Source organism: Ruegeria sp. AO1 (genome assembly GCF_056535985.1).
In genome coordinates this window covers 1-109,548 of sequence record NZ_JBQFJC010000001.1, presented here as the reverse complement: position 1 = coordinate 109,548, position 109,548 = coordinate 1, and the positions used below count along the sequence as shown (strand labels likewise).

Here is a 109,548-nt window from a genome sequence, read left to right as displayed (position 1 = left end):
CAAATCCGCGGCCGAAGAAGTCCTGAAAGAACGGGTCCGAGAATAACGGGCGCGAGCGCCCCTGCCGCACGATCTTGGCATAGATATTCACAACCGCAGGCGCGGCCTCTTTCACCACGGGGGCAAAACCAAGCGAGATTTCGGCTTGGGATTGAGGGACGCGCGTCTCGGCATGGGCGAACGATGCCATGGCAACCGAAACAGCGATGAAAATCCAGCGACGCATGAGGAACCTCAATCCAGTAAAGCCCTCTGGATATGCGCCGAGCGGATCGTCAATGCAAGAAGGCCAGTCGTCAGCCTTTTTCACCTTCGTCAAAAAACGGTGTCATCTGCGCGACAATGACGGCGTTCTCGTCCAGCGCCCGCTGCATCAGGGCGCGCTCATCAGGGTCGATGTCATGCCCCTGCGCCTCGCGCTCGGCCAATGTGCCATAGCCGGTCACATCCAGAGGGGCCGTGTCAGCCTGTTTCAGGATTGCAACCGTTTCACGCACGGCCTCGGCCTCATCCACGCCGCTGGCAAAGCACATCAGGGCCGCTCCGGTCGCGCCATCCGGCAGGCCATCGCCCTCCTTGCGGCCGATCTGGACGAGCAGGGTATAGACTTGCTGACGAGAGGGTTTCTTTTGCTTTTCCATGCAGGGGGCCATAGCTCTGCACCTTTGCACGGTCAAGCATTTGCAAGGGGTGGACAACTCTGCATAGTGGTATTTTCACAAACCACTAGGGATGTTTGATGACCTTTCCAGATTTCATTACCGACTTTCCCAGCCTTGACGTTCCCTTCCCCGAGGACGTCGTACAAACCGCTGTGATCCGCTCAGATGTCGGGCTGGTCGCGTTTTTCACTTTCCTGAAGGATTTTGAACTGCCGATGCACGCCCATAAGGCCCAATGGGGCACTGTCATCGAAGGCGAGGTAGAGCTGACGATAGGGGAAGAAACCAGAATCTATCGCCCCGGCGATAGCTACTCCATCCCGGACGGGGTCGAGCATGGCGGTAAGATCAAGGCAGGCTCACGCGTGATCGACGTGTTTGAAGAGCCGGACCGCTATCCGGTCAAAGCCTAGCAAAAAAGGCCGCAGCACTGGGCTGCGGCCAATCGTTTTGATAAAGTGCGCTTAGTCACGCAGCAGCTCGTTGATCCCGGTTTTCGAGCGGGTCTTTTCGTCCACCCGTTTCACGATCACCGCGCAATAGAGGCTGATGTTGTTCTTAGACGGCATCGAGCCTGCAACGACCACGGAATAGGGCGGAACCTCACCATAGGTGACTTCGCCGGTCTCACGGTCGACGATCTTGGTCGATTTGCCGATGAACACACCCATGCCCAGAACCGAGCCTTCGCGCACGATGCAGCCTTCGACCACCTCAGAGCGCGCGCCGATAAAGCAATTGTCTTCGATGATGGTGGGGCCAGCCTGCATCGGCTCCAGCACGCCGCCGATCCCGACGCCGCCCGACAGGTGCACGTTTTTGCCGATCTGCGCGCAGGAGCCGACGGTCGCCCATGTATCCACCATGGTGCCTTCGTCGACATAGGCGCCGAGGTTCACGAAGGAAGGCATCAGCACTGCGCCCGGCGCGATATAGGCAGACTTGCGGACAACGCAGTTGGGCACGGCACGGAAACCGGCGGCCTTCCAGTTGTCTTCGCTCCAACCGGCGAACTTGCTGTCCACCTTGTCCCACCAGCCACCGGCCTGAGGGCCGCCTGTCTGAATTTCCATGTCCTTGATACGGAAGCCCAGCAGAACCGCCTTCTTGGCCCACTGGTTTACATGCCAGTCACCGCTCTCCAGCTTTTCGGCAACGCGCAATGCGCCGCTGTCCAGCGCGTTCAGCGTGTCTTCGATGGCTTCGCGCTGTTCGCCAGTGGTTGCGGGCGTGATCGTATCGCGCGCCTCCCAGGCGGATTCGATGGCGGCTTCCAGTTGCGCATTGGACATTGGGCGTCTCCCTACAGAATCTGTTCGTGTCGGTGTGGCCTATACGAAAGCCAAGCCCACGGCGCAATGCGACTAACAGGGGCTCTTTTGCGGCGGAATCGTCCGAGCCTCAGCTGGCGCGACGGATATGCCGGATCAGGATGGTCGTTGCGGCGCCAAGATCCTTGTGTTTCAGCGCCTGAACAATCGCAAGATGATCCTTGTCGACACGCTGCCTCCACTTGGGTCGCCAATGGGCGAACAGGTGGCGAGCGCTGGCGATATGAAGGTCATCAATCGTGTGCAGCAGGCGCGGCATGCCGCAGGGCGTCAGGAGCGCCCGGTGAAAGACCCGGTTACGTGTTTCCCAGTCCGGCATGGTCTGCGCCTCGTCACAGGCAATCCGCGCCTCATCCATGCGCTTCACATCACCGGGCGTCATGTTCTGCACGGAATGTTGCAGGGCCAAAGGTTCAAGCACCACGCGCATTTCGACCACTTCGCGCACCTCGGCCGGGTCGAGAACAGCGACACGCATACCGCGCCGCGGTTCGCTTTTGGCAAGGCCATGCCCCTCGAGCCGAAGCAGAGCCTCGCGCACGGGGACATGGCTGGTCTCAAAGGCTTTGGCGATGTGATCCTGGCGCAGCTTCTCGCCGGCGTTCAGATCACCGGTGATGATCTGCTGCCTGAGATTTTCGTAGATTGTATCGGCAATCGTGGCGCTCATGAATTATAGATAAAATCCTCAACCTGTTTTCACAAGGCGATAATTCAGCCTGAAAAAGGGTCTGGCGCAATATTCCCGCCGCAGATCAGAACGGCGACGCGTTCGCCCGGCTCTGGCGTGTAGGCCCCCGACATCAGCGCCGCCAAGGCGGCCGCTCCGGCAGGTTCGACAAGGATGCGATGCGCTTGCCACAATACGCGCTGCGCCTCAGATATGGCCTGATCGGATACCAGCACCGACTCCATACCCTGCGCCAGTTCAAAACAGATCGACCCGATCCGCCGCGCGCCCAGCGCGTTGGCCGCAACGCCGGAAACCGACACGTCCACTGGCTCACCAGCCTGCAAGGCGGCATTCAAAGCGCATGAGGTTTCCGGCTCGACCGCCACGACCTTGCGCGCGCCTTGAAACCAGGCCAGAGCACCCGCGATCAGGCCGCCGCCTCCGACGGCGATCAGGACGGTATCGGCCTCCAGCCCCTGCGCCTCCCATTCGGCGAAGCAAGTGCCCTGCCCGGCAACTGTGGCGGGCGCGTCATAGGCGTGGATCTGCATTGCGCCGGTCTTGTCCTCATGCGCCTGCGCCATCGCCAGCGCGTTGGCATATTCGCCGGGCACAACGCTCAGATCCGCGCCGATCTGTTCGATCAGGGCAATCTTGGACGGGCCCGCGATCTCTGGCACAAAAATCTTGGCCGGATGCCCTAGCGCACGCGCCGCATAAGCCGCCGCCGCCCCGTGATTACCGCCCGAGGCCGCCACAACACCTGCTTGTGGCACCTCCATGCTCAGCAGCGTGTTGAACGCGCCGCGCGCCTTGAAGCTGCCTGTGTGCTGCATTTGCTCAAGTTTCAGCTCGATCGGATAGCCGGGAATTTGGCTCTCCATCACCGGGGTTATCTGCGCGTGACCGGCAATGCGTTCTGCCGCCGCCTGAATTTCCGTCTTCCAATCCATTCTTGTCTATCCGTGACTGGCACTCTGCCCGCGAACCCTATAGCTGTTTGTCAAACACGCAAGCAGGGATCGTTCACCAATGAGAGAAGACCGCCACAGCCCTTTCCGCGACGCGCAGACCGACCGCTCGACCGCGAGCGAGGTGCCGGACACACCCCAGACGCGGTCCCCGGCCTATCGTCTTGCCTTCGCCGATGAGGAATTCCTGTGCCGCGATGAGCTGCGCCCGGTGCGTCTGCAGCTGGAACTGCTGAAACCCGAGATGATCATGAGCGAGCGTGAGATCACCTCGACCATCGTCATGTTCGGCGGCGCGCGCATTCCGGAACCGTCGCAGAAACACACCGCGCGCACCGAAACGCTGGCCGGTCTGTCCCAATACTATGACGAGGCGCGCGAGTTCGCGCGGCTTATGACCGAGAAGTCGAACGAGACGGGTTGCCGCGAAAACGTCATCGTCACGGGTGGTGGCCCCGGCGTGATGGAGGCCGGAAACCGCGGCGCCCAAGATGCTGGTGGTTGCTCCATCGGTCTGAACATTGTTCTGCCGCATGAACAAGCGCCGAACCTCTATGTCACGCCGGACCTTAGCTTCAACTTCCACTATTTCGCCATCCGCAAGATGCACTTCCTGATGCGCGCCCGCGCCATCACCATCTTCCCCGGCGGCTTTGGCACGATGGATGAACTGTTTGAGTCCCTCACCCTGATCCAAACGGGGCGGATGGAGCGTGTGCCCTTCCTGCTGTTTGGCCGCGAGTTCTGGGAGAAGGTCATCAATTGGTCGGCACTGGCCGATGCGGGCACGATCTCGGAGGAAGACCTCGACTTGTTCCGCTTTGTCGACACTGCGCAGGAGGCGGTTGAGATCATCGACAACTGGGAACCCGCCCCGCCTCGCGACGCCATTCCGGGACGCTGAGCCATGGTCCACAAACCCGGAGAGATGCTTCATCTGCGCGGCAACGCTTTGGAAAAAGGCGAACCAGTCGCCCTGCCGCTAACCCAAAGCAGCATGTACCACCTGCCCGGCCTGCCGGATGTGCATGCCACCTATGGCCGCGTCGACAACCCGACATGGGTGCATCTGGAACATGTGCTGTCCCATCTTGAGGACGCGCCCTGCCTCAGCTTCCCCTCGGGCATGGCGGCCATCTCGGCCGCTTTGTTTGCAACCGTTCAGGCCGGGTCGCGCCTGTTGATCCCATCGGATGGCTACTACGTGACGCGCCTGCTGGCGGACAGGTTCCTGTCCCGGCTGGGCGTTGTGGTCGAAGAACGGCCGACCACAGGCTTTGCCGACGGAGGGTTCGAGGGCATCGACGTGGTCTTCGTCGAAAGCCCTTCGAACCCCGGCCTCGACATGATTGACCTTGCGGATGTGGCCAAACAGGTTAGTGCTGCCGGAGGCATCACCATTGCCGACAACACAACCCTGACACCGCTGGGCCAGCGGCCGTTGGATCTGGGTATCGACGTGGTCGTGTCCTCGGACACCAAAGCCATGGGCGGGCACTCGGACATGCTTATGGGCCACGTCGCCAGCCGCGACGCGCAGATCATGGAGCAGGTTGAGGAATGGCGCCGCGTCTCAGGCTCAATCCCCGGACCGCACGAAGCATGGCTTCTGCATCGCGGGCTCGAGACTCTGGACGTGCGTTTTGACCGCATGTGCGCCTCGGCCCAGGTACTGGCCGAGCGTCTGGCAGCACACCCGGCAGTCAAGCACATCCGCTATCCCGGCTTGCCGAACGATCCGTCCCACGCGCTGGCGCAAGCTCAGACCACGCGGTTCGGGTTCCTGCTATCGCTGACGCTGGAAAGCGAAGACAAGGCCGAGGCCTTCATCAACACCTGCCCTTTGCTGCGGCCCGCCACATCATTCGGCGGCGTTCACAGCTCGGCTGAGCGCCGCGCGCGGTGGGGTGACGCTGTCGACCCCGCCTTTATCCGCCTGTCGGTCGGGTGTGAGCCGGTTGAAGAGCTTTGGCAGGCACTCGAGGCCAGCCTGAACGCGCTCTGACTATTTCTTGGCTTCGCGCAGTTCTTTGAACACGTAGATCGGCAGCACCACGCTGGCGATCAACGCCCCCAGCCAGACCAACAGCGTTGCGGCCAGCAGGTTGGAAACACCTCCAACCGTCAGCCCCGAGGCAATCAGGTCGGTGACCAGCAGACCCACAAAGGTCACGATCAACGCGATCCCACCCTTGAGCGCCGGCGCCTTCTTTTCCCCGAGCTTCAGGATCAGCGGCTCGGCAATCACCTGAACGACGGTGAACACAAGCACCACAACGATGAATGAGATCGGCTTGATGGCAAAGCCGTTCAAAATGAGCGACGCCAGCAACAGGCCGATGGCATTCCCGGCCAGCAGGGCCAGAGCGGATTTGATTCTGCGCGACATTCAGGCTCTCCGTGTATGAACAGGTACAGACATGCAGATATTATCAAACCTGTAGGATTTTTCGAGCCAATTCAATTGCCTCTTCCTTTTGGTCGGTTGAAATCGCATGATAAAACACATTCATAAAGATCAGACCGACCCACATCCGCGAGAGGTGAGATGAGCGACGATCCCTATTCCGTCCTCGGCGTCGCCAAAGACGCCAGTTCCGCCGAGATCAAAAAAGCCTATCGGCGCATCGCCAAGGAATGCCACCCGGACCTCAAACCCGGTGATGCCGAAGCCGAGGCCAAGTTCAAAGCCGCCGCCGCTGCTTACGATCTGCTGAAAGACCCCGAAACCCGTGCCCGCTATGACAATGGCGAGATTGACGCTTCGGGTCAGGAGCGCCCTCAACAGCAATATTATCGCGACTATGCCGAGGCCGCCGGAAACCCCTATCGCGGACGGCAGGCGGACCCGGATGACATGTCAGACATCTTCGCCGAATTCATGCGCGGCCGCGGTGGGTTTGGCGGTCAGCGCACACAGGAATTCCATGCGCCGGGTCACAACACGAACTACTCGCTGCAGATCAGCTTTCTGGATGCCGTGTTTGGGGCCAGCCAAAAGCTTACCCTGCCCGATGGCAACCGGATCGAGGTTAAAATCCCGGCGGGTATCACCACGGGCCAAACCATCCGGCTGCGAGGCAAGGGCGCTCCGGGCTATGGTGAGGGGCCTCCTGGGGATGCGCTGGTCACGATCTCGGTCGCGGACCATCCGTTGTTCGACCGGCAGGGGGATGACATTCACATCACATTGCCGATCACCATTGATGAGGCTGTCTTGGGTGGCAAAGTCCCTGCCCCCACAATCGACGGTGGCGTCAATGTCACCGTCCCGGCAGGCACCAGCAGCGGCAAAACCCTGCGCCTGCGGGGCAAGGGAGTCAAAAAACGCGGCTCGTCCGAACGGGGGGATCAACTGATCGATCTCACCGTCGCACTGCCCGACCAGATCGACGACGACCTCAAGCAATTCATGGAGACATGGCGCGACGCCCATCGCTATGATCCTCGGAAAGGAATGCCGTCATGACCCTGACCGAAGAGGAACTGATCGAAACCATCACTCGCCTGACCGCGGACCGCCTGACCGAGTATCTGGCCGCCGAGATCGTGATCCCCGAGCAATCAGATCAAGGCGTGGTCTACCACAGCATCGACGTCGCCCGGCTGGAACTGGCCTGCGAACTGCACGAGCAATACGATATGGAGGCCGATGCTTTGTCGATGATGATCTCTCTGATCGACCAGATGCACGGGCTACGCGCTGAACTGCGTGAGGTTCTGAACGCGGTCGAGGCGCAACCTGAGCCGGTCCGGCAAAACCTGATCGAGGTCATCGGAACCGCCCGCTTTAGTCGCGGATAGGCCTATTCACCTTTGATCTGGTAGTCCTCTGGCACGTAGAAGGTGTAGTCCCTGTCGGCCACCTGCACGTGGCAGTCATGGCAATAGGCCACGGCCCCGGACCGATCGCCCAGAGTGTCGCCAAACAAAGACCCATCGGGCAGTACCATAATGTATCGCCAGTCTGCCGTCTCGGGATTGGCACCTTGGGCCAGTTTCTCCATCACGAACATGGCGCCGGGGTAGACCTTACCCTCATCGGTTACCGTCATACTGTCCTTGGCCAGAACCGAGCCCATGGGCAAAAGCTCACCCGGTTGCAGCGTCCCATAGTTTAAAGCCATGCGGTTGGCGTAGCTGTTCACGAACCGCTGCCCATGTGTGGCCGAGATGTAGGGCGCATCATTGAATAGTGGCCAGCTTTGGTAATTCAAAATGAGATCCAGCTGCGAGGTCGCGTAGCCACGCGCCATGCGTTTCGACAGCGCGCGATAATGCGCGTTGGCTTCGTCCTTACTCAACTCGGCCGGATTTTCGATGGCCAGATGGGCATCGGGGTCTTCCGCAAAAGCGCCCGCCGCAGATAGCGGTACAAATAGGACTGCAAATGCAATGGTTTTCAATTTACTTCGAGGTCGTTCAATCATTTGGGGCTCACCTGAAATATCAGTTTGCCTACATGCCGCGCGTAGCGAAGAAATAGGCTCGCGGCGAAAAGTCCCGGCGTTTCAAGGGAAAGCCGAGCGTCCGAAACAGGACCGGACGCCCAAACACATAGCAAATATTGAAGACAAAATCAGCACCGGAAGCATTAAGTTTACCGCCGCAACCCTTGGCAGAAGTGGCTTAGCTACCGCTCAACCCGGCCTCGGCCTCGATCTGTTTACGCGATTTGCGTGCACGCTCGGTTGCCGATTTCAACTGACCACAGGCCGCCATGATATCCTCGCCGCGCGTCTTGCGGATGGGTGAAGCATAGCCGGCCTGATAGATGATATTCGCAAAGGCCCGGATACGATTGTTCGAGCTGCGCTTGTAGGGCGCACCGGGCCATTCGTTGAACGGGATCAGGTTGATCTTGGCCGGGATCCTATGGCGCTTGATGTGGTCGATCAGACGATGCGCGTCTTCATCGCTGTCATTCACACCATCCAGCATCACGTATTCGAACGTGATCCGCTCGGAGTTCGAGACATTGGGGTAGCTGGCCAGCGCCTGCAGCAGTTCTTCGATGTTCCAGCGCTTGTTGATCGGCACCAGCACGTCGCGGGTCTCATCTGTGGTGGCGTGGAACGAGATCGCCAGCAGGCAGCCGATCTCTTCGGCCGTGCGCGCGATTTCCGGTACCACGCCGCTCGTCGACAGAGTGATCCGCCGACGCGACAGGGAAATCCCTTCGGGGTCCATAGCGATCTTCATCGCGTCGCGAACGTTTTCGAAATTGTAGAGCGGCTCACCCATGCCCATCAGAACGATATTCGACAGCAGGCGCGTCTCATCCTTCGGCGCACCGGGGGTCGGCCATTCCTCAAGATCATCGCGAGCCATCATCACCTGGCCCACAATCTCGGCCGCAGTCAGGTTGCGCACCAGTTTCTGTGTGCCGGTATGGCAGAAAGAGCAGGTCAGCGTGCACCCCACCTGAGACGAGATACACAGCGTGCCGCGATCCTCTTCGGGGATATAAACGACCTCCACCTCATGCCCGCCCGCAATACGGCACAGGTACTTGCGCGTGCCGTCTTCGGACACCTGACGGGTTACCACTTCGGGAATTTCAATCACAAAGCTCTCGGCCAGTTGCGCGCGATAGGCTTTGGCCAGGTTAGTCATCAGTGCGAAATCACGCACGCCCCATTGGTAGATCCACTGCCAGATCTGACCAGTCCGCATCTTGGCCTGCTTTTCCGGCGTGCCGTGTTCGATCAGAGTTGCGCGGAGTTGATCGCGAGTCAGGCCGACAAGGTTCACCTTCCCCTCAGGCAGTTTGCGGGGAATGGTCATGACGTCTTGAGTGATCGGCGCTTTGGGCGACATTTGGGTACCTACTGGGCGTATCTCAGGTGGATTCCGGATTGGGATGCGCCTCTATATAGGATCGCGCGCAAAGATCAAAAGGAATCGTATTGACCCTTACGCGCTTTTGTCGCCGGATCAGACTCCTGCAGGCGGGATAAAGCAATCCTCGGCATCCAGCGTTTTCACCGGATCTTCAGGCCCGCATTCCTCACCTGTAATTGGGTAGGTTTCAGGCTCTTTTTCACAAGCCGCCAGAACCAGTGAAGAAGCCAACATCAGAGTGATCAGAGTTTTGTCGAACATATTCAGACATCCTTTGTTATTACTGAACAAATTAGTTCAGATGCCAAAAGGACGCGCTTTGATTCGGATCAAGCTTTCTGAATATTTGGTAGAATTATGCGAGAAGCCGCAAAATAGACGGGCCGCGTGTGATCGCGACCCGACAGATCAGTTGGTGCAGCGTGTCTCGGCGTCTTCGATCGCGGCGGTGAAGCCCAGCAGAGAGAACGTGTCCTTGGTTTGCGTCCCGCGTTCCGAGCGTGCGGTCAGCACAGCCTCGGTCCCGCGCTTCATCGCTGTGACGATCTTGGCATCGTCCTGAGCAGTCGCCGGCCAGGCCCACTCGCCCTCGGTAAAGAGTTCGAATTCAGACCCGTCTACAACCAAGTTCACTGTGGAACCGGCCGCAAATGGGTAACCGCCGGTAAATGTCACTTGCCCTTTGACCTCGGCATTGGGGCGATAGAAGACAAACAGCAAGATATCGCTGCGGCGCACGGAAACGACACGTCCACCACGTGTATTGACAGTTTCCTTGGGGGCCGAAACGCTCCAGCATTCGGTGGGATCATCCTCGACAAAAACGCTCCAATCCGTTTTCGCCGCGACGCGGTTTGTACTTGTCCCCTGCTGTGCGATTGCAGTTGTGGCCATACCCGCCACACACAGACCCGCAAGCACGCGGGTAAGCATTGATCCCATTTGTCCAGCCTCCTAGCTCGACCTTCTACCTCATACCCATCGGAAAGCCATGCGAACCCTGCCAGTTCGTCTTGGAGACGTTGCGCATTCCGATGATTGTCGACATACACACACTAACGCAGGTTTCGCCACAGGCGAAAGGGCGATTGGCAGAATTTTGCGCATAAATCCGGAGGTCCAGATGACGCAGCCCATCCCGATGACAGAACTGTGGCGCGGCGATCTGTTGGAAAGCCTGCATCTGGGCCATGCAGTGGTCTGCGATGACACCGGGCAGATCATGCAAAGCTGGGGTGATCCGAACGCAGTAATCTACCCACGATCCTCAGCCAAGATGATTCAGGCTTTGCCTTTGGTTACGTCGGGCGCTGCGGCAAAATACGGGCTGAACTCAGAACATCTGGCGCTGGCCTGCGCCTCTCATAACGGGGCCGCCATTCACACGGATCGCGTCTCGGCCTGGCTGAACCATCTGGGTCTGTCCGAGCCCGATCTGCGCTGCGGTCCGCAAGAGCCCGCCGACATCGCCGCTCGCGACCGACTTATTCTGGCCGACGATACGCCGTGCCAAATCCACAACAATTGCTCGGGTAAACACTGCGGGTTTCTGACCCTGTCTCAGCATATGGGGGCCGGGCCGGAATACCTTGAGATCGACCACCCCGTTCAACAAGCGTGCTTGTCCGTCATTGAGGAAACAACCGGCGAGACCAGCCCCGGCTACGGCATCGACGGGTGTTCGGCCCCGAATTTCGCGACCTCACTGGTGGGGCTTGCGCGTTCCATGGCGTGGTTTGCCTCAGCCGCTGATCGGTCGGACCGGTCGAGCGATGCGGCGCAGCAGCTGACCGCCGCGATGATCAAGCACCCAGAGCTTGTCGCGGGCGAAACCCGCGCCTGTACCGAATTGATGCGCGCGATGAACGGTCGCGCTGCGATCAAGACCGGGGCCGAAGCCGTCTTTGTCGCGATCCTGCCGGATCAACGCATGGGCGTTGCTCTGAAGATCACCGATGGCACCACCCGCGCCAGTGAATGCGCCATCGCGGCCATTCTGGTCAGCCTCGGGGTGTTGGAGGCTGATCACCCGGCCACGCGCAAATTCATGAATGCCACGCAATACAGCCGCCGAGGACTGGAATGCGGCGTGATCCGACCCGCGCCGGGCTTTCCGAACTAAGGCAGCTACATCTCGATTTCGTGGATTTCCGCCACTTCGACCGAGCCAGATCCGTTGATGACCATCGGGCAGCCTTTGGCCATCTCGGTCGCGGCATCAATGCTGTCGGCTTTGACCACCGTAAAGCCAGAGGCAGGGTTAGCCCCGCCATTGTCGACAACGCCGCCGTTGCTGACGGTATAGGATTGGCCCACCGGGTTTCCCGGGATATCCAAAGCCTCGCCCATGTTTTGAAACCATGCGCCCCATGCGGCCATGGTTGCCTCGATCTCTGATGGGTCAGTTGGGGTGTGGCCCCCGTGATAAACAAATAGATATTGGGGCATTTCGGTCCTCCCTGAATGAAGTCTATTGGCACTGCGCTTCGAGTTTGCGCAGCGAGGATGTCCAGCCTGTGTTGTGGTTTTCAGCGGCCTCGGCGTCCGCGAGTTCACGGTGATCGATCACAAGTCGGGCGCCGGTTTCGGTTGCCGCTATTGAAAAAGTCACGTGGCTTTCCGGCCCGCGTTGATCTTGGTCGCCATGCCAACCCCACGTGAAGCCAACCGAGTTCGGAGGATCAACATGCGTGACATGTCCCGAAACCTTGAATTGCTGCCCATCGCTGTTTTCCATCACCGAATACCATGGGCCGGTTCTTGAAAAATCCAGATTGTGATCCGGCACATGCATGCCTTCCGGCCCCCACCACTGCAGCAGTTTCGAGCCATCTGTCACCCAAACAAAAAGGTCTTCTGGGCTGACGGGAAAGTCCCGCTCCAATTTCAGGTCGGCCATGAATTTTCCCTTTCCAAAATGTCACCCAAACGATCCAGACTGCTTTCCCAGAACTGCCGTTTCGAGATCGTCCACTCGGCAATCGCACGAAGGCCTTCGGAGTGGACGGAATACAACCTCTGGGTGCCCAGCACGCGTTGTTGCACCAATCCTGCCTCGCGCAGCACCTTCAGGTGGCGCGAGATTGCGGCACCTGACATGCCTTTGCCTTCGACCAGGTCTCCGGCGGGCAGTTCGCCGCCGTCCATCAGCTGCTCAACAATGGCGAACCGAGTGCGGTCAGATAGTGCGGAAAAGGCGGCAATAAGATCGGTCATGATTATTATTTAACACAAATGTTAAATTAAAGAAAGCCTACCTTTTGTCAGCGCCAATTAGGAAAATTAGCCGAGCCTCCTCTTTTCGTGTATATGTGAAAAGGTTCATAGACCTGCTCCAAAGACACATGTTACGGTGTTATGTGTGAGTTTAATAAGTTGTTTTATTTTAGGAGGCTTGAGATGCGCTTCGCGTCCACTTCATTGTTTTTCGCCTGCACGCTTGTTGTTGCAGGCTGTGCGTCCCCTTGGTCACAGACTGAGACTGTAACCCCTGCTGCAACCGCCCCTCAACCAACCCCTGTGGCGGCGGTAGCGACAACTCCTGCCCCTGCGACCACAACTGCGGCAGCGGCCCCAGAAAGCGAACCTGAACCGACCCCGAAAAAAGCCTATGATCGTGAAAGCGACGGCGGCGGCGGTGGCGGCGGCGGTGGAGGAGCCGGCGGCGGTGGCGGCGGTGGCTGGAGCGGCGGTTGAGCCGGGAAAGACACCAGATGCTAAATCTTGGGTTTGATAAAGGTCGGCGGCATCTACTAGCAGCTGCGTCTATCTTGACGATTTGCGCCAGCGGCCTCAGCGCGCAATCCCCGTCGGCAACCAGCGCGAATAGCAGGGTTGCGATCGTCATCGGCAATCAGGACTACACGAGCGTTGGCGACCTGACCAATGCCAGAAAGGACGCCGAAGATATCGCGGACATGCTGCGGGACTTCGACTTCCAAGTCTTCGATGGCTACGACCTGACCAAACGCGAGTTTGAAGAGTTGATCCGCACAGCAGTTCTGAACATCCCGGATTCTGCAGATGTTCTGTTCTACTATGCGGGTCACGGCATTCAGATCGGGCGGCGAAACTATTTGCTGCCCGTGGATGCCAAGTTTGAAAGCGTCTATGATGTGCCGCTGGCAACGATGACGCTGGATCGCGTGATTGACACCCTGTCCGCCCGTAGCGCAGCCCATGTGGCCATTTTGGACTCTTGCAGGGACAACCCGTTTCAAGACCTCAGATTGGCGGCCGATCTGGACGCCAACCTTTTTGAGACCCGCGAAGGGTTCGATGTTTTCAAGACTCCGTTGAATTCTCTGGTGGCCTATTCCACCTCGCCCGGTGCGGTGGCCAGTGATGGCGAAATCGGCCACAACAGCCCCTATACGGCGGCCGTTCTGGAAACCGCCCAATCCTCTCCGTTTGAGAATATCCAACAGCTCTTTCCGGTCATTCGCGAGAGGGTTCACACCAAAACATCGGGGCAGCAGATCCCTTGGGAAAGCTCGACACTGGTGCGCCCATTCTATCTGGCCCAACAACAGGTCGAGGTTGAACCAGATGCGCTGCAGGATGGGGCCCCCCAATCCCTCTCGCTCAGCTATCAGTTCGACAAATCCGTCCCTTTGTCCCAAAGCCTGAGCCAAGCGCTGGGGCGAGACATTGTAGATGTGCGGGTGACGGAAACCCCTGATCGGGGTGCTGTCAGTGCCAGTGAGACGTCTCTGACCTATACGCCCGAGATCACGGACACGCGTGCCGTCGACCTGCCCAAAACCGGTTTTGCCGATAGTTTTGCGGTCGAGGTCGTAACCGCTGATCAGACGCGACAGACGGTCGAGGTCTCTCTGGAATTGGGGATGAACGCCTGCGATCTCGAAGCGGGGGACGCGCTGGACCTCAACGGCGTTGGCGTGTTCCGCCTGCCGAATGAGTTGGATATCACCAAAGGTCTGGCCGCCTGTTCGCAAGCGGTCGAGGACTATCCGGAAAACGCGCGGTTCCAGTATCAACTGGGCCGTTTGCAACAAGCCGCAGGCAATGTGCCAGGCGCCTTTGAGAGTTTCACGACCGCTGTCGACGGCGGGCATATTCGCGCCAAATACGCGCTGGCTACCTTGCTTGAAACAAAACGCATCGACCGCGCGGTCACCAAGACCCCCTTTGACCCGGAAAAAGCACGCGCCCTGCTGGAGGAAGCCACAGCCGAGCAAGACCCCTATGCCATGCACCGGCTGGGTCAACAGCTTCTACGCAACGGCGAAACAACCGAAGAGAAAAGGCGCGGTTTCGAGCTGTTGGAGCGCTCCGTCGAGCTTGGCCATACCTATTCAATGAATGAGCTGGGCCTGTATTTCCTGCTTGAAAGTTCGGACCACTATATCCCCGAACGTGGGTTGCGATATTTGCGCGCGTCCGAATTGCGTCAGGACATCTATGGGTACGACAATCTGGCCTATGTCTCGCTGAACGGGCTTGGCGGCAATCCGGTCGATTTCGATAAGGCGGAGTCCTACTTTCTGGCGGCAGCCCAAGGCGGGCACCCAACCGCTCCGGCCAGTATCGCCCGCATGATCATGCGGGACCAGCTACAGGGCCGGCCTCGCACTGAGGCTTTGGCCTGGTACGATACATCGCTGGAACGCGGTGATGCCTGGGGCGGTGCGAACGGAGCTTATATCATTCTGGACGGTCAGGTACCGGGCAAAGGTCCCGCTGACGCCGCGCTCAGGGCGGCCAAAGCAGCCCTGCTGCCGAATGAGGAACCTGCCGCGCAGGCTCAATCGCAACTCGACAGCCTCTCGCGCGGCGATTTGGATCGGGCTTTGCAACTGGCGCTGAACGAACTTGGGGAAACTGTCACCGTCGATGGCAAAGTCGGCCCGGCGACTCTGACTGCGCTGGAGAATATCAGCGCAAAGTTCGGAGTTCCGGTTCCCTATGCCGCCGCCAGCGATCCGAAGGCCCGGCTGTTGCTGGCCGCGCGGGTGTACTGGGCGCAGAATCCGGTGCGCTTTGACTTGTTTTAGACGCTGAAATCAGCCTTGCTGTAGCCCTGAATGTAAAGCAGGGCCGTCAGGTCTCCGTGATTGATCCGCACGTCGCACTCAGCCGCAACCGAGGGCTTCGCGTGCAGTGCAACGCCGGTTCCGGCCCGCCCCAACATGCCCAGATCGTTAGCTCCGTCGCCCACTGCGATCACGTCGCCCTCGGACAAGCCAAGCGTTGCGGTGATCCGCTCCAGCGACTCCACCTTGGCCTGCCGCCCGAGGATCGGGCGCTGCACATCGCCCGTCAGCTGCCCATTCTCGGTCAACAGCGTGTTCGCCCGATTCTCGTCAAAACCCAACTGCTCTGCAACGCGGGCTGTAAACGCGGTGAACCCGCCCGAGACCAAGGCCGCATAGCCGCCAGCCGTGCGCATGGTCGCCACCAGTTCACGCCCGCCTGGCATGAGGGTGATCCGCGTGTTCAGAACATGGTCAATGACCGCCTCGTCCAGCCCTTTCAACAGGCCGACCCGTTCGATCAGCGCGCCTTCGAAGTCCAACTCACCATTCATCGCGCGGGCGGTGATGTCCTTGACGCGCTCACCAACGCCCGCCTCATCCGCCAGCTCATCAATGCATTCCTGCTGGATCATGGTGCTGTCCATATCCGCCAGAAGCATTTTCTTGCGCCGCCCTTCAGACGCCTGAACGACCAGATCAACGCTCATCTCTTGCAGATCGGCCCAGACATCCCAGCGATTGTCGGGCATCTCGGGCAGCGTGAACTCGGCCGCCTCACCGGGGTTGAGCCACGTGACTTCGCCCCCGCCCCACGCATTTCGCAGCGCGTCCACCATCGGGACCTCAAGCGAGGGTGCGGTGGGATTTGTGAGCAAGGTGGCAACGTACATGGCAGGTCTCCGGCAATCTGAATAGCGCATATCGCAGGTGCAGCATTTTCGCCAGAGTTGGTTGGAAATATCTGGCAAACGGGGCTTTACGGTCCAGGTTTTCCCCGCCAGATTCAGCCCGCGACGCACGGAAAGGAACACCGAATGGCCAACCCGCTTTATGATCGTCTGTTTGGCATTCACGCCGGGAAAGCCACGCCGTTCCTGCTTCTTCCCGACGGTCAAGTTCTGACCCATGCAGCCTTTCTCGACATGGCCGCGCGGCTGGCCAACGCGCTGACGGGGCTGGAGCTTGAGCCCGGAGACCGCGTCGCCGTTCAGGTCGAAAAATCGCCCGAGGCGCTAGCCCTCTACGCAGCATGCGCGCAGACCGGGCTGATTTTCTTGCCGCTCAACACCGCCTATACGACCACCGAGCTGCAGTATTTCATCGAAAACAGCGGCGCGAAGCTAGTGGTCTGCGATATCGCGAACGAGGCTGGCCTGACCCCGATTGCCCAAGCGCAGAACGCCCATATTGCAACTCTGAACGCCGATGGCAGTGGCAGCCTGATGCGCCGGGCGCTGGGAATGCTGCCTGCGTATGAACCTGTCGGTCGGTCCGAGGATGATCTGGCCGCGTTCCTTTATACCTCGGGCACCACGGGGCGGTCGAAAGGTGCGATGCTGACGCAGGCCAACCTGCTGTCCAATGCCGAAACGCTGGTGCAGGAATGGCGCTTCACCAAGGACGATGTGCTGCTGCATGCGCTGCCGATCTTTCACACACATGGGCTGTTCGTAGCGACCAACGTGGTGCTGGCCTCTAGCGGGTCGATGATCTTTCTGCCCAAGTTCGATCTGGACGACATCCTGCGTCTGATGCCGGAGGCCACCTCGATGATGGGTGTGCCAACCTTCTACACTCGCCTGCTGGGCGATGACCGGTTTACCGGAGATCTGACGCGCCATATGCGGCTGTTCATCTCAGGCTCGGCCCCGCTGCTCGCAGAAACCCATGAGTTGTTCGAGGCCCGCACCGGGCATCGTATCCTCGAACGCTATGGCATGACCGAGACCAATATGAACACCTCAAACCCCTATGACGGCGAACGCCGCGCCGGGACCGTCGGGTTCCCGCTGCCGGATGTCGAGTTGAAGGTCACGGACTCTGAAACCGGCGCGCTGCTGCCACACGGCGAGATCGGCATGATCGAGGTGCGCGGTCCGAACGTCTTCAAGGGCTATTGGCAAATGCCCGAAAAAACCGCGGCCGAGCTGCGCGAGGACGGGTTCTTTATAACTGGCGATTTGGGCCGGGTTGACGAGGATGGCTATGTCCATATCGTCGGCCGCGGCAAAGACCTGATCATCTCGGGCGGCTACAACATCTACCCCAAGGAAATCGAGCTTTTGCTGGATGACCAACCCGGCGTTCTGGAAAGCGCGGTCATCGGTGTGCCGCATCCGGATTTTGGCGAAACGGTGCTGGGCATTCTGGTGCCTCAGCCCGGACAAGTCTTGGATCTGGATTCCATTCAAACAACTGTTCAGGATCAGCTGGCCCGGTTCAAACATCCGCGCAAACTGATCGTGCTGGATGAGCTACCCCGCAACACCATGGGCAAGGTGCAAAAGAACGCCCTGCGCGAGACCTATAAAGACAGCTTTACACAAGGCTGACCCGGCCCTTTTCAGTCAACTCCCAGCAGGTCCGGCCTTCGAAGACAACGGCACTGGCCGGGCGTCCATACCCCGCGCCGGTATCCAGATTCACACGATTCCCGCAATACGTCACCCGGTCGACCGGAGTATGGCCGTGAACGATCAGCTTGGGATGCGGCGCAGTATGTTTCAAAAACTCCTGCCGAATCCAAACCAGATCGTTTTCATCCTGCTGATCCAACGCAATACCGGGGCGGATGCCGGCATGAACAAATGCCAGGTCGGGTGTCTGGTGCATCAAGACCAGCCCCTGCAGGAACGCACGATGATCCTCGGGAACGGCCTGCAACGCCATGGCGTGCAGATCCTCAAGTCGGGTTTGTTCCTCGAATACGACCCCGTAGCTGGCAAGTGTTTCGGTCCCACCCAAACGCTCATGCAGCCAGTGGTAACCGACCAGAAGATGCGGATCATGGCGGGGGAAATCCTCAAGAAACCACGCAAACATCCGGTCGTGATTTCCCAGCAAAGTGATCCAGTCCCGCCCCGCTACGCGTCCTGCGATCAAGCGGCCCAGAACGCCCCGGCTATCCGGCCCCCGGTCGGTATAGTCGCCCAGAAACACCACCTGAGCCTCTGGCCCGCCGTCGCGGTCGATCAGAGAAAGGAGTCGGTCGAACTCGGCGCTCTGCCCGTGCAGGTCGCCAATGGCGTAGATCGGTTTGGTCATGAAAAGGTCTCGTCTGCTGTCACGGCAGTTTAGCGGCGAGAGCGTTGATAGTGCAATCAGGAACACCCGCGCCGGTCCTTGGCGCGGGTGTCAAATTGTTTGAAATGAAAAAGGGTGCCAATCAGGCGACGTCGAACTCCAGCGGTTTAATCTGCGTGAACAAGCCCGTTTCCGCCAGCTTTGCGCGCGCCTCGGCCGGGACAGGTTCGTCCACATAAAGCAGCGCGATGGCCTCGCCACCCGCCTCCGACCGGCCAAGGGTAAAGTTCGCGATGTTAACGTCGTTCTCGCCCATGGTCTGACCCAGCGCACCGATGATGCCCGGCACATCCTCGTTGGTGGTATATAGCATATGCGCCCCGATCTCGGCGTCGATATTGATGCCTTTGATCTGGATGAAGCGCGGCTTGCCGTCGCTGAACACTGTGCCACCGATCGAGCGTTCGCGCTTGGTGGTCACCACAGTGACCTTGATATAGCCCTCAAACGCACCGGACTTGTCCTGATTGGTGGTCGAGATCTTGATACCACGCTCTTTGGCCACAACGGGCGCCGAGACCATGTTCACCTCGGGATTGAACTTCTTCATGATCCCCGCAACGACGGCGCAATTCAGAGCGGCCAGGTTCATGTCAGCCGCCACACCATCGTAGAGGATGTTGATCGCTTGAACCGGCTCATCGGTCATCTGGCCGATGAAACTGCCCAGATGACCGGCCAGCTTGATCCACGGCCCCATGACCTTGGCCTCTTCCGCCGTCACGCTGGGCATGTTTAGCGCGTTTTCCACCGCACCGGTCAGCAAGTAGTTCGAGATCTGCTCGGCTACTTGCAGCGCCACGTTCTCCTGCGCCTCGGTCGTTGCCGCGCCAAGGTGAGGCGTGCAGACCACATTGGGCAGGTTGAAAAGGGCATTCTCTTTCGCCGGCTCTTCGCTGAACACGTCAAACGCTGCGCCTGCGACATGACCCGACTGTAGCGCTTCGGCCAACGCGTCTTCGTCGACCAAACCGCCACGGGCACAGTTGATGATCCGCACGCCCTTCTTGGTCTTCGCAAGGTTTTCTCGGCTCAGGATATTGCGGGTCTGATCGGTCAGCGGAACATGCAGAGTGATAAAGTCAGCGCGGGCCAGCAGCTCGTCCAGCTCGACCTTTTCAACACCCATCTGCGCGGCTTTCTCTTCACCCAGATAGGGGTCATAGGCCACAACCTTCATCTTCAGGCCAAGCGCGCGTTCGCAAACGATACCGCCGATATTGCCCGCCCCGATCACGCCAAGGGTCTTGTTGGTCAGCTCGATGCCCATGAACTTGGACTTTTCCCACTTACCCGCATGGGTCGAGGTGCTGGCCTCGGGGATCTGCCGCGCCACTGCGAACATCATCGCAATTGCGTGCTCAGCGGTGGTGATCATGTTGCCGAAGGGCGTGTTCATCACGATCACACCCTTCTTCGACGCCGCATCTTTGTCGATATTGTCGGTCCCGATCCCGGCACGACCGATCACTTTCAGTTTGTCGGCCTTCTCCAGAATGGTCGGTGTGACCTTGGTGGCCGAACGAATGGCAAGGCCATCATACTGACCGATTACCTCGGCCAGTTTGTCTTTGTCCTTACCCAGATCGGGCATGAAATCCACGTCGATGCCGCGATCGCGGAAAATCTGCACGGCGGTTTCGCTGAGCTTGTCAGATACGAGTACTTTGGGGGCCATTTTCTCTGGTCCTTGAATTGTATGGAAGGTCCGGGCCTTGGACGGCCCGGTGAAAAGTCAGGCAGCCTCGGACTGCGCTGCGATCTCGGCCTCGAAGGCCCATGCCAGCCATGGCAGCATAGCTTCGATATCCGAAGTCTCAACCGTACTACCGCACCAGATGCGCAGGCCTGCAGGCGCGTCACGATAGGCACCGATGTCCAAGGCGATATTCTCTGTTTCAAGCCGTTTGGCTACGGCTTTCGCGAATGCTGCACCGTCCTGAATGCGCCCATCCGTGAATTTCAGGCAGACCGAGGTGTTCGATTGCGTCGCCGCATCCTCGGCCAGATTGGCGATCCAGTCATTCTGCTCACAGAACGCGTGCACCGCACTGGAATTGGCATCGGCACGAGCGATCAGCCCCTGCAACCCACCAACCGAGCGAGCCCAATCCAGCGCGAACAAATAATCCTCGACCGCCAGCATCGAAGGAGTGTTGATCGTGGCCCCATTAAAGATACCGTCGATCAGCTTGCCACCCTTGGTCAGGCGGAAAATCTTCGGCAGCGGCCATGCGGGGGTATAGCTTTCCAACCGCTCAACCGCGCGTGGGCTCAGGATCAGCATCCCGTGTGCAGCTTCTCCACCCAGCACTTTCTGCCAGCTGAAGGTGGTCACATCCAGCTTGTCCCAGGGCAGGTCCATCGCAAAGGCCGCCGAGGTCGCATCACAAATCGTCAGGCCCTGACGGTCATCGGCGATCCAGTCGCCGTCGGGCACCCGCACGCCCGAAGTCGTACCGTTCCACGTAAACACCACGTCATTGGAGAAATCGACCGAAGCAAGATCAACGATCTGACCGTAATCTGCGGTCTTCACCTTGGCGTCGATCTTCAGCTGCTTGACCACGTCAGTCACCCAGCCCGCGCCAAAGCTTTCCCAGGCCAGCATCTCAACCTTGCGTTCGCCCAGCAGAGACCACAGCGCCATCTCAACCGCGCCGGTGTCCGAGGCTGGCACGATGCCGATCTTGTAATCCGCCGGAATGCCCAGCACTTCGCGAGTGCCTTCGATGGCCGCTTTCAGCTTGTCCTTGCCCACGGCCGCACGGTGCGAACGACCCAGCGCGGCATCGGCCAGTTTGGACAGATCAAATGTGGGGGGCTTGGCGCAGGGGCCCGAGGAAAAACGCGGATTCGCCGGCCGCGTCGCCGGTTGTTCAGTGCTCATCTGTATTACCCTTCCAGATACACGCCCCTCGTTGGGGAGGGGTGTCCCACGGACAGAGCTATGAGGCCTTCGCAGACGCAGCAAGCGAAAAAGACGCTTTCACCGCAAAAAACGACCCCAAAGATGAGCGCAAATGAGAACAGAGGTTTCCGATAAGCGAAAACCCCGCCTTTCGGCGGGGTTTGTAGTTTTACTCTGCGGCTTCTTCGTAAGCTTCCATTGGTGGGCATGTGCAGACGAGGTTTCGGTCTCCGTATGCGTTGTCGACGCGGTTGACGGGGGACCAGTATTTGTCGACGCCCATGGAGCCCGGAGGGAAGCAGGCCTGTTCGCGGGTGTAGGGGCGGTCCCAATCGCCGACCAGATCGCGCACCGTGTGGGGGGCGTTTTTCAGCGGGTTGTTTTCCGCGTCGATCTTGCCGTCGATGATGTCCTGCGCCTCGGCCCGGATCGAGAGCATGGCGTCGCAGAAGCGGTCCAGCTCGTCCTTTGGTTCGGACTCGGTGGGCTCCACCATCAGGGTGCCCGCCACCGGCCAGGACATGGTCGGGGCGTGGAAGCCGCTGTCGACCAGACGTTTGGCGACGTCATCCACGGTCACATGCGCCGCCTCGTCCAGCGGACGCGTGTCGAGGATGCATTCATGCGCCACACGCCCGGTCTCGGAAGTATAGAGGATCGGATAGGCATCCTGCAGACGCGCCGCGATGTAGTTGGCGTTCAGGATCGCCACTTTGGTCGCCTGGGTCAGACCCGCGCCACCCATCAGCAGCACATAGGCCCAGCTGACCGGCAGAATGGACGGAGAGCCGAAGGGTGCCGCCGAGACCGGACCCACGGCAGTGCCGTATTCCGGGTGGCCGGGCAGGTGTTCCTCCAGATGCGCCTTGACGCCGATCGGACCCATGCCGGGGCCGCCGCCGCCATGGGGGATGCAGAAGGTCTTGTGCAGGTTCAGGTGGCTGACGTCGCCGCCAATGTCACCGGGACGCGACAGACCCACCATGGCGTTCATGTTGGCGCCGTCGATATAGACCTGACCGCCGTGATCATGGGTGATCTGGCAGACCTCCTGCACGGTGGTCTCGAACACGCCATGGGTCGAGGGGTAGGTGATCATGCAACCGGCCAGATGATCCGAGTGCTTCTCCGCCTTGGCGCGGAAGTCGTTCAGATCAATGTTGCCATTCTCATCCGCCTGCACCGGGACAACCTGCCAGCCCACCATCTGCGCCGAGGCCGGGTTGGTCCCGTGCGCCGAGGTTGGGATCAGGCAGACATTGCGGTGCCCTTCGCCGCGGGCGAAGTGATAGTTGCGGATGGTCAGCAGGCCCGCGTACTCGCCCTGCGCGCCCGAGTTGGGCTGCTGGGAGATCGCGTCATAGCCGGTGATCTGGCACAGCTTGTCGTTCAGATCGGCAATCATCTCATGATAGCCCTGCGCCTGATCTTCGGGGCAGAACGGGTGCAGATTGCCGAACTCGGGCCAGGTGACCGGGATCATCTCGATCGTGGCGTTCAGCTTCATGGTGCACGAGCCCAGCGGGATCATCGCCCGGTCCAGCGCCAGGTCGCGGTCGGCCAGACGGCGCATATAGCGGGTCATCTCGGCCTCGGCCCGGTTCTTGTGGAATATCTCGTGGGTCAGATAGGGCGTCTCGCGCAGCGCGTAGTCCGGCAGGCGGTACTGCTTGTTCGAGCTGTCGTCTGTCTTGTCGATGCCAAAGGCCCCCCAGACGGCTTCGATGGTCTCGGGCCGAGTCTGTTCGTCCAGGCTGATGCCAACCTTGGTGTCGCCGATCTTGCGCAGGTTGACGCCCCGGGCCACGGCGGCCTCCATGACGGTCTTCTGCAGGTGGCCGACCTCAACGGTGATGGTGTCGAAGAACACCTCGGGTTCGACCGAGAAGCCCGCCTCTTCCAGGCCGGCGGCCAGGCGCGAGGTCTTGCGGTGTACCGATTGCGCGATGGCCTTGATACCATCGGGGCCGTGATAGACCGCATACATCGAGGCAATGACGGCCAGCAGCGCCTGCGCAGTACAGACGTTCGAGTTCGCTTTCTCGCGGCGAATATGTTGCTCGCGGGTTTGCAGGGCGAGGCGATACGCTTTGTTGCCGCGGCTGTCGATGCTGACGCCGATGATCCGGCCCGGCATGGACCGCTTCAGCTTGTCGGTGGTCGCCATGTAAGCGGCGTGCGGGCCGCCATAGCCCATCGGCACGCCAAAGCGCTGGGTCGAGCCGATGGCAATATCCGCGCCCATCTCACCCGGTGACTTCAGCAGGGCCAGCGACAGGATGTCGGCAGCGACGATGGCGATGGCTTTGTGCTCATGCAGCGCTGCGATTTCCTTGGTGAAGTCGCGCACATGGCCGTGGGTGCCGGGGTATTGGAAGATCGCGCCAAAGACAGCACCTGCATCCAGCGTGTCCGGATCGGCGACTTGCACGTCGATGCCCAGAGGCTCAGCGCGGGTTTTGATCACCGCGATGGTTTGCGGGTGGCAGTTCTTGTCAACAAAGAAGGCCGCGTTGTTGGCCTTGGACCGGCCACCGCGCTTGGCCATCGCCATGGCTTCGGCCGCCGCTGTGGCTTCGTCGAGCAGCGAGGCGTTGGCCACGTCCAGCCCGGTCAGGTCGCTGACCATGGTCTGGAAGTTCAACAGCGCCTCAAGACGGCCCTGGCTGATCTCGGGCTGATAAGGCGTGTAGGCGGTGTACCAGGCCGGGTTTTCCAGAATGTTGCGCAGGATCGGCGCGGGCGTGGTGGTGCCGTAATAGCCCTGACCGATCAGCGAGGTCAGAACCTTGTTCTTGCTCGCCACCTCTTTCATGTAGAACAGCGCATCGCGCTCGGTCATCGCCGGACCCCAGTCCAGCGGCTCTTTCTGGCGGATCGCCGGCGGGACGGTGGCGTCGATCAGTTGGTCCAGCGTCTTGAAGCCGATCACCTTGAGCATGTCGCGCATCTCGGTCGGACTGGGACCAATGTGGCGGCGATTGGCAAAGTCATAGGCTTCGTAGTCAGTCAGTTTGAAAGCCATTGCAGCGCTCCTATGAATAAGTCAGGTCGGGCGGAGACCACGCAGGCCCCCGATACATCATCACGAGCCGGTCCGGCCCGAACGGGCGGAGCCCTGTGCAGGGCTCCGGTCTGGATCAGCCGATGAAGTCCTTGTAGCCGGCCTCATCCATCAGATCTTCCAGCTGCGACGCGTCGGTGATCTTGATCTTGTAGATCCATGCCTCACCTTCGGGGTCTTCGTTCAGCGCGCCAGGATTGTCGGCCAGCGCCTCGTTGACCTCGACGATCTCGCCATCAACCGGGGCATAGAGTTCCGAGGCCGCTTTGACGGATTCAATCACACCGATCTCGCCGTCTTTCTCGAACTCGTCACCCACTTCCTGCTGTTCCACGAAGACCACATCGCCCAGCTGCTCGGCGGCATGTTTGGTGATGCCCAGAGTGGCTGTGTCGCCGTTCACGTCAATCCACTCGTGCTCTTCGGAATAATAGGTTGCCATCTTGTCTCTCTCCTGACTTCAACGCTTGTAATTCTGGGTGACGAAGGGCAGCGCCACGATCTCGGCCGGTTGCGGCTTGCCCCGAATGATCAGATTGACCGTCTCGCCCGGCTCACCATGGCCTGCGGACACATAGCCCATCGCAACGGGGCCACCGACCGTCGGGCCAAACCCGCCCGAGGTGATCTGGCCAATGGTGTTGCCTTCCGTGCACTGGATCTCAACGCCCTGACGCGCAGGCGCGCGGCCCTCGGGCTTGATGCCCACCAGCTTGCGGGATGCGCCCTCGGCCAGTTCTCTCTGGATGCGCTCGGCCCCCGGGAACCCGCCCTCTTCCTTGCGGCGCTTCTGGATCGCCCAGCTCAGCGAGGCTTCGATGGGCGAGGTGCTCTGGTCGATGTCATTGCCATAGAGGCACAGCCCCGCCTCCAGCCGCAGGCTGTCGCGCGCGCCCAGACCGGCCGCTTCACAATCCTCATGCGCAAGGAAGGCGCGGGTGATCTCGATGGCCTTGTCCTCGGGGATCGAGATCTCGTAGCCGTCCTCACCGGTATAGCCCAGGCGCGAGATACGGCATTCAACGCCGTTGATATCCGCCACGGTGGTTTCCATGAACTTCAGATCGCGGGCGGCCGGGCAAAGCTCACCCACAACGTTCTCCGCTGCGGGGCCTTGCACCGCCACCAGCGCGCGGTCGAATATCTCGGTTACCTCGACGCCCTCGAGGCGTTCGCGCATATGCGGGATGTCCTGATGCCGCAGCGCCGCGTTCACCACCACAAAGTAGTGATCCCCCGCATTCGACACGATCAGGTCATCCATGATCCCGCCGTCTTCATTCGTGAAGAACCCGTACCGCGCCTTGCCTTCCTTCAGCGTCGCATAGGCCTGCGGGCAAAGCGCCTCAAGCTTCTCGCCCACATTCTCACCGCGCAGGATCACCTGCCCCATATGGCTCACATCAAACACCGCCGCCTTCTCACGGCACTGTTTATGCTCCCCCATGATCCCCAACGGATACTGAACAGGCATCTCCCAGCCCGCAAAATCAACCATCTTGCCGCCAAGCTCGACGTGCAAATCGTAAAGAGGAGTGCGCTTCGGTGCGTCGGTCATGGCAGATACCTTTTCGTATCGAGTGGTCGGAACGCATACTCGTAAGTTTGCCCCAAGCTGGATCTAATGCAACGATTCAGCCTTGGTGTTTCGGCCCAGAACCGCAGCCAGAGCGGGCATGTATACGAGCGCATGCATCGGTAATGTTCCTATAGGAAACTTTTTTCCGTTAGGCAACAGGCGATCTTCCCAGTGCTCGCAACTGGCACGTTTGTGAAGCCGCGTGTTCAACTCAGTTTGCGGCTATGGTCATGCTTAAAATTGAGAATTTGCGGATTCGCTACGGTTTTGGCTGCAGCCATTGAACGGCGTGATCCAGCACATGAAGCCCGGCGATCAGGTCACTTTCGGCGGTATCCTCGGCGAAATCGTGACTGATTCCGTTGATAGACGGCACAAACAGCATGGCAACCGGCATCAGGCGCGAGACGTTGGTGGCGTCATGAAGCGCCCCCGAGGGCATCCTGCGCCATTTGCCGGGCGCGACCTGTTCGGCCCCATGCTCCAACGCTGCGAGCAGCGAGGAGTCCATGGCCACCGGCTCCAGTCCTAGCATCGGGCCATAGCTCAGGCCCATGTCCACCTCTGCGGCGATCTCGGCGGCTGTGGCGCGAATGATATCCTCCATCCTTGCCAGACGGTCGGTATCTCCATCACGCCATTGCATCGAAAACCGCACCCGGCCCGGTACTATGGACGAGGCGTTGGGGTGCAAATCCACATGCCCAATGGTCCAGACGGTTTGCGGCGTAACCACGTTTCGGAACCGGTCGTTCAGACGGGTGTTGAACGCAGACAGAGCCTGAAACGCGTCGCGACGCAGATGCATCGGCGTGGTTCCGGCGTGGTTCTGCTGACCGTCGAACTGAACCACCATATCGCGAATGCCGACGATGTCGGTTACAACTCCGAGTTGCTCTTTCTGGGTATCAAGCGTCGGGCCTTGCTCGATATGCATCTCGATGAAGCCTGTGAAACGGGTAGGATCGACAAAGCCCTCGGCCAGATCGCCCATCGCACCCCGAGCCGTGGCAAAGGGTAAGCCCGCATGGTCGGTCAGCTTGTCCGCCTGATCCAAAGGCAGACCGCCCGACCAGATGGCTGAGCCTGTGGTGACACCAAACCGTCCCTCTTCATCCTGAAAGCTGACGACCGAGACAGGCTGATCGCTACTGCGCGCAATCTCAAGCGCAGCGATTACGCCCAAAGCACCGTCGAGCCAGCCGCCCTCGGGCTGGCTGTCGCTATGTGACCCCATCAGCAAGGACGGCCCTTCGGCCAAACCAAACAGGTTCCCGACCGGATCAAATTGCGGGGTCAGGCCCGCATCGGCCATCCGGCTTGCAAGCCATGTCCGGGCGGCAATGTCGGCCTCGGAATAAGCCGGGCGGATGACGCCTTTGCCCACGCCCGAAGCTCCGAATTCGCGTAGCTTGTGCAGATCGGTCAAAAAGCGGTTTTCGTTGATTGCCATGAACTCCCCCCAAACGTCTTGCGCGACCAACCATAGCGCCCGGATGGCAACCTGCAATCACCCTTCGATTTTTGCCAAACCCCTCTGGCCCCGGCCCGGAACCTGCCCTAAGACTTGCCAGCAAGAGGGACCGCCATGTCACATATCACACTGGTTCGTCACGGTCAGGCCAACACGGCAGCACGGGACGAGGTTAACTATGACAAGCTCAGCGATCTGGGCCACCAGCAGGCGCGCTGGCTGGGCGCGCATCTGCGCGATACGCGGGCACATTATCCGCGGGTTTATTGCGGCACACTGACCCGGCATGTCGAAACGGCCTCGAGCATGGGGCTGCCTGAGCCGGTTCGCGATGCACGCCTGAACGAGATCGAGTATTTCACCCTGGCGCAGCTGTTTCACGAACAGCACGGCGTGGCGATCCCGACTGATCGCGAAGGGTTTGTTGATCACCTGCCCCGCACTTTCGCTGCGTGGGCCGATGGCGACATCCAGGATGCGCCCGAAAGTTTCGAACAGTTTGAAACCCGCGTCAGCGACGCCCTGCATGAGATCGGAACCGAGGGTGGGCCGGCCATTGTTGTCACGTCGGGTGGGCTGATCTCGATGGTGGTGCGGCAGGCAATGGGTCTGGATATCCCGTCGATGGCGCGGGTGGCGCTTGCCATCATGAACACTTCGATGCACCGCCTCCACCCGATTGGAGCGCAGCTCAGCCCGGTTCTGTTCAACGCGACCCCGCATCTGGAAGCGCCAGACCGGCAATTCGCCCAGACCCATCTGTAAGGAGGTCCCGATGCAGCTTTACTACGCGCCCCGCACCATTTCAGTTGCCGTTGCCATCGCGCTGGAAGAGGCCGGTCTGGATTATGAGGCGATCCGGTTGGACTTTGCCGATGGCGAACAGACCAAGCCCGCCTACAAGCAGATCAACCCCAAGGGCCGGGTCCCGGCGCTGGCGGTGGATGGCGGTATCCTGACCGAGACCGGCGCGTTGCTGGACTATATCGCAACCGTCGCCCCGCAGGCCGGGTTGGTCCCCGAAGACCCGGTCATGGCCGCGCGGATGCGCGAGGTGATGTACTACCTCGCCTCGACCATGCATGTGAACCACGCCCACAAGATGCGCGGGCACCGCTGGGCCGACAAGAAATCCAGCTGGAAAGACATGAAGGACAAGGTCGCGCAGACCATGACCGCATCCTGCAAATACATCTCGTCCAACGGGCTGCGCGGGCCGTTTGTTCTGGGTGAGGCCTTCTCGCTCGCCGATGCCTACCTCTATGTGGTGTGCAGTTGGCTGGAAGGCGACGGCGTAGACGTCTCGGCCTTCCCCAAAATCCTCGCATTCCGCGAGGCGATGGAGGCACGCCCTTCGGTTCAGGCGGTCCATGCCGCTGGAATGCTCTGACAAAAGGAAATACGATGACACATCTCTGGGTCCGGGCAGAACAGCGCCCGAACGAGGATCGGGTCGGGCTGACCCCCGAAGGCGCCGCCGCACTGATCGCGGCAGGCATCCGTGTGACGGTCGAGGAAAGCTCTGTCCGCGCTATCCCGCTGGACGGCTACAAAGACGCGGGCTGCGAGATCGCAGCTGAAAACAGCTGGCCCGAGGCCCCGCAGGACGCGATCATCTTCGGCCTGAAAGAGCTGCCCGAGGACGGCACCCCCCTGCCTCATCGCCACATCATGTTTGGCCATGCCTACAAGGGCCAACATTCCGGTCGGGCACTGCTAGAGCGGTTCAAGGCGGGCGGCGGCACGCTCTATGATCTGGAATATCTGGTCGACGAAGACGGCCGCCGCGTCGCCGCCTTTGGCTATTGGGCTGGCTATGCCGGCGCCGCGGTCACGCTGAAAACATGGGCCGCACAGCAACGCGGACAGGAATGCCCGCCCGTTGGCGTCTATGCCAACAAAGATGCGCTCAACGCCGAATTGCTGGCCGAGTTGGACGCCACCGGCGCTGACCGCCCCCGCGCCATCGTCATTGGCGCGTTGGGCCGTGTTGGCACCGGTGCCGCAGATATGTGCGAAGCGATGGGTGTCAGCGTCACCAAATGGGACATGGCCGAGACCGCCAGCGGAGGCCCATTCCCGGAAATCCTGGATCATGACCTGTTCCTGAACTGCATTTTCGCGCGCCCCGTCACGCCGGTCTTTGTCCCGCGCGAGGCGCTGACCGCCCCGCGTAAGCTGACTGCAATTGGCGACGTGGCCTGTGACCCGGACAGCGACTATAACCCGGTCCCAGTCTATGACCGCGCCACCACGTGGGAGGCCCCCGCCCTGCGCGTCGCGACCGACCCGGTGATGGATGTGATGGCCATCGACAACCTGCCCTCGATGCTGCCGGTCGAAAGCTCGCAAGACTACGCAGCGCAACTGCTGCCGTCTCTGCTGACGCTCACCGATCTGGACAGCGGAGTCTGGGGTCGGGCAGAAGAAACCTACAAAACTCATATCGAAGGGATCTGAGCGATGACGATTCACTGGTGTGGCACCGGCCTGTCGGCCATCCCCGGCCTGCGCCGCCTGATCGAAGGCGAGCACAAGGTTACCGTCTGGAACCGAACCATCGACAAGGCCAAAGCCGAGGTCGGTGACCTGACCGGCGACATCCGCGCCTTCGACATCGACGCTCTGGGCGCGGTGCTGGAGAAAGGCGACGTGATCGTCTCGATGCTGCCGGGCGACTGGCACGTGCCGCTGGCGGAACTGGCGATCTCCAAGGAAGCGAACTTCGTCTCGTCGTCCTATATCGCGCCTGAAATGCGCGCGCTGGACGACAAAGCGCGTGAGGCTGGTGTGGCTTTGGTCAATGAGGTTGGTCTGGACCCGGGCATCGACCACCTGATGGCGCATGCTTTGGTGGCCGACTACCGCGCCTCGGACGCGTTCGATGCGCAAAACCACCTGAGCTTCATCTCGTATTGCGGCGGCATCCCCAAGAACCCCAACCCGTTCCGCTACAAGTTCAGCTGGTCGCCGCTGGGCGTACTAAAAGCGCTTCGCTCACCATCAAAATCGATCCGCGACTACGCCCCGCTGGACGTCGCCCGCCCATGGGACGCGATCAGCAGCTATATCGCGCCGCTGCCTACTCCGGAAAGCTTTGAGGTCTATCCCAACCGCGACTCACTGCCCTTCATGGCCGAATATCAATTCGAGGACCACTGGCCGGTCAAAGAATTCGTCCGCGGCACCCTGCGCCTGAACGGCTGGACCGATGCCTGGGCCGACGTGTTCACCGAAATCGAAACCCTCTCAGGCCCCGAAGGTGACGCGCGGATGAAAGAGATGTCGGACCAGTTCTGGACCGAGAACGCCTATGACGAAGGCGAGCCCGACCGCGTTGTGCTTTGCGTTGGCCTGAAAGCCGAGAAAGATGGCGTTGAGGTGTGGAACAAAACCTACGTCATGGATGCCTGGGGCGATGAACGCGGCACCGCGATGGCGCGTCTGGTGTCGATCCCGGTCTCACTGGCGGTTGAGGCTGTCCTGAACCGCGCCATCCCTGCTGGCGTTCACGCAGCACCCAGCGATCCGAAACTGGTGCAAGGCTGGATGGGTGAAATCGACACGCTCGCGCAGCATCTGCAAATCGTGGATCACTTGGGTTAACCAGCCGGTAGAAAGAAAAAGGCCATCCCAGTTTGTCTGGAATGGCCTTCAATATCGTATTATTTCCATTTCTAAGCCTGGCTTTCCTTACGACGCCTAAGCGTCAGATATATCGATTGATCGTGTCCTCGATATCGCTGCGGTTTATGCCCAACTCGGCCAACTGATTGTCGCTCAAGCCATCCAGATACTGCGCGGCACGCACAATTTCAGGACTTATGGCCTTGATACGCATGGCGCGATCAAACAACAGCAGAGCCGTAGCAGACGGCGTTGGCTGATATACGGGCGGGATGACATCAAACATATTCGTTACCTCACTCATTAAGAAAACAGCGTTTGCGAACGGTCGCGGACCCTGTTTCAATGTCGAAGCGGGGCACCGTTGAAAACGCTCTCATAGGCGCGCTGTTTGATCTCGCTCCGATCAATCCCGATATCCGCGAGTTGGTGATCCGAAAGTCTTTCCAGATTGCGCACCGTGTTCGAGAAAATGCGTCTCCGAAAAAACTCGACCTTTGCGTCCGCGTAGTTCGAGAACAAACCGCCAAAGAGGCCAGTCCGGGCTTCTGCAGTATGTGTATATGCCATTTCTTTTCCTCCTAAATTTGATTTTCAGTGCAGTACTGACATCAAATAAAGGAACGCTGCGTTAACCAAAAAGCAGCGTTCCATTAAAGTTTCTTTAGGAAGATGGAGCGCGATGGCGCGCGCTATCCGGAACCTTCGGCTACATCAGATCGTTCTCGATATCCTCAGCCGATATGCCCAACGCATCCAACCCGTTCTCAAGATGGTCCGACAGATGCGGTGTGCCGATCAGATAGTCGGCGCAGGGGGTTGAGGCCTCGGATTTGGCGGTGGCAACGGCCTCGGCAAGATCCTCGGCGAAAAAGCTTTCGCGCCCGATCCACATGATGGCGACCAGCTCGGCCTGCTCATCCTCGCTCATCCGGTCGACAAAGGCGCGCAACTCACCTTCGGCCCGTCCCAGCTCACGCCCCATCATGGCAACCTGAGCCACTTTCCTTGCCGAAATATCCAACATGCCTTCAGCTCCTCTTGTTCGCGGTTTCGACACATCAGACCCCGACACGCACCCCGAGTCTTTGATCTTACGCAAACAGAGGGGCAACTATCGCCGAACCCGCGACACCGGCTGATCCGGAACAGGCGCGGTGCGGAATGGACGAAACCGGGCTTTTTTGATCCACAGCTTGATTGCCTGCCATACGATCAGCGCAAAGGTGCGCCGCGCACCAAACGGACGGCGCAGCAAAGACCACAGAATAGAGCCGTTGGTCAGCGGCTGGCGCGGACCTGTCAGCGTGGCGATCAGCCCGCCTCCTTCCCGCCTATAGTCGATCCACACCCCAACACGGTCGGGACGATAGTCGAAGCGGAACGTGTAATTCCCCTCAATCATCTGGAAAGGCGACACATGCATCAGCTTGTCCGCCACCACCCGGTCCGAGGGGTCGATGACCGCAAAACCCGGCTTGTGGCAGACATAGCTGTGGCGCGTCCCGTAAGTGTTGGTGACCTCAGCGACCACGGCGTAAAGCTGCCCATCCTGATCAAAACAGAACCAGAAACTGACCGGGTTGAAAACATGGCCCAGAACCCTCGGCTGCGTCAGCAACATGATCTGCGCCGGCTGGGGCACCTCGAGTTCCTCTAACCGGGCGCGCAGCCATGGTGCACCGATCCCTTGCCCCGGTTCACCACCGTGATCTGAGCAGCGCCAATTGGTGATGTTCACGCGGTCGACCGAAAAAAGCAGCGGCGTGGACAGATCGGCCTCAGGGTCCAGCAGGATGTAATCGACCGAATAGCGAAAGGCGTTTTCAATCGCCCCTTTGCGACCGTGATAGGTGTAACCTGCTATGTGGTCGATGTTTTTCATTCCGCCGCGCGTCCTGCTTTGCCTGTAAATTGTTCGACTTGCGCCCTTTTCAGAAAAGAGACGTCATTTGAAATACGGAATCCACCCCGGTTTGGACTTTTTTTGTCGCATGAAAGTGATCCGCCTTGGTGCCCCCCGCGTAATCCGGTTATGTTTACCGAGATCAATACCGTGACCTTGGACGAACCTGCGGCTGAACAGGCCGCCCCTCAGCCTTGGCGCGCAAAGAAACGCATCAAGGGTAGACAGGTGAACGGAACGAACGGCAGTTGCGACACCAGGACCGAGTGGGTGGAACATGTCAGGCGCATCCGAGACGCGCAGGACCAGGCGGCTTTTGCCGAGCTGTTCCAGCATTTCGCGCCGCGTATCAAGGCGTTCCTGATGAAGTCAGGATCAGACGCTGCGCTGGCCGAAGAGTGCGCGCAAGAGGTGATGGCAACCTTGTGGCACAAGGCCCATCTGTTCGATCCCTCGCGGGCCACGGTGGCCACTTGGGTGTTCACCATCGCTCGGAACAAGCGCATTGACGTCCTGCGCAAGCAACGCCGCCCTGAACCCGAGGAACTGGGATGGGGCCCCGAGGCTGAGCCGGACCAGGACGATGTCCTTGCGCTACAACAGGAAACCGCGCAGCTGCGCACCGCCATGCTGGCGTTGCCCGAGGCGCAGAGAGAGCTGATCGAGAAGGCGTATTTCGGTGATCTGAGTCACCGAGAGATTGCGTCTCAGACCGGGTTGCCCCTGGGAACGATCAAATCACGTATTAGGTTGGCGCTGGACCGCTTGCGCCATGCGATGAACTGAGATGAGCAAGATGAGCCAGTCGATTAAACATCACCTGACAGATGAGCTGCTGATGGCCTATGCCGCCGGCTCTCTGCCCGAGGCGTTCGACCTGATGGTCGCAACCCATCTGTCGCTGTGCGACCACTGCCGTGCGCGCGCCGAAAGCTACGAGGCCGTGGGCGGACATGTTCTGGATGCACAACCCGATGCAGTCAGCATGAGCGACACATCCCTTGCCGCAACGATGGCCCTGATCTCGCAAGGCGCACCGACCCCCAAGCCCGCACGTCCGGGCTGCGCCATCCTGCCGACCCCCCTGCAAGACTACGTCGGTGGGACAGTTGATGACATTCAGTGGAAACCGATTGGCATGGGTGTGAAACAAGCGATCCTGCCGACCAGCAAAGAGGCCACCGCCCGCTTGCTGTTCATCCCTGCAGGTGTCGCCGTCCCGGATCACAGCCACAACGGTACTGAATTGACGATGGTTCTTCAGGGTGCCTTTTCGGATGAGGTTGATCGCTTTGCCCGCGGCGATGTCGAGATTGCAGATGAAGATCTGCATCACACGCCGACGGCGGACATCACCGAGGATTGCATCTGTCTGGCCGTCACGGACGCACCGCTGAAGTTTAGCAAACTGATGCCGCGCCTTTTCCAGCCCTTCCTGCGGATCTGATCGTGTATAGTTCGGATCAGAACTGCCTCTGACAGGAGATATTTCATGAACCGAACATATTTGATTGCCCTTGGCTTTGCGTGCTTTGCCACGATTGCGTCTGCTCAGATGAAGGCTGACGTGAAGTTCGAGCCAGGCAACTTTGGCACAATGGTCAACGGTACCGTGACCGGAGATGAGTATTTTGACTACTCGCTCGGCGCGAAAGCCGGGCAAGAGATGTTTGCCGACCTCAAGGTCAGCGACACCAATGGCAATGGTGTGGTCTATTTCAACATCCTGCCCCCCGGCAGCGATGGCGTCGCGATTTATAACGGTTCGATCGACGGCAACACCGCCCGGATCGATCTGCCCGAAGACGGAGACTATACGATCCGTGTCTATCTGATGGGAAATGACCGGGATACGGGCAAAACCGTGGGCTACAATCTGGACCTGTCGATCCAGTAAGTTGCTACTTGGGCTAGCTGTCGACTTCGGCGTTTTCAGACCGGATAGGAACCCCCAACAGCTCTAACGCGCCGCTACGGCCTTTGACCTCGATCGTGGGGATGCTTACCAGCCCGTCCAACAGGCCCGGCCCTCCGGCCGCCGTCACAAGATCATTCGAGACGATCAGGTCCATATCCAGATCGCAGGTCAGGCTTTCAAGTCGCGCGGCTGTGTTCACCGCGTCTCCGAACACCGAAAACTCTAGCCTGTCCTGATCGCCTATCACGCCGAGAAACACCTCACCCCAGTGCAAGCCGATTCCGGTGCCAAGTGATGGGAGGCCCGCCGATTTGCGCTCGGCGGTCCAGCGGGCCATTTCGTCCAACAGTCCTGCGCCGCAGTTCAGGCAGCGTTTTGCGGCCTGCTCTCCGTCAAACACGATCATGACGGCGTCTCCAATGAACTTGTCGATGATCCCGTTTTCCCGACGCACGACGGCTGAGACCCGACGCCTGTAATCCGACACCAGCTCAGAGACCTCATCCGGTTCCAGCTGTTGCGACAGTGTCGTGAATCCGCGAAGATCGATGAAAATCAAACCGGCCTTCTGGCGGCGTCCGTTTTTCAAAGCCGCCAATCCGCTGTCGCCGAGGTCTTGAACGACCTGCGAGGGCAGGTAGCGCGTCAGGTTCGCGCGACGCTGCGCCTCAGTTATGGATTGGAACAGCAACTTGTGAACCCGCCTTGCGGCGACGATCAGAACCACCCCGGCCAGGGCGATCATGAAGACACGGATCAGGTTGGGAGGGGGTGCCAGAAACAGCCAGATAGGACTGTCTGTGTGACCCCTCGCGGATCCTGCATCTATCCCGATCAGGAACAGAAACCCAAGCGACAGCAAGACAACCTGCATCAACATGACCTTGGGGTTGCCGCGCAATACTCCGAAAGCCAGAACCACAGGGGCCAGCCAGACGGCGGGCAAAACGAAGACCTCGTCCCCGACAAGGCCAGTATTGAGCAAGCCCAACCGGACCGAGACAATCAGGAACACGGAATCTGCGCCCGACACAGGCCACGCCATCCAACCCGAAAAGCGCCCCCTGCGAGCCGCGATCCATGTCACGAAGCCAAGCAAGAAATAGGCAAAGAGGGTTCCGAACGCGAACGCCCATTGGCGCTCCAGAACCGCATGTCCGCTGTTCGAAACCGGTTGGATCGTGACAAGGAAAACGACGCCAAGGCCCGCTGCAACACCCATCCGCAACAGGCCAACGATCTGCTCCGCTTTCTGTTCGGCCGTTCTCAGCAGTTGGTCAATTTCAGGCGGGTGCGCCGCATATTTCATTCTGCAACCTGTCTGTCAGGATGCGCAATCAGCCCTCGTGCCGCGTTAAAGGGACGACCTCCGAGGGGGCCTCTGGCGCCAATTCCTCAAAATCAAAGTTATCAAGCCGTTGCGCCCTGCGGCCAGCTTTTTCCGCACTGATCTTGATGTCCGAAATGTCCTTGGCCGCCTGCCCGAAATGGCGATCCAAATTGGCAACGCGGTCGCCCAGACGCTCGACATCCTTGTGTAGCATCCCAAGTTCCTTGCGGATGGCGCCTGCTTGTTCTCGCATCCGCGCGTCCTTGAGGATCGCGCGCATCGTGTTCAGCGTCGCCATGCAGGTGGTCGGTGACACGATCCAGACGCGTTTGGTAAAACTCTCCTGCACCAATTCGGGGAACTTGGCGTGCAACTCGGCATAGACCGCCTCGGAGGGCAGGAACATCAGCGCGCCATCGGCGGTTTCGCCATCCAGAATGTATTTCTCGGCAATATCGTTGATGTGTTTGCGCACCGTGCTGCGGAACATCTGAACCGCCGCCTTCAGCTCGGCGTCATTGGTCGAGCCAATCAGCGCCTCATAGGCCTCCAACGGGAATTTGCTGTCGATCACAATCGGCCCCGGAGGGTTCGGCAGATGGATCAGACAATCCGCCCTGCGTCCGTTCGAGAGAGTCTCCTGCAGCTGGAAACTGTCATGCGGCAACGCCTTAGAGACGATGTCATTCAGCTGAATCTCACCAAACGCGCCCCGAGTCTGTTTGTTCGACAGAATATCCTGCAGCGACAACACATCGCCGGACAGCTTGGTGATGTTGTCCTGCGCCTTGTCGATGGCGGCCAACCGTTCCTGCAGCTGGGTCAGCGAAGTCGCAGTCTGCTTGGAGGAACCGTGCAGAGATTCCTTCATCCTCTCCTGCATTTCAGCCAGCGCGCGGGCCGATTTCATGGCATTGTCGGCCAGCCGGTCATTCATCTGCTGCTGCACCGACGACAGGCGGGATTCGACCGTCTGGATCACCTGCACCTGCGCATTGGCCTGCGTGTCCGAGACATGCTGCAACCCGCCGCGCAATTGCTCCTGCCCCTGTCCCAAGGCCTGCACATGTTGCCCCAGATGCGCCATCTGACGCGCCAGAGGTTCTGCCATCCGCGCGGAACGCTGGGACGCCCGCAGCGACAGGAATAGCAACAAAAGGATCAGCGCCAGAACGCCACCCGTAACGAGGATTACCGGGTCATTCAGCGCATATTGGGTGCCTGCAATCTCAATCATATGAACCTGTATGTTCTCGTTTTGTTTCTATCTTCTTAAACGCTTCGCGATACCGGATCAACTGCGCCCGAACAGACGCTCGATATCGCTGAGTTTCAGTTCAACATAAGTGGGTCGCCCGTGGTTGCATTGACCGGAATGCGGGGTGGCTTCCATCTCGCGCAGCAAGGCGTTCATTTCCTCGGCGCGCATCCGGCGGCCAGAGCGGATCGAACCATGGCAGGCAACGCGGCTGAGGATCGCCTCAATCCGCGCCTGCACCATCTGACTGTCGCCCTGATCGGCAAGCTCATCAAGGATATCCAGGATCATCGCGCGGGCATCGACCTCACCCAGAATGGCGGGGGTTTCGCGCACGGCAATGGCACCGCCGCCGAAAGGCTCGAGCGTCAGGCCAAGGCGCGAGAGGTCATCGGCGACCGCCATCAGCCGCGCGCAATCGCCTTCGGACAGCTCAACGATCTCGGGGATCAGCAAAGCCTGCGCGGCGACACCATTCTCGGCCATCTGCGTTTTGAGTTTTTCATAGACCAACCGCTCATGCGCGGCATGCTGGTCCACGATGACCATCCCGTCGGTGGTTTGCGCGATGATGTAATTCTCATGCACCTGACCGCGTGCTGCCCCCAAGGGCAGATCCTGAGGCGCGGGTTCTTCAGCGGTCACCGGGGCCGCAACCGGGGTCGGCTCGACAATGCTGCCGCTATAGTCCCTCGCCAGCTCGGCAAAGCCGGGGGATTGCGCCCGATATGCCGCTTGCCGGGCCGCCTGAGACGGGCGGTCCATCTGGTAGACCCGCGCAGGGATGGGCTGAGGTGCCTCGGGCCGCATCGCGCCCAAAGTCGCGTTGGCTACGGTCGAGGACGCGCGATGCCCGGCGTCGGCCAGCGCGTGACGCAGGGCGGAAACGATCAATCCGCGCGCAACGCCGGGATCACGGAACCGAACCTCGGATTTAGCAGGGTGCACATTGACGTCCACCAGCGTCGGATCGCAGTCGATAAACAGCGCCGCAGCCGGGTGGCGGTCGCGGCTGAGGAAGTCGAAATACGCCGCCCGAAGTGCTCCGGTTAGCATCTTGTCACGGACTGGACGGCCATTGACGAACAGGTATTGCGCAACCGCAGCCCCGCGCGAATAGGTCGGAAGGGCAGCATAACCGTACAACCGGATGCCTTCGCGGGTCGCGTCGATCTGCAGGGCGTTCTCGGCAAATTCGCGTCCGATCACGCGGGCCAGACGGGCGTGGAGGGCATCGAAAAGATCACTATTCTCGCGGTCGGCGCGGAAGGTCACACGGCCCTCACCTCCGCCCGAAACATCACGCAAGGTGAACGTGACGGAAGGCTCAGCCATGGCGAGGCGTTTGACCGTATCGCCAATGGCCTGCGCCTCTGCCCGGTCGGTGCGCATGAACTTGAGCCGCGCCGGCGTGGCGAAGAACAGATCGCGCAGCTCGACCACTGTGCCTGCACGAAGGGCGGCGGGCTTCACCGCCTCCATCTTGCCGCCCAAAACCGCAATCGACGCAGCATCCGCCCCCGGAACGCGGCTGGTGATCGACAAACGACCCACTGCGCCGAGCGAGGGCAAAGCCTCACCCCGAAAGCCGAAGGTGTGAATGTTCAACAGATCCGACCCGTCGATTTTCGAGGTTGCATGACGCGACAAAGCCAGCGGCAGATCCTCGGGCGCGATACCACAGCCATCATCGGTGACACGAATCAAAGTCTTACCCCCATCCGCGATATCTATGGCAACACGGGTGGCTCCGGCGTCGATGGCATTCTCGACCAGTTCCTTGACGGCCGAGGCCGGACGTTCGACCACTTCACCCGCGGCGATGCGGTTGATCGCAGCATCGTCGAGCTGCCGGATAACGGGTCGTGTTTCGCTGATATTGGGGGTCGTCTGCGCCATACCACCAGACCTAGCACATCACGGCCCGATTCTGCCACCGGATTGAACCGTAATATCGGCCGATCTTTCAGATCAAGAAGGGAGGGGGGCCGGACAGTGTTCGGGGGCTGGCTGTGCCGCCCTCACCGAACCCTGCCCGGACTTACCGAAGTGAGTGGTAGTTGTTAGCCGGTAATGTAATTGACCTAACATGCAATTAGTTAAATTGCTTATTAAGAGTCATCTTTATTTACTCTGGGCAAAGTTCAGCCGATGACCTGCGGGAACCAGTGGCAGGAAAGTGCCGCTTCACGCAGGTGTGTGCGCACCCACTCGGGTGCGGCACGGGCCGAAAATGGCGGTCAAGGCCAGAATCACGCCGGACATGGTGGCGATCATCCCGGCCGCGCTGACGGCATCCGCCGCACCCACCCAAAGCGGGCCATACCCGGCCAACACATAGCCCGACACAGCTGAGAGGATAGCGAAACCCACACTCCACGCGATTTGCGTCTCCAACCGGTTGGTCATCATGCGCGCCGCAGCCGGGGGGCAGATGAACATGGCGATCACGATGATCGAGCCAACCGCATCAAAGGCGGCAACAGCAGCGATCGCGGCGACGATGACCAACGCCAGCCCTAGCGCGCCCGTGCGGATACCCATGGTGCGAGCGAACCCCTCATCGAAGGTCGAGATTTTCAGTGGCCGCCAGAACAGCCATGTGAACAGCAGAACACCCAGCATCGTCACCGCGATCCGAGGCAGTTCAGGCGGCAGCCCGGCCAAGGCCTGCAAGTCCCAAAGTGAGGACCAGCCCGTCGCATCCAGCCAGATCAGGCTTTCCAGATTGCCGTAAAGCGCATGTTCCACATCCAGATGCACGGTTGAGGTATCCGTCTGCTCCAACAGCAGCACGCCTCCCGCGAACATGGTGGTAAAGACCACGCCCATCGCCGCGCCCGGTTCGATTTGACCCAGCCTCCGGATCGCCTCAATCAGAACAACGGCAACGATCGCCGCCCCCGCCGCGCCCAGCATCATGGGCCAGGTCGAGATCGCTCCGGTCAGCAGAAAGGCCACAACGATACCGGGCAGCACCACATGGCTGATCGCATCCCCGATCAGGGCCTGTTTGCGCAGCACGAGGAAGTTGCCGGGCAAGGCGCAGGCGATCGCCGCAAAGGTGCCGATCAGCAGCGGCGTCAACGACAGGGGTACGAATTCCGCACCACTCATGTCGGAGCCCCCTGTGGTCCGCCGATGCGGTGGTCTATTTCCGTGATCTGATCCTTGGTCAGTACGGTTTCGATGTCACGCAGGCCATCGTATAGCGCGGCAGTCGCCTCATGCGCCTGATCCGCGCGCACGACCTCCCACCGCTTTTCATCGCGCAACGCTTTTGCAGCGCGGGCTTTGCCAGCCTCGGTCGCCACGCCATCGGCGCGCACAAGGTCAGCCCGGCGCAACAGGCGCAGGGTCAAAGGCTCGTAGATTTTCTGGCCTTGCGCCAAAGCCAACAGCCCTTGCCGGATATGCACCCGACGTTGGAACCTCAGATGGCGCAGAACGGCGGCCAGAATCCCTCGGACCGGGGCGAGGAACAGGGACAGGACAAAGAAGGCGAAGCTGACCAGAACGATGATTGGCCCGGTCGGCAAGTTCGGCGCAGTGGCCGACAGGGCGGCGCCGATATAGCCTGCCAAACCGCCCGCGAGACCGGCCAACAAGACAACGCGATCCGACCGCTCGGACCAGAACCGCGCGGTGACCGGAGGGATGATCAGCAAAGCCACGATCAGGATCAGGCCGACGATTTTCAGGCCGACCACAGTGACCGCCATCACAAACCCCATCATCGCGAGGTCAATGCGATGCACGGGCAAGCCCCGGGCCGCGGCATATTCGGGATCAAACGCCACCAAAGTCATCGGGCGGCGCAGGATCATCACAAGCACCAGAGTCGCCGCACCTCCGATCGCGATGATCAAGGCATCCGCCCACAGCATCCCGGCCGTTGAGCCCAGCAGGAACCCTTCCAAACCCGCTTGCCGACCAACGCCCATGGTCTGAATGACGGTCAGCAGGACGATGCCAAAACCGAAGAACACCGATAGAACCGCGCCGATTGCGGCATCCTCGGCCAGTCGGGTGTGGAGGGTTAACCAGTTCAGGCAGAGCAGACCAACCCAAGCCGAGACCGCCGATCCCGCCAGCAGACCCAGCAGGTTGCGCCCGTCACCACCAAGGGCGACCAACAGCATGAAGGCCAGACAGACCCCCGGCAGGGTCGCATGACTGATCGCGTCGCTGACCAGCGCGCGTTTGCGCAAAAACAGAAAGGTGCCAGTCACGCCGGCTGAGACTCCCAGCAAGCTCGCACCGATAGCGACCAGCGTGGCGTTGTAACCAAGCTGCAGGCTGAGCGCATCCCAGAGCATTCTTTACCCCAGCGCGCGCGAAATCTGGTCGATTTGGGCGGTGGCCAAGCGGCCTCCGTATGCGGATTGAAGGGTCTCGGCGGTAAAGGCCTGCGCCACCGAGCCCTCGGCGATCTTACGTGTGTTGATCAGGAAGACATGATCAAAGTAGTCCGAGACCGTGGCCAGATCGTGATGGACAACCACAACGGTCTTGCCCGCCTCTTTCAGCGATTTCAGCACCGCGATGATGGCTTTTTCGGTGGCCGCATCGACACCGGCGAAGGGCTCGTCCAACAGGTAAAGATCGGCGTCCTGCGCCAAGGCACGGGCTAGGAACACCCGCTGTTGCTGGCCGCCGGACAGCTGGCCGATCTGGCGATCTGCAAAATCGCGCATGCCAACGCGGTTCAGGCAATCCATTGCTACCGCTTTGTGCCACGCGCGGATACGGCCCAACAGGCCCAGTTGACGCGACAGGCCCATGAGAACCACATCAATCACGCGGGTCGGAAAATCCCAGTCAACACTGGCGCGCTGCGGGACATAGGCGATCCGGGCACGCTGTGCCTCGAGCGGTTGACCAAATACAGTCACCTGCCCTGACAAGGGCGTCACGATCCCAAGCGCCGCTTTCAGGAGTGTCGATTTCCCTGCCCCATTTGGGCCGATAATCGCGGTCATCGCCCCCGGCTGAACCGTCATATCCACGGAGAATACGGCAGGCTTCTGACCGTATGAGACTGTTAGACCCCGCACTGCCAGCGGGCTGGCCTCAATCCCTTGGTCTTCGACGGAAACACCCTGAACCGCTGCAAGCTCTAGCATCACTCAAAACCCCGCAGACAGTTTGCCGTTCAGACCCTGATCGGGAACATCAGCCCCCAAGGCCCCTGCGATCACAGTGATATTGTGATCCAGCATGCCGACATAGGTGCCCTCATAGGTACCCGGCTCGCCCATGGCATCGGAGTACAGCTCACCCCCGACCGAGACTTTGTGCCCCTTGGCCGCCGCGCCCTCGATCAGCGCGCGCATCGAGCGATCCGAGACCGAGCTTTCCACGAATACGGCGGTCAACTGGCGGTCGACCAGAGTATCGACCAGCTCTCCGATCCGATTCAGACCGGCCTCGGACTGGGTCGAGATGCCTTGCACGCCCATTACTTCATAGCCATAGGCCGCACCGAAATAGCCAAAGGCGTCATGTGCGGTCAGTAGAACGCGGCTGTCTTCGGGCACTGCGGTCAGGGCCTGTTCTGCATAGGCTGTCAGAGCGTCCAGCTCGGACAGATGCACCTGTGCGTTTGCGGCAAAAATCTCGGCAGCCTCGGGTCGGGCCTCGGTTAGTGTCTCTTGGACCTTGGTGACCACATCAGCCCAAAGGGCCGGGCTCATCCAGATATGCGGGTCATATTTGTCGGCATAGTCATCATGCGCGCGCAGCTTCGAGTTATCAACGCTTTCGGCCACGGCAACCACGGTCTGCTTGCGGCCGAGGTCTTCAAAGAAATCTTCCATCTGCGCCTCAAGGTAGAGACCGTGCCACAGCACCAGATCCGCGCGGGTCATGGCGACGATATCGCTGCGGGTCTGGCGATAGGCATGCGGATCAACGCCGGGACCCATGAGGCCCTTTACTTCAACCTGATCGCCGCCGACCTGTCGCACGGCGTCGGCAATCATGCCGGTCGTCGCCACGACCTTCAGCGGAGCCTGCGCCCATGCAGCAAGCGGCATGGCCGCGGCGATAGCGAGAGCAGCAAGGAAACTGCGACGAATCATGGTTGATCTCCGGAATTCGGACCCTGTTGCGATTAAATATGAGAACGACTCGCAACTAAGTCAATGCTATTGCGAATTAGTCGCAACAAAATCCCAATTTATTTGTCCAAATGGTCAAAAAACTCCCTCGAAACCGCTCTGCTGCCTTCCATTTACCGCCAAGCCGTGCGATTTTGGCGCAAACCTCCCAAAGGATGTGAGAATGGAACCGCAGCGCTCAGACAGCCCCGTGCGCACCGCGCATCTGCCGCAAGTCACTGAACCCAGAAACCCTGGAATGGACCTTGATCTGGATTGGGTAAGGGCCGTTCAGGCCAATACCTCAGCGATCGAGCGCCGGGCAGCAACCCTGCCCGGTCGGCGGTCGGTGAAGAAGGACTATCAGGCCGCGTGGCTGCTGAAGGCGGTCACGATGATCGACCTCACCACCCTGTCAGGTGACGACACGGTGGGGCGCGTGCGCCGTTTGTGCGCTAAAGCGCGCCAGCCGGTTGCGCCAGCAACTTTGCAAGCGCTGGATATGCCTGCGATCACAACCGGGGCCGTCTGCGTCTATCACGACATGATCGAGACTGCCGTTGCCGCTTTGAAAGGCACTGGGATACCGGTTGCTGCGGTCTCCACCGGGTTTCCGGCTGGCCTGTCGCCGTTCCATTTGCGCGTGGCCGAGATCGAAGAAAGCGTGAAAGCCGGAGCTGAAGAGATCGACATCGTCATCTCGCGCCGCCATGTGCTGTCGGGCGATTGGCAGGCTTTGTATGATGAGATGAAGGCCTTCCGCGCTGCCTGCGGCGATGCCCATGTCAAAGCCATTCTGGCGACCGGAGAGCTGGGCAGCCTACGCAACGTCGCCCGCGCCTCACTGGTGTGCATGATGGCCGGGGCGGATTTCATCAAGACCTCGACCGGGAAAGAAAGCGTCAACGCCACCCTGCCCGTGTCTCTGGTGATGATCCGCGCGATCCGCGATTATTGTGACCGCACCGGGTATCGTGTCGGGTACAAGCCTGCGGGTGGGATTTCCAAGGCCAAGGACGCGCTGGTCTACCTGTCGCTGATCAAGGATGAGCTGGGCGACCGTTGGCTGGAGCCGGACCTGTTCCGCTTTGGCGCCTCGTCACTTCTGGGCGATATCGAACGGCAGTTGGAACACTATGTGACGGGCGCGTATTCCGCCGGTTATCGTCACTCCATGGGCTGAGGAAAAGAACAATGACAGTCAAAGAAATCTTCGAGACCATGGACTATGGCCCCGCCCCCGAAAGCGCAGCTGAGGCATTGGCCTGGCTGGTCGATCAGGGCGATGCGTTCGGTCATTATATCGACGGGAGTTTCACCAAACCGGGCAAAGGGTTCGAAAGCAGCAATCCCGCGACCGGAGAGGTTCTGGCCAAGCTGACCCAGGCCAAGCAGGCGGATGTGGACGCGGCCGTCGCTGCGGCCCGCAAGGCGCAACCCAAGTGGGAGAAACTGGGCGGCGCAGGCCGGGCGCGGTATCTCTATGCCATTGCGCGGCTGTTGCAGAAACATTCGCGCCTTTTCGCCGTGCTGGAGAGCATGGATAACGGCAAGCCGATCCGTGAATCGCGTGACATCGACATCCCTCTGGCGCAGCGACACTTCTACTACCACGCCGGTATGGCGCAACTGATGGAGAGCGAGTTGCCCGATGCTGAGGCCTTGGGCGTGTGCGGGCAGATCATCCCGTGGAACTTCCCTTTGTTGATGCTGGCCTGGAAGATCGCGCCCGCGCTTGCGATGGGGAATACGGTGGTGTTGAAACCGGCCGAATATACCTCGCTGACCGCGCTGCTGTTCGCTGATATCTGCTCACAGGCCGGGCTACCCAAAGGCGTCGTCAATATCGTGACCGGAGACGGCGCGGTGGGTGAGATGATCGTGAACGCGGACGTGGACAAGATCGCGTTTACCGGCTCGACCGTTGTGGGGCGGCGTATCCGCGAGGCGACTGCGGGCTCGGGTAAGGAGCTGACCTTGGAGCTGGGCGGCAAGTCCGCCTATATCGTCTTCGACGACGCTGACATCGACAGTGCGATCGAGGGGCTCGTAGATGCGATCTGGTTCAATCAGGGGCAGGTTTGCTGTGCAGGGTCCCGTCTGCTGGTGCAAGAGGGCGTTACCGACCGCTTTCACGACAAGCTGCGCGCCCGGATGGACGGCTTGCGCATCGGTGATCCGCTGGACAAATGCATCGACGTCGGCGCGGTTGTGGACCCGGTTCAGCTGCAGACCATCAAATCCTTGATCGACAGCAACACCGCAGGCCATGTCTACCACGCAGCCTGTGAGCTGCCGGAAAACGGCTGCTACTACCCTCCGACGCTGATCTCGGGGCTCGAGACCTCGGACCCGCTGATGCAGGAGGAGATTTTTGGCCCGGTTCTGGTCTCCTCGACCTTCCGCACCCCGGCTGAGGCTGTCGAGCTGGCGAACAACACCCGCTACGGCCTGGCCGCAACGGTCTGGACCGAGAATGTGAACCTCGCGCTGGATATCGCGCCCAAGCTGGTTGCGGGCGTGGTCTGGGTCAACGCGACCAACCTGTTCGACGCCGCCGCCGGGTTCGGCGGAGTACGCGAAAGCGGTTTTGGCCGCGAAGGCGGATGGGAGGGGCTGACGGCCTACACGAAGCCCAAGGGCAAAGCCAAGCCTCTGGCGAAGGTCGAGGCGACCATGGGCGAAGGTGCCTCGGTGGACCCCATCGACCGCACCGCCAAGATGTATATCGGCGGCAAGCAGGCGCGGCCCGACGGCGGGTATTCCAAGCCCATCTGGGGCAAATCCGGCCTGCTAGGCCATGTGGGTTTGGCGAACCGCAAGGACGTTCGCAACGCGGTCGAGGCCGCGGCGGACGCGAAAGGCTGGTCCAAGACCACCGGTCATCTGCGGGCACAGATCCTTTACTATATTGGCGAGAACCTCTCGGCCCGCGCGGGTGAATTCGCCGCCCGTATCGACGCCATGACCGGCAAAAAAGACGGCACGAAAGAGGTCGAAGCTTCGATCCAGCGCCTGTTCACTGCAGCTGCCTGGGCCGACAAATATGACGGTCAGGTGCATGGCGTTCCGATCCGGGGCGTGGCAATCGCCATGAAGGAACCCGTCGGCGTGATCGGCGCGCTCTGCGCGGATGAGGCGCCGCTGCTGGGGCTGGTCTCGGCCATGGCGCCTACGATTGCCATGGGCAACCGGGTAGTGTTGGCGGCGTCTGAGCCGTATCCGCTGGCCGCCACCGATTTCTATCGGATCCTCGAAACCTCGGACGTGCCCGCAGGTGTGGTCAATATCCTGACCGGCAGCCATGCGGAATTGGCGAATCCACTGGCCTCACACCTGAACGTGGATGCGGTCTGGTCGTTCTCTTCGACGGATCTGTCAAAAGAGATCGAGGTCGTCTCAGCCGGGAACCTGAAACGGACCTGGGTCAATAACGCGACGGCATTTGACTGGAGCATGGACCATTCGCGCCGCTTCCTGCAGGCTGCGACCGAAGTGAAAAACATCTGGGTGCCCTACGGCGAGTAGGGCTCCCGCATCACGGGAGGCCCACATGGACTTTGCAAAAAAAACCGTCATCGTCATAGGCGGCACCAGCGGTATCAACCGGGGCATTGCCGAGGCCTTTGCGGCCTCGGGCGCCAAACTTGCCGTTGCCAGCCGTTCACAAGAAAAAGTGGATGACACGGTCGCGGCGCTGAAAGCGGCAGGCGCGGCAGAGGCCATGGGTGCGGCGTTTGACGTGCGCGATCCGGACGCAGTGGCGGCGGGGTTGAAACAGTTCCATGACGCGTTTGGCGATTTCGACGTGCTGGTGTCAGGTGCGGCGGGGAATTTCCCAGCGCTGATGTCCGAGATGTCGGTCAATGCGTTCAAGACCGTAGTCGACATCGATCTGATGGGCACCGTTCATGTTTTGAAAGGGGCCTACCCTTACCTCAAACGGCCCGGTGGCAGCATCATCAACATCTCGGCCCCGCAATCCTATCTTCCGTACGAAGGGCAGGCTCATGTCTGCGCGGCCAAGGCGGGTGTTGATCAGATCACCCGAACCCTGTCCATGGAATGGGGCGCAGAAGGCATCCGTGTGAACTCGGTCGTGCCTGGTTTCATCGAGGGCACCGAAGGGGCCAAACGCCTTGCGCCAACCCCCGATGCGGGCGAAGCGCTGCGCAAGGACGTTCCATTGGGTCGTTGGGGCCAACCGCAGGACGTGGCCAACGCTTGCCTTTTCCTCAGCTCTGATATGGCCAGCTATATCAGCGGCACGGTCATGGCGGTTGATGGAGCCTTGTATCAGCGCGGCTCGGGCAAGTTTGGGCAGATGATGGGTCAGATGCTGCGGGCGGCGAAAGAGGGCTAAAGCTTGAAGGCTGAATGTTCAGCCGCGGGGCTTTGTTTCGGCTACAGCTAGCTCAAGAGCTTCTGAAATAGATCCCTGCGGCGACCAGCAGCGAGGTCAGGACGCCCGCCACCACGTAAAGTGCAAAGGCGCTGAGCAGGGATTGGCCTAGAATCAAAGCTGCCGCAAAGGTCAGCAACCCTGCAACTGTGCCCAATCCCATAATCGCAACTACCATAGCGTCACTATCCATCCCAAGCTGTGACAAGAGAGGAGGACCAAGGGAATCTCATCTCATACTCCGATTATCACAGAATTCTCGACATTTCTGGCTAAAGTATGGCCAAGACGCGTTAACGGTAAGTTAAGGCGGAGAGTTGCCGATCCGGTAAGCGGCGCATCGCTCGTTATCAATAGGTATCCTGCCCTCAGCGTGGGGGGACGGTGTCAGCCGTCCACCCCTTCGGGTTTTCCGACAATGGTGAAGTGCAGGCCCTCTGGGTCCAGCAGTTCAGACGCGACGCGATTGATCTCATCCAGCGTCACCGCATTCACCTTGTCGTTGCGAGTCGCGATATAGTCGATTGGCAGACCCTGCATCTGCATCCCGACCATGATCCCGGCAATACGGCCGTTGCCATCAAACCGAAGCGGATAGGCGCCGGTCAGATAGGTCTTGGCGTCGTCCAACTCCTTCTGGGTCACACCCTCGGACGCCGCCCGGGCCCATTCGTCGCGGATCACCTCGACGGCTTCAGCGATGCGATCGTTGGAGGAAGAAACTGAACCCAAATAGACCGAGGCCAGATCCTTGGGCGCCAGATAAGAATAGACGCCGTAGGTCAGGCCGCGCTTTTCGCGCACCTCTTGCATCAGGCGACTTTCGAAACCGCCGCCGCCAAGGATGTGATTCAGAACAAAGGCCGCGAAGAAATCGGGATCATCCCGGTCGATCCCTTTCTGCGAGAACAATGCCACGGATTGCGGTGTGTCGAATTCGACCACGCTTACGCCACCCTCGATCTGAACCTCGGCTTTTTCCGGGATCGGTTTGCCAGTCTCGGGCAGGTCCAGCAGCAAGGTATCCAGAAGTACGCCCAGCTCTTCGGCGGTAATGTCGCCGACAGCGCCAACGTAGAGGCGATCCTTAGCAAATACGCTCTCATAAGCGGTGACTACATCGTCGCGCGTCAAGGCCGCCACGGTTTCAAGCGTGCCTTTGCCCTCGGACCCGTAGGGATGGTCGCCATAAGCCATGGCGGCAAAGCTACGACCCGCTATATCGTTCGGATCGGTCATGTCCGAGCGCAGGCCGGACAGTATCTGCGCCTTCACACGTTCCACCGCGTCTTCATCAAAGCGCGGCTCAAGCAAGGTTGTGCGCAGCAGATCAATCACCTCGTCCCGGTTTTCGGTCAGGAAACGGGCCGAGATCGAAACCGAATCGTCCCCGGCATTATAGGTGAATGAGGCGGCCAGCGACTCCAGCTCGCGCGCATAGGTGCGGGCATCCATATCACCCGCGCCTTCTTCGATCAGGCCGCTCATCAGGTAAACCGCGCCACGCTTGTCCGGGTCATCCAGCGAGGTGCCGCCGCGAAATCGTAGCTCGAGCGCGGCGAAGGGGATCGAGTGATCCTCGACCAGCCACGCAGTGATGCCACCGGGCGAGGTGACCTCCTCAATCTCGATCTCTGCCCATGCGGGCAGCGCGATGACAAAGGCGATCAGGGTTGCAAAGATGCGTTTCATTGGGTTACCTCATCATCCTTCATCAGCCAGCCGGTAACCGAGCTTTCCAGTTGCAGAACCTCGCGGGCGGCGGCGATGATTTCATCCCCGGTCACGGCCTGCAGGACGTCGGGCCAGGCCTGTACATCCTCAACCGTCAAGCCGCTGGTCAGGGCACGGCCATAGCGGTTGCCGATGCCGTCCACATTGTCTCGGGCGTAGGTCTGCGAGGCGCGCAGCTGCATCTTGATCCGGTCAAGATCTTCTTCGTTCACGCCCTCGGCGATGAACTCTGCCACGACCCGATCCATGGCATCCTCGGCCTCTTGCAGCGAGACACCTTCGGCCGGAACAACCAAAAGGTCAAAGGTGGTGTCATCCAGTGAGACCCCCCGGTAGAACGCGCCTGCATAGGTAACGACCTGATCTTCGAATTGCAGTTTCTCGTTCAGATATGAGGTCGTGCCGCCCCCGAGCAGTTCAGCCAATAGAAACAGGGCGGCCGCTTTCTCCTGCGCACCCGGATCGCGTTCCGGGGCGAGGTAGCTGCGCTGCACATAGGGCTGCGACACACGTGGGTCTTTGTAGGTCAGGCGACGTTCCGCCGTTTGCGGAGGCTCCTGCGAGCGGATGCGTTCCGGCAGGTCCGGGTTAGCCGGGATCACGCCGTAATACTGATCCGCAAGGCTGCGCACCTCGTCCGGGTCGACATCTCCGGTCACGACAAGGATGGCGTTATTGGGGGCGTAGTGCGTCTGGTAGAAGGAGAGCGCGTCCTCCATGTCCAGCGTCTCCATCTCATGCCGCCAGCCGATGATCGGGACGCCGTAGCGGTGGTTGAGGTACTGCGCCGCGTTCATCTGCTCGCCAAACAGCGCGCGCGGGTTGTTGTCAGTGCGCTGGTTCCGCTCTTCCAGAATCACGTCGCGTTCGGTGGCAATATCGTCTTCGGACAGGCGAATATTCCGCATCCGGTCCGACTCCATCTGCATCATCAGCTCCAGCCGGTCGGCCGCGACGCGCTGGAAATAGGCTGTGTAGTCATAGGAGGTAAAGGCGTTGTCATTACCCCCATTGGCCGCAACCGTGGCCGAGAATTCGCCCGGTGCCAGAGTATCGGTGCCCTTGAACAGCAAGTGTTCGAGGAAATGCGCCACGCCGGACGACCCGATCGGCTCATCTGCCGATCCGGCGCGATACCAGACCATGTGCTGCACAACTGGCGCGCGGTGATCCTCGACCACGACGACATCCATGCCGTTGTCCAAAGTGAAGGTTGTGACCGCCTCTTTCCCGTCCTCGGCCAGGACCGGGGTGGCTGCCATCAGGGCGGCAGATAGTGCCAAAGCCCGAACCATGGGGCATCCTCCGTTTCGTTTCTAGACTTCAAACTACGGTGGAGCCCGTCGGGATCAAGGGAGATGACAGAAAGTTAAAGAATTATTCATTCGGAGGTGAAGACGGTGTCTCTACCCCAATGCGACGGGCTGCATCGGTTTCGACAAAGGGATCGATCGACTGACGTTCGTAAACCTGCTGGTAGCGATCGACCGGGAACAGGCGCAGACCGGTCCAACGGCCACGGCGCTTGCGGAAGGCTTCATCATCAGCCTCGACCACGGCGCGCGCGTTCGCCGGAACGCCATAACGGCTTGAGGCTGTTACAAGCGCGGCATCCGAGGATGGGATCGCCGCATTCGGGTTCAGCGCCGATGCGTTGCCCCCAAGGGCCACCACGGCGTCTGCGTTCGGGTTCGGATCTGTCAGGTTGCCACCGCCCGGTGTGGGGGCCGGCAGAAACGCATAATCCTTCGGCTGGGTCAGGGGTTTGACCGGCAGCACGGAGAATTCATCTGGCCCTTCCCCCGGAGGGTCAAGATCGCGCAGGCCGGGGTTGTTGCAACCTGCAACGGCTGCACCAAGGATCATGGCAAGTAGGGCGCGCGACAACCGCATCAGAGTCTCCAACCTGTTTCAGGTGCTTTTAACGCATCTCTTCGGGCGCGTCACGAGGCCTTTTTATTGTCGAACAACACAAGTCCGATGGCACCGGCAAAGATGAACACATCGGCCAGATTGAACACGAAGGGATTGTTGATGCCACAACAGGACATGTTCAGGAAATCCAGAACATAGCCATACAGCACCCGATCAACCACATTGCCCAGCGCGCCACCGATCAGCAGTCCGCCACTCAACAGCATCACTTTGGTCGGGGCCGACCGCCACAGCCAGATCGCAACCACGATACAGACGGCAACGGAGATACCAATCAGAACCCACCGCGCGGCGTCGGAATTCCCTTGAAATAGGCCAAAATTGATCCCGCGATTCTCGCCATATTTGAAAACAAGCAGCGGCGGCAGCACCTCGATATTGCCCTCGGCCACGCGCATCACGTGAACGACCAGATATTTGCTGATCTGGTCGATCAGAAATGCCGTGAGTGCGGCCCAGAGCAGAAGACGGCTGCGCATCAGTGGCGGAAGTGGCGCATGCCGGTGAAGACCATGGCCAGACCGGCCTCATCCGCCGCCGCGATCACTTCGTCATCGCGCATCGAGCCGCCGGGCTGGATCACACAAGTGGCACCGGCCTCAGCGGCTTCCATCAGCCCGTCAGGGAAGGGGAAGAACGCATCCGAGGCTACGGCTGAGCCGATGGTCAGCGGCTGTGGCAGTCCCAGCACATCAGCCATGCGTTCGGCTTTCTTAGCAGCAATCAGCGCCGAGTCGACACGGCTCATCTGGCCCGCGCCAACCCCGACGGTCGCGCCGTCCTTGACGTAGACGATAGCGTTGGATTTGACGTGCTTGGCGACTTTCCACGCAAAAAGAAGGTCTCGCATCTGTTCGTCGGTCGGAGCTTTCGTGGTGACCACTTTCAGGTCATCCATGCCGACAAACCCGTTATCCTTGTCTTGGACCAGAAGGCCACCGGCCACCTGACGCACGGTTTTCCCACCGGCGGTCACGTCCGGCAGACCCTCAGTCGTCAACAGGCGCAGGTTCTTCTTGGCGGCAAAGATCTCCTTGGCCTCATCCGAGGCACCGGGGGCGATGACAACCTCGGTGAAGATGCCAGTGATCTCCTGCGCGGTTTCCGCGTCCAGAGGCTGGTTCAACGCGACAATCCCGCCAAAGGCAGAGGTCCGGTCGCAATCGAAAGCCGACTTATAAGCGTCCAGCAAACTCGCTCCGGTCGCGACACCGCAGGGGTTGGCATGTTTGATGATCGCGCAGGCGGCAGTGTCGGCAGGGTTGAACTCGGCAACCAGCTCAAAGGCTGCGTCGGTGTCGTTGATGTTGTTGTAGCTCAGTTCCTTGCCCTGATGCTGAAAGGCGGTCGCCACGCCGGGGCGGTTGGTACCATCGGTATAAAACGCCGCCTGCTGGTGGCTGTTCTCGCCATAGCGCAGGGTCTGTTTCAGCTCACCGGCAAAGGCACGGCGCTTGGGGGCCTCCAGTTGCAGGGCATCAGCCATCCAGTTCGAAACAGCTGTGTCATAGGCCGCTGTGCGGGCATAGGCCTTTTGAGCCAGCCATTGGCGGAAGCCATAAGACGTCTTGCCATAGTTCTCTTCCAACTGGTCCAGCAGCGATGAATAATCTTCGACATCCACAACCACGTTCACAAAAGCGTGGTTCTTGGACGCCGCGCGGATCATCGCCGGCCCGCCGATATCAATATTCTCGATGCAGGTGTCATAGTCGGCACCTTTGGCCACAGTCGCCTCAAATGGGTAGAGGTTCACGACCAGCAGGTCGATCGCACCGATGCCATGTTCATCCATGGCTGCGACGTGGCTGTCATTGTCGCGCAGCGCCAGAAGGCCGCCATGCACCATCGGGTGCAGCGTTTTCACACGGCCATCCATCATCTCGGGGAAGCCGGTGATCTCGCTGACGTCCCGAACCTCAAGCCCCGCATCGCGCAGTGCCTTGGCGGTTCCGCCGGTGGACAGCAATTCGATCCCGCGCTCGGCCAGCGCCTTTCCCAGCTCGATCAGCCCGGTCTTGTCGGAAACAGAAAGCAACGCGCGGCGCACGGGGTGAAGGTCGGTCATGGGTCCAAAGGTCCTTTTGGCGTCAGTCGAATTCGGGTTCGTCCCGGTGCATGTCGCGCACGGCATAGGCTGTATCCTGCGCCTTGCTCAACGTCCACTGGATGCGCGTCGCATACTCCATTGCGCGGCCGGATAGAACGATCTGTTTTGTCGCGCGCGGCTTTAAACGCCCTTTTTCAAGGTAAACGCTTGGCTCGACGGACAATTTTCCCACGCCATCATGGCGGAAAACCCAGATCTCACCGCTTTTGAGGGCCATCGACACCGCCGAACCTCCCAGATCCACGGCCGCATCCACATCCGGGTGCAGGTGGAACCGGATGTCGAACCCGACACCTGCAAGGCCCGAGGCATCCATCGCCTTGTCAAACTGCCGCTTGGATTTGTCGCTTGTGGTCAGCAGGATATCCTCGCCCGTCAGCTCACGCCCGTCAAAGCGCAGCTCGAATGTACGGGCGTGGGTCAGGCCGAAAACCTTCGTATAGCCATCATTGCCAACCATGAAGCGGATGCCCTCGAACGCGTCCTCGAAATCCACGGGAACGTCTTGCGGCGCATCCACCAGCGCCTGCCGCTCGCTACCCGTCACAGGTTTGGCGAGACGCGCGCTGGAATATCCATCCAGACAGAGCGTAGAATGAGACGGCGTGGCCCGTCCCGCCCGACGCCAATCCAGCCCAAAACTGGCCCCTGAGCCGCAATTCACGATCAGCGGACGCCGGCCCGAGGTTAGCTCGAACGCCGTAGTCGAGGCATGCGCGTTCAACGAGGCCGCGCCAACGGGCGGAGGGCTGGCGTCCACAATCACCGTCGTGCGGGCGGCAGAGAGCCGGGCAAAACCCATGGGCAATTCCGTCGCCGCCTTGTGCTTGACCCCGCTTTGGGCCAGCGCTTGTTCCAACCGGCCTTCGATCCCGCGTCCGCCGCCATGGAACCGGGCCAGAGCGCCATCCGCATGGCGCAAACTGCGCAGGGTGGGCGCGATCCGCTTGATCGCTGCGGCCTGCGCCACTGGCGTGCCGCGCCCAAGATCGCTGAGGGCGGCGGAGATCCAGCCGAGCAGTGTAAACACCTCAAGCAGCTCTTCGGGGTTGCGCGTCGGGATGCCGCCCTGTTTGTCGACCTGCCGTTCGCATTCGCGCGCCAACGCACGCAGGGCGGGATCGGCCATCCCCTCCAGCCCCTGCAGGGCCAGCCCGGCCTGGACCAGACCAGCCAGTGCCTCGAACCTTGGCAAACCCGGCGTTGCGGCATGGGCGCGTTTCGACAGAAACCATGTTTGTTGCGCGAGAGACCGGAAAAACAGTTTGGTCTGCGCCTCATCTGCGCCGCGCAATAAGAAGGACGCATGGTTTATCCAGCGCATGACGCGCCGCCCGGTCAGATCGGGCACCCACCCGGGCCCCTGCCCGCGGCCATGCGCCTCGATCCAGCCCCAGACCCAGCGCTGCGCCTTGTCCCGCGCCCGCATATCACCGACGGCCGCCAGATCATCCAGCCAGGCAAAGCCGTGCCTCTCATCGTCAAAGCCCAGACTGGGGGCTGTGACCTCCCACAGGCCAGTATCCTGCGCCTCGACGAGATATCCGGAGAACAGCAGATTGCCCGCCACCAACTGACGACCACGGGCAAAAGACCCAACGGTGCGCGGTTCAGGCTGCGTGACAAACCCCGTGACCGCCTTTTGCCGCTGGCTCAGGCGCGCATAGAGACGGTTCTGGAACCGCATCCATCGGCTGGTCATGGTGTCCGTATCTGACATGACGCTCGTTACTCTGCCTCTTGCGCTCTGCTGGCGCTTGAGACCCAACGATAGACCGCGCCGATCGTCAAGTCATCGAAAAGCATGCGCTCAGGCGGATTTGTTCAGACAGGCGATGTAGAATCCATCCATCCCGCTGCGGTCCGGCCAATAATCGGGGCGCAGACGCAGGCCGCCTTCCTCGGTGATCCACTCCGGCTCGACCCCATCGAGGGTCAGCGCGTCGTGATCCACCGCCATGTCCGGGTACATGTCCAGCGCTTCTTCGACCTGCACTTCACCCTCGTCAGGCAACAAAGAGCAGGTGCAATAGACCAACCGCCCGCCCGGCTTGAGCAGGCTCCAGGCATGGGCCAGCATCTGGGTCTGCAACTCGATCAGACCGCCGAACTCCGAGCCATCCTTGGCAAACGGCAGATCCGGGTGGCGGCGGATCGTACCGGTTGCCGAACAGGGCGCGTCCAGCAAGATCGCATCATACTGACCCTGATGTTCCAGCGCGTCGCCCGCGATAACAGTTGCCTCCAACCCGGTGCGCTTGAGGTTTTCGCGTACCCGTTCCAACCGCTGCTCCGAGATATCCAGCGCCGTCACCTCGGCACCAGCAGCGGCCAATTGTAGCGTCTTGCCCCCCGGCGCGGCGCAAAGGTCGAGGATTTTCTCACCAGCCTGCGGGGCCAGCACGCGTACCGGCATCGCCGCCGCCGCATCCTGCACCCACCAATCGCCCGAGTTGTAGCCCGGCAAGGCCGAAACCTGCCCCGCATCCTGCACCCGCATTGACCCGGTCGGCAGAGCTATACCCGGCGCATCCGCCCCCGGTTTGGCCGTCAGATCCAGTGGGGCGGCTGCGAAATGCGCTTGCTCCATACCAGAAACGGCCTCTGCCCCCCAAGCCATGACCAGCGGATCACGCAGCCAGTCCGGCAAGCGTGGCACGCGCATCTTGGGCCACGCGTCTGGCCCTTCGGCGGCTACCTTGCGCAGTACCGCATTCACCAATCCCTTGAGACGCCCATGCTTGCGTGAGCGGGAAACAATTTCGACCATGGAATTCACCACACCATGCGCGGCCTCGCCATGGCACAGCTCAACCGCGCCCAGACGCAACGCATTGTGGACGGTCAGCGCGGGGGTACGGTTGAGGTGATTGTCGAGCAGCCGATCCGCGCGCTCGAGCCCGCGCAGGGTTTCCAGCGTCAGGCGTTGCGCCCGCGCCCGGTCTTCCGGGGCCAACCGATCCAGCGCGCCTGCGGCCAAACATTCAGACAATGTCCGCCCTTCGCCCAAAACCTGATCCAGCAGATAGATCGCGCTGCGTCGCGCCGCCGTTGCATTGTCGGACATGGAACCGCCTTTTGATGTGCTTGTGGTCCGCATTGCCTTTGGCGGACGGTGGCGTATATCAAGACCGTGACCGGAAAGGAACCCGATGTCATGAGTGACGATACCAAAGATCTGCCGCCTGCAGCCCAGCGCGCACTGGCCGAGGCCGCGGAGCGCCGCCGCAAGGCCGAAGCCGAGGCAAAAGACATGCCGAAAGAGCTGGGCGGACGTGAAGGACCAGACCCGGCGCGCTATGGCGATTGGGAGAAAAAGGGCATCGCCATCGATTTTTGATGGCTCATCCCCGCAGCGCTTGCAGGAAATCATCCAACAGCGCGCGCTGCTTTTTCGATTTGGCCCGCTCCTCGGGCCATGTCAGCCAATAGCCATCCTTGGTCCTCAGCTCTGGCAGGTCCAGCCTGCGCAAACGCCCGTTCTGCAAGCTTTCAGCAGCGAGTGGCACTGATCCCAGAACAACCCCCAATCCCTGCCGCGCGGCCTTCATAGCGTGCCCCGCGGAATCAAAGCTGATCCGGCCCTGCGGCAGGTCCTTGATCCCCGCGCCCTGCGCCCAGTCCTGCCAGCCGGGCCGCTCGCCCCGCAGATCAATCACCGGCGCGCCCCATGACAAATTTGGCGCAGCCATCGGGGCCAGCACCTCGGGCGCGATCAGCTTGGCCTTGCGCCCCGGCCAGACACCGCGACCGTAGCGGATTTGCAGCCATGTCCGCTCTTCCTCCAGCGACGTTCTGCGCGTCACCGAATCTGTCGTCACCCGCACCTTGGGACGCGTGTTCAGAAAGGCTGGCAAGGCTGGCAGAACCAATGCGTGGATGTGTGAGGAAAGCCCCGCGACCCGCAGCTCTCGTGGGGATTTGCCGAACAGGTCTTCGGTGTTGCGCTCCAGCGCCTGCAGGCTGTCCTGCACCAGCGGCAGATAGCTTTCGCCTTCGATGGTCAGCGACACGCCCCGCGCCTCGCGCACAAAAAGCGTACGCCCGAGCCAGGCCTCAAGGTTGCCAATCCGCTGGCTGACCGCGGCCTGCGTCAAACCGAACTCACGCGCAGCGGCCGAGAAACCGCCCAGTCGACCAGCCGACTCGAACACCCGCAGCCAGTCCAGGGGCGGCAAACCGATCTTTTCCTTAGCCATTAGAAAAACCAACCCTCAGACGAAATAAGCATTAATTGTGATAATGTCACGAGGGGCGTATCCCCTTCAAGCAAAGCCCGCGCCGAACAGGAGAGACCCCATGCTGCGCACCGCCACCTTTGACCCTTCGGTTGTGACTGTTGAATTCACCGACGGAACTTCGGCCCGATTTCATGCCATCTGGTTGCGCGACAACGCGCTTGACCCGGACACCCGCGCGCCGGGCAACGGGCAGCGCCTGATCACCATTGGTGACATTCCCCAAAACACCTCTGTCAGCGCGGCCGAGGTGATCGACGGTGACTTGAGCGTCACCTTCCAACCGGAAGAGAAAACCGTCACCTTCCCCGCCGCATGGCTTGCCGATCACGTCTACGATTGCGATCAAAACGCCCCGTTCGGACGCATCGCCCTGGGCATCACCACATGGGAAAGCGGCATCGCAGCCCCTAGCGGCGACTGGAACGCGGTTCATGCCGACCCGAGCGCCAAACGCAATTGGCTGGCGGCTGTGGCTGAATACGGCTTTGCCAAACTGACCGGTGGTCCGACCGAGCCCGAATCGCTGCTGAAGGTGGCCGACCTGTTTGGCTATGTGCGTGAGACCAATTACGGCCCCTATTTCGAGGTTCGGACCGAGGTGAACCCGACCAACCTCGCCTATACCGGACTGGGATTGCAGGCCCATACCGACAATCCCTACCGCGATCCGGTGCCGACGCTGCAAATCCTCTACTGCCTTGAAAACAGCGCCGAGGGCGGCGACTCGATCGTGGTTGACGGGTTCCGCGCCGCCGAAAAGCTGCGGGACCAGAAACCCGAAGGCTTTGCCCTGCTGGCCGGCTTCCCGGCGCGATTCGAATACAAAGGCTCGGACGGGGTTTGCCTGCGCTCACGCCGCCCGATGATCGAGCTGTCCCCCGATGGCGAAATCATCGGCATCCGGTTCAACAACCGTTCCTCCGCGCCCTTTGTGGATGTGCCCTTCGACAAAATGGAGGCCTATTACGCCGCCTACCGCCAGCTGGGGGACATCATCGACGACCCTGCGATGGGCGTTTCGTTCAAGCTTGAACCGGGCGAGAGCTTCATCGTCGACAACACCCGCGTGCTGCATGCGCGACTTGGCTACTCGGGCGCAGGGTCGCGGTGGCTGCAAGGCTGCTACGCCGATAAGGACGGGTTGCTGTCCACTCTGGCCGCTATGGACATGGCACAGCCGGAGGCGGCGGAATGAAACCCGATTTCACGACCCTGAATCGCGACAATATCGTGGCCTTCATCGGCGATATCTTCGACCGCCGTGGTGGCGAGGAATATCTGGGCGAGCCCGTCACTATGGCCGAGCACATGCTGCAAGGGGCCACCATCGCGGAACAGAACGGCATGCCCGAAGAGATCATTGTGGGTGCCCTTTTGCATGACATCGGCCACTTCACTTCGGAATTCGGGACATATCACCCTGATGACACCGAGGACCGCCATCACGAAGACGCAGGTGCCGAAGTGCTGGAGCAGTTCTTCCCGTCCGTTATCACCGATTGCTGCCGCTACCACGTGGCGGCCAAGCGGTATCTCTGCGCCACAAAGCCAGAGTATTTCAACCGGCTGTCCGCCGCCTCGGTCCACACGCTGGAACTGCAAGGCGGCCCGATGAATTCCGAGGAAGTGACCGCGTTCGAGGCCAACCCAAACCTGAAAGAGATCATTCAGGTGCGATATCTCGATGAGGCCGGAAAGCGCGAGGATATGGAGACCCCTGACTTTGCACATTTCGCCCCGATGGTGCAGCGTATGGTCGACAAGCATATGGGTACGCCATGAACGCCCCGGAGTATATTTTTGAAGCCAGCACCAAACCCTCGCTGCCGTGGCACGAGGTTCCCCTGATCCGCGCCACGGACGCATCGGTCAAAGGCTATGGCTGTCTGGTCGATGACCCCGAAGGGGTCGAGATCGAGATCACTCGCTGGCCGCAACAAGGCTGGCGGCCCATCGATGAAGGCACCGGCGATGAAGGCGGCTGGGTCGAAGGCACGTTCCATGGGCAGTGGAAAGGCGATGTCCTCTATGGCCGAAACGAAGCCGTGGGCGGCCACTACGTTCTGGGTTGGTCAACTGATCCTCAGCAGGCACAGGACGAGCGGCAGAGCGCTCCGCGCGATCAAGTCCTTTTGTGGCACATGAACTACCACCCAGACGGTGGACAGATGTTCTGGCCGCTGGACAACAAGCCCTTTATTGCCCCCGTCGCCCTACCGGGCGACAATCTGACACCGGAAAAGGTGGTGGCCTTTTGGTGCGATGGCTCACGCGGCCTCTATATCAAACCCGGCATCTGGCATGAGGGGATTTTCCCGGTCGAAGACAACCAGCGCTTTCTCGACCGTCAGGGCGCGGTTCACGCCCGCGTCAGCGCGGATATCGGCAAAGAATTCGGCGTCTATCTCGCCTGCCCGCTGCGCGCGGACAAGGTTAAGGATCTTTGACGATCACTCGAAGACAAGCTCGGTAATCGCCGTGTCCTGATAGTGCGTGCCGGGGTAGACATCGGTGATCTCGAACACGACCCAGGATACGGCACCATAATTGGCCAAAGCACTGGTCTCTTGCCAGTCAGATGTGTCGTCGATGGTGAAAGATGTTGTGGAACCATTCGAAAAGCTCAACTTCAGCTCGCGCACACGACTGTTGCGGATGAAGGTCCGTTCCGATTTGGCATAGCCGTTCCGAATTGCCCAGCGGTTGATCCGCGTGGGTGAATCAAAAGCCAGAACAAATGCTTCACCGTATCCATGGCCAGACACTCCTTCCACCCAAGCGGTGCGGTGGTCTTGGTCCGTCACATTTCGAGGGCCATAGCTGTTGCTGCCTTGCGCCTTCAAAACTGAACTGAAACACAAATCAGCCCACTGCCCGGCAACCGAAATACCGGTGCAGCTGTTCATAAGCCAACCCGGTGGCGGGGGCACTTCGGGTGCGGGCGGCTCAGCCGTTGGTGTCGCAGTGGATGGCGCCTGCCCATCGCGTCGCAGCCATCCGCGCTCAACCGCTGCAAGGCGCTGATGGCGGGGCGGATGGGTCGCTGACCCTTGTGCCGGTAAGGTCTCCCACAGGGACTGAGCCTGCGTCAGGTTGGCCCCAAGTGCGGCAAGAACGAACCCGGCATATTCATCTGCCTCTAACTCGGTGGGCGGGCGCGACCCTCCTTCGACGATCGTATGTCCCTGAAGATGATGGCCGACCTCATGAGCGATCACCCCATAAAGCTGCCAATAGGCGTTCGGGTCCGCTTCGTATTGCGACAGCCAGTCTGGGTTGAATGCCAAGTACCGTTGTTCTTTGAAGATTACAGCCGCTGCGTTATCGACCTCGGTGGTTTCAAGCACCTCGAAATTCGGCAACAGACCAGACACGGCCAGGATGCTGTCCACCACACCCCAAACCTGCTGCACCGAAAACGCACTGGACTCGCTGAAGCGGGGCTTTTGCAGCGTGATTTTCTTACAGCCCTCAACCGTGCAAACCACCTGCTGGTCCTCGGCCAAAACGCTACCAGCGGCCAGCGAAAGCAGAAACGCCCCTGCAACAGACTTGACCAAAGCACTCTTCCCCTTTGCCTTACGAAGTAAGCATGGATCGAGTCCCGGCGTCAGGTAAAGCCCACGTTCATAAAATATCATTGGTTGTGTTGGTTTAGAGCCCCAGCACATCCACCATGTCATACTGACCCGGAGCCTTGCCCTGCCCCCACAGCGCCGCTTTCAGCGCGCCGCGGGCAAAGATGGCACGGTCGGTGGCCAGATGGCGCAGGACGATGCGCTCTCCTGGCGCGGCGAACAGGACGTCATGTTCGCCCACGATGTCTCCGCCGCGAATGGCATGGAAGCCGATGTCTCCGCGCTTTCGCGCGCCGGTGATGCCATCGCGGCCCCGGTCGGCTACATCCGACAGCTTGACGCCACGCCCTTCAGCGGCAGCTTCACCCAGCATCAGCGCCGTGCCCGAAGGCGCATCGACCTTATGGTGGTGATGGCCTTCGATCACCTCGATGTCGAAATCTTCGTCCAAAGCCGCCGCGACCTTTTTGGTCAATTGCACCAGCAGATTGACGCCAAGGCTCATATTCCCCGCCCGCACGATCACCGCGTGGCGCGAGGCCGGTTCCAGAGCCGCAATCTGTTCATCACTCATGCCGGTGGTACCAATCACATGTACACACCGCGCCTGCGCAGCCAAAGCAGCAAACTCCAGCGTCGCTTCGGGCGCGGTGAAGTCAATCACGGCCTGCGCCTGCGCGAACGCCTCCAGCGGGTCGTCTGTCACAGTCACGCCCAGCGCCTGCCCGCCCATTGCCGTGCCCACGTCCTGACCGATCCAATCGTGGCCCGCGCGCTCGACCACACCAACAAGACGGGCCTGATCGCTGTCAGTCACGGTCTTGATCAGCATCTGCCCCATACGGCCCGAAGCCCCTGTGATGACGATCCCCGGAATATGGGTCATTGCTTTCTTCCCCTAAACATAGTCGGCTCAAAGCCTCCTACCCGGTTCGCGCCCGCTTGGCAAAGGCTCGGTTAGGGCTTAGATCGTCGGTATGGCAAAGAACAAATTCCACGATGGCCCCGGCCCGTCCCAACGGCAACTGCGTGTCGGCGAACTGATCCGCCGCACCCTGTCCGAAGTTCTGGCGCGCGGAGATGTCCACGACCCCGACCTGAACCGGATGTCGATCACCGTAGGTGAGGTCCGCACCTCGCCCGACCTCAAGATCGCCACCGCCTATGTGCTGCCGCTGGGCGGTAAAGGCCAAGAGGATGTGATCGACCTGCTCGCTCGCAACAAGGGTGAGCTGCGGCGCATGGTCGGCAAGAAGCTGAACCTGAAATTCTCGCCCGATCTGCGGTTCCGCCTGGATGACACATTCGACCGGCTGGACGACACCCGCCGTATGTTCGAACAGGACGCGGTGCGCCGCGATCTGGACGAGTGATCCGGGCATTCGCAACAATAGGCGCGGTTCTCTGGGCCGCGCAGGCCCATGCGGTCACCTGTGATAAGCTGACCCATGAGGACAGGCGGTACACGGTCTGCGAGGTCGATGCCTCGGAAGACCTGCGCCTGTTTCTGAACGATGACCAAGGCGAACTGCTTGGACACTTCTCATCCGTGAACGATACGCTCGCGCCCGAAGGCAAAAGGCTGGTCTTTGCGATGAATGCGGGCATGTATCACGACGACCGCTCGCCCGTGGGCCACTATGTCGAAAACGGACACGAGAAGATGCGTGTGATCCCGAATGCCGGGCCCGGAAACTTCGGGTTGTTGCCCAACGGGGTGTTCTGCATTCGCGAGGGTCGCGCTGACGTGTTCGAAACGCTCGCTTTCTTGGATCAGGCCCCGCAGTGCCGATTTGCAACCCAATCCGGCCCAATGCTGGTGATCGACGGCGAATTGCACCCCCGGTTCCTGCCCGATTCGACCTCGCGCTACATTCGCAACGGTGTGGGGACGAGTGCAGATGGCACCCGCACGGTCTTTGCGATTTCCGAGGACTACGTAACCTTCCATGAGTTCGGCAGGCTGTTCCGAGACGCGCTGGAGACACCAAATGCGCTGTTCCTCGATGGAAATATCTCGCGCATGTATGACCGCGCCAACAACCGATCAGACATCGGGTTCTCGCTGGGGCCAATCGTAGGCGTCGTCGAAGACGCGCCCTGAGTTTGACAGCGGCAAAACGATCCGCTAACCCGCGCGCCTTAGCAAAAGGCAAGGTGCAAGATGGGACGCAAACGCAAGGGCCGCGACATTTCCGGTTGGCTGGTGGTGGACAAGCCTGCGGGCATGACCTCGACCGCGGTGGTCAACAAGGTGCGTTGGGCGATGGACGCCAAGAAAGCGGGCCATGCGGGCACACTGGACCCCGAAGCAACCGGCGTTCTGGCCGTGGCTTTGGGTGAGGCGACCAAAACCGTCCCCTACATCACCGATGCGCTGAAAGCCTACACCTTCACCGTGCGTTTGGGGCAAGCCACCAACACCGACGATGCCGAGGGCGAAGTGATTGCGCAAAGCGATGCGCGCCCGTCGGACGAGGATATCAAACAGGCGCTCGCCCCGTTTCTGGGCGATATCATGCAGGTGCCGCCCAAATTCTCGGCCGTGAAGGTCGACGGGCAACGCGCCTATAAACTGGCCCGCGACGGCGAAGAGGTGGAACTGTCCGCCCGCCCCCTCTGGGTCGAAGAACTGATCCTCGTCGACCGTCCCGACGAAAATCACGTGGTGCTGGAGATGACCTGCGGCAAAGGCGGATATGTCCGCTCGATCGCGCGGGATCTGGGTGAGGTTTTGGGATGCCACGGCCACGTCAAGGAACTCCGCCGCATCTGGTCCGGCCCTTTTGAGGCCGAAAATGGGTTGTCCATCGAACAGATCGACGAGATGGCCAAGACCGAGGCGCTGGACGACTACCTGCACCCGCTGGAAACCGGCCTCTCGGACCTGCCCGAGCTGAAATGCACCCCCGAAGGTGCAACCCGTCTGCGCAACGGCAATCCGGGCATGGTTCTGGCCTCGGACGTGGAATATGGCGATGAGGCCTGGGCCTCGTTCGACGGCAAGGCCGTGGCAGTAGGCATCTACAAATCCGGCGAGCTGCATCCAAGCCGGGTGTTCGTCACCTGAGCCCTGTGCTAGGCGAAGGGCATGATCACCCGAACGCATACCAAGGGCGATGCGCCCTCGACCGCCGTCTACTCGGATTGCGAGAAATACCGCTATAGCCTGACCCGTGTTTGGGATCCGGCAGGGCGTAAGGCGCTGTTTGTGATGCTGAACCCGTCAACCGCGACTGAGGTGCAGAACGACCCGACGGTCGAGCGCTGCGAACGCCGCGCACGGGCGCTGGGGTTCGGGGCGTTTCAGGTCACCAACATCTTTGCCTGGCGCGACACCGATCCGCGCAAGATGCGCGCCGCCGCTGATCCGGTCGGTCCGGCAAACGACGCGACCATTCTGGAGGGCGTCCAATGGGCCGATCAGGTCATTGCCGCCTGGGGCACCCACGGCGCGCATCTGGACCGCGGCCCGGCGGTTGAGGCGCTGCTGCGCGGCACCGGGCAGCCTCTGTTTCATCTGGGCCTGTCCAAAGCAGGGCACCCCAAACATCCGCTTTACATTGCGTATACCCAGCAACCCGAACCCTGGTGACAAAGGGTTAACCACTCGGCCAGCTAAGCTTTGACCGATGAACCGTTCGAATGGGACAGTACCGCCAAGGCGTCTCATTTCTTTCGGAGGGTTCGATATGTTTCTGGCCGGTTTGATCGGATTGGCCGCCGTCGGCGGCGCGGCATACGCCATTGGGGATGTGTTAATCGAAGAAGAGGATGAGCGGGACGAGGGCGCGGAGGACGAAAGCCAGACCGAGATCGGCGAAGGTGAGTTCCTTGACGTAGTTGAGAGCGTCGAGCCTCCGCAGGATAGCGACGACACGACCACCGGCGGTAAAGTGATCTCGGAACATGAAGGCGATCTGGTGATCGCCGGAAGCGACAACGCCGATGAAATAACCGGGCAGGACGGCACGGACCAGATCAACGGCTATGGCGGTGATGACCACATCATGGGCGGCGCTGGCGACGATGTGATGCACGGAGCCCAAGGTGAGGACACTCTGTCCGGCGGCCAGGGCGATGACCTACTGCATGGCGAGGCCGATGATGACGCTCTGTTCGGGGATGAGGGCAATGACAGGCTCTACGGTCATTTCGGCGACGACCATTTGCAGGGCGGTGAAGGCAACGACGCGCTGTATGGCGGTCAGGGCGACGATGATCTGGACGGCGGAGAAGGCAATGATGCCCTGCATGGCGGCTATGGTGATGACACTCTGACCGGTGGTGAGGGTGAAGATTCCCTCTTTGGCGGCGATGGCGACGACCTGCTGCTGGGCGATGAGGATGAGTGCGAGACCGATTATCTGAACGGCGGCGCAGGAGAGGACACGATACTGGCCAAAGACGGCGACGTTGCGACCGGAGGCTCAGGCGCGGATGACATCATCGCCGACACCGAGAATTCCGAAGTCACCGTGATGGGCTTTCAACCCGGTGAGGACCGCCTGCTGATCACCTGGGAAGATCAGGACCCACCCGAGATCGAAATCGAGCAGGACCCCGAGAATGAGAACCTGATCCGCGTCAGCCTCAACGGCCACGAGGTCGCGCATCTGTTCGGGGCCGACGGGTTGACGGTGGACGATATCCATCTTCTGACCGAGGCCGAATTGGCGGAATACCTGCCCGCTGGCTAAGCCGTCAGAATCCCTTTGCCATTCGCGCCAAAAGCGCCTATACGCGCCCATCCGCATCGGAATCGGTGCGGTATTCTCCATGGGCCTGTGCTGGACGACATCCCGGCCTGCGCCATTAACTCTAGCCTTTGAAGGAGACCCCGATGTCGATTACTGCCGCTGAAAAAGCACGCGTCATGAAAGAATTCGGCACCAAAGAGGGCGACACCGGTTCGCCTGAAGTCCAGGTTGCCATCCTGACCTCGCGCATCACCACCCTGACCGAGCACTTCAAGACCCACAAGAAAGACAACCACGGTCGTCGCGGTCTACTCAAGATGGTCGCCCAGCGCCGTAAGCTGCTGGACTACCTGAAGGGTAAGGAAGAAGCACGCTATCAGGACCTGATCAAAAAGCTGGGCATCCGCCGCTAAGCGCTTTTTGTACAGACTGCAAGAACCAAAACGTACAACTCGTACAGATAAAACGCTCGCTATTTGGCGGGCGTTTTTCGATTTGAAGGCCAGGCAGGAGCTTGCGCTCCGGCACCGCTCGTTGCCCCACCCATTCAAATGACATCAGATTGGCTTGATGGTTTCCAAGCAGGACGCCAATGCTCTAGCGTCCGGACCCAAAGAAAGCTGACTGCCACGCTTGCCCCATCAAAGTATTTAACTCGAAGGAGTTGGGTGCCTTTAGCCCACCCATGGGGCAAAGTGTAATCTCGCCAAGGTATATCTGACGATTCTTGTGGTAGAGATCCACGCGCGCAAACTCGAACTGTCTTCCGATACCTTCCGCGACTTCAATCATGTCGCCGATGAAAGTTGGCCGGGAAATCGGACTACCGCTACGGAAGAAGAGCTCCTCGTCTATGAAATTGAAGTTCCTGTCAAAAACAAGCTGTCTGTGTCTGCTCTGTCTGTCCAAATCCAATTGAATTGCGAGAATCCTGCCGCCGCCGACATGAAACTTCCAATCCGTAAGAGACTCGTCTTCATCACTTAAATCATGCTCCAGAAAAACCCGGTTGCCGATAAGGGAATACCACCACTCGCCTGCTTTGGTGCCGTGGGAATGCTCCAGCCAACCTGCGCTTTGTTTTTCAAGTTCTGTAGCATCCTCCTTTGCCATTGGAAGTGTGACTTTTTTGACGGACCCGGCACCAGAGTTCAGCTTTGCATAGTACCTGCCTTCAGGAAGGTTCGCTGCACCGAGAGCCTCATCGGAAATTGGGAAACGTGAACTCCAAACGGTTGGAATAGGCTTGACCTTTGCTTCCAACGCTTCGGGAATATAATGATCTACGGCCAATTTGTCAGCAGCTGATGGCATGGGGATCGGAGCGAATAGTTTTGCAAGACTGAGTTTTTCGTAGAATCCGTCCGGATTTAGGAAATTTGGCACCTTTCCATATTTGCCAAAATAGATTTTTACCGCGCGCGACAGTTTTTGAACGCAGACTTGTCTTGGCAGAACATCAATTCCGCGCAGGGTTCCGTGCGGAGCGGCAGTGTTTGTTCCAAACAACCCGCGATCAAAGATCTCTTTTACACTGGTCTTTGCGACTTGCCGAAGCTCGAAGCTGCTTGGTTGATACAATTCTACTGAGCTTTTGCTTCTTGCGGCCAATCTCTTCCCCTGGATCTCGTGTCACTGTCGATGTGTGCTTTTCTGAGTATTCTTGCGAAGGCAGTCTACAAGAATCTGCCAGAAAATCGAAAACGGGTAGCGCCGAGACCACCTTTGGCAACGTGTGTTTTCAGGCGCCAATAGGCAGTCTGGCACACAAGTCATTCAAAATACACAACTCTCGGACAAAGCAAAAACGCCCGCCATTTGGCGGGCGTCTAATATGTCTTTGGTTTGAGGCTTACATCTTGGCTTTTTCCGATTTAAGCGCCAGCCACAGGCAATAGCACATCATCAGAACCACCAGTGTGAACGGGATGCCTGTCGACACCGCTGCGCCTTGTAGAGCCGCAAGACCGCCGCCTAGGAGCAAGGCGATTGCCACCAGACCCTCGAGCGTACACCAGAACACCCGCTGGATCACCGGCGCATCCATCTTGCCTCCGGCGGTAATGGTATCAATCACCAACGAACCTGAATCCGATGAGGTCACAAAGAACACAACAATCAAAATCAGGGCGATCGGCGCGATGATGCCATAGAGCGGCAGTTCCTTGAGGAAGCCGAACAGGGCGCCTTCCGGCGCATAGCTGTCGATCACGGTGGCGCGCACGCCTTCGGCTCCGCCTGCGTTCAGCATGTCAATCGCGGCACCACCGAAAGTCGACATCCACAGGGCGCAGACCGCCGTGGGGGCCAGAAGCGCGCAGAGGATGAACTCACGCACCGTGCGGCCCTTGGAAATGCGGGCGATGAACATGCCCACAAAGGGCGACCACGCGATCCACCAAGCCCAGTAGAAGGTCGTCCAGCCGTGGAAGTAACTGGTGTCTTCTCGCCCGAACGGATTGGACAGTGCCGGCAGATGGGTCACGTAATCCACCATCACGTTGAAATACCGCGAAATGGCTGTACCCACACCGGTGACGATGATGACGAAAAGGAACAGACCAACGGCCATGATCATGTTGATCTCACTCAACCGTTTCACGCCCGCATCCATACCCAGCAGGACCGAGCCCAGCGCGATCAGCGTGATGCCGATGATCAGCAGGACGGTGACGGTTGGACTGGGTTCGATGCCGAAGACCTCGTTCAACCCGGCGGCAACTTGCTGCGCCCCAAGACCCAGCGAGGTGGTCAGACCGAACAGCGTTGCAAACACCGCCAGCGTGTCGATGAGATGACCCCACCAGCCCCAAACACGCTCACCCAGAAGTGGATAGAAAGCCGAGCGCAAAGTCAGAGGCAGGTCGAGGTTGTAGGCAAAGATTGCGAGGCTTAGACCAACGGCGGCATATACCGCCCAGCCTTCCAGGCCCCAATGATGGATCGTGCCAACAATACCAATATACTCATTGCCGGGCACTGCGATGTCGATACCCAGGGGCCGGGCGTTCCCACCTTCGGCAAAGTTGTAGTAAACCGGCTCCATCACGCCGAAAAACAGCAGACCGATACCAATACCGGCGGCGAACATCATCGCGATCCATCCGGCATAGGAATAGTCAGGCTTGGCGTCCTTGCCGCCGATCCTGACTTTGCCGACAGGTAGAACGATCAGAACCAGACAGAACAGGGTGATGGCATTAACTGACAGGACGAGGAACCAGTCAAACGTGCTGGTGAGCCATGGTCTGAGCCAGCCAAAAAAGGCGGCCGCAGCCTCTTGATTGGCCAATGCGATCAAAACGAAAGCAAAGATCAAAATACTCGAGATCAGGAAGACCGGGTTGTGGATATCCAAACCGAATGGCCGGACATTGTCCTGACCCAGTTCATACTCGGTTTCGAAATCGTAGATCCGCGGATCCGGATCCAGCATTTTCTTGGTTTGAGCCATACTTTGCCCCTTTGCTCGCAAGCTGCAAACGCCAAGGTAGTCGGCCGGCTGACGGATATGAGTATGTTACCCCCTTGGCGTATTCCCGTCTCTTCGACCGTGGGTTCAGTGGTAACAGTCTACACTGCATACAGTTTTTTCAAAACTCATTCATTTTTTTGAATCTTACGCCCCTTGGGAACTGACGTTTCGCAGCCTCAAAAATGACGCTGCGCAGGGTGCTCAAATTCCAGTCTGCACGTTTCTGCCAATCGCAGCGGTTCCCCTTTCCTTTCAACGCATTCTCATGTATGCGCGCGGGTATCTGAGACGTTGTGCCCTGACCCCGGCACTCGAATGGAAGATAAAGTGGGGTCGGCGGCAATGGGGCCGCCATGCAAACCGGAGACCCGCAGGGGCGGGAGTGCTCCGTTCTAGGATACGCATATGTTTGATGTAACTAAGAAATCTATGCAGTGGGGCGAAGAGATGCTCACACTGGAAACAGGCAAGGTTGCACGTCAGGCGGACGGCACCGTGATTGCCACGCTGGGCGAAACCAGCGTCATGGCCAACGTGACCTTTGCCAAGCAGCAAAAGCCCGGTCAGGATTTTTTCCCGCTGACCGTCCACTACCAAGAGAAATACTATGCCGCCGGTAAAGTTCCGGGTGGCTTCTTCAAGCGCGAGGCGCGCCCGACCGAGAAAGAGACGCTGACCGCGCGTCTGATCGACCGTCCGATCCGCCCGCTGTTCGTTGACGGCTTCAAAAACGAAGTTCTGGTGATGTGCACTGTGCTGTCCCACGATCTGGTCAACGACCCCGACATCGTTGCGATGATCGCGGCATCTGCTGCTCTGACCATTTCCGGCGCGCCGTTCATGGGCCCGATCGCCGGTGCCCGTGTTGGTTTCGTGGATGGCGAATACGTCCTGAACCCGACCGTCGACGACATGCAGGACCTGCGCCTGAACCCCGAACAGCGTCTGGATCTGGTTGTGGCCGGGACCAAAGACGCCGTGATGATGGTGGAATCCGAAGCTTACGAACTCTCTGAGTCCGAAATGCTGGGCGCCGTGACCTTTGCGCATGAGCAGATCCAGCCGGTCATCGACCTGATCATCTCGCTGGCCGAAGAAGCCGCGAAAGAGCCGTTTGATTTCGCCGCACCCGATTACTCGGACCTCTACGCCGCTGTTGCCGCAGCCGGTGAAGAGCAGATGCGCGCAGCCTTCGCGATCACCGACAAGCAAGAGCGCACCGCCGCTGTCGCCGCTGCCCGCGAAGCGATCAAAGAAGCGCTGACCGAGGAACAGTTGGAAGACGCCAACCTGGGTTCGGCGATCAAAAAGCTGGAAGCCGGCATTCTGCGCGGTGACGTCGTCAAAGGCGGCAAGCGGATCGACGGTCGTTCGACCACCGATATCCGTTCGATTGTTGCCGAAACCTCGATGCTGCCCCGGACCCACGGTTCCGCCCTGTTCACCCGTGGTGAAACCCAGGCGCTGGCCGTGACCACGTTGGGCACCGGTGACGATGAGCAATTCATCGACGCGCTGCATGGCAACTTCAAATCGAACTTCCTGCTGCATTACAACTTCCCGCCCTATTCGGTTGGTGAAGTAGGCCGCGTTGGTGGCCCGGGCCGTCGCGAGATCGGCCACGGCAAGCTGGCATGGCGCGCCCTGCAGGCGGTTCTGCCTGCAGCGACCGACTTCCCCTACACGATCCGCATCGTGTCCGAGATCACCGAATCCAACGGCTCCAGCTCGATGGCGTCGGTCTGCGGCGGTTCGCTGTCGATGATGGATGCCGGTGTTCCGCTGAAAGCACCGGTTGCCGGTGTGGCCATGGGTCTGATCCTGGAAGATGACGGCAACTATGCCATCCTGTCGGACATTCTGGGTGACGAAGACCACCTGGGCGACATGGACTTCAAAGTTGCGGGTACCGAAAACGGCATCACCTCGCTGCAGATGGACATCAAGGTTGCGGGCATCACGCCCGAGATCATGGAGAAAGCCCTGGCGCAAGCCAAGGATGGCCGGATGCACATCCTGGGTGAGATGGGCAAAGCCCTGTCCGAGACCAACGAATTCTCGGTCCACGCCCCGCGCATCGAAACCATGAACATCCCGACCGACAAGATCCGTGAAGTGATCGGTTCGGGCGGTAAGGTCATCCGCGAAATCGTTGAGGTTTCGGGTGCCAAGGTCGACATCAACGACGACGGCGTCATCAAGATCGCCTCGCCGGACGGTGAATCGATCCAGAAGGCCTATGACATGATCTATTCGATCGTGGCCGAGCCGGAAGAAGGTCAGATCTACACCGGTAAAGTGGTCAAGATCGTCGATTTCGGTGCCTTCGTGAACTTCTTTGGCAAGCGCGACGGTCTGGTCCACGTGTCCCAGATCGAAAACCGCCGCCTGAACCATCCGTCGGACGTTCTGAAGGAAGGTCAGGAAGTAAAGGTCAAACTGCTGGGCTTTGACGATCGCGGCAAGGTGCGCCTGTCGATGAAAGTGGTCGACCAGGAATCCGGCGAAGAGATCGTTCCCGAGAAGAAAGAAAAGAAAGAAGACGCAGAGTAATCTGTTCCTCTTTCAAATGATTAGGGCCCCGGTGAAACCACCGGGGCTTTTTTTGTGCTACAGTGCCGCCCAGCAGGAGGGTTGGCGATGTCTAACAAGGACCAGATGGATGAACTGGCGCGGCTTTACCTACAAGCCATCGAAAGCGGCGACCTGCCCGCGATGCTGAACCTGTTTGCCGAGGACGCGACGGCAACCTCTCCGATATCGGGCAAGCAACCGGCGCGTGACTTCTATACCAACGTTATGAACATCACGAGCGACCGGTCCACCCTTCACAAGAACACCTTTGCCGATACATCCGGTGCGCCGCAGATGGCGGTTCATTTCAACTACACCCGCACCATCCGAAACGGGCACCCTGAAACGATTGAATGCGTAGACCTGTTTGAACTGACCGAGGATCAAACCCGATTCCAATCGGTGCGGATCATCTACGACACCGCACCGGTTCTTGTGGATTTTGGAGAAGCCTGATCCTTAGTGCGCCACCCCCGACGGCCCGTGCTTCATAAGATGCCACTGCCCGTAACTGTCGTTCAGGTCCAGCTTGATCGCCGCGTCGGCCTTGGTCGAGGCACTGCCGATCTCGGCCAAAGTGAATTCAATCCCGCCGGGAATGTCGATCCGCACGCGATGTGGGCCACCACCATGCGGCGCTTCAATGGGACGGCCGTTCGAGTTCAGCACGTCGCCGATGGACACCTTGGCCGTACGCTCCTCCATATCCATCTCGAAATCTATCGGCAGAAACAGGGTCTCATGCACGGTTTTGCACATCGCACGGAAGACGAACCAATGGGTCGCCATCTCTTCGGTCTCTTCCCCGTGGAAGACCTTTTCTAGTGCGACCCTCTGAGCATCTGAGGCGCTTGGATCGATGATCACCTGCATCTCGCCGCCGCCCTCAAAGATAGGACCCGGCCAGGCATAGATCAAAGCGGCCTTGGCACCCGCTAAGTCGGTATCTCCAAAATGGCCTTTCGAGACTTCAAGCACTTCGAACCCACGGCAATTGCCCTGTGTCGGAAGTTCCTCGAACTGGCAAGGGCACGCGTAACCGCAATTACAGTTCCCAAAAGCATCACCTTCAACATACCAATCTGTAAAAGCCATCGTCTTCTCCTGTGTTTCACAGTGTGATCGCCCGATGGTGCGGATGCCTGGTTTGTCTGCCTATCGCACCGTAGCATATTTCTGTCCTTTCAAGAACCGGTCGCCGACAACGCTCGCACTAGTTCAGCTTGCAAAAATGAACGCCCATTTCTCTCGCGTTGCTCTTTCCCCACACGCCACCGTGTTCTATGCACGCATAATGCGATCTTTCATCATCCATATGTCCTCCAGCACGGCCCGCCGCGCCAATGCAGACCAGCTGTGCAACGACCTGCCGAATGCCGAACTCTTCGAGGCGACCAACGGGCGCGACCCGAACCAGATCGCAAATGTCCGCCTGCATCCCGGCACCCTGCACAAACCACATTACCCGTTCGACCTGCGCCCGGCAGAAATCGGCGTATTCCAAAGCCACCGGTGTCTTTGGCAGAAACTGGTGGATGAAGAGATCGACCTGGCCATCATCACCGAAGATGACCTGCGCGTCGATCCTGACAAAATGGCCCAAGCAATCAAAATGCTGCACGCCATCGCCACGCCGGATCACTTTATCCGCATCCCCGTCAAACAACGCGAAGTCGCGGCCCACACACTGGTCGAAGAAGATGGCCTAAGCCTGATTCTGCCCAAAGTGATCGGCCTGCAATGCGTCTGCCAGATGGTCGGCCGCAATGCTGCCAAACGGCTCCTAAAGGCGACGGATCAAATCGACCGCCCCGTGGATACATTCCTGCAAATGCACTGGATCACCGGTCAGCCAATCCATGCCCTTCTGGGCAGCGGCAACCGCGAAGTGGCCCGCGATATCGGCGGCTCGACCATCCAGACGAAACCGCCGTTCTCAGACAAACTGACCCGCGAAGTCAAACGCGCCGCCTACCGGGCACAGCTCCACCTGCACCCGCAGCGCCCGCCTGCTTCATCTGGCTAAAAATATCCTCGGGGGGAATCGCGCCTCAGGCGCGATGGGGGGCAGACAGCCCCCCTGACCCGACCTAAATCAGGACGGAGCCTTGGTCTTGCGCAGATACGGGAAGATCGTCTCGAACTCACCAAACTTCGCCTTGGCATCTTCGTTCGAAACGGTCGGCGGGATGATCACATCCTCACCCGGCACCCAGTTCGCGGGTGTCGCGACACCCTTAGACGACATCTGTAATCCGTCCAGCGCCCGCAGGATCTCAGCAAAGTTCCGGCCCACGGTCATCGGATAGGTCATCGACAGCTTCAACTGCTTGTCGGGTCCGATAATGAACACCGAACGCACGGTGGCGCTATCCGCAGGGGTGCGGCCGTCGGGCAGGTAAGCCTCGGCGGGCAACATGTCGAAGGCTTTCGAAACCGCCAAGCCGTCATCTGCAATAATCGGGAAACCGGGGTTGGCCTTGCCATAGGCTTCGATGTCTTTCTTCCACTTCTTGTGGTCCTCGACCCCGTCGACCGAAACACCGATCACCTTGGTATTGCGCGCCGCCCATTCGTCGTTCAACTGGGCCACAGCCGAAAACTCGGTGGTGCAGACCGGGGTGAAGTCCTTGGGATGCGAGAACAGGATCGCCCAGCTGTCACCAATCCAATCGTGAAACTGAATGGTGCCCTGATCCGTCTCTGCGGTGAAATTCGGGACCGTGTCGTTGATACGCAAACCCATGGTGCAACTCCTTCTTTGGTTACTGACCGAGTCGAATGCAGTGAACCTAACCACTTTGCGCCAGAGTTAAACCTTCCGCAAAAGTCTTTTTCCGGGACGTCGCCAAACAAATTTGATCAAATTACCCCCTTGCCGCGCCTCAGAGCGAATGACAGACTGCGCGGCAAAACCAGTCTTTGACATCACGGCCCGGAGGATACGCCATGATCGAAAAACGCGATTTCTACATTAACGGTCAATGGGTTGCTCCATCTGGGGCGAATGATTTCGAGGTCATCAACCCCTCGACCGAGGAACCCTGCGCGGTGATCTCCCTCGGCTCTCAGGCTGACACTGACGCCGCCGTTGCCGCGGCCAAGGCGGCCTTGCCCGGCTGGATGGCCACGCCGGTCCAAGAGCGTATCGCCCTAGTTGAAAAGCTGGCCGACCTCTACATGACCCGGTCCGAGGATCTGGCGCAAGCCATGTCGCTTGAGATGGGCGCGCCGATCGACATGTCGCGCACGGCTCAATCCGGTGCCGGGATCTATCACCTCAAGAACTTCATCCGCGCCGCCAAGGCGTTTGAATTCGAGCGTCCCTTGGGCGATCACGCCCCCAATGATCGCATCATCTATGAGGCAGTAGGCGTCGCCGGTCTGATCACCCCGTGGAACTGGCCGATGAACCAGATCACTCTAAAGGTCGGCGCGGCAGCGATTGCTGGCTGTACGATGGTTCTGAAACCGTCGGAGCAGAGCCCCCTGAACGCGATGATCTTTGCCGAGCTGATGGATGAGGCCGGTTTCCCACCCGGAGTATTCAATCTGGTGAACGGCGATGGTGTGGGTGTCGGTTCGCAACTCTCTGCGCATCCGGATGTGGACATGATTAGCTTCACCGGCTCGACCCGCGCGGGCACTGCGATCTCAAAAAGCGCTGCCGATACGCTGAAAAAGGTGCATCTGGAACTGGGCGGCAAAGGCGCCAACGTGATCTTTGAGGACGCAGATGAAAAGGCTGTGAAACGCGGTGTTCTGCACATGATGAACAACACCGGCCAAAGCTGTAACGCCCCCAGCCGGATGCTGGTGCAGCGCCCGATTTATGACAAGGCGGTGGAGACCGCAGCCGAAGTGGCCAACGCTGTAACGGTCGGCCCGGCCACGGAGGAAGGCCGCCATATCGGCCCCGTTGTGAATGAGCTTCAGTGGACCAAGATTCAGGACCTGATCCAAGCCGGTATCGATGAAGGCGCGCGGCTGGTCGCGGGTGGCACCGGGCGGCCCGAGGGTTTGAACAAGGGCTACTACGTGCGCCCGACGGTGTTTGCCGATGCCAACAACCAGATGACCATTGCGCGGCAGGAGATCTTCGGCCCGGTCCTGACCATGATCCCCTTTGACACCGAGGAAGAAGCCGTCGATATCGCCAATGACACGCCCTACGGCCTGACCAACTATGTCCAGACACAGGACGGTGCGCGCGCCAACCGTATGGCGCGGGTATTGCGGTCCGGGATGGTTGAGATGAACGGCCAGTCGCGCAGCGCGGGATCTCCGTTCGGCGGGATGAAGCAATCCGGCAACGGCCGCGAAGGCGGCGTCTTCGGCCTTGAGGATTTTCTTGAGATCAAAGCCGTCGGCGGTTGGGCAGCAGAATAGGCATGTGGCCTGATCTAGGACGATTGGTGAGGCTCGGGCAGAGCCTCACCCTTTTCTAGGCTGGACGCACAACCAGCTGGGGTTGCCCGTCAGACGTCCTTTGTGCTGAGCGTCCATCCCAACCGATCACCCCGGTTACACGTTGGCGGTACGCGGAAAAGCTCTCGAACTGCACCACATCAACCGGCGTTTCAAAATGCAGGGTAACCCTGCGGTTGGATCCGTCGCCCAACAGGGTCATGCCGCGTATTTCGGCTGAGAACGGCTGCCCCAGATATCGCCCTTCAACCCGATCTCCGACACGCAAGTGCATGCGGTTTCCAGCTTTGGCGTGCAGTGTATTCCAATCCCGAACGCCATATTGATGGGCGAGCATCTCCAACGCCTCGCTATGTGAAAGGGTCACATCTTTGGCGCGTAGGTCTTCACGCAAGCGCTTGGCCTGCGCTTTCAACTCGTCTATCGGTGGGATCGTTCTTTGTATCGTCATCATGTGCCTCGTTTCCTTGAACGGGCGCGAAATCTGGACGGGGTTCGCATTGCCATCCGCGCGCCGTGAAAGTGGCAACAGATGTTCGTATTCGGGGTTTCACCGAAGCCAAAGGCCGCGAACGGCAGGGGACCCAAACCTTGCGCGTCCTTTTGCACTAGTTGGTTGCAGAGTCAATCAGGCATCCGCTTGCGCGGCCTCGTAGGCCAGCATCGCGCGCTTCACCGGCAGACCCCAATGGTATCCGCCCAGACCGCCCGACTTGCGCAAGGCCCGATGGCAAGGGATCAGCCAGCTGACCGGATTGCGCCCAACCGCTGTTCCCACCGCGCGTACCGCCTGAGGCGAACCCACCCGCTGTGCGATCTCTGAATAGGTTGTGACCTGACCCGAAGGGATATGCATAAGCGCCTCCCAAACCTTGATCTGCAGGGGTGAGCCGATCAGATGCAGTGGTGTCTCGGACCGGTCCGCGCCAAAGGAGGCTTCAACCCAAGGACGCAGCTTTTCTGTATCCTCGACGAAATCGGCCTTGGGCCAGCGCGCGGTCATATCCTCCATCGCGGCGGCCTCGCCGGTTTCGGCACCGAACGCAATGCCGCAGATACCCTTGTCGGTCCCCATGACCAGTGCCGGCCCAAAGGGGCAATCGAACCATCCCCAGTAGACCGTCAGCCCCGCGCCTTTGCGGGCGTACTCACCGGGGCTCATGGATTCCCATTTCAGGAACAAATCATGCAGGCGGCCGCTGCCGGACAGGCCGACGTTATGGGCGGTCTCCAACGTGGTGAACCGTTCGCGCAGCAGGGCTTTGGCATGGCCCAGCGTCAGATATTGCTGGTACCGCTTCGGCGACACCCCGGTCCAGCGCGAGAACAGGCGCTGGAAATGGGCGGGGCTCATGCCCATCTGACCGGCCAGTTCTTCAAGGCTGAGGGTTTCGCCGCCCTGATCAATCAACTCGATCGCGCGGCGCATGACGTTGTAGTGGTATCCGCTTTCGGGTTTCTGGACGTTCATGGCTTTCACCTCATCTGTTGATCCAAACCATAACGCGCAGCTCACGCTCCCGCGACCCGGAACTTGCGCATTGGCTTTGGGCTTGTGTCATTGGCCCTTGGGCGGCATTAAGGCTCGGATGGCAAAGCAACTCGACTATCACACGATCCGCGAGATCTTTACGCGCTTTCAAGAGGCCGACCCGGAACCCAAGGGCGAGCTGGAGCATGTGAACGTCTACACTCTGGTCGTGGCAGTAGCGCTTTCGGCGCAGGCGACCGATGCGGGCGTCAACAAAGCCACGCGCGAGCTGTTCAAGATCGCAGATACTCCGCAAAAGATGCTGGATCTCGGCGAAGAGGGCCTGATCGAGCATATTAAAACCATTGGCTTGTTCCGCCAGAAGGCGAAGAACGTCATTAAGCTCAGCCGTATACTGGTCGAAGACTACGATGGTGAGGTTCCCAATTCCCGCGCGGCGCTGCAATCTCTGCCCGGTGTCGGGCGCAAGACGGCCAATGTGGTTCTGAACATGTGGTGGCGGCAACCAGCGCAAGCAGTGGACACGCATATTTTCCGTGTCGGCAACCGCACTGGTATTTGCCCCGGCAAGGACGTAGACGCCGTCGAACGCGCCATCGAGGACAATATTCCAGCCGACTTTCAACTCCATGCACATCACTGGCTGATCCTGCACGGGCGTTATCACTGTAAAGCACGCAAACCGATGTGCGGAACCTGCATCATCCGCGATCTCTGCCAATTCGAGGACAAGAATCTATGAAAACCTACCAGCTCACTGGCATCGGAAATGCCGTTGTGGACGTGATTTCCCAGGCTGATGACAGCTTCCTTGAACTGATGGGCATCGAGAAAGGCATCATGCAACTGATCGAGCAGGAGCGCGGCGAAGTGCTCTATGCCTCGATGGAAGGTCGGGTGCAGACGCCGGGTGGGTCTGTCGCAAACACCATTGCGGGCGCGGGTGCGCTGGGTCTTGATGCTGCTTTTATTGGCCGTGTACATGATGACGCGTTGGGCCGCTTCTATGCCGATGCGATGAACGAAGACGGCGTGGATTTCGTGAACCCACCTGTGCCGGGCAGCGAGCTGCCGACCTCACGCTCGATGATCTTCGTCTCGCCTGATGGCGAGCGGTCCATGAACACCTATCTGGGGATTTCCTCGGAACTGTCGTCTCAGGACGTCTCGGACGAGGTTGCCGGAAACAGCCAGATCATGTTCCTCGAGGGGTATCTGTTCGACAAGGAAAAGGGCAAAGCCGCGTTTCTTGAGGCCGCGCGTGCCTGTCACAAGGGTGGTGGCAAGGCCGGTATCGCCATTTCCGATCCTTTCTGCGTCGAGCGCCACCGGGTCGATTTCCTGCTGCTGATCGAGAACGAACTGGACTTCGTGATCGGCAATGAAGCTGAGATCAAATCGCTGTTCGAAACCGAGGATCTTGAGGACGCACTGGCCAAAACCGCCGCAATTTGCCCTCTGGTCGTCTGCACCCGTTCGGGCGACGGCGTGACGGTTCTGAACGGCGACACCCGTCACGATGTTGCGGTCGAAAAAGTAGTGCCCGTGGATGCGACCGGCGCAGGCGATCAGTTCGCGGCCGGTTTCCTGTACGGCATGGCCACAGGCCGCGACTATGAGACCTGCGCCAAGATCGGTAATGTCTGCGCGCGCGAAGTGATCAGCCATATCGGCCCGCGCCCCGAAGCCAACTTGCAAGAATTGCTGCGGGAAGAAGGCCTGCTGTAAGACATTGATCCGGGTCGGCGCCCACGCGCCGGCCTTCAGGATCCGGCGGCTGCGTCGTTCAACGCCCAATCATACTCATAGGCATTCACACGTTGGGCTTGATTGAGGCGCTGTTGCAACTCCGGGTCGGCTGCTGTTTCGAGATAGGCAATCACGGCCTGCTCATTTGGCCCGAAATCCTCGCGGAACCAGATGTAAATCTTCGACAGGATCAGCCGCCCCTCATCATCGAACCGCACCCCACGCGGGTCGTTGACATAGGCGTGCTCGGCTGCGGCGAGGTCGCGTTCCAATGTCTTGGCCTCCCAGGCGCGGGCCATCAGGTTCGGGCACCCGACCGCTGCACAATTCAGCGCGTAGTGAATGCGCGGCTCATCGAAAGTCGGTCGGATGATGCGGTGTTCGATGTCGTTGAGGGTCAGGCTCTGACCCGACACCACGGCCAGCGGGCGACCCCATGGGCCGATCGACAACGGCCCATCCTTGATGTCGCGGATCGACGCGACCGGGTACGCCTCAAGCACCACATCCACTGTCAGCGCGTTGTAGAGGTTGATCCAATAGGCCAATTGTTGATCGCGGGTCAGATCGGCCGGGTCAACGGCCTGCAGCTCGGTCAGATAATCATCCAGAAGCGCGCTGTCCGTCGCGCTCACCTGCCCATAAGCCACCCGGTTCACACCAAGCGCATCGGGGGCCACGTAGCGGGTCAGAAAGCGGGTCCAATCGCCATGATCTACCTTCTCACCCGGAGGGGGCGCGGCGCGGGTCAGGGCCGTGTCGGGCAAGGGCGTCGCGGCGGGCAAGGCCAGCCTCTCAACGCTGGCGCAGGAGGCCAGAAGCGGAAGCAGCATCAGGATCAGAACCTGTCTCATGAAGCGTCCTTTCGGCTTTGACGGGCAGCGCGCAACTGCCCTTTGAGGCGTTTCAGCGGAGCCACCTCGGGGTCTTTCAGAGCGGGCAAGTCCGGACGCGCAGACAGACCGCGCGTCGCCGCGTTCCACCAAAAGGTACCCATCGGGCTGTCCACCCGATCTGGCGCGGCCAAATGCTGATCCCGCTGCGCGTTGTGAACGCACATGGAGAGCGGCCCGTTGGCCGTCGCAACCATGAACACGCAAGAGGCGCAGCGGTCTTCCTCTAACGCATCCGCAGCCATGAAATTGTGGATAAACACGGCCTGCCGCCGCACCGGTCCGCGCAATACGCCGGCCCCCAGCCGCAGAAGACACCCGGCCAGATGGCTAAGCGCCCAAAGGGCCAGGAGCGGATGGCGGCGGATCAGGCGTCCCACGCTGGGGCGGATGCGGATATGAGCGTCTTGGCCTGTATCCGCCTCCTCAAGCGCCGCAATCACCCGCTGCACCAGGCGCCGGTTCGACAGTAACGACACGGCCTTGCCCCCCGCAGAAACAACGCTGCTGTACCGGTTGCAACTGGAATGCCCGACGGCCGCCGAGTCGAAATGCAACGACGTGCCATAGCCTTGTTCGACCGCGCGGATGACGCTGTCTTGCGTGATTGCATCGGGCCGCGTCCGCAACACACCACGCCCGGTATCCGCTTGCATCTGGAACGAGACAAAACCGACCTCGGGCTGGTCTCGAAGGAACCGGGCCAAAAAAGGGAGTTCAGCAAAGTTGCCTCCAAAAACGGTTGTGTTGAAGAGAATACGCAGCCCCAAGCCGCGCGCCCGGTCGATATAGGTTTTGCGCACGCGGTTGAGCTCCACCTCGGAGGCAAACCCTTTGCGCTCTTGCGTCATGTCCACGTGAAAGGCCACGTCATCCAGCCCCGCCGCCGCCAATCGCGTCAGCGTCGCCCGGCTGGCGCGGATGCCGTTGGTCATCAGGCACGAGCGCATGCCCAGCCGCCTGATCTCGCGGCAGAGCGCCTCAAGATCGTCAACCTTGCGCAGGGTCGGGTCTCCGCCGGTCAATTGCACGGAGACGCCACGGCCATAGTGGCTGCGGATCGTGGCAATTCGCGCGAAAAGGACCGACAGCGGAGGATCATAGGTCATCTCGGCCCGGTCAGAGAGGTAGCAGAGCGTGCAGTCAAGATTGCAGCGCTGCGTCACCTCAAGCGCGACGCAGGCCATCGGGTAGAACCGTCCCGCTGTCTGAGAGGGGCCGAACTCTCCGCACCCGCGCAATCCCTCACGCAGAGGCGCGCGCTGGTCCGAGCCCTGAAAGCGCCGTCCGGCGGGTTTGATGGTGATGGGGTCCGGCAGGGTGTCTTTCATGCCTCCAAGCTAGAGGCACGCCCCGACCCGAACCACGCCCCCTCACGGCAACGTGCTGAGCGGTGAGTGCCTGCGACAGGCTAGCTTGGACTACAAGGTGAATTCTTCGATCCGCTGCGGCGTTAGAAACTGGTCACGCCTATCCTGAAACGCACGAAGCGCGTTTTGCTCCAGCCGACGCAGTTCTGGGTCCTTAAGCCACTCAGATAGCAGAGCGTCCACCTTGTCCACGTGCTCCAAAATCCCGGTATCAGTCATCGAATTACCGCTTTGACGTCGGTAGAATTTTGAGTTGAGGAGGTATTTACTATGTCCCCGAGCCATTCCGTCGCCACGATCATTTTTCATCAAGAAAACATCCAGAGACCGGATTGCATAATGGTGAATACATGCGACATCCCAAGTTAGATGTTCGGGTAGAAGCCGGTAACGAGCTCGTTTTGGGAATCTCACTGCAGAGCCCTTGATCTGTGTGCCTGCGGAATTGACACTTACCGTTCCGGAGGCCAAGGGGAGTTTCGGCATATGGTCAGTTGCGTAGGTAAACTTGCTAGGGCGAAACATAGATTTGTGGCCCGCATTCGTTGTGCGCGGACGGCCTTGACAGCGTAAAAAGCTGCGCAAAACGCTACCACCTCTCCAAAACCAGTGACCGGCGTCTCCAAACGGGCGCCACATCAGGGCAATATTGTCGGCATGTCCGCACACTTCAAGCAGGTCCTGAACTTGTCCCGCCCCGACGGACACCCGAAGAAACTCATCCGCGTCAATATGCAACAACCAATCTGTTTCCTCCATCTGCGGCATGGTCATGACAGTCTTCATCCCCTTTAATTGGGGACTTTCACCAGGCTCCAGAGTTTGATTGTGATGGTGCACGATACCTTCGTTGTGCAGATGCTGCAAAATCAGATCTGTGCCGTCGGTACAGTCATTGGTGACCACGTAGACCTCATCGAAGCCTATGGCTTTGTGATAAGCAACCCATTCAAGAACAAACGGCCCTTCGTTCTTCATACACGAGGCGACGGCAACTCTCAATTTGTGCACTCCTACTCTTAGGCCATCTAAAGGGTCAGTAACACCCTGCACCTTTCCGTCAGGTTTACCAATCCAGTTCTGGCGATGTGCTCAAAGATGCGGCTGGAATTCGGCAACAACAAGTTCGTAGACCGCGCGCTTGAAGGGCACGATTTCTTCGACCAGTTGATCCGGGGCCTGCCATTTCCAGCTGGTGAATTCCGGATGGTCCGTTGCAATATTGATCTGGTCGTCATGGCCGGTGAAGCGCAGCAGAAACCACTTTTGCTCTTGCCCGCGATAGCGGCCTTTCCAGATTTTCGGAACGATGTCGTGGGGCAGATCATAGGGCAGCCAGCCGTCAGTCTCGGCCACGACCTCGACCAGATCAGCGGTCACGCCGGTTTCTTCCCACAATTCGCGCAGTGCCGCATCTCGGGGATCCTCGCCTTTGTCCACCCCGCCCTGAGGCATCTGCCATGCGTCCTTGTGGCGGTCATTGCGCTGCCCGACAAAAATCTTACCCTCGGCATTCATCAGCATCAGCCCCACACAGGGGCGATAGGGCAGTTTGGCGATCTCTTCCGGGGTCATGAGGGGCCTCTTGGATAGGGTTCGCGACCTCTCTATCAAGCCGCGCGACAGGCGCAAAGGGGATGACGTTAGGTTTCGCGTGACAATGTTTACGCGAACGTCAATCTTTTCCTCAACTTCGGAAGGGAGAGTTCGCCATGACTGCGTACCCAAACATGCTGGCCCCGCTGGACCTGGGCTTTACCACGTTGAAGAACCGCGTGCTAATGGGCTCGATGCATACCGGGTTGGAAGAGACCGGCGACTGGAACCGCGTGGCCGAGTTCTATGCGGATCGCGCACGCGGGGGCGTGGCGCTGATGGTGACAGGCGGGATTGGCCCGAACCTCGAAGGCTCGGTTCTGCCGGGCGCGGCGATGATGACCACCGACAAGGACGTGGCGAACCACTCGGTCGTGACTGACCGCGTGCATGAGGCGGGCGGCAAAATCGCGATGCAAATTCTGCATGCCGGACGCTATGCCTATGGTCCCAAATGCGTAGCGCCCAGCCCGGTGAAATCCCCGATTTCTCCGTTCCCGCCTAATGAGCTGGACGACGACGGGATCGAGAAGCAGATCAGCGACATCGTGAACGCGGCTGTCCTCGCCCAGAAGGCGGGATATGACGGGGTCGAGATCATGGGTTCCGAGGGGTATTTCCTGAACCAGTTCCTCGTGACCCACACCAACAAGCGTGAGGATCGCTGGGGCGGCTCTTATGAAAACCGTATGCGCCTGCCGATCGAGGTTGTGCGGCGCACGCGTGAGGCAACGGGTACTGATTTCATCATCATCTATCGCCTGTCGATGATCGATCTGGTCCCGAATGGCTCAACCCATGAAGAGGTGGTCGAACTTGCACAGAGGATCGAACAAGCCGGTGCCACGATCATCAACACCGGCATCGGCTGGCACGAGGCGCGGATTCCCACCATTGCAACCAGTGTACCGCGCGCGGCTTTTGCCTGGGTGACCAAAAAGCTGATGGGTAAGGTTGGCATCCCGGTGATCACCTCGAACCGGATCAACACGCCCGAGGTCGCAGAAGAGGTTCTGTCGACCGGCTGTGCCGACATGGTCTCGCTGGCGCGTCCGATGCTGGCGGACGCGGATTTCGTCAACAAGGCGATTGCCGGTCAGTCCGCGCAGATCGCGCCGTGTATCGCCTGCAACCAGGCCTGCCTGGACCACACGTTCGGCGGCAAGCTGACCTCGTGCCTGGTCAACCCACGCGCCTGCCATGAGACCGAACTGGTCATTGGCAAGGCCGAGACGCGCAAGACCGTTGCCATTGTGGGCGCTGGCCCGGCCGGCCTGTCTACCGCTATGACCGCCGCCCAGCGCGGCCATGACGTCACGCTGTTCGACCGCGCCTCGGAGATCGGTGGACAGTTGAACATGGCGAAACAGGTGCCGGGGAAAGAGGAATTTTGGGGACTGGTCGATTGGTACCGCACCATGATGGATGATCTGGGCGTGAAAGTGGAACTGAACCGCGAAGTCAGCGCCGACGACCTGACCAGCTTTGACGAGGTTGTCATCGCCACCGGCGTCATCCCGCGTGATCCGGAAATCCCCGGTCAGGACCGCGACAACGTCATCAGTTACATCGACGTGCTGCGCGAGAAAGCAGAGGTCGGCAAATCCGTCGCCGTGATCGGCGCGGGCGGTATCGGCTTTGACGTGTCCGAGTTCCTGCTGGAAGACGGCCACAGCATCACCACCGACCTGCCAGCTTGGATGAAGGAATGGGGCGTAACCGACCCGGAGCAGCATCGCTCGGGTCTGGCACCGGAAGGCCCTCAGCCTGCAGCCCCAGCACGTCAGATCACGTTGCTGCAGCGCAAGAAACAGGCGCATGGCAAAGGCTTGGGTAAGACCACCGGTTGGATTCACCGCGCGACGTTGAAGATGAAAAACGTCAACTTCGTCGGCGGCGTGAATTACGAGCATATCGACGATGACGGCCTGCATATCAGCTTTGGTGAAGAACGCGCCGACCCGACGGTGATTGCTGTGGACACCATCGTTCTGTGTTCCGGTCAACTGTCCGAGCGCAGCCTTGCAGACGCCCTGATCGAGCGCGGGATCACCCCGCATGTGATTGGTGGCGCAGATGTCGCGGCGGAATTGGATGCGAAACGGGCCATCAATCAGGGAACGCGTTTGGCCGCCGAGATGTAGGGGCGCTGAGGTCTACATGGTATAAGTCAGACCGGTCTCTTTCTCGAACCGGGCCATGTAGGTTTCGTAGTCGCGGTAGGCGCGATGGAAAAGCAGGCGCGCCATGCGCGTTGCGCGCCACGGTTTTTTGCCACCGACGTAGTGCCAGATTTTTGGAGTTCTGTTTGCATCACTCAGATGCTGGCGGAACGCCTTGGACATTTTGCGGTATTTCGGACTGTGCGCGTCAAACCAGATCTGAGGCCGCGTGTTCCACTGAATAGGAAGGTGAAACCAGCGCCCCTGAAACAGTTGGTTCATTCTGTCCTGCTCGGGCAAGTAGGGAATGTGCGGGACCAGCTTCTCGAAATCGCTGATCTCGCGCAATTCGCAATCACCGTGAATAGCCGAACAGTCCATCACCACGATACCGGCATTGAAATACCCTTCGCCGGGTATGAACCCCAGCCGAATACTCTTGCTTACGCGGCTGAGTGACTTTTTATGCTCACGCCCAGGCCTGAAAATCTGCTGCAGAGAGGGGCGCAGAAAATCCCCTCCGCCAAGCGTCACCAACCCCATATCCACACAAGCGGCAAAGGGCTGCCCTTCAAAGTCCATCTCCAGCAATTCCCAAACATCCGAAACAACCAGAGTGTCCGCATCCAAAAAAACGCAGCGATTTTCGCAGAGCTGGGGCAGGAACAGCGGCAACATCGTGATCGCAGGGAATTTCGATTTGTATTCGGAAAAGCCTTGCAGCTGATCCAGATCGAATTTCCGGTACGAAATCGCCCCTCCCGTGAGGGATCGATTGGCCTGCTCAATGATCGCGATGTCTTCGTCTGTGAAATCCTGCCCGAAGATTGTCACATCCAAAGGTTTGCTGGCGTTTTTGACAGCGGAATATGCGGAAAGCAGAGCCGGGAACAGAAAAGACCTGTTCACGCCATAGACCACCTGCATCGCGCTCCCCCTCGATCACGTCAATGTGATGAGAAGGAATAGCAGCGAAGAGCAGGCACTTCAAACCCTTAGCGGCCCTCAAAACTCTTGGTTTGCGGCGTTACCTGGCGCCCCCTTATTCGACCGAAATCGTAATCACGTCGGATACAATGGGCGGGTCGTGCGGCACGTGTCCAGCATCACCCAGAACCAGTTGCAGCGTGTGCTGACCTGCGGGCAGATTCAGAGTGACCTCGGTCTGGCCCCCACCGAAATGCATATGGTTGTCGTCTGCGGGCAGACCATATAGCAGCTCATCCGCGCCGTCTTCGCCCTGACCTAGTGGCGGGCGGTTGATCAGCAGGTGGTGGTGGCCGGTATTGTCTGCTTCGGTCCCGGCAGGCGCAACGCCCATGCCGCTGAGGCCAAAGACCACCGTGACCGGTGATTGCACTGTGTCACCATCCGCAAGGTTCGCGAAATAGACCTGCGCACCCGGCGCGGATGGCGTTTGGTCCTGCGCTCCGGCGGCTGTGGCAAACAGAGCAACTGAAATGGCTGTAAAAAAGGCTTTCATGATCTCCTCCCTCGTCACAAAAATGCCATTCTAAACCTAGCACATCTTGAATATTTTCCAGAAAACGCCCGTTTGCAGGGCGATCACCATCGCGGGAAACAACTGTTTCCGCGTTTCTGATACGCAAACGATCCGATTCAAAACCCTGATATTATCCCATGTCCGCCCCGATTCCGCCCAGATTGAGGGGCAAAGTCGTTGCAAGTAGCAAGATCTGGGGAACGAGAATGGATCGACTGACGGAAATGGAAGCCTTTGCCAACGTGGTGGACCAAGGTGGCTTCACCGATGCGGCCAAGAAAATGGGTATCTCCAAATCAGCCGTTTCCAAGCACGTGTCCAGCCTCGAGTCGAGGCTGGGGGCACGACTGCTCAACCGGACCACGCGTCGCGTTTCTCCGACCGAGATTGGACTGGCCTATTATGACCGCGCCCGCCGGGTGCTGAACGACGCAGGTGAGGCGGATTCGCTGGTCACCGCGATGCAATCGGCCCCTTCTGGCCTGCTGCGGATCAGCGTGGCGACGGATTTCGGGGTCAATCACCTGTCGCCCGTGCTGTCAGATTTTCTGGCCACCTATCCTGACATTACCGTGAACATGGTGCTCAATAACCGCTACGTGGAACTGATTTCCGAGGGCTTTGACGTCGCCGTTCGCATCGGAGAGCTGGAAGACAGCACTTTGCGCGCCCGTAAGCTGACGGAAACCGTCAAACGCATGGTTGCAGCCCCCAGCTACATTGAGAAATACGGACGGCCGCAGAAGATCGACGATCTGAATGAACACAAGCTGCTGCACTATTCCAGCCAATCCTCGGGCAATGTCTGGCGCCTGACTGCTCCGTCGGGCGAGAAACGTCAGGTGCGCACGGCCGGTTGGCTTAGCGTGAACGACGGGCAATCGCTGTTGAATGCAGCAGTCTCGGGCCTCGGCATCGCCTATCTGCCCAGCTATCTTTACGCCGATGCGCTGAAATCCGGTGAGGTTGTGGATGCCATGCCATCCCTGCCGGACGAAGTGCAAGGCATCTACGCGGTCTATCCTCCAGGCCGCTTTACTCAGCCAAGGTACGGGCCTTCATAGACTTCCTCGTTGACGCTTATTCCGAAAAAGGCGCGATGGACTGGTAATTCTCCCGGTGAACTGGATCGGCCCGTGCGTTCTTCGTGCGGGTCTTTTTTTGTGTAGACGCGTCAATTGACCAGCAAGACAGCCTCAACCCTACGGTTCAGATCGCGCCCTTCAGGTGTCACATTCGAGGTCAGCGGCGCCAGATATCCCACACCCTGTGCTTCGATCCGGTCCGCCGCGACGCCATGCGTGTCGATCAGACGGGCGCGCACGGCCTGCGCCCGTTCGGTGCTGACCTTTGTATTGGCCTGCAACGTGCCGGTATCATCAGTATGCCCGACCAACGCCAACCGGGTCGACGGGTTGTCGGCCAGGAACTGCGCCAGCAACGACAATGAGGCGAACGGGCCGTCGCCCAGTGCCACCTCGCCGGTGCGGAAATGCAAATCGTCAAGGATCACATGGCCCGACTGCTGCAACGCGTCCAAAAGGCCTTCGGTTCCGCTGGCGGATTGCTCAACGACCACAGGCGTTGGGTCCGGCGCATCAACGGGTGCGACGCGGATCAGTTGCACGTAGCCATCCGGCGGGTTGCGGCTGACCAGCAGGCTGAGCGCTTCATCGCCTTTGGTGGCGGACAGAAAACGATAGTCGCGAATAGCGACATACATATCCGGCGTTGGCACCACCTCGGTTCCGAAGCGGAAGTCGAACCCGCCGCAGGTCCGGGCCTCACATTCGAACAGGATGTCAAAGCCTTGCGCCACGAGCTGATCCCGCAGCGGAGCCAGCAATTGCAGCGTCGTGCTAGAGCCCGCCTGCAAGCGCCATGTCAGCCGCTCGACCCGCCCCTCGACCGTTCGAGAGGGGACTATGCCATCTGCAACGGGCCCTGTGGGCAACTCATAGCTGTCCAGCGGCGAGGTCCTCTCGCTGATCCGACGCGCGCTGGCGGGCAGGGTCAGATCTTGCGCCAGAACGGGTCCGGCCATCAGACAAAAGGCAAGGGCGAGGCGTCGGATCATCGGGCTTGGGCGTGATATTCGGGGTTGGGCACCATTGCGGTGGCACTGGCCACCCGGTTGGACATGTTGAAGAATCCGGTGACGTTGGCGATGTCCCAGATATCCCGGTCACTGAAACCCTGATCGCGCAGGTGCTGGCGATCAGCCTCTTCAATCTCGGCGCTTGCGGTGGTCATCTTGGCAGCAAAATCCAGCATCGCACGCTGGCGCGCATCCAAAGGGGCGGTGCGGTAGTTCATCACCAGCATCTCGCCCAGTTGCGGATCACCGGACATCTGCCGCACTGCTGCACCATGAGCAACAAGGCAGTAGAAGCACTTGTTGATCGAGGACACGACCACCGCGATCATCTCACGTTCGAGCTTGGACAGTCCGCTATCTGCCAGCATCAGGTCGTTATACATAGCCGTGAAGGCGTTCAGCTTGTCGGTATCGAACGCGTAGGCTTTCAGCACATTCGGCACCATGCCCAGCTTTTCGAGGCAGACATCAAAGTATTTCTGCGTCTCAGGCGGCAAAGGGTCGGCCATGGGCAGGTTCAGCGCGGTGGGTAGATCAGTCTGGGTCACGGGCTTTCTTAACTCCTTAGACACGTTGACGATAATGGTATTCCCCGACAATCTCCATCCCGAGCGCACGGTAGAGGCCATTCGCCCCAGCATTAGCCTTTGTGCAGATCACGCTGAGCGTTTTCGCCCCGTTGTCCCGCGCCCAGAAGGCTGCTGCCCGCATGGCCCATTGGCCCAGACCCTGGCGGCGGTGATCGGGCAAGATTTCAAGCGCATGCACCATGGCCACATCGCCTTTCATGGCCATGAACACAGTTCCCGCCGGGCGATCGGAATGCCGCAACAGGAACGCGGTCTTGGGGCCCGCAGCACGCTCCATCACGGCCAGACGTTCAGGGCCGATACCGCCCTTGGCCCAGATCTCCTCCATGACTGCAAGCGGTGGCCAAATGTCGAACGCGGTCACGCGGGGCAGAGGCTGATCGGTCAATTGTCCCGGCGGGCAGGCGTAGATGTTGACCGGGTCCAGAACCTCATAGCCGCGCGCTTCCAGTTGGGCGTCGAGCTTGCGGTCATCGGGCCAAAGACAAAAGATGCGCTTCTGGCCCATTGCCTTCATGGCACCCTCGGCCGCGATGATATCAGCCTCGGTCGCGTCACCCAGCGCATTGGCGGCAGACACGCGCGATCCACCACCCTGCCCTTCGCGCAGGCGGAAGGGGCCAAGGACGTCATAGCGCGCAGCGGGCCATGTTCCGTCGACGATGTCGGGCCAGTTGATGCTCACAACTCAAGCTCTTTTGCCAATTGGGTCATGGCCGCGTCGATGCGCGCGCCTTCGATGCCCCGGATCACCACATTGGCGCCGAAGACCCCGTTGATCTGAAACGGATAGCAGCCGATGGACAGGTCCGCGAACGCCGCGGCCAGTGCAGACAGCGTCGCAGCGATGTCGCCTTCGCCCCGATCCACCCGCAAGGTCTGAGACAACAGCGGGCTACCGCCCGTCAGATCCGGCAAAACACTGGCCACCATGGCTTGGAAGACCGAGGGCACCCCGGCCATCACATGCACGTTTTCGATGGTAAATCCAGGCGCAGTTGAGACCGGGTTGTCGATCAATGCAGCCCCGTCAGGAATGCGGGCCATACGCAGGCGGGCCTCGTTCAACTCCAGCCCCGACTTGTCGTAATGCGCCTGCAACAGCGCCCGCGCATCGTCGCGCACGTCAATCGGGGTCTCGAAAGCACGGGCGATGCAGTCTGCGGTGATATCGTCATGAGTCGGCCCGATGCCTCCGCTGGTGAAGACGTTGTCGTAGGACCCCGACAGCGCCTTGACCGCCGCCTCGATCGCCGGGGCGTCATCGCTGACAATACGCACTTCTTTCAGGTCGATGCCATGCTTGGTCAGTTCACCCGCAAGGTAATGCATATTCGCATCGCGCGTCCGGCCCGAGAGGATTTCATCCCCGATGACGAGCATTGCAGCGGTTGGATTGGCCATGGCGCGCGCCCCCTCTTGATCGGCTGTTGGGGCAGGTATAGGCCGTGGGGCATGAGATTTGAAACCCCCCTTGTCCCCGCCCGCTTGATCCGCCGCTATAAACGCTTTCTGGCCGATTGCACGCTGGAGGATGGGCGTGAGGTGACAGCCCATTGCGCCAACCCGGGCTCGATGATGGGGTTGGCTGAACCGGGCGAGAAAATCTGGTTGGAGCCCAACGACGATCCGAAGAAAAAGTTGAAACATGGGTGGCGGCTGGTCGATCACGAGAATGGCCATTTCACCGGCGTTGATACTTCGGTTCCGAACCGGGCACTGCGCGCGGCATTGGAGGGTGGCGAGATTCCCGAACTGGCCGCCTATCAAACAGTCCGAGCCGAGGTAAAATACGGCCAGAATAGCCGCATCGATTTCCTGCTGACCCAGCCCGACCTACCCGACGCCTATGTAGAGGTCAAAAGCGTCACGCTCTCCCGCCAGCCTGGTCTGGCCGAATTCCCCGACAGCGTCACAGCCCGCGGCACCAAACATCTGGGCGAGCTGGCCGCCATGGCCGAGCAGGGCCACCGCGCGATCATGCTGTATCTGGTGCAACGCACCGATTGCGACCGCTTCGCGCTGGCCGCAGATATCGACCCGGCCTATGCGGCGGCCTTTGAGGCAGCGCAAGCGCAGGGGGTTGAACGGTTGGTGGTCGGCACGCGGATTTCGCCACAGGGAATCGAGGTCGATGCGGCGAAGGATTGGGCTATCGGCTAAGGCAGGAGAGTGAACTCTCCGAGATAAGAGCCTCGCCCCGGTGTGTAACCGCGGTAGGTGCCATCCTCAACCTGCCCCACCACAGCGCAGAGGTCCTGATCTTTGCGGAACGTCTCCCAGCGGCTGCAGATCCTGTCACTTTCCAACCACCAGACGCCAGTGTCCCGGCCAAGCCGAGGGATCTCGACTTCAAAACTCTGGCCGGCGTTCACGCGTGCCGTGCCGGTGACGCCCGCGCGGTTCAGTGCAATCTTGCGATCCAGTATCAAAAGCGCCGCAAGCTGATCCTGCGTCAGCATCGTTACCTCTTCGCGGCAACCGCAGGTCAGAACGACCAGAAGAGCAGCAATCGCTCTGACCATCTCAGCCCCAGTTTCCACCGAAAAAATTTCAGGGGCACAGTGGCGCAAACCGGCGCGTATGACCACGTGCACGCGGGATGATCAACGGAATTTGAACCCTACGCGTTTCGTTTAGGCCTGATCATTGAAGACTTCAGGCCAAAGATCGGCGTCCAACCCTTTCACAAACGGTGCGAAGTGATCGGCCACAGCCTGCCATCCCCCGACCGAAGCCGTGTTGACCGGTCTCCGCGCCTGAAGATTGCTGACCGTTCTGATCGCATCCGAGGATTTGTCGGGCGACAGCATCGCCGGTTCAAAAGGAAGGTCGCAGAGCTGGGCCAGCTCCTTGGCACCGTCCTCCAGATTATTCACCAGATGTTCGTAGCTTATGTCATGGATCCGCTCCGGAAGCATGGCATGCCAGTGCTGAATATAGCGGCGATAGCGGTTCGCCTCGGCTGCCATCCAGCTCAGATTATGCGTGTAATACAGGCCACCCGCTCCGAAATGCGTCCGCCACATCGACAGCGCCACATCGCGCGGATCGCGCATAACGTTCAGGATTACCGCGTTCGGGAAGGCCTGTACAATCGGTCCCAGAAACGCGTAATTCCCCGGAGCCTTGTCGACAAAGGCGCGCGTTTCTTCTGCGGTCTGGGGCAAATTATCCGCGTAGTAGTCGGCCAGCGCCTGCGCGTCACTTCCAGCGCTCGATTGGCTTTCGACCCTGCGGGCCCAGTGATGCACGCCTGCCAACTCTCCCAGCCCTTGCACGGCGGAATGTGAGGCCAGAATCCGCTCGATCAGAGTGGTGCCAGAGCGCGGCAAGCCAACCACGAACACCGGCCGCGGGATATCGGTGCGCGGCGCTGAGGCAGGGTCGGGCAGAGGCGTGCTCAGACGCTGGCGGCAGGCTTTCTCGGCCCGGGTTTCCCAGCTTTTGAACCCATGCTGCAACTGATCATGCGCCTTGCGCAGCTGAAGCATCTCAGTCGCGGTATCGCCATCCTGTTTCGCAAGGCTCGCGGCGGCGAAATGCACGGAGGCTGCGGCTTCCCGATTGGCGTTGCCCGCCTCAAGCAGTTTAGAGGTCAGAGCCTGCAATTCCGCCCTATCCTCAGCCGACAGGTTCGGCAGAGTTGCAGCGAACTCCAGCGTTTCGGGATCCTCGGGCGCCAGCGCAAAGGCGGCGCGGCCATGGGTTAGAGCCTCAGACATACGCCCCAAACCGACCAGGCCCTTGGCCAGTCGCAGCTGACCATAGTGGAATTTCGGGTGCTTCTCGGCCACGGCCAATAGGACGTCGATGGCCTGGTTCCACTGGTGCATCTCATCGAGAATATCGGCCTTCAGGCAATGGGCCTGCAGATTGCCGTTTTGATGGCGCAGAACCTCATCAACGTCCTCTAACGCCTCGCTCAGCTGACGCTCCTGCAACAGCGCCATGGCGCGCACATAGCGTTGCGGTGGGGTCAGAGGGGCCTTGGCAGCGACTTTATTCATCAGGGTCAGAGCCTTGCCAGCATCGCCGCCCTGAACAAGGCTCAGCCCGAAATTCTGGATCAGGTCGGGGTTCTCCGGCTCCATCTTCCAGGCGCGCTCCAGATGGGTCTGTGCCTGTTTGAAATCTCCCTGGTGAATGCATGCAAGACCTGCCATCTGCGGAAACGCTGGCATTTGGGCCATTTCTTCCAGGCCTTGACTGCACGCTTCAGCGCCCTGTCCGCGCGCCCGGTCTTGAGCATTTCACTAATGGTGGCAATCTCGGCCCTCAGCTGGTCGGCTTTCTGCATCTGACTGCCCTTCTTCTATTTTAACGCCCGAGAACTATCTTAACCGTGCTAGTTTATATCACTGTACACGTCCACCTGCGATCGGATCGTCAACCATCCTAGAGACAGCCTGCGACGCTGCACCCTCTGGAACTTTCTGCACAAGCAGCGTAAATAGAGCACTGCGCGAAACAATTGGAGCCTCGCATCCATGAAAGATCATCGTGGCCGCCTGACAAAGGACGGTATCCGCATTTACGAACAAGGTGACTTTGCCGGCATGCATGCGGCAGGGGCTTTGGCCGCGCGGATACTGGATGACATCGCGCAACATGTCTTCCCCGGCCAAACCACCGGTGCGATCGACGGGATCATCACCCAGATGGTCGAGGACGCAGGAGCTACTTCGGCGACGATTGGCTACAAGGGCTATCAACACGCCAGCTGCATTAGCGTGAACCACGTGGTCTGCCACGGTATTCCCGGTGAGAAAAAGCTCAAGGATGGGGATATCCTGAACATAGACGTGACCGTCATCGTGGACGGCTGGTTCGGTGATACCTCGCGGATGTATGTCGCAGGCAAACTGCCGCGTAAGGCGGAGCGTCTGATTCAGGTCACCCATGACGCGCTTTTCAAGGGCATCGAGATGGTCAAGCCGGGCAACACGTTCGGCGATATCGGCCATGCGATCCAGTCCTATGTCGAAGCGCACCGTATGAGCGTCGTCCGCGATTTCTGTGGCCACGGGCTTGGTCGAGTGTTCCACGCGCCGCCAAACGTGCTGCACTATGGTCGCCCCGGCACCGGTTCCGTTCTGGAAGAGGGAATGTTCTTCACCATCGAACCGATGGTTAATCTGGGCCGCCCTGTGACCAAGACTCTGGCCGACGACTGGACTGCTGTGACCCGCGACAAGTCGCTCTCGGCGCAGTTCGAACATTCGGTCGGCGTAACCGCAAATGGGGTCGAGATTTTTACCCTGTCACCCGGCGGCAAGTTCCATCCGACCTATTCTTCGTGATCGGCAGCCTGATCCCGTAGCACTTTCAGCAGCATCGTCTCAGCCCCCCACGGCGTGATCGCGTCGTGGATGAACACCGGCGCGCGTGCAGGTTTGCACGGCGGGCCGGTTTCTGTGTTAGTGTCCTGAGCCAAACCCCAGAACAAGGGCGGTAGGGCGCGGTCCATGCCAGAAGCCTAGCACAAACCGGCCCGCGCCTCAAAATCGGATCAAGATGGCGTGCAGCTGCCCCTGTCAAATCGCTGTGAAGCTCCTTTGATCATCATGTCATATTCGAGACTCACAAGATCAACGGCAAAGTTGACGACCTGACCGTCCTGAATCAGCAAAAACGTCAGGTTGTCCAAACCCGGCAGGATGTCCGCCTCGCCCTGCAGATCTCCGACAGTGATGTGCCCTTTGTTGGACCCGCCCGAACGGGCCAACGTCACGCTTGATTGATCCACAGACGAGGTGCAATTGGCCAAAAAATCATTCGCATCGAGTTTAGTTTGCCCTGCAACAACAGGGGAGGAGCCCAGCACGATGGCCGAGGTCAGGGCAGCTCTGAGAAGCATAGAGAGTCCTTTGAGGGTTGTTCCGCGTTTCTACGGCGCCTAGAGGCGAATTTGGCCGCAATTTTGGCGGAGATACGTCAAATTGCTGGCCGCCCAAATTCAATTTTAAAACGAATTGGGGCAGTCAGGATCAACCCAAATGATCAAGTGATTGAAGCATCAAAGAGATATGCGTGTCGCCGTATTTTCGACTGTCCAACAACTGGAATCCATCCGGCGCTTGCATCGGAGCGTTTTCTTCCCACACGATAAACGCCCCCGCAGCGATCCATCCTGCATCGGACGCCTTGGCCAGCGCCTTTTGGCCCAGAGACTTGCCGTAAGGCGGGTCCAGAAAGATCAGGTCGAAGGGCGCGTTCGGGTTTTCACCTAAGCGCGTCGCATCCCGGCGGATCAGATCGGTCCGGTCAGCGCTGCGGGTCAGGTCGATATTCTTGCGGATCAGGCCCTGCGCCACACGCCCGTCATCCACAAAGGTGATGTGGTCAGCCCCGCGCGACAGCGCCTCAAGCCCCAGCGCACCGGTGCCTGCGAACAGGTCCAATACACGCAGGCCTTCAAAGTCGATCAGATGGCTTAAAACGTTGAACAGACTTTCACGTACTCGGTCGGTGGTAGGACGCAGATGGGCACCCGCATCCCTTTGCCAACCGAGGCCAAGGCACGACCCCGGAACTCTCCGGCGATGATCCTCACGCTTTGAGCAGCGGTTTCAGATCCGCAGCCGGATCGGCCACCACGGCGGGATCAGCGGTTTTGCCCGCGTCGATCAGGCGCTTGCCAACCATATAGGCGCGCGGGTCGTTCATCGCGTCGACTGCAATCAGCTGGTCACCCTTGTAGTACCAGAACGACACGGTCTGACCTTCGCCCTGACGGGTGACAACCCGATCATAACCCGTATTCAGACCTGCGATCTGCAGTTTCACGTCATACTGATCCGACCAGAACCACGGCCTTGCTGTATAGTCCTTGGCTGCCCCTAGCATGTTCTGAGCGACGATCTCGCCCTGATCAATGGCGTTGGGCACGCTTTCCAGACGAATGCGCCCTCTCCATGCGGGAAGGAGGCGCAATCCCCCGCAGCCCAGATCGACGGATCAGATGTACGGCCATGGGCGTCGGTTTTGATGCCGTTGTCCAGTTCAAGCCCAGCCATCTCGGCCAGTTGGCTGGACGGCGCGATGCCAACGCCAACAACCACAAAATCAACCTCGATTTCGGTTCCATCCGTCAGAACCGCGCCGACGACCTTGCCGTTTTCACCGATCAGACGATCAAGGCCCACACCCTCGCGGATGTCCGCGCCGTGACCCGTATGCAGCGCGCGGAAATAGTCGCTGGTTTCCTTGGCGGCGACGCGTTGCAGGATACGCTCGGCCATTTCTACCAGCGTCACCTTGACCCCGCGCTTGGCGCAGACGGCTGCGGCCTCAAGCCCGATATAGCCGCCCCCGACAATCAGCGCGCGCGCGCCTTCGGTGACCCGAGGCTCCATATCGTCGATATGAGCCAGATCACGTACCACATGAACGCCCTGAAGATCTCCTCCGATAGAGGCAGGTAGGTAGCGCGGATCCGACCCGGTGGTAAGCGCCAGTTCGTCATAGGAGATGACCTCATCCCCACGGTTACGGTCTTGGCCTTGGGGTCAATCGCAGTGACACGCTGCCCCAGACGCAGGGTGATGTTGTTGTCGGCGTAGAAGCTTTCGGGGCGCAGGAACAGACGCTCCAGCTCCATCTCGCCCAGCAGATAGGCCTTGGACAAGGGTGGGCGCTGGTAGGGCAGATGCGGCTCGGCCCCGATGAGGGTGATATCACCTTCAAACCCATCCTTGCGCAGCTTTGCAACAAGCGACGATCCGGCCTGCCCGGCGCCGATCACGACAATATGGCTCATGTTCATCACCCTGTCGAATTCTAATGGTTACTTCTGTCCGACCACCTATATTGCGGCATAGCCCGACTCTGCAAATCCAAACGACAGGAGCTGATAAATGATTACAACAGGTGAGATGCTGCCCGACGCCACGCTGACCCAAATGGGTGCGGAAGGCCCCGAAGAGGTTCGGATTTCCGACAAAACCGCGGGCCGCAAAGTGGTGATCTTTGCAGTGCCCGGCGCGTTTACGCCAACCTGTCACTCAGCCCATGTGCCCAGCTTCATGCGCACCAAGGATCAGTTCGAAGCTAAGGGCGTGGATGAGATCATCTGCATTTCCGTCAACGACCCCTTCGTGATGAAAGCCTGGGGCGAAGCGACCGGCGCAACCGAGGCCGGCCTGACCCTGCTGGGCGACGCCGCGTCCGAGTTCACAAAGGCCATCGGCATGGATTTCGACGCCCCACCAGCCGGGCTGCTGGCGCGTTCGCAGCGTTATGCGATGCTGGTCGAAGACGGCAAGGTCACTGCGCTGAACCTGGAAGAAAGCCCCGGCGCTTGCGAGATTTCAGCCGGTGAAGGCTTGCTCGAAGTAATCTGACCTTGTTTGGCCCCGGCTAAACCGGGGCCGTCCTAACCCTATTTAACTTGATACAACGCCCCAGTGTGCGATTATCAAAGGCACATAGCTGGGGAGTATGTTTATGTATCTCAAAGCCATTTCACTCATTCTGGGCGGCGCAGGCCTTCTTGCAGCTTGCGGTCCGGCCCCAACACCACAGCAACAAGCGGCACGGCAACATGAAATCGCCTGCCTGAGCGGCACCTTGGGTGGCGCGCTGATCGGAGGCGCAATCGGCAATCAGTTCGGAGGCGGTTCAGGCAAGTCCATTCTGACGGGCGCAGGTGCCGCTACCGGCAGCATCAGTGGCGCAAGATTCGCATGTTGAGGGGGACAGTGATGAAACGAATAATCTGTATCGCCGCGCTTGTGATGGCCAGTGCCGCAGCTGCGGACGACGTGGCAGAGTTGAATGAAAAAGAGCTGACAGCCATCGACTCGAACAATGATGGCTTCCTGTCCAAGGACGAGTTCAATGCCTTTTCAGACTACGCCTTTCAGGCGATGGACGAAGACAAGAACGGCGCGCTCGGCCTGTCCGAGGCCAAACCCTTCCTGGACATAAAGCAATTTCAGGACGTTGACCGGAACGGCGACAGCCTTATCTCAAGGGCGGAATACGATGCGCAGATGAGCAACGATTTCGACTCTGCGGACAAGGATGGAAACGGCCGGTTGGACTAAACCCGGAGGGTGAGAGGAACTGATGAATGTGAATCGGTGCGCTGGCGGTATCGGCGGCTTGTGATGTACCGCGGGCCCCGATTGTGACCGGCCCGAACGGGCAGATCCGGATCCAGATCAACACCAGCGGGCTGACCTGCTATGAGAGGCGGTGTCTGGACATCAACCCAGCGGCACGCAGTGTTCGGTCTATCGGCAACAAAACGACCCGCATTCCTGGCAATATCGACGTCAGTAGTGGCACGGTCACGCCGGATGAATTCCGCCAGATGGCGATCACGGCATCCTTGGCTGGCGGCATCGGGTCCGGACAGGATCGCGACTAGACCAGTCCATCCATCTTGCGCGCCAGTTTTGCATCCAGCGAAGACAACCCGCCGACGTCATGGGTGGACAGCACAACCTCAACCGTGCGGTAGACGTTGGACCATTCGGGGTGGTGGTTCCACTTCTCGGCCCAGATCGCCACTTGAGTCATCCATCCAAAAGCCGCGACGAAATTGTCAAAGATGAAAGTCTTGGTGATTGCATCCCGGCCTTCAACCATCGTCCAGCCATTGTTGAACAGCGGATCAAGAAGGGGGCCACGGGTCTCGGTCGACAAAAGCTCGGTCATTGCTGTTCCTCCGGGTTCGATTTTCTGAACGGACCGTAATCCGTCAGAATCTCAATCTCTTCTCCCACCGCGCGGCCTTCAGCGTCCAGATATTTTTTGACGGCATCGGCGAATCCCGGATCGGCAATCCAATGAAGGCTGTGCGTGCGTGTTGGCAGGTAGCCACGTGCAAGCTTGTGTTCACCTTGCGCTCCGGCTTCGACCCTTTGCATGCCATGCGCGATGGCAAAGTCGATGGCCCTATAATAGCACAGCTCGAAATGCAGGCAGGCATGATGTTCGACACAGCCCCAATAACGACCATAGAGCGTCTCACGCCCGATGAAATTCAGCGCCCCCGCGATGGGATACCCATCGCGTTCTGCCAGCACCAAAGCCATATCAGCGGCCATCGTTTCCTGCGCGATATCAAAGAACTGGCGCGTCAGGTAAGGTGAGCCCCACTTGCGCGCGCCGGTGTCCTGGTAGAACCGCCAGAAGGCATCCCAATGCTCGGGCCGCAGGTCATCACCGGACAAGGTACGGATCTCACCACCGAATGCGTTGGCCTGAGCACGCTCCTTGCGGATGTTCTTACGCTTGCGCGAGGACAGCGCCGCCAGAAAGCCGTCGAAATCCGCGTAATCGTCATTCAGCCAATGAAACTGCTGCGAACTGCGCAGCATCAGGCCCATCTGCTCACCCGCCAACGCCTCGTCCTCGGTGCAGAAGGTCGCGTGAAGCGACGAGACCTGATTGTCTGCCGCCAGTTGAACGGCGCCCTGCACCAGCGCGGACATCCCAATCCCTTCATATCCCGGACGCACCAGAAAGCGCCGCCCGGTGGCGGGCGTGAAAGGGGCCGCAATCTGTAGTTTGGGATAGTACCGCCCGCCCGCGTTTTCGTACGCATGGGCCCAGCTGTGGTCGAAGATATATTCTCCCTGACTGTGCGACTTAGCATACATCGGGGCCGCCGCGATCAGCATCCCATCCAGATAGGCCGTCAGGTATTGCGGCTGCCAGCCGGTGCCCCGCCCAACCGAGCCGCTGTTTTCCAAGGCCAGCAAAAACCGGTGCGTGGTAAAGGGATCCAGCGGACGCCCGCCATCCGCCGCCTCAGGGCAGGCGCAGGCATCCCACTCGGCCGCAGAGATTTGCGAGAGTGATCCAAGTACCTGAATTTCGATCTGCGCCTGATCCATGTGCCCTCCGCGTCTGGTCTTTATCTGTGACGAGGTGCGACAGGTTCAACCCGGATGCTTGGCCAGATACCCCTCAAAGGTCACATTGTCGGCAACGGCGCGGGCCTCTGCCTCTTGTTCAGGCGACTTTACCGTCCAACACAGGATCGGCACACCGCGCGCTTTCAACTCGGCAACGCGCGGACGGTCCAGATCATGAACCTCATGGCTGATGAAACTGGCCCCAACCCGGTCGAAATCGGGAATGTCGCGCAGGTGATCACACACCGATTGCGGCAGCAGTTCGACCTTCGGCTTGTAGGAACAAGTCACGATCCCGCGGGGCAGATGCGGGGCCAACCGGGCCAGCTCTGCCACGCTGTTGGGGTTGAACGACATCAACGCCACCGGACCGTCGTAGCTCTCTAGCGCCCGCGCAGCGTCCGCCTCAAGCGGGCCGACATTGGTGCCCATGGCGCCATCCTGATCCTTGAGTTCGATCAACAACGGGACTTTGCCTGCGACCATCTCAAGCACATCGTCGAGGGTGGGAATGCCATCCTCGGCATGCAGCAGCTGCGTGGCCTGCGCCCGCGCGGCCGAGACCTGCTGGATCGGTCCAGACTGCCCGGTCAGACGCGCCATGTCGTAGTCATGAAACACCATCGCACGGTTGTCCGAGGTCCGCTGCAGGTCAATCTCGATCCCGTAACCGGCATCGATCGCGGCACGAATGGCCGCCCGGCTGTTTTCCGGGCGGTTATCTGTTTTGTCATGCAGCGCCCGGTGGGCAATCGGGGCCTCTAGAAACGCGGGCGGCAGAGCAGGTGTCATTGGACTTCGAAAATACCTTCGATTTCGACAGCAACACCCAGCGGCAGTGATGCAGCGCTAACCGCCGAGCGGGAATGACGACCCGCCTCGCCCAGCGCTTCAACCAGAAAATCGGACGCACCGTTGATCACCTGCGGCTGCGCCGTGAAATCAGCAGTCGAGTTCACAAAACCGGTCAGCTTGATCACCCGCACCAGCTTCTCGATATCCCCATCGCAGGCCGCTTTGACCTGAGCCAGCAGGTTGATCGCACAGACCTTTGCCGCCGCTGCACCCGCGTCGACATCCATGTCATCGCCCAGTTTGCCGGTGATCAGGTCGTCCGCTTTGGAAATCTGACCCGAGACATAGACAATATTGCCCACGCGCACGAAGGGCACATAGTTTGCGGCCGGGGCCGGTGCGTCTGGCAGCGATACGCCCAGGCTTTGCAGTTTTTCCGAGATGCTCATGTGATTGTCCTCACCCAAAATCGACTCGGGCGGACGCTAACCGGGATGATGCCGCTGGGAAAGCCGGAAACCGAATTTTCTGATTGTTGCGCTCAGTGGGCGTATCCTGTCCTATTTCGAACTGTTGAAGTCGTGTCACTTTACCTTGTTTGATTTACCGGGTTTAACGCTATGTGTTTCATTCAAGCGCTGAAACCTCTATGTGACAACAACTTGTGTCTGTCGGACACGCAGGTATTGATTGATCGCCCAAGCGTCGAGCCGGGCCGTATTGGAGTAGCTAAGACCGTGTTGAGCAAATTTGGCTTCAAACATCTTGTTGTTCTGTCACTTATGGTCCTCTTGTCGGCCTGCGCGTCACAACCCCCGGAACAGGCTGCCCGGGGTGAGGTTTTCGACCCTTTCGAAAACGCTAACAGGGGCATTCACAAGTTCAACCTTGGCGTCGACCGCTTTTTGTTTCGTCCCGCCTCGAAAAGCTATGTGAGGATCGTACCAGATCCGGTCGTGACAAGCTTCAGTACCTTTGCTGAAAACATCACGCTGCCTGGGCAGGCGGTGGATTACCTGCTGCAAGGTAACCCCAAACAAACGGGCAACGCGCTGCTGCGGTTCGTGATCAACATGACTGCGGGCGCTTTTGGCTTGTTTGACCCTGCGGCTGAACTGAACATGCCCCCGTCGACACTGATTTCGGCGAAACTCTGCATGTGTGGGGTTTGGAGAAGGGGCATATGTTGAGTTGCCTTTCTACGGCCCGTCAACCACCCGAGACGCTGTGGGTGTTGTATTCAATCTTTTCTCCAACCCGATCAACTTCACACCGGTGCGGCCTGCGGAAAACATAGGCGTCTATGCCGAGGTCGTACGTCGGATGGGGGATCGGGGACGATTTTCTGATACAGTGGACTCGATTCTCTACGAAAGTGCCGATAGCTATGCGCAGGCCCGACTGATCTACCTGCAAAACCGCCGCTTCGAATTGGCACGCGACGACGAGGACGCCTTCCTGGATCTCTACAACGATCCATATGCCGACGCCGGAACCGACCCTGTTAGTGATCCCCTTCTCGACCCCTACGAGGACCCTTATGCTGAGTAACGCTTTAAACCGAAGACATTTCCTAAAAACCTCTGTGGCCGGAGCAGCTATTGTTGCCCTGCCTTTGCCCGCTCTGGCCCTGACCGAGGCGGGTGCCAAACAACTGGTCAACAGTGTTGTCGCGGATATCAACCGCGTGATCGCCTCGGGCAAATCCGAAAAAGCCATGCTGCGTGATTTCGAGAAGATTTTTGTGCAATACGCTGATGTTCCGATCATGGCGCGCTATGCGCTTGGGGCGGACGCCCGTTCTGCCTCTCCGGCGCAGTTGAGACAATTCACCAAAGCGTTCCAAGGCTATATCTCGCGCAAATACGGACGCCGGTTCCGCGAATTCATTGGCGGCCAGGTGGATGTACGAAACGCGCGCCGAATCAAAGCTGGCTATGAAGTGCGCACCTCGGTCAAACTGCGGGGATCGTCGCCCTTTGACGTGACCTTCCTGGTTTCTGACAAATCCGGTCGCGATAAGTTCTACAACATGTTCATTGAGGGAGTGAACTTGCTGCTAACCGAACGCACCGAAATCGGGGCGATGCTGGATGCACGTCAAGGAAACCTGAACCAGCTGATCAAAGACCTCAACAGAACCGGGTAGCACCGCCTTTTTGTGCTCAAACGCCTCCGCGCTCTGTGCGTCGGAGGCGTCTTCGTTTCTATACCCACAAGAAAGTCATTTTACCTTGTGACCTAACACGCGCCGAAGTTGATGCGCCGCTTTCCAAAGCTCTCACTAAAACTAAGCTTGTACCCCGCTCCACGCCCAGCCCGCGGACCCTCTAGGGCATGTAACTTCGGACCAAAGCGCTGGCGATCAAAGCCCATCCATCTGCGATCACGAAAAACGCCAGCTTGAACGGCAGCGAGACGATTGCAGGCGGCACCATCATCATGCCCATCGACATCAAGACGGCGGCCACAACTAGGTCAATGATCAGAAAAGGCAGGAAAATCAGGAACCCGATCTGAAACGCCCGAGCGATTTCAGACAACATGAAGGATGGCATCAGAACTGAAAGTGAAGCATCCGGAGACAGGACCATCCCCTCGCCTCCAGGACGCAGAGCGGCCATGGATTGAAACGTCTCAACATCCAGTCGCGCTGCCATGAACTCTCGGAACGGGTTCAGGGCGCGTTCCAGAGCCGTTTCAACCTCAAGCGTTTCATTGATCAAAGGCTCAATACCAATAGTCCAGGCTTCGGTAAAAACCGGCTCCATTATGAAATAGGTCAAGAACAGCGCAAGGCTAACGATCAGCATATTCGGCGGAGATTGCTGCAACCCAATACCCTGCCGCAGGATCGCGAGAACCGTGATCAGGAAGGGAAAACAGGTGATCATGATCGCCAACCCGGGCGCAAGGCTGAGAACGGTGATCAGCAAGATCAACTGGATCGTCCGGGCCGAGATGGACCCGCCCTCCCCAAGCGACAGGGTCACGTCTTGGGCCGCAGCCAGGGAGGGCAGCATTGCCACAACCGCGACAGTCAACCAGAGCCACAAGCGCATCAGCCGATCCCGTTCTGCAGATCCGCGATTTCGGTTAGACGCACAGCCAGTTGACCGGCCTGATCGCCCTCCATCTCTTCCAGAAGACCACGGGCAACCAGTTGGTCGCATACATATAGGTCCACGGGTCTTCGATCCGTTTGTCCAGCGTCAGCACTGCGTTTTCACCCATATTCAGCAGGTCCCGGATCAACGGGCGGGCGCGGCCAACGGAAACTGTGACTTCTATCGGGACAGCATCAAAAGGGTTGGTTTTGGGATTGGGTATCAGTCATGGGTCAAAGCCTCTTTCGCCTCAAACAGGTAGGAGTCAAATGCTTGCTGCACCGAAGACAGCAGATCCACGCAATCCACCTCGCGCCGCGAGATACCGACCTGCAGCCTTGCTTGTCCTGGTTGCAGCGAGGAATCTTCGATCACCCGCGGAGGTTGAGACATGTCTGATGACAGCAAGTATTCGACCTCGGCCGCGCGGCCTTCCGGCACAAGTATTTGGATGAGTTGGTCGATTTGGGTTCGTGCCATGTCTTGCAGCTGTTCCGACAGGCGGTGAGCAAAGCTGCGATCGATACAATCCGGCAGCACCAGTTGCACCAGGCTCTGGAACATCGGCTCCAGCGAAAGTGTCATACGTGTCAGCGCTTCGTGATAGGTAAAGGACATGTCTTCCAACGCCTTGGCCAGCTCTGCCGAGACATGGCCCCGGTTCTGCTCCTGCGCTTGAACGGCGTCTTCCCATCCCGCGCCATAGCCTTGTTCGAAGGCAGCCAGGCGCTGTTCCTCCAGCGCGTCTTCATCCAAAAGATGCAGCTTGCAGCCTTGGACCTGCGCGGTGAAATCCTCAAGAAGGTGAGCAATCGACATCAGACCCGCTCCTCGCCTTCTTCAAGCCAACTGCGCAGAATTTCGACCGTTTCTTCCTGCTTGTCACCGATCATCGCCCGCAACCGGTCCACAGGGTCTGCATTGCTGTCTGACCCAAGCGCCGGCACGCCGACCGACTGCGCCTGTCCCGGCAAAGCCGTGAACTCAGCCGTCTCATCTGGCGCGATCTCACCAACCAGAACCTTAGCATCCTGTGCGTCACCACCGCCTGCAGGCAACAATGCGGGGGCTGCCGCCGGTTTCATCAGGATGGGGCGAATAACGAACAAGGCCAGAACCAGCGAAACCAGTGCAAGCACAGCCATCTGGATCAGAGACATCGCGTCCAGATGGATATTCTGCCACATGGAGGACGAAACCAGCGTTCCCTGCGGCTCTACCACCGGCAGATCAAGCGATTTCAACGTGATCACATCGCCCCGAGCTGCATCGAAGCCTACGGCTGAGGCCACCAGCTCCTCAAGCGCATCAAGCTCGGTCTGAGGCAAGGGATCAAAGCTTTCCGCCCCGTTTTCATCTACCGACCGGAGGCCATTGACCAACACCGCGACTGTCAGGCGCTTGATGGCTCCGGGTGCGTTGTGAACCTTAAGCTCCGTTTCTGAGACCTCATAGTTCACGCGCTCGCGGGTCTGCGTCGCGTTCGAGTTCGATTCGTCCCCGCCCGCTCCGTCCCCATCCGGCAGGTTGGAGGCGACCGTCACATCGCCGGACTGATTGCGCGCACTGTCCGAGCGTTCCTCGACATCCGTGCTGATCGCAACCCGCCCTTTGGGGTCAAAGCGGCGTTCGCGGATGGATTCGGTCTTGGTTACCGTGTCGACACTGACCTCAACCACAGCGTTTCCGGTGCCCACGCGCGCCTCGACAAGGCGCAGCACGCGTTCACGCAACTGACGGGATTTGTCATCCGCCTTGTCAGCTGCAACCGCCGTGTCCTGTCCGCCAATCACGGCGCCGCTTGAATCCACAACCGTCACGTTTTCCGGCGCAAGCCCGCTGACCGCCGAGGCGACCAGAAAGCGAATCGCCTTGGCCTGATCGCCCGTTATCTGCGCGCCCGATGGAACCAGATACACCGAGGCCGTGGGCGCAACGCTACGCTGAAACGGGTTGGCCGAGCCATTTGCGATATGCACCCGCGCCTGACTGACATGAGGACCACCGACGATGGTGCGCGCCAGCTCACCTTCTTTTGCGCGCCAATAGGCGGCATCGAACATCTGCGACGTGGTGCCAAACCCGCTCAGCGAATCGAGCAGCTCATAGCCACGATTGCCATTTGCTGGCAGGCCTTCGCTGGCCAGGGTCATGCGCAGCTCATCCCGCTGCGAGCCGGGCACGTAGATTGAGCCGCCCCTGATCTCATATGTGACGCCGCGCTGATCGAGCGCACGCACGATATCGCCTGCGGCCCCGCTTTCCAGCCCTGCATAGAGAAGGGTCATAGAGGGTGCCGTCACAAGACGGGACATCCCGAGAACCCCCAGAAACACCAGCGCAACCGCACCGACGACTATGATTTGCTTTCGCCTGTCCAAACTTGCCCAAACAGTTCCGATCTGCTGCACGCTCACCTCCGACTCGCCGACATTCTGCCCGGCGCATCCCTTGTTTGAACGATTGCCCTTAACAATCGGTTAGTCCCTGCCGGGTTATGACAGCTTCAGATCGAATGAATGAGGACGTCATGACTGACGCTACAGCAGAAGAGGCAGAAACCCCTAAGAAATCAGGGAAAATGGGTCTGATCATCGGGGTGATTCTGGCGCTCGTCGGGGCGGGCGGCGGCTATTACGCGACCACGTCCGGGCTGTTGCCCTTTGGGGCAAAACCCGAAAAGGCGGAATCGATGGACGCAGTTAAAGACAAACCGGCCAAAGCCCTGCCGGATGTGGGATCGTCGATCTTCCGCCTGTGATCTCTGTCGGTGAATGCGGGTGAGTCACGGCATCTGAAATTCCACGCGCAGCTCGAAGTTAACTCGGCCTACATCAGTGATGTGGAAAAAACGCAGCCGCGGATCATGGATGTGCTGAACGGATATCTGCGCGCGCTTGAGGTTGCGGATCTCGAGGACTCCTTAGCGCTGGTACGTATCCGGGGGCATCTGCTGCGGCGCATTGAAATCGTCGTCGGAGAGGGTCGTGTGCGCGACGTTCTGGTAATGGAATTTGTTCTGAATTAGGAGGCGAAATTGGAGCTTATTGCAGATATTTTGCTGGTCGCGGGCGCGCTGGGCGCTGGTCTATATTGCTTTGTTCTGTCACGCCGCCTGAAACGGTTCACGAATCTGGAACAAGGCGTGGGTGGGGCCGTTGCGGTGCTGTCCACCCAGGCGGAAGAGTTGAAAAAGTCGCTGGACAGCGCGCGGGCTGCCTCGGACCAGTCCGGGGATGAGCTGAAAGAGCTGAAAGAGCGCGCGCAATCGGTGCGCAGCGGCTCGAACTGATGATGGCCTCGATGCATGATGTCATTCCCGAGGGGAAGGCGTCGCCGGAACCGCCTGCGCCGGACGTATCGTCAGATCCAGATGAAGAAGCTGAGGAAGGGGCAGAGACGGAAGAGGTCTCTGACACTCAGGAATCGGATGCAGACGACACCCCTGCTGAGGACAACAAGCCCGAGCAACCAGCCAAAGCCCCAGAAGGTTTGATGTTTTTCCGGCACAAACGGCAAGGTGCGGAGGCTGCGGAATGAAACGCCCTGGCACGCAGAAAGGCAGGGCGCGACCCCGCGGCGGCGTGTTGGCGGTGATTGCGCTGTTGATGATCGGGTCCGCCGCGATTCGCCTTGGACTGGAAGCCGGGCCCGCATTGGCCAAAACCGTCGAGCCGACAAAGGCCGAAGAGCCGCCGATGTCAAAACCTTCTCCGGATCTGCAGGTGCTCTTGACCGAGCTTTTGCGCCGCGAAAACGCCTGAAGCAGCGGGAAGAAGCCTTGAAGAGAAGGAAAAGGCGCTTGAGATTGCCCATGGGGCCATCGAAACGCGCCTGGCCGCACTACAGCAAGCCGAAGAAGACCTGCGGGACACGCTGGCACTGGCGAACAAGGCCGCCGAAACCGACCTGACCCGGCTGACGGATGTCTACCAAAACATGAAACCCAAAGATGCCGCCGCCTTATTCGAGACAATGGACCCCAGCTTTGCTGCCGGTTTCCTGTCGCGCATGCCCGCCGATGCAGCAGCGGGCGTGCTGGCCGGCCTCAGCCCCGAGGCCGCCTATACGATCAGCGTGGTCATGGCAGGTCGAAATGCCAATGCCCCACAGGAATAATTACGTGCTTGTCAAAGCTATCTGGATACTTGTCGGAGATCGCAAATGATTGGAATTGTTGGAATTGTTGTCAT

At 59.7% G+C, this 109,548-nt stretch carries 119 protein-coding genes and 5 pseudogenes (1 of these 124 only partly in view); 51 read left to right on the top strand and 73 right to left on the bottom strand.

The annotated features are described in order from the left end of the window. Together ACR3FB_RS00620 and ACR3FB_RS00615 are read right to left on the bottom strand one after the other, a co-directional pair. A protein-coding gene (locus ACR3FB_RS00620; RefSeq protein ID WP_480563330.1) for a trypsin-like peptidase domain-containing protein crosses the window boundary here: on the bottom strand, window positions 1-226 show its 5' end (the start). Its footprint begins 1,160 nt before the window's first position; only the first 226 of its 1,386 coding nucleotides appear in the window; its start codon is at window positions 224-226; the stop codon falls past the left edge of the window. Between the two features lie 70 nt (window positions 227-296). Beyond that, on the bottom strand, window positions 297-641 hold the full coding sequence (locus tag ACR3FB_RS00615) for a hypothetical protein (protein WP_170706063.1): 345 nt from the start codon (window positions 639-641) through the stop codon (window positions 297-299). Between the two features lie 98 nt (window positions 642-739). On the opposite strand from ACR3FB_RS00615, the gene ACR3FB_RS00610 reads away from it, so the two are divergent. Further along, a complete protein-coding gene (locus ACR3FB_RS00610) occupies window positions 740-1,075 on the top strand; it encodes a cupin domain-containing protein (RefSeq protein ID WP_480563328.1) in 336 nt (111 codons plus the stop codon). A gap of 51 nt (window positions 1,076-1,126) precedes the next feature. On the opposite strand, the gene dapD is transcribed toward ACR3FB_RS00610, so the two are convergent. The 3 genes from dapD to ACR3FB_RS00595 form a co-directional block, all read right to left on the bottom strand. Beyond that, on the bottom strand, window positions 1,127-1,954 hold the full coding sequence (dapD, locus tag ACR3FB_RS00605; protein ID WP_170637832.1) for a 2,3,4,5-tetrahydropyridine-2,6-dicarboxylate N-succinyltransferase: 828 nt from the start codon (window positions 1,952-1,954) through the stop codon (window positions 1,127-1,129). A 109-nt stretch (window positions 1,955-2,063) separates the two neighbouring features. After that, window positions 2,064-2,663, bottom strand: coding sequence for a GntR family transcriptional regulator (locus tag ACR3FB_RS00600; RefSeq protein WP_480563326.1), 600 nt, complete (start codon window positions 2,661-2,663; stop codon window positions 2,064-2,066). Between the two features lie 44 nt (window positions 2,664-2,707). Next, on the bottom strand, window positions 2,708-3,619 hold the full coding sequence (locus tag ACR3FB_RS00595; protein WP_480563324.1) for a threonine/serine dehydratase: 912 nt from the start codon (window positions 3,617-3,619) through the stop codon (window positions 2,708-2,710). 79 nt (window positions 3,620-3,698) lie between these two features. On the opposite strand from ACR3FB_RS00595, the gene ACR3FB_RS00590 reads away from it, so the two are divergent. Both ACR3FB_RS00590 and ACR3FB_RS00585 read left to right on the top strand, forming a co-directional pair. Continuing rightward, window positions 3,699-4,541, top strand: coding sequence for an LOG family protein (locus ACR3FB_RS00590; RefSeq protein WP_480563322.1), 843 nt, complete (start codon window positions 3,699-3,701; stop codon window positions 4,539-4,541). Window positions 4,542-4,544: 3 nt separating this feature from the next. Further along, complete coding sequence (locus tag ACR3FB_RS00585) at window positions 4,545-5,642, top strand: cystathionine gamma-lyase (protein WP_480563320.1); 1,098 nt, start codon at window positions 4,545-4,547, stop codon at window positions 5,640-5,642. Here the strand turns inward: ACR3FB_RS00585 and ACR3FB_RS00580 are convergent, their stop codons facing one another. After that, complete coding sequence (locus ACR3FB_RS00580) at window positions 5,643-6,026, bottom strand: hypothetical protein (RefSeq protein WP_170644204.1); 384 nt, start codon at window positions 6,024-6,026, stop codon at window positions 5,643-5,645. It abuts the gene before it with no gap. Window positions 6,027-6,185: 159 nt separating this feature from the next. Here ACR3FB_RS00580 and ACR3FB_RS00575 point away from each other — a divergent pair, with 159 nt between their 5' ends. Continuing rightward, entirely contained in the window at window positions 6,186-7,106 is a 921-nt protein-coding gene (locus ACR3FB_RS00575; protein WP_480563318.1) for a DnaJ C-terminal domain-containing protein, read from the top strand. Beyond that, on the top strand, window positions 7,103-7,441 hold the full coding sequence (locus ACR3FB_RS00570; RefSeq protein ID WP_480563316.1) for a hypothetical protein: 339 nt from the start codon (window positions 7,103-7,105) through the stop codon (window positions 7,439-7,441). The genes ACR3FB_RS00575 and ACR3FB_RS00570 overlap by 4 nt, the downstream gene beginning before the upstream one ends. A 2-nt stretch (window positions 7,442-7,443) precedes the next feature. Here ACR3FB_RS00570 and ACR3FB_RS00565 read toward each other — a convergent pair whose 3' ends face one another. The 4 genes from ACR3FB_RS00565 to ACR3FB_RS00550 all read right to left on the bottom strand — a co-directional run bounded on the left by ACR3FB_RS00565 (window position 7,444) and on the right by ACR3FB_RS00550 (window position 10,423). Then, window positions 7,444-8,067 carry a cytochrome P460 family protein gene (locus ACR3FB_RS00565; protein ID WP_480563314.1) on the bottom strand — a complete coding sequence of 208 codons (624 nt, stop codon included), beginning with the start codon at window positions 8,065-8,067 and terminating at the stop codon, window positions 7,444-7,446. A gap of 199 nt (window positions 8,068-8,266) precedes the next feature. After that, the gene (gene rlmN, locus ACR3FB_RS00560; protein WP_480563312.1) at window positions 8,267-9,457 is read right to left on the bottom strand and encodes a dual-specificity RNA methyltransferase RlmN; all 1,191 of its coding nucleotides are present in this window, start codon (window positions 9,455-9,457) and stop codon (window positions 8,267-8,269) included. Between the two features lie 117 nt (window positions 9,458-9,574). Further along, on the bottom strand, window positions 9,575-9,742 hold the full coding sequence (locus tag ACR3FB_RS00555; RefSeq protein WP_170376001.1) for a hypothetical protein: 168 nt from the start codon (window positions 9,740-9,742) through the stop codon (window positions 9,575-9,577). A gap of 147 nt (window positions 9,743-9,889) precedes the next feature. Next, entirely contained in the window at window positions 9,890-10,423 is a 534-nt protein-coding gene (locus tag ACR3FB_RS00550) for an invasion associated locus B family protein (protein ID WP_170376002.1), read from the bottom strand. A 181-nt stretch (window positions 10,424-10,604) separates the two neighbouring features. On the opposite strand from ACR3FB_RS00550, the gene ACR3FB_RS00545 reads away from it, so the two are divergent. After that, entirely contained in the window at window positions 10,605-11,603 is a 999-nt protein-coding gene (locus ACR3FB_RS00545) for an asparaginase (protein WP_480563310.1), read from the top strand. A gap of 5 nt (window positions 11,604-11,608) precedes the next feature. Here the strand turns inward: ACR3FB_RS00545 and ACR3FB_RS00540 are convergent, their stop codons facing one another. Genes ACR3FB_RS00540 through ACR3FB_RS00530 form a run of 3 tightly spaced genes read right to left on the bottom strand, consistent with a single transcriptional unit; the run spans window position 11,609 to window position 12,697 of the window. After that, the gene (locus tag ACR3FB_RS00540) at window positions 11,609-11,929 is read right to left on the bottom strand and encodes a YciI family protein (protein WP_480563307.1); all 321 of its coding nucleotides are present in this window, start codon (window positions 11,927-11,929) and stop codon (window positions 11,609-11,611) included. A gap of 22 nt (window positions 11,930-11,951) precedes the next feature. Continuing rightward, a complete protein-coding gene (locus ACR3FB_RS00535) occupies window positions 11,952-12,380 on the bottom strand; it encodes an SRPBCC family protein (protein WP_480563304.1) in 429 nt (142 codons plus the stop codon). Next, entirely contained in the window at window positions 12,368-12,697 is a 330-nt protein-coding gene (locus ACR3FB_RS00530) for a metalloregulator ArsR/SmtB family transcription factor (RefSeq protein WP_170469519.1), read from the bottom strand. Before ACR3FB_RS00530 ends, ACR3FB_RS00535 begins: the two co-directional genes overlap by 13 nt. A 183-nt stretch (window positions 12,698-12,880) precedes the next feature. Between ACR3FB_RS00530 and ACR3FB_RS00525 the strand changes: the two genes are divergently transcribed. Together ACR3FB_RS00525 and ACR3FB_RS00520 are read left to right on the top strand one after the other, a co-directional pair. Then, entirely contained in the window at window positions 12,881-13,177 is a 297-nt protein-coding gene (locus ACR3FB_RS00525; RefSeq protein WP_480563302.1) for a hypothetical protein, read from the top strand. A gap of 74 nt (window positions 13,178-13,251) precedes the next feature. Then, window positions 13,252-15,498, top strand: coding sequence for a caspase family protein (locus ACR3FB_RS00520; RefSeq protein WP_480563300.1), 2,247 nt, complete (start codon window positions 13,252-13,254; stop codon window positions 15,496-15,498). Here the strand turns inward: ACR3FB_RS00520 and serB are convergent. Continuing rightward, window positions 15,495-16,370 carry a phosphoserine phosphatase SerB gene (gene serB, locus ACR3FB_RS00515; RefSeq protein ID WP_425083761.1) on the bottom strand — a complete coding sequence of 292 codons (876 nt, stop codon included), beginning with the start codon at window positions 16,368-16,370 and terminating at the stop codon, window positions 15,495-15,497. The two genes, ACR3FB_RS00520 and serB, sit on opposite strands and share 4 nt — an antisense overlap. Before the next feature lie 144 nt (window positions 16,371-16,514). On the opposite strand from serB, the gene ACR3FB_RS00510 reads away from it, so the two are divergent. Beyond that, a complete protein-coding gene (locus ACR3FB_RS00510; protein ID WP_480563297.1) occupies window positions 16,515-18,032 on the top strand; it encodes a malonate--CoA ligase in 1,518 nt (505 codons plus the stop codon). Here the strand turns inward: ACR3FB_RS00510 and ACR3FB_RS00505 are convergent. The 7 genes from ACR3FB_RS00505 to ACR3FB_RS00475 all read right to left on the bottom strand — a co-directional run bounded on the left by ACR3FB_RS00505 (window position 18,019) and on the right by ACR3FB_RS00475 (window position 27,790). Continuing rightward, entirely contained in the window at window positions 18,019-18,744 is a 726-nt protein-coding gene (locus tag ACR3FB_RS00505; protein WP_480563294.1) for a metallophosphoesterase family protein, read from the bottom strand. The genes ACR3FB_RS00510 and ACR3FB_RS00505 overlap by 14 nt on opposite strands. 121 nt (window positions 18,745-18,865) lie before the next feature. After that, window positions 18,866-20,461 carry a phosphoglycerate dehydrogenase gene (gene serA / locus ACR3FB_RS00500; protein WP_480563292.1) on the bottom strand — a complete coding sequence of 532 codons (1,596 nt, stop codon included), beginning with the start codon at window positions 20,459-20,461 and terminating at the stop codon, window positions 18,866-18,868. A gap of 57 nt (window positions 20,462-20,518) precedes the next feature. After that, window positions 20,519-21,673 carry a phosphoserine transaminase gene (locus ACR3FB_RS00495; RefSeq protein WP_480563290.1) on the bottom strand — a complete coding sequence of 385 codons (1,155 nt, stop codon included), beginning with the start codon at window positions 21,671-21,673 and terminating at the stop codon, window positions 20,519-20,521. A gap of 190 nt (window positions 21,674-21,863) precedes the next feature. Continuing rightward, on the bottom strand, window positions 21,864-24,719 hold the full coding sequence (gene gcvP, locus ACR3FB_RS00490) for an aminomethyl-transferring glycine dehydrogenase (RefSeq protein ID WP_480563288.1): 2,856 nt from the start codon (window positions 24,717-24,719) through the stop codon (window positions 21,864-21,866). Window positions 24,720-24,834: 115 nt separating this feature from the next. Continuing rightward, window positions 24,835-25,200, bottom strand: coding sequence for a glycine cleavage system protein GcvH (gcvH, locus tag ACR3FB_RS00485; protein ID WP_170381008.1), 366 nt, complete (start codon window positions 25,198-25,200; stop codon window positions 24,835-24,837). Between the two features lie 18 nt (window positions 25,201-25,218). Further along, window positions 25,219-26,316 (bottom strand): glycine cleavage system aminomethyltransferase GcvT, encoded by a 1,098-nt coding sequence (gene gcvT, locus ACR3FB_RS00480; protein WP_480563286.1) that lies wholly within the window; start codon window positions 26,314-26,316, stop codon window positions 25,219-25,221. Window positions 26,317-26,596: 280 nt separating this feature from the next. Further along, window positions 26,597-27,790 (bottom strand): Zn-dependent hydrolase, encoded by a 1,194-nt coding sequence (locus tag ACR3FB_RS00475; RefSeq protein WP_480563284.1) that lies wholly within the window; start codon window positions 27,788-27,790, stop codon window positions 26,597-26,599. Window positions 27,791-27,925: 135 nt separating this feature from the next. On the opposite strand from ACR3FB_RS00475, the gene ACR3FB_RS00470 reads away from it, so the two are divergent. From ACR3FB_RS00470 to ACR3FB_RS00455, 4 genes are read left to right on the top strand one after another with little or no spacing between them, the layout of a single operon-like run. Continuing rightward, window positions 27,926-28,576 carry a histidine phosphatase family protein gene (locus ACR3FB_RS00470; RefSeq protein ID WP_170482228.1) on the top strand — a complete coding sequence of 217 codons (651 nt, stop codon included), beginning with the start codon at window positions 27,926-27,928 and terminating at the stop codon, window positions 28,574-28,576. Between the two features lie 10 nt (window positions 28,577-28,586). After that, window positions 28,587-29,201 carry a glutathione S-transferase family protein gene (locus ACR3FB_RS00465; RefSeq protein WP_480563281.1) on the top strand — a complete coding sequence of 205 codons (615 nt, stop codon included), beginning with the start codon at window positions 28,587-28,589 and terminating at the stop codon, window positions 29,199-29,201. Between the two features lie 14 nt (window positions 29,202-29,215). Beyond that, window positions 29,216-30,271 carry a saccharopine dehydrogenase gene (locus ACR3FB_RS00460; RefSeq protein ID WP_480563279.1) on the top strand — a complete coding sequence of 352 codons (1,056 nt, stop codon included), beginning with the start codon at window positions 29,216-29,218 and terminating at the stop codon, window positions 30,269-30,271. Between the two features lie 3 nt (window positions 30,272-30,274). Beyond that, complete coding sequence (locus tag ACR3FB_RS00455) at window positions 30,275-31,417, top strand: saccharopine dehydrogenase family protein (protein ID WP_480563277.1); 1,143 nt, start codon at window positions 30,275-30,277, stop codon at window positions 31,415-31,417. Between the two features lie 103 nt (window positions 31,418-31,520). Here ACR3FB_RS00455 and ACR3FB_RS00450 read toward each other — a convergent pair whose 3' ends face one another. From ACR3FB_RS00450 to ACR3FB_RS00435, 4 genes are all read right to left on the bottom strand, one after another. Beyond that, window positions 31,521-31,724: a DUF1127 domain-containing protein gene (locus ACR3FB_RS00450; protein ID WP_170473219.1), complete on the bottom strand. Its 204-nt coding sequence runs from the start codon at window positions 31,722-31,724 to the stop codon at window positions 31,521-31,523. A gap of 56 nt (window positions 31,725-31,780) precedes the next feature. Then, a complete protein-coding gene (locus ACR3FB_RS00445) occupies window positions 31,781-32,008 on the bottom strand; it encodes a DUF1127 domain-containing protein (RefSeq protein WP_480563276.1) in 228 nt (75 codons plus the stop codon). A 139-nt stretch (window positions 32,009-32,147) separates the two neighbouring features. Further along, complete coding sequence (locus ACR3FB_RS00440; protein ID WP_480563274.1) at window positions 32,148-32,465, bottom strand: DUF3775 domain-containing protein; 318 nt, start codon at window positions 32,463-32,465, stop codon at window positions 32,148-32,150. Window positions 32,466-32,552: 87 nt separating this feature from the next. Next, window positions 32,553-33,323, bottom strand: a complete 771-nt coding sequence (locus tag ACR3FB_RS00435; protein ID WP_480563273.1) for a DUF1365 domain-containing protein — start codon at window positions 33,321-33,323, stop codon at window positions 32,553-32,555. Between the two features lie 291 nt (window positions 33,324-33,614). Here ACR3FB_RS00435 and ACR3FB_RS00430 point away from each other — a divergent pair, with 291 nt between their 5' ends. Genes ACR3FB_RS00430 through ACR3FB_RS00420 form a run of 3 tightly spaced genes read left to right on the top strand, consistent with a single transcriptional unit; the run spans window position 33,615 to window position 35,241 of the window. Then, on the top strand, window positions 33,615-34,130 hold the full coding sequence (locus ACR3FB_RS00430; RefSeq protein ID WP_425084919.1) for a sigma-70 family RNA polymerase sigma factor: 516 nt from the start codon (window positions 33,615-33,617) through the stop codon (window positions 34,128-34,130). A gap of 10 nt (window positions 34,131-34,140) precedes the next feature. Then, the gene (locus ACR3FB_RS00425) at window positions 34,141-34,791 is read left to right on the top strand and encodes a ChrR family anti-sigma-E factor (protein WP_170473205.1); all 651 of its coding nucleotides are present in this window, start codon (window positions 34,141-34,143) and stop codon (window positions 34,789-34,791) included. Window positions 34,792-34,836: 45 nt separating this feature from the next. Beyond that, a complete protein-coding gene (locus tag ACR3FB_RS00420) occupies window positions 34,837-35,241 on the top strand; it encodes a hypothetical protein (RefSeq protein WP_170643639.1) in 405 nt (134 codons plus the stop codon). Between the two features lie 13 nt (window positions 35,242-35,254). Here ACR3FB_RS00420 and ACR3FB_RS00415 read toward each other — a convergent pair whose 3' ends face one another. The 7 genes from ACR3FB_RS00415 to ACR3FB_RS00385 all read right to left on the bottom strand — a co-directional run bounded on the left by ACR3FB_RS00415 (window position 35,255) and on the right by ACR3FB_RS00385 (window position 43,933). Then, the gene (locus tag ACR3FB_RS00415) at window positions 35,255-36,571 is read right to left on the bottom strand and encodes an adenylate/guanylate cyclase domain-containing protein (protein WP_480563272.1); all 1,317 of its coding nucleotides are present in this window, start codon (window positions 36,569-36,571) and stop codon (window positions 35,255-35,257) included. A gap of 28 nt (window positions 36,572-36,599) precedes the next feature. Then, a complete protein-coding gene (locus tag ACR3FB_RS00410; protein ID WP_480563271.1) occupies window positions 36,600-37,829 on the bottom strand; it encodes a DNA recombination protein RmuC in 1,230 nt (409 codons plus the stop codon). 57 nt (window positions 37,830-37,886) lie between these two features. Further along, window positions 37,887-39,749 (bottom strand): DNA mismatch repair endonuclease MutL, encoded by a 1,863-nt coding sequence (mutL, locus tag ACR3FB_RS00405; RefSeq protein WP_480563270.1) that lies wholly within the window; start codon window positions 39,747-39,749, stop codon window positions 37,887-37,889. A gap of 288 nt (window positions 39,750-40,037) precedes the next feature. Then, complete coding sequence (locus tag ACR3FB_RS00400; RefSeq protein WP_480563269.1) at window positions 40,038-40,967, bottom strand: metal ABC transporter permease; 930 nt, start codon at window positions 40,965-40,967, stop codon at window positions 40,038-40,040. Next, entirely contained in the window at window positions 40,964-42,169 is a 1,206-nt protein-coding gene (locus ACR3FB_RS00395) for a metal ABC transporter permease (RefSeq protein ID WP_480563268.1), read from the bottom strand. Before ACR3FB_RS00395 ends, ACR3FB_RS00400 begins: the two co-directional genes overlap by 4 nt. 3 nt (window positions 42,170-42,172) lie before the next feature. Continuing rightward, complete coding sequence (locus tag ACR3FB_RS00390; protein WP_480563267.1) at window positions 42,173-42,976, bottom strand: metal ABC transporter ATP-binding protein; 804 nt, start codon at window positions 42,974-42,976, stop codon at window positions 42,173-42,175. Between the two features lie 3 nt (window positions 42,977-42,979). Beyond that, window positions 42,980-43,933: a metal ABC transporter solute-binding protein, Zn/Mn family gene (locus ACR3FB_RS00385; RefSeq protein ID WP_425084899.1), complete on the bottom strand. Its 954-nt coding sequence runs from the start codon at window positions 43,931-43,933 to the stop codon at window positions 42,980-42,982. Between the two features lie 202 nt (window positions 43,934-44,135). On the opposite strand from ACR3FB_RS00385, the gene deoC reads away from it, so the two are divergent. Genes deoC through ACR3FB_RS00370 form a run of 3 tightly spaced genes read left to right on the top strand, consistent with a single transcriptional unit; the run spans window position 44,136 to window position 48,314 of the window. Further along, window positions 44,136-45,134, top strand: a complete 999-nt coding sequence (deoC, locus tag ACR3FB_RS00380; protein WP_480563266.1) for a deoxyribose-phosphate aldolase — start codon at window positions 44,136-44,138, stop codon at window positions 45,132-45,134. A gap of 11 nt (window positions 45,135-45,145) precedes the next feature. Next, entirely contained in the window at window positions 45,146-47,479 is a 2,334-nt protein-coding gene (locus ACR3FB_RS00375; RefSeq protein WP_480563265.1) for an aldehyde dehydrogenase family protein, read from the top strand. Between the two features lie 25 nt (window positions 47,480-47,504). Continuing rightward, entirely contained in the window at window positions 47,505-48,314 is an 810-nt protein-coding gene (locus ACR3FB_RS00370; protein WP_480563264.1) for an SDR family oxidoreductase, read from the top strand. Window positions 48,315-48,366: 52 nt separating this feature from the next. Here ACR3FB_RS00370 and ACR3FB_RS00365 read toward each other — a convergent pair whose 3' ends face one another. The 8 genes from ACR3FB_RS00365 to ACR3FB_RS00330 form a co-directional block, all read right to left on the bottom strand. Further along, the gene (locus ACR3FB_RS00365) at window positions 48,367-48,531 is read right to left on the bottom strand and encodes a hypothetical protein (protein ID WP_170379318.1); all 165 of its coding nucleotides are present in this window, start codon (window positions 48,529-48,531) and stop codon (window positions 48,367-48,369) included. Between the two features lie 209 nt (window positions 48,532-48,740). Further along, window positions 48,741-50,045 carry a M16 family metallopeptidase gene (locus tag ACR3FB_RS00360; protein ID WP_480563263.1) on the bottom strand — a complete coding sequence of 435 codons (1,305 nt, stop codon included), beginning with the start codon at window positions 50,043-50,045 and terminating at the stop codon, window positions 48,741-48,743. Continuing rightward, window positions 50,042-51,382: a M16 family metallopeptidase gene (locus ACR3FB_RS00355; protein ID WP_170482159.1), complete on the bottom strand. Its 1,341-nt coding sequence runs from the start codon at window positions 51,380-51,382 to the stop codon at window positions 50,042-50,044. Before ACR3FB_RS00355 ends, ACR3FB_RS00360 begins: the two co-directional genes overlap by 4 nt. An 82-nt stretch (window positions 51,383-51,464) precedes the next feature. Further along, entirely contained in the window at window positions 51,465-51,980 is a 516-nt protein-coding gene (locus ACR3FB_RS00350; RefSeq protein ID WP_170555488.1) for a DUF3035 domain-containing protein, read from the bottom strand. Between the two features lie 50 nt (window positions 51,981-52,030). Continuing rightward, entirely contained in the window at window positions 52,031-52,501 is a 471-nt protein-coding gene (gene lspA, locus ACR3FB_RS00345) for a signal peptidase II (RefSeq protein ID WP_480563262.1), read from the bottom strand. Further along, window positions 52,501-54,090 carry a bifunctional phosphoribosylaminoimidazolecarboxamide formyltransferase/IMP cyclohydrolase gene (purH, locus tag ACR3FB_RS00340; RefSeq protein ID WP_480563261.1) on the bottom strand — a complete coding sequence of 530 codons (1,590 nt, stop codon included), beginning with the start codon at window positions 54,088-54,090 and terminating at the stop codon, window positions 52,501-52,503. The genes lspA and purH overlap by 1 nt, the downstream gene beginning before the upstream one ends. Window positions 54,091-54,112: 22 nt before the next feature. After that, window positions 54,113-55,852, bottom strand: a complete 1,740-nt coding sequence (locus ACR3FB_RS00335; RefSeq protein ID WP_480563260.1) for a heparinase II/III family protein — start codon at window positions 55,850-55,852, stop codon at window positions 54,113-54,115. Window positions 55,853-55,942: 90 nt separating this feature from the next. Then, the gene (locus ACR3FB_RS00330) at window positions 55,943-57,199 is read right to left on the bottom strand and encodes an RsmB/NOP family class I SAM-dependent RNA methyltransferase (protein ID WP_480563258.1); all 1,257 of its coding nucleotides are present in this window, start codon (window positions 57,197-57,199) and stop codon (window positions 55,943-55,945) included. Between the two features lie 90 nt (window positions 57,200-57,289). Between ACR3FB_RS00330 and ACR3FB_RS00325 the strand changes: the two genes are divergently transcribed. After that, window positions 57,290-57,472, top strand: coding sequence for a DUF1674 domain-containing protein (locus ACR3FB_RS00325; RefSeq protein ID WP_170482141.1), 183 nt, complete (start codon window positions 57,290-57,292; stop codon window positions 57,470-57,472). A gap of 4 nt (window positions 57,473-57,476) precedes the next feature. Here ACR3FB_RS00325 and ACR3FB_RS00320 read toward each other — a convergent pair whose 3' ends face one another. Next, window positions 57,477-58,331: a LysR family transcriptional regulator gene (locus ACR3FB_RS00320; RefSeq protein WP_480563257.1), complete on the bottom strand. Its 855-nt coding sequence runs from the start codon at window positions 58,329-58,331 to the stop codon at window positions 57,477-57,479. Window positions 58,332-58,431: 100 nt separating this feature from the next. On the opposite strand from ACR3FB_RS00320, the gene tmpA reads away from it, so the two are divergent. Genes tmpA through ACR3FB_RS00305 form a run of 3 tightly spaced genes read left to right on the top strand, consistent with a single transcriptional unit; the run spans window position 58,432 to window position 60,820 of the window. Continuing rightward, window positions 58,432-59,568: a 2-trimethylaminoethylphosphonate dioxygenase gene (gene tmpA / locus ACR3FB_RS00315; RefSeq protein ID WP_480563256.1), complete on the top strand. Its 1,137-nt coding sequence runs from the start codon at window positions 58,432-58,434 to the stop codon at window positions 59,566-59,568. Continuing rightward, on the top strand, window positions 59,565-60,155 hold the full coding sequence (gene tmpB / locus ACR3FB_RS00310; RefSeq protein WP_480563255.1) for a (R)-1-hydroxy-2-trimethylaminoethylphosphonate oxygenase: 591 nt from the start codon (window positions 59,565-59,567) through the stop codon (window positions 60,153-60,155). Before tmpA ends, tmpB begins: the two co-directional genes overlap by 4 nt. Further along, window positions 60,152-60,820, top strand: coding sequence for an ureidoglycolate lyase (locus tag ACR3FB_RS00305; RefSeq protein ID WP_480563254.1), 669 nt, complete (start codon window positions 60,152-60,154; stop codon window positions 60,818-60,820). The genes tmpB and ACR3FB_RS00305 overlap by 4 nt, the downstream gene beginning before the upstream one ends. Before the next feature lie 3 nt (window positions 60,821-60,823). Here the strand turns inward: ACR3FB_RS00305 and ACR3FB_RS00300 are convergent, their stop codons facing one another. Continuing rightward, window positions 60,824-61,933: an NADase-type glycan-binding domain-containing protein gene (locus ACR3FB_RS00300; protein WP_480563253.1), complete on the bottom strand. Its 1,110-nt coding sequence runs from the start codon at window positions 61,931-61,933 to the stop codon at window positions 60,824-60,826. A 94-nt stretch (window positions 61,934-62,027) separates the two neighbouring features. Further along, a complete protein-coding gene (dapB, locus tag ACR3FB_RS00295) occupies window positions 62,028-62,837 on the bottom strand; it encodes a 4-hydroxy-tetrahydrodipicolinate reductase (protein WP_480563252.1) in 810 nt (269 codons plus the stop codon). A gap of 91 nt (window positions 62,838-62,928) precedes the next feature. Here dapB and rbfA point away from each other — a divergent pair, with 91 nt between their 5' ends. The 6 genes from rbfA to rpsO all read left to right on the top strand — a co-directional run bounded on the left by rbfA (window position 62,929) and on the right by rpsO (window position 67,064). Then, on the top strand, window positions 62,929-63,324 hold the full coding sequence (rbfA, locus tag ACR3FB_RS00290) for a 30S ribosome-binding factor RbfA (protein WP_480563251.1): 396 nt from the start codon (window positions 62,929-62,931) through the stop codon (window positions 63,322-63,324). Beyond that, window positions 63,321-64,055 (top strand): phosphodiester glycosidase family protein, encoded by a 735-nt coding sequence (locus ACR3FB_RS00285; protein ID WP_480563250.1) that lies wholly within the window; start codon window positions 63,321-63,323, stop codon window positions 64,053-64,055. The genes rbfA and ACR3FB_RS00285 overlap by 4 nt, the downstream gene beginning before the upstream one ends. Before the next feature lie 60 nt (window positions 64,056-64,115). After that, a complete protein-coding gene (gene truB / locus ACR3FB_RS00280) occupies window positions 64,116-65,021 on the top strand; it encodes a tRNA pseudouridine(55) synthase TruB (protein ID WP_480563249.1) in 906 nt (301 codons plus the stop codon). 21 nt (window positions 65,022-65,042) lie between these two features. Next, window positions 65,043-65,546 carry a DUF1643 domain-containing protein gene (locus ACR3FB_RS00275; RefSeq protein ID WP_480563248.1) on the top strand — a complete coding sequence of 168 codons (504 nt, stop codon included), beginning with the start codon at window positions 65,043-65,045 and terminating at the stop codon, window positions 65,544-65,546. Window positions 65,547-65,643: 97 nt separating this feature from the next. Continuing rightward, window positions 65,644-66,651 carry a calcium-binding protein gene (locus ACR3FB_RS00270; RefSeq protein WP_480563247.1) on the top strand — a complete coding sequence of 336 codons (1,008 nt, stop codon included), beginning with the start codon at window positions 65,644-65,646 and terminating at the stop codon, window positions 66,649-66,651. A gap of 143 nt (window positions 66,652-66,794) precedes the next feature. Beyond that, window positions 66,795-67,064 (top strand): 30S ribosomal protein S15, encoded by a 270-nt coding sequence (gene rpsO / locus ACR3FB_RS00265; RefSeq protein WP_170379357.1) that lies wholly within the window; start codon window positions 66,795-66,797, stop codon window positions 67,062-67,064. A 184-nt stretch (window positions 67,065-67,248) separates the two neighbouring features. On the opposite strand, the gene ACR3FB_RS00260 is transcribed toward rpsO, so the two are convergent. Next, a complete protein-coding gene (locus ACR3FB_RS00260) occupies window positions 67,249-68,262 on the bottom strand; it encodes an ATP-grasp fold amidoligase family protein (RefSeq protein ID WP_425084880.1) in 1,014 nt (337 codons plus the stop codon). A gap of 241 nt (window positions 68,263-68,503) precedes the next feature. Next, window positions 68,504-70,105 carry a BCCT family transporter gene (locus ACR3FB_RS00255; RefSeq protein WP_170473108.1) on the bottom strand — a complete coding sequence of 534 codons (1,602 nt, stop codon included), beginning with the start codon at window positions 70,103-70,105 and terminating at the stop codon, window positions 68,504-68,506. 426 nt (window positions 70,106-70,531) lie between these two features. Here ACR3FB_RS00255 and pnp point away from each other — a divergent pair, with 426 nt between their 5' ends. Next, the gene (pnp, locus tag ACR3FB_RS00250; RefSeq protein WP_480563246.1) at window positions 70,532-72,679 is read left to right on the top strand and encodes a polyribonucleotide nucleotidyltransferase; all 2,148 of its coding nucleotides are present in this window, start codon (window positions 70,532-70,534) and stop codon (window positions 72,677-72,679) included. An 87-nt stretch (window positions 72,680-72,766) separates the two neighbouring features. Further along, window positions 72,767-73,156, top strand: coding sequence for a nuclear transport factor 2 family protein (locus ACR3FB_RS00245; RefSeq protein ID WP_170473105.1), 390 nt, complete (start codon window positions 72,767-72,769; stop codon window positions 73,154-73,156). A gap of 3 nt (window positions 73,157-73,159) precedes the next feature. Here the strand turns inward: ACR3FB_RS00245 and ACR3FB_RS00240 are convergent, their stop codons facing one another. Then, window positions 73,160-73,795, bottom strand: a complete 636-nt coding sequence (locus tag ACR3FB_RS00240) for a DUF1326 domain-containing protein (RefSeq protein ID WP_480563245.1) — start codon at window positions 73,793-73,795, stop codon at window positions 73,160-73,162. Between the two features lie 199 nt (window positions 73,796-73,994). Here ACR3FB_RS00240 and ACR3FB_RS00235 point away from each other — a divergent pair, with 199 nt between their 5' ends. Further along, window positions 73,995-74,726 carry a glycosyltransferase family 25 protein gene (locus ACR3FB_RS00235; protein ID WP_480563244.1) on the top strand — a complete coding sequence of 244 codons (732 nt, stop codon included), beginning with the start codon at window positions 73,995-73,997 and terminating at the stop codon, window positions 74,724-74,726. A 69-nt stretch (window positions 74,727-74,795) separates the two neighbouring features. Here ACR3FB_RS00235 and ACR3FB_RS00230 read toward each other — a convergent pair whose 3' ends face one another. Then, a complete protein-coding gene (locus ACR3FB_RS00230; RefSeq protein WP_170459651.1) occupies window positions 74,796-75,446 on the bottom strand; it encodes a peroxiredoxin in 651 nt (216 codons plus the stop codon). 203 nt (window positions 75,447-75,649) lie between these two features. On the opposite strand from ACR3FB_RS00230, the gene ACR3FB_RS00225 reads away from it, so the two are divergent. Further along, window positions 75,650-77,089, top strand: coding sequence for an aldehyde dehydrogenase family protein (locus ACR3FB_RS00225; RefSeq protein ID WP_480563243.1), 1,440 nt, complete (start codon window positions 75,650-75,652; stop codon window positions 77,087-77,089). A 55-nt stretch (window positions 77,090-77,144) separates the two neighbouring features. Here the strand turns inward: ACR3FB_RS00225 and ACR3FB_RS00220 are convergent, their stop codons facing one another. Next, on the bottom strand, window positions 77,145-77,579 hold the full coding sequence (locus ACR3FB_RS00220) for a glyoxalase superfamily protein (RefSeq protein WP_480563242.1): 435 nt from the start codon (window positions 77,577-77,579) through the stop codon (window positions 77,145-77,147). Window positions 77,580-77,756: 177 nt separating this feature from the next. Then, on the bottom strand, window positions 77,757-78,599 hold the full coding sequence (locus tag ACR3FB_RS00215) for a methylated-DNA--[protein]-cysteine S-methyltransferase (RefSeq protein WP_480563241.1): 843 nt from the start codon (window positions 78,597-78,599) through the stop codon (window positions 77,757-77,759). A gap of 118 nt (window positions 78,600-78,717) precedes the next feature. On the opposite strand from ACR3FB_RS00215, the gene nth reads away from it, so the two are divergent. Together nth and ACR3FB_RS00205 are read left to right on the top strand one after the other, a co-directional pair. Further along, window positions 78,718-79,362 (top strand): endonuclease III, encoded by a 645-nt coding sequence (gene nth, locus ACR3FB_RS00210; RefSeq protein ID WP_425084873.1) that lies wholly within the window; start codon window positions 78,718-78,720, stop codon window positions 79,360-79,362. Further along, window positions 79,359-80,348, top strand: coding sequence for an adenosine kinase (locus ACR3FB_RS00205; RefSeq protein ID WP_480563240.1), 990 nt, complete (start codon window positions 79,359-79,361; stop codon window positions 80,346-80,348). Before nth ends, ACR3FB_RS00205 begins: the two co-directional genes overlap by 4 nt. A gap of 35 nt (window positions 80,349-80,383) precedes the next feature. Here ACR3FB_RS00205 and ACR3FB_RS00200 read toward each other — a convergent pair whose 3' ends face one another. From ACR3FB_RS00200 to ACR3FB_RS00185, 4 genes are all read right to left on the bottom strand, one after another. After that, window positions 80,384-81,223 (bottom strand): DUF547 domain-containing protein, encoded by an 840-nt coding sequence (locus tag ACR3FB_RS00200; protein ID WP_480563239.1) that lies wholly within the window; start codon window positions 81,221-81,223, stop codon window positions 80,384-80,386. Then, complete coding sequence (locus tag ACR3FB_RS00195; protein WP_480563238.1) at window positions 81,220-82,593, bottom strand: radical SAM protein; 1,374 nt, start codon at window positions 82,591-82,593, stop codon at window positions 81,220-81,222. The genes ACR3FB_RS00200 and ACR3FB_RS00195 overlap by 4 nt, the downstream gene beginning before the upstream one ends. Window positions 82,594-82,683: 90 nt before the next feature. After that, a complete protein-coding gene (locus ACR3FB_RS00190) occupies window positions 82,684-83,634 on the bottom strand; it encodes a glycosyltransferase family 2 protein (RefSeq protein ID WP_425084870.1) in 951 nt (316 codons plus the stop codon). Window positions 83,635-83,724: 90 nt separating this feature from the next. Then, window positions 83,725-84,207: an RNA pyrophosphohydrolase gene (locus tag ACR3FB_RS00185; protein ID WP_480563237.1), complete on the bottom strand. Its 483-nt coding sequence runs from the start codon at window positions 84,205-84,207 to the stop codon at window positions 83,725-83,727. A gap of 137 nt (window positions 84,208-84,344) precedes the next feature. Here ACR3FB_RS00185 and ACR3FB_RS00180 point away from each other — a divergent pair, with 137 nt between their 5' ends. Beyond that, window positions 84,345-86,372 carry a 2,4-dienoyl-CoA reductase FMN-binding domain-containing protein gene (locus ACR3FB_RS00180; RefSeq protein ID WP_480563236.1) on the top strand — a complete coding sequence of 676 codons (2,028 nt, stop codon included), beginning with the start codon at window positions 84,345-84,347 and terminating at the stop codon, window positions 86,370-86,372. A 12-nt stretch (window positions 86,373-86,384) separates the two neighbouring features. Here the strand turns inward: ACR3FB_RS00180 and ACR3FB_RS00175 are convergent, their stop codons facing one another. Beyond that, a complete protein-coding gene (locus tag ACR3FB_RS00175) occupies window positions 86,385-87,317 on the bottom strand; it encodes a glycosyltransferase family 8 protein (RefSeq protein WP_480563235.1) in 933 nt (310 codons plus the stop codon). A 115-nt stretch (window positions 87,318-87,432) separates the two neighbouring features. Next, entirely contained in the window at window positions 87,433-87,873 is a 441-nt protein-coding gene (locus ACR3FB_RS00170; RefSeq protein ID WP_480563234.1) for a DUF4399 domain-containing protein, read from the bottom strand. A gap of 227 nt (window positions 87,874-88,100) precedes the next feature. Here ACR3FB_RS00170 and ACR3FB_RS00165 point away from each other — a divergent pair. Beyond that, window positions 88,101-89,005 (top strand): annotated as a pseudogene (locus ACR3FB_RS00165) (LysR family transcriptional regulator). Between the two features lie 63 nt (window positions 89,006-89,068). On the opposite strand, the gene ACR3FB_RS00160 reads toward ACR3FB_RS00165, so the two are convergent. Genes ACR3FB_RS00160 through ACR3FB_RS00145 form a run of 4 tightly spaced genes read right to left on the bottom strand, consistent with a single transcriptional unit; the run spans window position 89,069 to window position 91,986 of the window. After that, window positions 89,069-89,971, bottom strand: a complete 903-nt coding sequence (locus ACR3FB_RS00160; RefSeq protein ID WP_480563233.1) for an OmpA family protein — start codon at window positions 89,969-89,971, stop codon at window positions 89,069-89,071. Then, on the bottom strand, window positions 89,968-90,540 hold the full coding sequence (locus ACR3FB_RS00155) for a peroxidase-related enzyme (RefSeq protein WP_480563232.1): 573 nt from the start codon (window positions 90,538-90,540) through the stop codon (window positions 89,968-89,970). The genes ACR3FB_RS00160 and ACR3FB_RS00155 overlap by 4 nt, the downstream gene beginning before the upstream one ends. Before the next feature lie 16 nt (window positions 90,541-90,556). Further along, entirely contained in the window at window positions 90,557-91,267 is a 711-nt protein-coding gene (locus tag ACR3FB_RS00150) for a GNAT family N-acetyltransferase (protein WP_480563231.1), read from the bottom strand. Then, a complete protein-coding gene (locus ACR3FB_RS00145) occupies window positions 91,264-91,986 on the bottom strand; it encodes a competence/damage-inducible protein A (RefSeq protein WP_480563230.1) in 723 nt (240 codons plus the stop codon). Before ACR3FB_RS00145 ends, ACR3FB_RS00150 begins: the two co-directional genes overlap by 4 nt. Window positions 91,987-92,037: 51 nt before the next feature. On the opposite strand from ACR3FB_RS00145, the gene sfsA reads away from it, so the two are divergent. Further along, a complete protein-coding gene (gene sfsA, locus ACR3FB_RS00140; RefSeq protein ID WP_480563229.1) occupies window positions 92,038-92,745 on the top strand; it encodes a DNA/RNA nuclease SfsA in 708 nt (235 codons plus the stop codon). Here sfsA and ACR3FB_RS00135 read toward each other — a convergent pair. Beyond that, window positions 92,742-93,107, bottom strand: a complete 366-nt coding sequence (locus ACR3FB_RS00135; protein ID WP_480563228.1) for a hypothetical protein — start codon at window positions 93,105-93,107, stop codon at window positions 92,742-92,744. The two genes, sfsA and ACR3FB_RS00135, sit on opposite strands and share 4 nt — an antisense overlap. 111 nt (window positions 93,108-93,218) lie before the next feature. Further along, window positions 93,219-94,766 (bottom strand): tetratricopeptide repeat-containing sulfotransferase family protein, encoded by a 1,548-nt coding sequence (locus tag ACR3FB_RS00130; protein ID WP_480563227.1) that lies wholly within the window; start codon window positions 94,764-94,766, stop codon window positions 93,219-93,221. 306 nt (window positions 94,767-95,072) lie between these two features. Between ACR3FB_RS00130 and map the strand changes: the two genes are divergently transcribed. After that, the gene (map, locus tag ACR3FB_RS00125) at window positions 95,073-95,885 is read left to right on the top strand and encodes a type I methionyl aminopeptidase (protein WP_480563226.1); all 813 of its coding nucleotides are present in this window, start codon (window positions 95,073-95,075) and stop codon (window positions 95,883-95,885) included. Here the strand turns inward: map and ACR3FB_RS00120 are convergent. The 4 genes and pseudogenes from ACR3FB_RS00120 to ACR3FB_RS00105 all read right to left on the bottom strand — a co-directional run bounded on the left by ACR3FB_RS00120 (window position 95,873) and on the right by ACR3FB_RS00105 (window position 98,344). Then, on the bottom strand, window positions 95,873-96,052 hold the full coding sequence (locus tag ACR3FB_RS00120; RefSeq protein ID WP_480563225.1) for a hypothetical protein: 180 nt from the start codon (window positions 96,050-96,052) through the stop codon (window positions 95,873-95,875). The two genes, map and ACR3FB_RS00120, sit on opposite strands and share 13 nt — an antisense overlap. Window positions 96,053-96,094: 42 nt before the next feature. Then, window positions 96,095-96,442 carry a hypothetical protein gene (locus ACR3FB_RS00115; RefSeq protein WP_480563224.1) on the bottom strand — a complete coding sequence of 116 codons (348 nt, stop codon included), beginning with the start codon at window positions 96,440-96,442 and terminating at the stop codon, window positions 96,095-96,097. A 130-nt stretch (window positions 96,443-96,572) separates the two neighbouring features. Beyond that, a pseudogene (gene rsmD, locus ACR3FB_RS00110) lies at window positions 96,573-97,138 on the bottom strand (16S rRNA (guanine(966)-N(2))-methyltransferase RsmD). Then, a pseudogene (locus ACR3FB_RS00105) lies at window positions 97,135-98,344 on the bottom strand (NAD(P)/FAD-dependent oxidoreductase). Before ACR3FB_RS00105 ends, rsmD begins: the two co-directional pseudogenes overlap by 4 nt. 97 nt (window positions 98,345-98,441) lie before the next feature. Between ACR3FB_RS00105 and ACR3FB_RS00100 the strand changes: the two are divergent. The 4 genes from ACR3FB_RS00100 to ACR3FB_RS00085 all read left to right on the top strand — a co-directional run bounded on the left by ACR3FB_RS00100 (window position 98,442) and on the right by ACR3FB_RS00085 (window position 99,958). Further along, entirely contained in the window at window positions 98,442-98,927 is a 486-nt protein-coding gene (locus tag ACR3FB_RS00100) for a peroxiredoxin (protein ID WP_170379412.1), read from the top strand. A gap of 103 nt (window positions 98,928-99,030) precedes the next feature. After that, window positions 99,031-99,276 (top strand): hypothetical protein, encoded by a 246-nt coding sequence (locus ACR3FB_RS00095; RefSeq protein ID WP_170379414.1) that lies wholly within the window; start codon window positions 99,031-99,033, stop codon window positions 99,274-99,276. Window positions 99,277-99,287: 11 nt separating this feature from the next. Further along, a complete protein-coding gene (locus ACR3FB_RS00090) occupies window positions 99,288-99,632 on the top strand; it encodes an EF-hand domain-containing protein (RefSeq protein WP_425084854.1) in 345 nt (114 codons plus the stop codon). An 83-nt stretch (window positions 99,633-99,715) separates the two neighbouring features. Continuing rightward, the gene (locus ACR3FB_RS00085; RefSeq protein WP_425084853.1) at window positions 99,716-99,958 is read left to right on the top strand and encodes a hypothetical protein; all 243 of its coding nucleotides are present in this window, start codon (window positions 99,716-99,718) and stop codon (window positions 99,956-99,958) included. On the opposite strand, the gene ACR3FB_RS00080 is transcribed toward ACR3FB_RS00085, so the two are convergent. From ACR3FB_RS00080 to ACR3FB_RS00065, 4 genes are read right to left on the bottom strand one after another with little or no spacing between them, the layout of a single operon-like run. After that, window positions 99,955-100,248, bottom strand: coding sequence for a 4a-hydroxytetrahydrobiopterin dehydratase (locus ACR3FB_RS00080; RefSeq protein ID WP_170379422.1), 294 nt, complete (start codon window positions 100,246-100,248; stop codon window positions 99,955-99,957). The two genes, ACR3FB_RS00085 and ACR3FB_RS00080, sit on opposite strands and share 4 nt — an antisense overlap. Beyond that, on the bottom strand, window positions 100,245-101,432 hold the full coding sequence (locus ACR3FB_RS00075) for a GNAT family N-acetyltransferase (protein ID WP_170643680.1): 1,188 nt from the start codon (window positions 101,430-101,432) through the stop codon (window positions 100,245-100,247). The genes ACR3FB_RS00080 and ACR3FB_RS00075 overlap by 4 nt, the downstream gene beginning before the upstream one ends. Window positions 101,433-101,477: 45 nt before the next feature. Next, window positions 101,478-102,245: a glycerophosphodiester phosphodiesterase family protein gene (locus ACR3FB_RS00070; RefSeq protein WP_480563223.1), complete on the bottom strand. Its 768-nt coding sequence runs from the start codon at window positions 102,243-102,245 to the stop codon at window positions 101,478-101,480. Beyond that, window positions 102,242-102,697, bottom strand: a complete 456-nt coding sequence (locus tag ACR3FB_RS00065; protein WP_170459597.1) for a RidA family protein — start codon at window positions 102,695-102,697, stop codon at window positions 102,242-102,244. Before ACR3FB_RS00065 ends, ACR3FB_RS00070 begins: the two co-directional genes overlap by 4 nt. Before the next feature lie 333 nt (window positions 102,698-103,030). Between ACR3FB_RS00065 and ACR3FB_RS00060 the strand changes: the two are divergent. Beyond that, window positions 103,031-103,799 (top strand): annotated as a pseudogene (locus ACR3FB_RS00060) (MlaA family lipoprotein). Beyond that, the gene (locus ACR3FB_RS00055; protein ID WP_425084851.1) at window positions 103,789-104,397 is read left to right on the top strand and encodes an ABC transporter substrate-binding protein; all 609 of its coding nucleotides are present in this window, start codon (window positions 103,789-103,791) and stop codon (window positions 104,395-104,397) included. Before ACR3FB_RS00060 ends, ACR3FB_RS00055 begins: the two are co-directional and overlap by 11 nt. 181 nt (window positions 104,398-104,578) lie before the next feature. Here ACR3FB_RS00055 and fliP read toward each other — a convergent pair whose 3' ends face one another. The 4 genes and pseudogenes from fliP to fliF form a co-directional block, all read right to left on the bottom strand. Next, window positions 104,579-105,310: a flagellar type III secretion system pore protein FliP gene (gene fliP / locus ACR3FB_RS00050; RefSeq protein WP_480563222.1), complete on the bottom strand. Its 732-nt coding sequence runs from the start codon at window positions 105,308-105,310 to the stop codon at window positions 104,579-104,581. Next, window positions 105,310-105,581 (bottom strand): annotated as a pseudogene (locus tag ACR3FB_RS00045) (FliM/FliN family flagellar motor switch protein). Before ACR3FB_RS00045 ends, fliP begins: the two are co-directional and overlap by 1 nt. Then, on the bottom strand, window positions 105,578-106,174 hold the full coding sequence (locus ACR3FB_RS00040; RefSeq protein WP_480563221.1) for an ABC transporter ATP-binding protein: 597 nt from the start codon (window positions 106,172-106,174) through the stop codon (window positions 105,578-105,580). The pseudogene ACR3FB_RS00045 and the gene ACR3FB_RS00040 overlap by 4 nt, the downstream one beginning before the upstream one ends. Beyond that, window positions 106,174-107,766 (bottom strand): flagellar basal-body MS-ring/collar protein FliF, encoded by a 1,593-nt coding sequence (gene fliF / locus ACR3FB_RS00035; protein WP_480563220.1) that lies wholly within the window; start codon window positions 107,764-107,766, stop codon window positions 106,174-106,176. Before fliF ends, ACR3FB_RS00040 begins: the two co-directional genes overlap by 1 nt. A 119-nt stretch (window positions 107,767-107,885) precedes the next feature. Here fliF and ACR3FB_RS00030 point away from each other — a divergent pair, with 119 nt between their 5' ends. From ACR3FB_RS00030 to ACR3FB_RS00005, 6 genes are all read left to right on the top strand, one after another. Next, the gene (locus ACR3FB_RS00030; RefSeq protein ID WP_480563219.1) at window positions 107,886-108,116 is read left to right on the top strand and encodes a flagellar basal body-associated FliL family protein; all 231 of its coding nucleotides are present in this window, start codon (window positions 107,886-107,888) and stop codon (window positions 108,114-108,116) included. Between the two features lie 9 nt (window positions 108,117-108,125). Continuing rightward, window positions 108,126-108,383: a flagellar basal body-associated FliL family protein gene (locus ACR3FB_RS00025; protein WP_480563218.1), complete on the top strand. Its 258-nt coding sequence runs from the start codon at window positions 108,126-108,128 to the stop codon at window positions 108,381-108,383. Window positions 108,384-108,392: 9 nt separating this feature from the next. Continuing rightward, entirely contained in the window at window positions 108,393-108,647 is a 255-nt protein-coding gene (locus ACR3FB_RS00020; RefSeq protein WP_480563217.1) for a hypothetical protein, read from the top strand. Window positions 108,648-108,658: 11 nt separating this feature from the next. Further along, window positions 108,659-108,895 carry a hypothetical protein gene (locus ACR3FB_RS00015; RefSeq protein WP_480563215.1) on the top strand — a complete coding sequence of 79 codons (237 nt, stop codon included), beginning with the start codon at window positions 108,659-108,661 and terminating at the stop codon, window positions 108,893-108,895. Further along, window positions 108,892-109,119: a hypothetical protein gene (locus ACR3FB_RS00010; RefSeq protein ID WP_480563214.1), complete on the top strand. Its 228-nt coding sequence runs from the start codon at window positions 108,892-108,894 to the stop codon at window positions 109,117-109,119. The genes ACR3FB_RS00015 and ACR3FB_RS00010 overlap by 4 nt, the downstream gene beginning before the upstream one ends. A 175-nt stretch (window positions 109,120-109,294) precedes the next feature. Then, a complete protein-coding gene (locus ACR3FB_RS00005) occupies window positions 109,295-109,474 on the top strand; it encodes a MotE family protein (protein ID WP_480563213.1) in 180 nt (59 codons plus the stop codon). The last annotated feature ends 74 nt before the right edge of the window (window positions 109,475-109,548 follow it).

Bases quoted from the DNA above. Each gene is read 5' to 3' on its own strand.
- ACR3FB_RS00615 (WP_170706063.1), bottom strand. From the start codon at position 641: ATGGAAAAGCAAAAGAAACCCTCTCGTCAGCAAGTCTATACCCTGCTC.
- ACR3FB_RS00610 (WP_480563328.1), top strand. From the start codon at position 740: ATGACCTTTCCAGATTTCATTACCGACTTTCCCAGCCTTGACGTTCCC.
- dapD (WP_170637832.1), bottom strand. From the start codon at position 1,954: ATGTCCAATGCGCAACTGGAAGCCGCCATCGAATCCGCCTGGGAGGCG.
- ACR3FB_RS00600 (WP_480563326.1), bottom strand. From the start codon at position 2,663: ATGAGCGCCACGATTGCCGATACAATCTACGAAAATCTCAGGCAGCAG.
- ACR3FB_RS00595 (WP_480563324.1), bottom strand. From the start codon at position 3,619: ATGGATTGGAAGACGGAAATTCAGGCGGCGGCAGAACGCATTGCCGGT.
- ACR3FB_RS00590 (WP_480563322.1), top strand. From the start codon at position 3,699: ATGAGAGAAGACCGCCACAGCCCTTTCCGCGACGCGCAGACCGACCGC.
- ACR3FB_RS00585 (WP_480563320.1), top strand. From the start codon at position 4,545: ATGGTCCACAAACCCGGAGAGATGCTTCATCTGCGCGGCAACGCTTTG.
- ACR3FB_RS00580 (WP_170644204.1), bottom strand. From the start codon at position 6,026: ATGTCGCGCAGAATCAAATCCGCTCTGGCCCTGCTGGCCGGGAATGCC.
- ACR3FB_RS00575 (WP_480563318.1), top strand. From the start codon at position 6,186: ATGAGCGACGATCCCTATTCCGTCCTCGGCGTCGCCAAAGACGCCAGT.
- ACR3FB_RS00570 (WP_480563316.1), top strand. From the start codon at position 7,103: ATGACCCTGACCGAAGAGGAACTGATCGAAACCATCACTCGCCTGACC.
- ACR3FB_RS00565 (WP_480563314.1), bottom strand. From the start codon at position 8,067: ATGATTGAACGACCTCGAAGTAAATTGAAAACCATTGCATTTGCAGTC.
- rlmN (WP_480563312.1), bottom strand. From the start codon at position 9,457: ATGTCGCCCAAAGCGCCGATCACTCAAGACGTCATGACCATTCCCCGC.
- ACR3FB_RS00555 (WP_170376001.1), bottom strand. From the start codon at position 9,742: ATGTTCGACAAAACTCTGATCACTCTGATGTTGGCTTCTTCACTGGTT.
- ACR3FB_RS00550 (WP_170376002.1), bottom strand. From the start codon at position 10,423: ATGGGATCAATGCTTACCCGCGTGCTTGCGGGTCTGTGTGTGGCGGGT.
- ACR3FB_RS00545 (WP_480563310.1), top strand. From the start codon at position 10,605: ATGACGCAGCCCATCCCGATGACAGAACTGTGGCGCGGCGATCTGTTG.
- ACR3FB_RS00540 (WP_480563307.1), bottom strand. From the start codon at position 11,929: ATGCCCCAATATCTATTTGTTTATCACGGGGGCCACACCCCAACTGAC.
- ACR3FB_RS00535 (WP_480563304.1), bottom strand. From the start codon at position 12,380: ATGGCCGACCTGAAATTGGAGCGGGACTTTCCCGTCAGCCCAGAAGAC.
- ACR3FB_RS00530 (WP_170469519.1), bottom strand. From the start codon at position 12,697: ATGACCGATCTTATTGCCGCCTTTTCCGCACTATCTGACCGCACTCGG.
- ACR3FB_RS00525 (WP_480563302.1), top strand. From the start codon at position 12,881: ATGCGCTTCGCGTCCACTTCATTGTTTTTCGCCTGCACGCTTGTTGTT.
- serB (WP_425083761.1), bottom strand. From the start codon at position 16,370: ATGTACGTTGCCACCTTGCTCACAAATCCCACCGCACCCTCGCTTGAG.
- ACR3FB_RS00510 (WP_480563297.1), top strand. From the start codon at position 16,515: ATGGCCAACCCGCTTTATGATCGTCTGTTTGGCATTCACGCCGGGAAA.
- ACR3FB_RS00505 (WP_480563294.1), bottom strand. From the start codon at position 18,744: ATGACCAAACCGATCTACGCCATTGGCGACCTGCACGGGCAGAGCGCC.
- serA (WP_480563292.1), bottom strand. From the start codon at position 20,461: ATGGCCCCCAAAGTACTCGTATCTGACAAGCTCAGCGAAACCGCCGTG.
- ACR3FB_RS00495 (WP_480563290.1), bottom strand. From the start codon at position 21,673: ATGAGCACTGAACAACCGGCGACGCGGCCGGCGAATCCGCGTTTTTCC.
- gcvP (WP_480563288.1), bottom strand. From the start codon at position 24,719: ATGGCTTTCAAACTGACTGACTACGAAGCCTATGACTTTGCCAATCGC.
- gcvH (WP_170381008.1), bottom strand. From the start codon at position 25,200: ATGGCAACCTATTATTCCGAAGAGCACGAGTGGATTGACGTGAACGGC.
- gcvT (WP_480563286.1), bottom strand. From the start codon at position 26,316: ATGACCGACGCACCGAAGCGCACTCCTCTTTACGATTTGCACGTCGAG.
- ACR3FB_RS00475 (WP_480563284.1), bottom strand. From the start codon at position 27,790: ATGGCAATCAACGAAAACCGCTTTTTGACCGATCTGCACAAGCTACGC.
- ACR3FB_RS00470 (WP_170482228.1), top strand. From the start codon at position 27,926: ATGTCACATATCACACTGGTTCGTCACGGTCAGGCCAACACGGCAGCA.
- ACR3FB_RS00465 (WP_480563281.1), top strand. From the start codon at position 28,587: ATGCAGCTTTACTACGCGCCCCGCACCATTTCAGTTGCCGTTGCCATC.
- ACR3FB_RS00460 (WP_480563279.1), top strand. From the start codon at position 29,216: ATGACACATCTCTGGGTCCGGGCAGAACAGCGCCCGAACGAGGATCGG.
- ACR3FB_RS00455 (WP_480563277.1), top strand. From the start codon at position 30,275: ATGACGATTCACTGGTGTGGCACCGGCCTGTCGGCCATCCCCGGCCTG.
- ACR3FB_RS00450 (WP_170473219.1), bottom strand. From the start codon at position 31,724: ATGTTTGATGTCATCCCGCCCGTATATCAGCCAACGCCGTCTGCTACG.
- ACR3FB_RS00445 (WP_480563276.1), bottom strand. From the start codon at position 32,008: ATGGCATATACACATACTGCAGAAGCCCGGACTGGCCTCTTTGGCGGT.
- ACR3FB_RS00440 (WP_480563274.1), bottom strand. From the start codon at position 32,465: ATGTTGGATATTTCGGCAAGGAAAGTGGCTCAGGTTGCCATGATGGGG.
- ACR3FB_RS00435 (WP_480563273.1), bottom strand. From the start codon at position 33,323: ATGAAAAACATCGACCACATAGCAGGTTACACCTATCACGGTCGCAAA.
- ACR3FB_RS00425 (WP_170473205.1), top strand. From the start codon at position 34,141: ATGAGCCAGTCGATTAAACATCACCTGACAGATGAGCTGCTGATGGCC.
- ACR3FB_RS00420 (WP_170643639.1), top strand. From the start codon at position 34,837: ATGAACCGAACATATTTGATTGCCCTTGGCTTTGCGTGCTTTGCCACG.
- ACR3FB_RS00415 (WP_480563272.1), bottom strand. From the start codon at position 36,571: ATGAAATATGCGGCGCACCCGCCTGAAATTGACCAACTGCTGAGAACG.
- ACR3FB_RS00410 (WP_480563271.1), bottom strand. From the start codon at position 37,829: ATGATTGAGATTGCAGGCACCCAATATGCGCTGAATGACCCGGTAATC.
- mutL (WP_480563270.1), bottom strand. From the start codon at position 39,749: ATGGCGCAGACGACCCCCAATATCAGCGAAACACGACCCGTTATCCGG.
- ACR3FB_RS00400 (WP_480563269.1), bottom strand. From the start codon at position 40,967: ATGAGTGGTGCGGAATTCGTACCCCTGTCGTTGACGCCGCTGCTGATC.
- ACR3FB_RS00395 (WP_480563268.1), bottom strand. From the start codon at position 42,169: ATGCTCTGGGATGCGCTCAGCCTGCAGCTTGGTTACAACGCCACGCTG.
- ACR3FB_RS00390 (WP_480563267.1), bottom strand. From the start codon at position 42,976: ATGCTAGAGCTTGCAGCGGTTCAGGGTGTTTCCGTCGAAGACCAAGGG.
- ACR3FB_RS00385 (WP_425084899.1), bottom strand. From the start codon at position 43,933: ATGATTCGTCGCAGTTTCCTTGCTGCTCTCGCTATCGCCGCGGCCATG.
- deoC (WP_480563266.1), top strand. From the start codon at position 44,136: ATGGAACCGCAGCGCTCAGACAGCCCCGTGCGCACCGCGCATCTGCCG.
- ACR3FB_RS00375 (WP_480563265.1), top strand. From the start codon at position 45,146: ATGACAGTCAAAGAAATCTTCGAGACCATGGACTATGGCCCCGCCCCC.
- ACR3FB_RS00370 (WP_480563264.1), top strand. From the start codon at position 47,505: ATGGACTTTGCAAAAAAAACCGTCATCGTCATAGGCGGCACCAGCGGT.
- ACR3FB_RS00365 (WP_170379318.1), bottom strand. From the start codon at position 48,531: ATGGTAGTTGCGATTATGGGATTGGGCACAGTTGCAGGGTTGCTGACC.
- ACR3FB_RS00360 (WP_480563263.1), bottom strand. From the start codon at position 50,045: ATGAAACGCATCTTTGCAACCCTGATCGCCTTTGTCATCGCGCTGCCC.
- ACR3FB_RS00355 (WP_170482159.1), bottom strand. From the start codon at position 51,382: ATGGTTCGGGCTTTGGCACTATCTGCCGCCCTGATGGCAGCCACCCCG.
- ACR3FB_RS00350 (WP_170555488.1), bottom strand. From the start codon at position 51,980: ATGCGGTTGTCGCGCGCCCTACTTGCCATGATCCTTGGTGCAGCCGTT.
- lspA (WP_480563262.1), bottom strand. From the start codon at position 52,501: ATGCGCAGCCGTCTTCTGCTCTGGGCCGCACTCACGGCATTTCTGATC.
- purH (WP_480563261.1), bottom strand. From the start codon at position 54,090: ATGACCGACCTTCACCCCGTGCGCCGCGCGTTGCTTTCTGTTTCCGAC.
- ACR3FB_RS00335 (WP_480563260.1), bottom strand. From the start codon at position 55,852: ATGTCAGATACGGACACCATGACCAGCCGATGGATGCGGTTCCAGAAC.
- ACR3FB_RS00330 (WP_480563258.1), bottom strand. From the start codon at position 57,199: ATGTCCGACAATGCAACGGCGGCGCGACGCAGCGCGATCTATCTGCTG.
- ACR3FB_RS00325 (WP_170482141.1), top strand. From the start codon at position 57,290: ATGAGTGACGATACCAAAGATCTGCCGCCTGCAGCCCAGCGCGCACTG.
- ACR3FB_RS00320 (WP_480563257.1), bottom strand. From the start codon at position 58,331: ATGGCTAAGGAAAAGATCGGTTTGCCGCCCCTGGACTGGCTGCGGGTG.
- tmpA (WP_480563256.1), top strand. From the start codon at position 58,432: ATGCTGCGCACCGCCACCTTTGACCCTTCGGTTGTGACTGTTGAATTC.
- tmpB (WP_480563255.1), top strand. From the start codon at position 59,565: ATGAAACCCGATTTCACGACCCTGAATCGCGACAATATCGTGGCCTTC.
- ACR3FB_RS00305 (WP_480563254.1), top strand. From the start codon at position 60,152: ATGAACGCCCCGGAGTATATTTTTGAAGCCAGCACCAAACCCTCGCTG.
- dapB (WP_480563252.1), bottom strand. From the start codon at position 62,837: ATGACCCATATTCCGGGGATCGTCATCACAGGGGCTTCGGGCCGTATG.
- rbfA (WP_480563251.1), top strand. From the start codon at position 62,929: ATGGCAAAGAACAAATTCCACGATGGCCCCGGCCCGTCCCAACGGCAA.
- truB (WP_480563249.1), top strand. From the start codon at position 64,116: ATGGGACGCAAACGCAAGGGCCGCGACATTTCCGGTTGGCTGGTGGTG.
- ACR3FB_RS00275 (WP_480563248.1), top strand. From the start codon at position 65,043: ATGATCACCCGAACGCATACCAAGGGCGATGCGCCCTCGACCGCCGTC.
- ACR3FB_RS00270 (WP_480563247.1), top strand. From the start codon at position 65,644: ATGTTTCTGGCCGGTTTGATCGGATTGGCCGCCGTCGGCGGCGCGGCA.
- rpsO (WP_170379357.1), top strand. From the start codon at position 66,795: ATGTCGATTACTGCCGCTGAAAAAGCACGCGTCATGAAAGAATTCGGC.
- ACR3FB_RS00255 (WP_170473108.1), bottom strand. From the start codon at position 70,105: ATGGCTCAAACCAAGAAAATGCTGGATCCGGATCCGCGGATCTACGAT.
- pnp (WP_480563246.1), top strand. From the start codon at position 70,532: ATGTTTGATGTAACTAAGAAATCTATGCAGTGGGGCGAAGAGATGCTC.
- ACR3FB_RS00245 (WP_170473105.1), top strand. From the start codon at position 72,767: ATGTCTAACAAGGACCAGATGGATGAACTGGCGCGGCTTTACCTACAA.
- ACR3FB_RS00240 (WP_480563245.1), bottom strand. From the start codon at position 73,795: ATGGCTTTTACAGATTGGTATGTTGAAGGTGATGCTTTTGGGAACTGT.
- ACR3FB_RS00235 (WP_480563244.1), top strand. From the start codon at position 73,995: ATGCGATCTTTCATCATCCATATGTCCTCCAGCACGGCCCGCCGCGCC.
- ACR3FB_RS00230 (WP_170459651.1), bottom strand. From the start codon at position 75,446: ATGGGTTTGCGTATCAACGACACGGTCCCGAATTTCACCGCAGAGACG.
- ACR3FB_RS00225 (WP_480563243.1), top strand. From the start codon at position 75,650: ATGATCGAAAAACGCGATTTCTACATTAACGGTCAATGGGTTGCTCCA.
- ACR3FB_RS00220 (WP_480563242.1), bottom strand. From the start codon at position 77,579: ATGACGATACAAAGAACGATCCCACCGATAGACGAGTTGAAAGCGCAG.
- ACR3FB_RS00215 (WP_480563241.1), bottom strand. From the start codon at position 78,599: ATGAACGTCCAGAAACCCGAAAGCGGATACCACTACAACGTCATGCGC.
- nth (WP_425084873.1), top strand. From the start codon at position 78,718: ATGGCAAAGCAACTCGACTATCACACGATCCGCGAGATCTTTACGCGC.
- ACR3FB_RS00205 (WP_480563240.1), top strand. From the start codon at position 79,359: ATGAAAACCTACCAGCTCACTGGCATCGGAAATGCCGTTGTGGACGTG.
- ACR3FB_RS00200 (WP_480563239.1), bottom strand. From the start codon at position 81,223: ATGAGACAGGTTCTGATCCTGATGCTGCTTCCGCTTCTGGCCTCCTGC.
- ACR3FB_RS00195 (WP_480563238.1), bottom strand. From the start codon at position 82,593: ATGAAAGACACCCTGCCGGACCCCATCACCATCAAACCCGCCGGACGG.
- ACR3FB_RS00185 (WP_480563237.1), bottom strand. From the start codon at position 84,207: ATGACCCCGGAAGAGATCGCCAAACTGCCCTATCGCCCCTGTGTGGGG.
- ACR3FB_RS00180 (WP_480563236.1), top strand. From the start codon at position 84,345: ATGACTGCGTACCCAAACATGCTGGCCCCGCTGGACCTGGGCTTTACC.
- ACR3FB_RS00175 (WP_480563235.1), bottom strand. From the start codon at position 87,317: ATGCAGGTGGTCTATGGCGTGAACAGGTCTTTTCTGTTCCCGGCTCTG.
- ACR3FB_RS00170 (WP_480563234.1), bottom strand. From the start codon at position 87,873: ATGAAAGCCTTTTTTACAGCCATTTCAGTTGCTCTGTTTGCCACAGCC.
- ACR3FB_RS00160 (WP_480563233.1), bottom strand. From the start codon at position 89,971: ATGATCCGACGCCTCGCCCTTGCCTTTTGTCTGATGGCCGGACCCGTT.
- ACR3FB_RS00145 (WP_480563230.1), bottom strand. From the start codon at position 91,986: ATGGCCAATCCAACCGCTGCAATGCTCGTCATCGGGGATGAAATCCTC.
- sfsA (WP_480563229.1), top strand. From the start codon at position 92,038: ATGAGATTTGAAACCCCCCTTGTCCCCGCCCGCTTGATCCGCCGCTAT.
- ACR3FB_RS00135 (WP_480563228.1), bottom strand. From the start codon at position 93,107: ATGGTCAGAGCGATTGCTGCTCTTCTGGTCGTTCTGACCTGCGGTTGC.
- ACR3FB_RS00130 (WP_480563227.1), bottom strand. From the start codon at position 94,766: ATGCCAGCGTTTCCGCAGATGGCAGGTCTTGCATGCATTCACCAGGGA.
- map (WP_480563226.1), top strand. From the start codon at position 95,073: ATGAAAGATCATCGTGGCCGCCTGACAAAGGACGGTATCCGCATTTAC.
- ACR3FB_RS00120 (WP_480563225.1), bottom strand. From the start codon at position 96,052: ATGGACCGCGCCCTACCGCCCTTGTTCTGGGGTTTGGCTCAGGACACT.
- ACR3FB_RS00115 (WP_480563224.1), bottom strand. From the start codon at position 96,442: ATGCTTCTCAGAGCTGCCCTGACCTCGGCCATCGTGCTGGGCTCCTCC.
- ACR3FB_RS00100 (WP_170379412.1), top strand. From the start codon at position 98,442: ATGATTACAACAGGTGAGATGCTGCCCGACGCCACGCTGACCCAAATG.
- ACR3FB_RS00095 (WP_170379414.1), top strand. From the start codon at position 99,031: ATGTATCTCAAAGCCATTTCACTCATTCTGGGCGGCGCAGGCCTTCTT.
- ACR3FB_RS00090 (WP_425084854.1), top strand. From the start codon at position 99,288: ATGAAACGAATAATCTGTATCGCCGCGCTTGTGATGGCCAGTGCCGCA.
- ACR3FB_RS00080 (WP_170379422.1), bottom strand. From the start codon at position 100,248: ATGACCGAGCTTTTGTCGACCGAGACCCGTGGCCCCCTTCTTGATCCG.
- ACR3FB_RS00075 (WP_170643680.1), bottom strand. From the start codon at position 101,432: ATGGATCAGGCGCAGATCGAAATTCAGGTACTTGGATCACTCTCGCAA.
- ACR3FB_RS00070 (WP_480563223.1), bottom strand. From the start codon at position 102,245: ATGACACCTGCTCTGCCGCCCGCGTTTCTAGAGGCCCCGATTGCCCAC.
- ACR3FB_RS00065 (WP_170459597.1), bottom strand. From the start codon at position 102,697: ATGAGCATCTCGGAAAAACTGCAAAGCCTGGGCGTATCGCTGCCAGAC.
- ACR3FB_RS00055 (WP_425084851.1), top strand. From the start codon at position 103,789: ATGCTGAGTAACGCTTTAAACCGAAGACATTTCCTAAAAACCTCTGTG.
- fliP (WP_480563222.1), bottom strand. From the start codon at position 105,310: ATGCGCTTGTGGCTCTGGTTGACTGTCGCGGTTGTGGCAATGCTGCCC.
- ACR3FB_RS00040 (WP_480563221.1), bottom strand. From the start codon at position 106,174: ATGTCGATTGCTCACCTTCTTGAGGATTTCACCGCGCAGGTCCAAGGC.
- ACR3FB_RS00030 (WP_480563219.1), top strand. From the start codon at position 107,886: ATGACTGACGCTACAGCAGAAGAGGCAGAAACCCCTAAGAAATCAGGG.
- ACR3FB_RS00015 (WP_480563215.1), top strand. From the start codon at position 108,659: ATGCATGATGTCATTCCCGAGGGGAAGGCGTCGCCGGAACCGCCTGCG.
- ACR3FB_RS00010 (WP_480563214.1), top strand. From the start codon at position 108,892: ATGAAACGCCCTGGCACGCAGAAAGGCAGGGCGCGACCCCGCGGCGGC.
- ACR3FB_RS00005 (WP_480563213.1), top strand. From the start codon at position 109,295: ATGAAACCCAAAGATGCCGCCGCCTTATTCGAGACAATGGACCCCAGC.